Source organism: Gemmatimonadaceae bacterium, from assembly GCA_036273715.1.
In the GTDB taxonomy this organism is placed as follows: domain Bacteria; phylum Gemmatimonadota; class Gemmatimonadetes; order Gemmatimonadales; family Gemmatimonadaceae; genus JADGGM01.
Genome location: DASUHB010000011.1, coordinates 57,427 through 172,769, shown reverse-complemented (window position 1 = coordinate 172,769; position 115,343 = coordinate 57,427). Strand labels below are relative to the sequence as shown.

The 115,343-nt window shown below is 67.9% G+C and carries 99 protein-coding genes and 1 tRNA gene (2 of these 100 only partly in view); 81 read left to right on the top strand and 19 right to left on the bottom strand.

The window, feature by feature from the left end; all coding sequences use genetic code 11:
* Nucleotides 1–380, bottom strand: partial view of a D-Ala-D-Ala carboxypeptidase family metallohydrolase gene (locus VFW04_01930; protein ID HEX5178063.1) — the start only. It extends 670 nt beyond the left edge of the window; only the first 380 of its 1,050 coding nucleotides appear in the window; its start codon is at nt 378–380; the stop codon falls past the left edge of the window.
* A 230-nt stretch (nt 381–610) separates the two neighbouring features.
* On the opposite strand from VFW04_01930, the gene VFW04_01925 reads away from it, so the two are divergent.
* The 4 genes from VFW04_01925 (at nt 611) to VFW04_01910 (ending at nt 5,839) form a co-directional block, all read left to right on the top strand.
* Nucleotides 611–799, top strand: a complete 189-nt coding sequence (locus tag VFW04_01925) for a hypothetical protein (GenBank protein ID HEX5178062.1) — start codon at nt 611–613, stop codon at nt 797–799.
* 57 nt (nt 800–856) lie between these two features.
* The gene (locus tag VFW04_01920) at nt 857–1,144 is read left to right on the top strand and encodes a hypothetical protein (GenBank protein ID HEX5178061.1); all 288 of its coding nucleotides are present in this window, start codon (nt 857–859) and stop codon (nt 1,142–1,144) included.
* 349 nt (nt 1,145–1,493) lie between these two features.
* A complete protein-coding gene (locus VFW04_01915) occupies nt 1,494–4,466 on the top strand; it encodes a SusC/RagA family TonB-linked outer membrane protein (GenBank protein ID HEX5178060.1) in 2,973 nt (990 codons plus the stop codon).
* 29 nt (nt 4,467–4,495) lie between these two features.
* Entirely contained in the window at nt 4,496–5,839 is a 1,344-nt protein-coding gene (locus VFW04_01910) for a RagB/SusD family nutrient uptake outer membrane protein (GenBank protein ID HEX5178059.1), read from the top strand.
* 74 nt (nt 5,840–5,913) lie between these two features.
* On the opposite strand, the gene icd is transcribed toward VFW04_01910, so the two are convergent.
* A complete protein-coding gene (gene icd / locus VFW04_01905) occupies nt 5,914–7,167 on the bottom strand; it encodes an NADP-dependent isocitrate dehydrogenase (protein HEX5178058.1) in 1,254 nt (417 codons plus the stop codon).
* Between the two features lie 45 nt (nt 7,168–7,212).
* On the opposite strand from icd, the gene aceK reads away from it, so the two are divergent.
* Together aceK and solA are read left to right on the top strand one after the other, a co-directional pair.
* Nucleotides 7,213–8,958, top strand: a complete 1,746-nt coding sequence (gene aceK, locus VFW04_01900; protein HEX5178057.1) for a bifunctional isocitrate dehydrogenase kinase/phosphatase — start codon at nt 7,213–7,215, stop codon at nt 8,956–8,958.
* On the top strand, nt 8,955–10,106 hold the full coding sequence (gene solA / locus VFW04_01895; protein HEX5178056.1) for an N-methyl-L-tryptophan oxidase: 1,152 nt from the start codon (nt 8,955–8,957) through the stop codon (nt 10,104–10,106). Before aceK ends, solA begins: the two co-directional genes overlap by 4 nt.
* Nucleotides 10,107–10,136: 30 nt before the next feature.
* Here the strand turns inward: solA and VFW04_01890 are convergent, their stop codons facing one another.
* A complete protein-coding gene (locus VFW04_01890; GenBank protein ID HEX5178055.1) occupies nt 10,137–11,123 on the bottom strand; it encodes an ornithine cyclodeaminase family protein in 987 nt (328 codons plus the stop codon).
* Nucleotides 11,124–11,173: 50 nt separating this feature from the next.
* Between VFW04_01890 and VFW04_01885 the strand changes: the two genes are divergently transcribed.
* Both VFW04_01885 and VFW04_01880 read left to right on the top strand, forming a co-directional pair.
* Nucleotides 11,174–12,253 carry an alpha-hydroxy acid oxidase gene (locus VFW04_01885; GenBank protein HEX5178054.1) on the top strand — a complete coding sequence of 360 codons (1,080 nt, stop codon included), beginning with the start codon at nt 11,174–11,176 and terminating at the stop codon, nt 12,251–12,253.
* A gap of 214 nt (nt 12,254–12,467) precedes the next feature.
* Nucleotides 12,468–13,778 (top strand): citrate synthase, encoded by a 1,311-nt coding sequence (locus tag VFW04_01880; GenBank protein HEX5178053.1) that lies wholly within the window; start codon nt 12,468–12,470, stop codon nt 13,776–13,778.
* 19 nt (nt 13,779–13,797) lie between these two features.
* Here the strand turns inward: VFW04_01880 and VFW04_01875 are convergent, their stop codons facing one another.
* On the bottom strand, nt 13,798–14,070 hold the full coding sequence (locus tag VFW04_01875; GenBank protein HEX5178052.1) for a hypothetical protein: 273 nt from the start codon (nt 14,068–14,070) through the stop codon (nt 13,798–13,800).
* A gap of 429 nt (nt 14,071–14,499) precedes the next feature.
* Here VFW04_01875 and rpsU point away from each other — a divergent pair, with 429 nt between their 5' ends.
* The 3 genes from rpsU to VFW04_01860 are packed head-to-tail and all read left to right on the top strand — an operon-like array spanning nt 14,500 to nt 15,858.
* On the top strand, nt 14,500–14,694 hold the full coding sequence (gene rpsU / locus VFW04_01870; protein ID HEX5178051.1) for a 30S ribosomal protein S21: 195 nt from the start codon (nt 14,500–14,502) through the stop codon (nt 14,692–14,694).
* An 18-nt stretch (nt 14,695–14,712) separates the two neighbouring features.
* Nucleotides 14,713–14,934, top strand: a complete 222-nt coding sequence (infA, locus tag VFW04_01865) for a translation initiation factor IF-1 (protein HEX5178050.1) — start codon at nt 14,713–14,715, stop codon at nt 14,932–14,934.
* 60 nt (nt 14,935–14,994) lie between these two features.
* The gene (locus VFW04_01860) at nt 14,995–15,858 is read left to right on the top strand and encodes an SAM-dependent methyltransferase (protein ID HEX5178049.1); all 864 of its coding nucleotides are present in this window, start codon (nt 14,995–14,997) and stop codon (nt 15,856–15,858) included.
* Here VFW04_01860 and VFW04_01855 read toward each other — a convergent pair.
* Both VFW04_01855 and VFW04_01850 read right to left on the bottom strand, forming a co-directional pair.
* Nucleotides 15,855–17,438, bottom strand: coding sequence for an ATP-binding protein (locus VFW04_01855; protein HEX5178048.1), 1,584 nt, complete (start codon nt 17,436–17,438; stop codon nt 15,855–15,857). The two genes, VFW04_01860 and VFW04_01855, sit on opposite strands and share 4 nt — an antisense overlap.
* A 2-nt stretch (nt 17,439–17,440) precedes the next feature.
* Nucleotides 17,441–18,136, bottom strand: coding sequence for a response regulator transcription factor (locus tag VFW04_01850; GenBank protein HEX5178047.1), 696 nt, complete (start codon nt 18,134–18,136; stop codon nt 17,441–17,443).
* A 333-nt stretch (nt 18,137–18,469) separates the two neighbouring features.
* Between VFW04_01850 and aceB the strand changes: the two genes are divergently transcribed.
* From aceB to VFW04_01825, 5 genes are all read left to right on the top strand, one after another.
* Nucleotides 18,470–20,095, top strand: a complete 1,626-nt coding sequence (aceB, locus tag VFW04_01845) for a malate synthase A (protein HEX5178046.1) — start codon at nt 18,470–18,472, stop codon at nt 20,093–20,095.
* Complete coding sequence (aceA, locus tag VFW04_01840) at nt 20,092–21,399, top strand: isocitrate lyase (GenBank protein HEX5178045.1); 1,308 nt, start codon at nt 20,092–20,094, stop codon at nt 21,397–21,399. Before aceB ends, aceA begins: the two co-directional genes overlap by 4 nt.
* A 136-nt stretch (nt 21,400–21,535) precedes the next feature.
* A complete protein-coding gene (locus VFW04_01835) occupies nt 21,536–22,222 on the top strand; it encodes an energy transducer TonB (GenBank protein HEX5178044.1) in 687 nt (228 codons plus the stop codon).
* 159 nt (nt 22,223–22,381) lie between these two features.
* Nucleotides 22,382–22,726: a PadR family transcriptional regulator gene (locus tag VFW04_01830; protein HEX5178043.1), complete on the top strand. Its 345-nt coding sequence runs from the start codon at nt 22,382–22,384 to the stop codon at nt 22,724–22,726.
* 8 nt (nt 22,727–22,734) lie between these two features.
* A complete protein-coding gene (locus VFW04_01825; protein HEX5178042.1) occupies nt 22,735–25,494 on the top strand; it encodes an ABC transporter permease in 2,760 nt (919 codons plus the stop codon).
* A 32-nt stretch (nt 25,495–25,526) separates the two neighbouring features.
* Here VFW04_01825 and VFW04_01820 read toward each other — a convergent pair whose 3' ends face one another.
* The 4 genes from VFW04_01820 to VFW04_01805 all read right to left on the bottom strand — a co-directional run bounded on the left by VFW04_01820 (nt 25,527) and on the right by VFW04_01805 (nt 29,937).
* The gene (locus VFW04_01820) at nt 25,527–27,899 is read right to left on the bottom strand and encodes an FtsX-like permease family protein (protein ID HEX5178041.1); all 2,373 of its coding nucleotides are present in this window, start codon (nt 27,897–27,899) and stop codon (nt 25,527–25,529) included.
* 59 nt (nt 27,900–27,958) lie between these two features.
* Nucleotides 27,959–29,011: a M48 family metallopeptidase gene (locus tag VFW04_01815; protein ID HEX5178040.1), complete on the bottom strand. Its 1,053-nt coding sequence runs from the start codon at nt 29,009–29,011 to the stop codon at nt 27,959–27,961.
* The gene (locus VFW04_01810; GenBank protein ID HEX5178039.1) at nt 29,008–29,610 is read right to left on the bottom strand and encodes a LemA family protein; all 603 of its coding nucleotides are present in this window, start codon (nt 29,608–29,610) and stop codon (nt 29,008–29,010) included. The genes VFW04_01815 and VFW04_01810 overlap by 4 nt, the downstream gene beginning before the upstream one ends.
* Before the next feature lie 141 nt (nt 29,611–29,751).
* Nucleotides 29,752–29,937, bottom strand: a complete 186-nt coding sequence (locus tag VFW04_01805; GenBank protein ID HEX5178038.1) for a hypothetical protein — start codon at nt 29,935–29,937, stop codon at nt 29,752–29,754.
* Between the two features lie 109 nt (nt 29,938–30,046).
* Between VFW04_01805 and tilS the strand changes: the two genes are divergently transcribed.
* The 42 genes from tilS to VFW04_01595 all read left to right on the top strand — a co-directional run bounded on the left by tilS (nt 30,047) and on the right by VFW04_01595 (nt 74,919).
* Nucleotides 30,047–31,348, top strand: a complete 1,302-nt coding sequence (gene tilS, locus VFW04_01800; GenBank protein HEX5178037.1) for a tRNA lysidine(34) synthetase TilS — start codon at nt 30,047–30,049, stop codon at nt 31,346–31,348.
* On the top strand, nt 31,335–31,880 hold the full coding sequence (gene hpt, locus VFW04_01795) for a hypoxanthine phosphoribosyltransferase (GenBank protein HEX5178036.1): 546 nt from the start codon (nt 31,335–31,337) through the stop codon (nt 31,878–31,880). The genes tilS and hpt overlap by 14 nt, the downstream gene beginning before the upstream one ends.
* Complete coding sequence (gene ftsH, locus VFW04_01790) at nt 31,880–33,853, top strand: ATP-dependent zinc metalloprotease FtsH (protein HEX5178035.1); 1,974 nt, start codon at nt 31,880–31,882, stop codon at nt 33,851–33,853. Before hpt ends, ftsH begins: the two co-directional genes overlap by 1 nt.
* Nucleotides 33,854–33,929: 76 nt before the next feature.
* Nucleotides 33,930–34,793, top strand: coding sequence for a dihydropteroate synthase (gene folP / locus VFW04_01785; protein ID HEX5178034.1), 864 nt, complete (start codon nt 33,930–33,932; stop codon nt 34,791–34,793).
* Complete coding sequence (gene cdaA / locus VFW04_01780) at nt 34,790–35,590, top strand: diadenylate cyclase CdaA (GenBank protein ID HEX5178033.1); 801 nt, start codon at nt 34,790–34,792, stop codon at nt 35,588–35,590. The genes folP and cdaA overlap by 4 nt, the downstream gene beginning before the upstream one ends.
* 50 nt (nt 35,591–35,640) lie before the next feature.
* Nucleotides 35,641–36,330 carry a YggS family pyridoxal phosphate-dependent enzyme gene (locus VFW04_01775; protein ID HEX5178032.1) on the top strand — a complete coding sequence of 230 codons (690 nt, stop codon included), beginning with the start codon at nt 35,641–35,643 and terminating at the stop codon, nt 36,328–36,330.
* Nucleotides 36,327–36,887: a DivIVA domain-containing protein gene (locus VFW04_01770; protein HEX5178031.1), complete on the top strand. Its 561-nt coding sequence runs from the start codon at nt 36,327–36,329 to the stop codon at nt 36,885–36,887. The genes VFW04_01775 and VFW04_01770 overlap by 4 nt, the downstream gene beginning before the upstream one ends.
* Nucleotides 36,884–37,762 carry a purine-nucleoside phosphorylase gene (locus VFW04_01765; protein HEX5178030.1) on the top strand — a complete coding sequence of 293 codons (879 nt, stop codon included), beginning with the start codon at nt 36,884–36,886 and terminating at the stop codon, nt 37,760–37,762. The genes VFW04_01770 and VFW04_01765 overlap by 4 nt, the downstream gene beginning before the upstream one ends.
* The gene (gene ileS / locus VFW04_01760; protein HEX5178029.1) at nt 37,759–41,001 is read left to right on the top strand and encodes an isoleucine--tRNA ligase; all 3,243 of its coding nucleotides are present in this window, start codon (nt 37,759–37,761) and stop codon (nt 40,999–41,001) included. The genes VFW04_01765 and ileS overlap by 4 nt, the downstream gene beginning before the upstream one ends.
* Before the next feature lie 38 nt (nt 41,002–41,039).
* Nucleotides 41,040–41,438, top strand: a complete 399-nt coding sequence (locus VFW04_01755) for a TraR/DksA family transcriptional regulator (protein ID HEX5178028.1) — start codon at nt 41,040–41,042, stop codon at nt 41,436–41,438.
* Nucleotides 41,407–41,994 (top strand): signal peptidase II, encoded by a 588-nt coding sequence (gene lspA, locus VFW04_01750; protein HEX5178027.1) that lies wholly within the window; start codon nt 41,407–41,409, stop codon nt 41,992–41,994. The genes VFW04_01755 and lspA overlap by 32 nt, the downstream gene beginning before the upstream one ends.
* Before the next feature lie 7 nt (nt 41,995–42,001).
* Entirely contained in the window at nt 42,002–42,982 is a 981-nt protein-coding gene (locus tag VFW04_01745; protein HEX5178026.1) for an RluA family pseudouridine synthase, read from the top strand.
* Complete coding sequence (locus VFW04_01740; protein HEX5178025.1) at nt 42,957–43,430, top strand: chemotaxis protein CheW; 474 nt, start codon at nt 42,957–42,959, stop codon at nt 43,428–43,430. The genes VFW04_01745 and VFW04_01740 overlap by 26 nt, the downstream gene beginning before the upstream one ends.
* Before the next feature lie 16 nt (nt 43,431–43,446).
* Complete coding sequence (locus VFW04_01735; protein HEX5178024.1) at nt 43,447–43,809, top strand: response regulator; 363 nt, start codon at nt 43,447–43,449, stop codon at nt 43,807–43,809.
* Nucleotides 43,810–43,954: 145 nt separating this feature from the next.
* A complete protein-coding gene (locus tag VFW04_01730) occupies nt 43,955–45,883 on the top strand; it encodes a chemotaxis protein CheA (protein HEX5178023.1) in 1,929 nt (642 codons plus the stop codon).
* A 10-nt stretch (nt 45,884–45,893) separates the two neighbouring features.
* A complete protein-coding gene (locus VFW04_01725; protein HEX5178022.1) occupies nt 45,894–46,514 on the top strand; it encodes a chemotaxis protein CheC in 621 nt (206 codons plus the stop codon).
* A gap of 2 nt (nt 46,515–46,516) precedes the next feature.
* Entirely contained in the window at nt 46,517–49,225 is a 2,709-nt protein-coding gene (locus tag VFW04_01720; GenBank protein HEX5178021.1) for a tetratricopeptide repeat protein, read from the top strand.
* Nucleotides 49,225–50,370 (top strand): DUF4388 domain-containing protein, encoded by a 1,146-nt coding sequence (locus VFW04_01715; GenBank protein ID HEX5178020.1) that lies wholly within the window; start codon nt 49,225–49,227, stop codon nt 50,368–50,370. Before VFW04_01720 ends, VFW04_01715 begins: the two co-directional genes overlap by 1 nt.
* Nucleotides 50,363–51,199 (top strand): hypothetical protein, encoded by an 837-nt coding sequence (locus VFW04_01710; GenBank protein ID HEX5178019.1) that lies wholly within the window; start codon nt 50,363–50,365, stop codon nt 51,197–51,199. The genes VFW04_01715 and VFW04_01710 overlap by 8 nt, the downstream gene beginning before the upstream one ends.
* Nucleotides 51,196–51,540 (top strand): hypothetical protein, encoded by a 345-nt coding sequence (locus tag VFW04_01705; GenBank protein HEX5178018.1) that lies wholly within the window; start codon nt 51,196–51,198, stop codon nt 51,538–51,540. Before VFW04_01710 ends, VFW04_01705 begins: the two co-directional genes overlap by 4 nt.
* Nucleotides 51,537–52,052: a hypothetical protein gene (locus VFW04_01700; protein HEX5178017.1), complete on the top strand. Its 516-nt coding sequence runs from the start codon at nt 51,537–51,539 to the stop codon at nt 52,050–52,052. Before VFW04_01705 ends, VFW04_01700 begins: the two co-directional genes overlap by 4 nt.
* Nucleotides 52,053–52,059: 7 nt before the next feature.
* A complete protein-coding gene (locus tag VFW04_01695) occupies nt 52,060–52,692 on the top strand; it encodes a GTPase domain-containing protein (GenBank protein ID HEX5178016.1) in 633 nt (210 codons plus the stop codon).
* Nucleotide 52,693: 1 nt separating this feature from the next.
* Nucleotides 52,694–54,640, top strand: a complete 1,947-nt coding sequence (locus VFW04_01690; protein ID HEX5178015.1) for a DnaA/Hda family protein — start codon at nt 52,694–52,696, stop codon at nt 54,638–54,640.
* The gene (locus VFW04_01685; GenBank protein HEX5178014.1) at nt 54,641–56,266 is read left to right on the top strand and encodes a DUF4388 domain-containing protein; all 1,626 of its coding nucleotides are present in this window, start codon (nt 54,641–54,643) and stop codon (nt 56,264–56,266) included.
* Nucleotides 56,263–57,081, top strand: coding sequence for a protein-glutamate O-methyltransferase CheR (locus VFW04_01680; GenBank protein HEX5178013.1), 819 nt, complete (start codon nt 56,263–56,265; stop codon nt 57,079–57,081). Before VFW04_01685 ends, VFW04_01680 begins: the two co-directional genes overlap by 4 nt.
* Nucleotides 57,078–57,560, top strand: coding sequence for a chemotaxis protein CheD (locus tag VFW04_01675; protein ID HEX5178012.1), 483 nt, complete (start codon nt 57,078–57,080; stop codon nt 57,558–57,560). The genes VFW04_01680 and VFW04_01675 overlap by 4 nt, the downstream gene beginning before the upstream one ends.
* Nucleotides 57,547–58,644 (top strand): chemotaxis response regulator protein-glutamate methylesterase, encoded by a 1,098-nt coding sequence (locus VFW04_01670; GenBank protein HEX5178011.1) that lies wholly within the window; start codon nt 57,547–57,549, stop codon nt 58,642–58,644. The genes VFW04_01675 and VFW04_01670 overlap by 14 nt, the downstream gene beginning before the upstream one ends.
* The gene (locus tag VFW04_01665; protein HEX5178010.1) at nt 58,641–59,096 is read left to right on the top strand and encodes a chemotaxis protein CheW; all 456 of its coding nucleotides are present in this window, start codon (nt 58,641–58,643) and stop codon (nt 59,094–59,096) included. Before VFW04_01670 ends, VFW04_01665 begins: the two co-directional genes overlap by 4 nt.
* Nucleotides 59,093–59,581 (top strand): chemotaxis protein CheW, encoded by a 489-nt coding sequence (locus VFW04_01660; GenBank protein ID HEX5178009.1) that lies wholly within the window; start codon nt 59,093–59,095, stop codon nt 59,579–59,581. Before VFW04_01665 ends, VFW04_01660 begins: the two co-directional genes overlap by 4 nt.
* Nucleotides 59,574–60,443 (top strand): tetratricopeptide repeat protein, encoded by an 870-nt coding sequence (locus VFW04_01655; GenBank protein ID HEX5178008.1) that lies wholly within the window; start codon nt 59,574–59,576, stop codon nt 60,441–60,443. The genes VFW04_01660 and VFW04_01655 overlap by 8 nt, the downstream gene beginning before the upstream one ends.
* 23 nt (nt 60,444–60,466) lie before the next feature.
* A complete protein-coding gene (locus VFW04_01650) occupies nt 60,467–61,441 on the top strand; it encodes a hypothetical protein (protein HEX5178007.1) in 975 nt (324 codons plus the stop codon).
* Nucleotides 61,442–61,774: 333 nt separating this feature from the next.
* A tRNA-Val gene (locus tag VFW04_01645) sits at nt 61,775–61,848 on the top strand.
* A gap of 71 nt (nt 61,849–61,919) precedes the next feature.
* The gene (locus VFW04_01640; GenBank protein HEX5178006.1) at nt 61,920–63,665 is read left to right on the top strand and encodes a tetratricopeptide repeat protein; all 1,746 of its coding nucleotides are present in this window, start codon (nt 61,920–61,922) and stop codon (nt 63,663–63,665) included.
* A gap of 235 nt (nt 63,666–63,900) precedes the next feature.
* Complete coding sequence (gene rsmH, locus VFW04_01635) at nt 63,901–64,854, top strand: 16S rRNA (cytosine(1402)-N(4))-methyltransferase RsmH (GenBank protein HEX5178005.1); 954 nt, start codon at nt 63,901–63,903, stop codon at nt 64,852–64,854.
* Nucleotides 64,836–65,138, top strand: coding sequence for a hypothetical protein (locus VFW04_01630; protein ID HEX5178004.1), 303 nt, complete (start codon nt 64,836–64,838; stop codon nt 65,136–65,138). Before rsmH ends, VFW04_01630 begins: the two co-directional genes overlap by 19 nt.
* Before the next feature lies 1 nt (nt 65,139).
* Entirely contained in the window at nt 65,140–67,113 is a 1,974-nt protein-coding gene (locus VFW04_01625) for a penicillin-binding transpeptidase domain-containing protein (protein HEX5178003.1), read from the top strand.
* Nucleotides 67,110–68,585 carry a UDP-N-acetylmuramoyl-L-alanyl-D-glutamate--2,6-diaminopimelate ligase gene (locus VFW04_01620; GenBank protein ID HEX5178002.1) on the top strand — a complete coding sequence of 492 codons (1,476 nt, stop codon included), beginning with the start codon at nt 67,110–67,112 and terminating at the stop codon, nt 68,583–68,585. The genes VFW04_01625 and VFW04_01620 overlap by 4 nt, the downstream gene beginning before the upstream one ends.
* Nucleotides 68,582–70,018 (top strand): UDP-N-acetylmuramoyl-tripeptide--D-alanyl-D-alanine ligase, encoded by a 1,437-nt coding sequence (gene murF, locus VFW04_01615; GenBank protein HEX5178001.1) that lies wholly within the window; start codon nt 68,582–68,584, stop codon nt 70,016–70,018. Before VFW04_01620 ends, murF begins: the two co-directional genes overlap by 4 nt.
* Nucleotides 70,003–71,169 carry a phospho-N-acetylmuramoyl-pentapeptide-transferase gene (gene mraY, locus VFW04_01610; protein ID HEX5178000.1) on the top strand — a complete coding sequence of 389 codons (1,167 nt, stop codon included), beginning with the start codon at nt 70,003–70,005 and terminating at the stop codon, nt 71,167–71,169. The genes murF and mraY overlap by 16 nt, the downstream gene beginning before the upstream one ends.
* Nucleotides 71,166–72,593, top strand: coding sequence for a UDP-N-acetylmuramoyl-L-alanine--D-glutamate ligase (murD, locus tag VFW04_01605; GenBank protein HEX5177999.1), 1,428 nt, complete (start codon nt 71,166–71,168; stop codon nt 72,591–72,593). The genes mraY and murD overlap by 4 nt, the downstream gene beginning before the upstream one ends.
* Nucleotides 72,590–73,825, top strand: a complete 1,236-nt coding sequence (locus VFW04_01600) for a putative peptidoglycan glycosyltransferase FtsW (GenBank protein HEX5177998.1) — start codon at nt 72,590–72,592, stop codon at nt 73,823–73,825. Before murD ends, VFW04_01600 begins: the two co-directional genes overlap by 4 nt.
* Nucleotides 73,822–74,919, top strand: a complete 1,098-nt coding sequence (locus VFW04_01595; GenBank protein HEX5177997.1) for a UDP-N-acetylglucosamine--N-acetylmuramyl-(pentapeptide) pyrophosphoryl-undecaprenol N-acetylglucosamine transferase — start codon at nt 73,822–73,824, stop codon at nt 74,917–74,919. The genes VFW04_01600 and VFW04_01595 overlap by 4 nt, the downstream gene beginning before the upstream one ends.
* Before the next feature lie 789 nt (nt 74,920–75,708).
* On the opposite strand, the gene VFW04_01590 is transcribed toward VFW04_01595, so the two are convergent.
* From VFW04_01590 to VFW04_01565, 6 genes are all read right to left on the bottom strand, one after another.
* Nucleotides 75,709–76,968: a serpin family protein gene (locus VFW04_01590; protein HEX5177996.1), complete on the bottom strand. Its 1,260-nt coding sequence runs from the start codon at nt 76,966–76,968 to the stop codon at nt 75,709–75,711.
* Nucleotides 76,969–77,078: 110 nt separating this feature from the next.
* A complete protein-coding gene (locus VFW04_01585) occupies nt 77,079–77,879 on the bottom strand; it encodes an ABC transporter permease (protein ID HEX5177995.1) in 801 nt (266 codons plus the stop codon).
* A complete protein-coding gene (locus VFW04_01580; GenBank protein ID HEX5177994.1) occupies nt 77,872–78,969 on the bottom strand; it encodes an ABC transporter ATP-binding protein in 1,098 nt (365 codons plus the stop codon). Before VFW04_01580 ends, VFW04_01585 begins: the two co-directional genes overlap by 8 nt.
* A complete protein-coding gene (locus VFW04_01575) occupies nt 78,966–79,913 on the bottom strand; it encodes a hypothetical protein (GenBank protein HEX5177993.1) in 948 nt (315 codons plus the stop codon). Before VFW04_01575 ends, VFW04_01580 begins: the two co-directional genes overlap by 4 nt.
* A 185-nt stretch (nt 79,914–80,098) precedes the next feature.
* On the bottom strand, nt 80,099–82,138 hold the full coding sequence (locus VFW04_01570; protein HEX5177992.1) for an asparagine synthase-related protein: 2,040 nt from the start codon (nt 82,136–82,138) through the stop codon (nt 80,099–80,101).
* Nucleotides 82,135–82,410 carry a PqqD family protein gene (locus tag VFW04_01565; protein HEX5177991.1) on the bottom strand — a complete coding sequence of 92 codons (276 nt, stop codon included), beginning with the start codon at nt 82,408–82,410 and terminating at the stop codon, nt 82,135–82,137. Before VFW04_01565 ends, VFW04_01570 begins: the two co-directional genes overlap by 4 nt.
* A gap of 399 nt (nt 82,411–82,809) precedes the next feature.
* Between VFW04_01565 and murC the strand changes: the two genes are divergently transcribed.
* The 8 genes from murC (at nt 82,810) to recG (ending at nt 93,785) form a co-directional block, all read left to right on the top strand.
* The gene (gene murC, locus VFW04_01560; GenBank protein HEX5177990.1) at nt 82,810–84,195 is read left to right on the top strand and encodes a UDP-N-acetylmuramate--L-alanine ligase; all 1,386 of its coding nucleotides are present in this window, start codon (nt 82,810–82,812) and stop codon (nt 84,193–84,195) included.
* A 5-nt stretch (nt 84,196–84,200) separates the two neighbouring features.
* Nucleotides 84,201–84,941 (top strand): FtsQ-type POTRA domain-containing protein, encoded by a 741-nt coding sequence (locus VFW04_01555; GenBank protein ID HEX5177989.1) that lies wholly within the window; start codon nt 84,201–84,203, stop codon nt 84,939–84,941.
* Nucleotides 84,938–86,203 carry a cell division protein FtsA gene (gene ftsA, locus VFW04_01550; GenBank protein ID HEX5177988.1) on the top strand — a complete coding sequence of 422 codons (1,266 nt, stop codon included), beginning with the start codon at nt 84,938–84,940 and terminating at the stop codon, nt 86,201–86,203. The genes VFW04_01555 and ftsA overlap by 4 nt, the downstream gene beginning before the upstream one ends.
* Nucleotides 86,204–86,410: 207 nt before the next feature.
* A complete protein-coding gene (gene ftsZ / locus VFW04_01545) occupies nt 86,411–87,598 on the top strand; it encodes a cell division protein FtsZ (protein ID HEX5177987.1) in 1,188 nt (395 codons plus the stop codon).
* Nucleotides 87,595–88,872 (top strand): M23 family metallopeptidase, encoded by a 1,278-nt coding sequence (locus VFW04_01540; GenBank protein ID HEX5177986.1) that lies wholly within the window; start codon nt 87,595–87,597, stop codon nt 88,870–88,872. The genes ftsZ and VFW04_01540 overlap by 4 nt, the downstream gene beginning before the upstream one ends.
* A 54-nt stretch (nt 88,873–88,926) precedes the next feature.
* A complete protein-coding gene (locus VFW04_01535; protein HEX5177985.1) occupies nt 88,927–90,714 on the top strand; it encodes a hypothetical protein in 1,788 nt (595 codons plus the stop codon).
* A gap of 39 nt (nt 90,715–90,753) precedes the next feature.
* Nucleotides 90,754–91,680 carry a signal recognition particle-docking protein FtsY gene (gene ftsY / locus VFW04_01530; GenBank protein HEX5177984.1) on the top strand — a complete coding sequence of 309 codons (927 nt, stop codon included), beginning with the start codon at nt 90,754–90,756 and terminating at the stop codon, nt 91,678–91,680.
* 17 nt (nt 91,681–91,697) lie between these two features.
* Nucleotides 91,698–93,785 (top strand): ATP-dependent DNA helicase RecG, encoded by a 2,088-nt coding sequence (recG, locus tag VFW04_01525; protein HEX5177983.1) that lies wholly within the window; start codon nt 91,698–91,700, stop codon nt 93,783–93,785.
* Between the two features lie 309 nt (nt 93,786–94,094).
* Here recG and VFW04_01520 read toward each other — a convergent pair whose 3' ends face one another.
* A complete protein-coding gene (locus tag VFW04_01520) occupies nt 94,095–94,646 on the bottom strand; it encodes a hypothetical protein (GenBank protein ID HEX5177982.1) in 552 nt (183 codons plus the stop codon).
* Entirely contained in the window at nt 94,643–96,139 is a 1,497-nt protein-coding gene (locus VFW04_01515) for a HAMP domain-containing sensor histidine kinase (protein ID HEX5177981.1), read from the bottom strand. Before VFW04_01515 ends, VFW04_01520 begins: the two co-directional genes overlap by 4 nt.
* A gap of 461 nt (nt 96,140–96,600) precedes the next feature.
* Between VFW04_01515 and asnS the strand changes: the two genes are divergently transcribed.
* Nucleotides 96,601–97,896 carry an asparagine--tRNA ligase gene (gene asnS, locus VFW04_01510; protein ID HEX5177980.1) on the top strand — a complete coding sequence of 432 codons (1,296 nt, stop codon included), beginning with the start codon at nt 96,601–96,603 and terminating at the stop codon, nt 97,894–97,896.
* 108 nt (nt 97,897–98,004) lie between these two features.
* Here the strand turns inward: asnS and mazG are convergent, their stop codons facing one another.
* Nucleotides 98,005–98,754, bottom strand: a complete 750-nt coding sequence (mazG, locus tag VFW04_01505) for a nucleoside triphosphate pyrophosphohydrolase (protein ID HEX5177979.1) — start codon at nt 98,752–98,754, stop codon at nt 98,005–98,007.
* 59 nt (nt 98,755–98,813) lie between these two features.
* Here mazG and alr point away from each other — a divergent pair, with 59 nt between their 5' ends.
* The 14 genes from alr to VFW04_01435 form a co-directional block, all read left to right on the top strand.
* Entirely contained in the window at nt 98,814–99,884 is a 1,071-nt protein-coding gene (alr, locus tag VFW04_01500) for an alanine racemase (GenBank protein HEX5177978.1), read from the top strand.
* Nucleotides 99,881–101,050, top strand: a complete 1,170-nt coding sequence (locus tag VFW04_01495; protein HEX5177977.1) for a phosphopentomutase — start codon at nt 99,881–99,883, stop codon at nt 101,048–101,050. The genes alr and VFW04_01495 overlap by 4 nt, the downstream gene beginning before the upstream one ends.
* Nucleotides 100,987–101,502, top strand: coding sequence for a cytidine deaminase (locus tag VFW04_01490; GenBank protein ID HEX5177976.1), 516 nt, complete (start codon nt 100,987–100,989; stop codon nt 101,500–101,502). Before VFW04_01495 ends, VFW04_01490 begins: the two co-directional genes overlap by 64 nt.
* Before the next feature lie 72 nt (nt 101,503–101,574).
* On the top strand, nt 101,575–102,909 hold the full coding sequence (locus VFW04_01485; GenBank protein ID HEX5177975.1) for a hypothetical protein: 1,335 nt from the start codon (nt 101,575–101,577) through the stop codon (nt 102,907–102,909).
* Nucleotides 102,909–104,051, top strand: a complete 1,143-nt coding sequence (locus VFW04_01480) for a hypothetical protein (protein HEX5177974.1) — start codon at nt 102,909–102,911, stop codon at nt 104,049–104,051. The genes VFW04_01485 and VFW04_01480 overlap by 1 nt, the downstream gene beginning before the upstream one ends.
* A 12-nt stretch (nt 104,052–104,063) precedes the next feature.
* The gene (locus tag VFW04_01475) at nt 104,064–105,254 is read left to right on the top strand and encodes an ATP-binding protein (protein ID HEX5177973.1); all 1,191 of its coding nucleotides are present in this window, start codon (nt 104,064–104,066) and stop codon (nt 105,252–105,254) included.
* 6 nt (nt 105,255–105,260) lie between these two features.
* Nucleotides 105,261–106,496, top strand: coding sequence for a MiaB/RimO family radical SAM methylthiotransferase (locus tag VFW04_01470; protein HEX5177972.1), 1,236 nt, complete (start codon nt 105,261–105,263; stop codon nt 106,494–106,496).
* Nucleotides 106,497–106,614: 118 nt separating this feature from the next.
* Nucleotides 106,615–107,955, top strand: a complete 1,341-nt coding sequence (gene miaB, locus VFW04_01465) for a tRNA (N6-isopentenyl adenosine(37)-C2)-methylthiotransferase MiaB (GenBank protein ID HEX5177971.1) — start codon at nt 106,615–106,617, stop codon at nt 107,953–107,955.
* Nucleotides 107,952–108,218: a late competence development ComFB family protein gene (locus tag VFW04_01460; GenBank protein HEX5177970.1), complete on the top strand. Its 267-nt coding sequence runs from the start codon at nt 107,952–107,954 to the stop codon at nt 108,216–108,218. Before miaB ends, VFW04_01460 begins: the two co-directional genes overlap by 4 nt.
* A 38-nt stretch (nt 108,219–108,256) precedes the next feature.
* Entirely contained in the window at nt 108,257–110,464 is a 2,208-nt protein-coding gene (locus tag VFW04_01455) for a DNA internalization-related competence protein ComEC/Rec2 (GenBank protein HEX5177969.1), read from the top strand.
* Entirely contained in the window at nt 110,440–110,847 is a 408-nt protein-coding gene (locus VFW04_01450; GenBank protein ID HEX5177968.1) for a hypothetical protein, read from the top strand. Before VFW04_01455 ends, VFW04_01450 begins: the two co-directional genes overlap by 25 nt.
* Nucleotide 110,848: 1 nt before the next feature.
* Nucleotides 110,849–111,871: a class 1 fructose-bisphosphatase gene (gene fbp / locus VFW04_01445; GenBank protein ID HEX5177967.1), complete on the top strand. Its 1,023-nt coding sequence runs from the start codon at nt 110,849–110,851 to the stop codon at nt 111,869–111,871.
* Nucleotides 111,872–111,896: 25 nt separating this feature from the next.
* On the top strand, nt 111,897–113,492 hold the full coding sequence (locus VFW04_01440) for a methylmalonyl-CoA mutase family protein (protein ID HEX5177966.1): 1,596 nt from the start codon (nt 111,897–111,899) through the stop codon (nt 113,490–113,492).
* A 543-nt stretch (nt 113,493–114,035) separates the two neighbouring features.
* Nucleotides 114,036–115,343, top strand: partial view of a serine/threonine-protein kinase gene (locus tag VFW04_01435; GenBank protein HEX5177965.1) — the 5' portion only. It continues 1,305 nt past the right edge of the window; 1,308 of the gene's 2,613 nt are visible here — the first part of the coding sequence; the start codon lies at nt 114,036–114,038; its stop codon lies off the right edge, out of view.

Below are 115,343 nucleotides of genomic sequence, written 5' to 3'. Positions count from 1 at the left end.
CCCACCAGATAGTTGTCGATCCACGAGCCGAGCTTCGAGTGGAACGGACGGGTGGGGAGAAAGGTGAACGAATGTCCGTCAACGCCGCCGGGGACGGGCCATGCTTCGACCGAAGGCGTCGTGTCGCCCAACGACAGTGCAGCGACCTCGGCGCGCGATGCGAAGTGCGCGCGGAGCGCACCGCTCGCCCCGAGCATGGTGTCGCCCAGCTCCACGATGGGCGGTTTCGCGTGCGGCGTCAGGCGCGCGCCGCCGGTCACCGGAAGCACGCGGGCGTCCGGCGACAAGTCGGCGGCCTCGTGCGCTCGCGTGGCGGCGACGCTGAGCACCGCCGACAGCGCCACGGTTGCGGCTCCGGTTGCGATCCAGCGGAAGTACATGTCGTGTGCTGACAAAGGACTAGGCGCGCGAACGGCGGGGCGCGCGTCGCTCCGCCACGAGATGGACGCCTGGCTCTCGCGTCGAGCAATCGCCAGATGGCGGCTCCGCATTGGGAAGTATTTGTGCCCGAGGGCTCTCGTGGCTGTTAACCCCCGGTTGCGCGCGTCGTCTGCCTTGGTGAGGTACTGGTGGCGGAAATTCCTGGCGGCGACGCGGCGAGGGAGACACGATGAAATCGGAGTTGGAGTGGCAGCTCGCCGAGCTCGAACCCGGCTGTGAGATCCTCGTGAAGGATCGCGAGGGACGGTTCGTTGCGCGCGGCGTGCTTCGAAGCGATCGTGAGTCGTTGCTCGGTCCCAACGGCGAGTACATCTCGCTCAAGGGACGCGGCGATTGGACGATCATGGTGAAGAAGTAGTCGGCGCCGGAAACCTGGCGGTCGCGCGCCGCGTAGAGATGCCAGAGGAGGTGCGACATGCTTGGCATCCTAAGCTTGGCGTTAACTGGCGCCGCTGTGGTGATCGGCTACGTGAACAGTCGGCATTTTGTGCGCACGCGGTTGCGCTACGTGGACGCGGCGCAGCGCCGGACTACCCCATACATCTCGGGACTCGTCGCGGCGCTGGTCGCGGCACCGGTCGCGTGGTTGTTGCCGGCGGTGGGCATTGGAGCGGTGTTGCTGTTTGGTGTGGCAGTTGGGACGGGAGTCGCGCACGGCGCGCGCGACATTCGCAAGGGGACGGCGGGGTTACTGGAGCCGTAGTCGAGTAAGTGAGCGGGAGAGGGGCCGCGTAGGGAAGGCGCGATCGTCAGGGGCGATCGCGCTTTTTTTCATCTCTCGGACGTAAGAGCGTCGCGAGTGATCTTGCGCGGTTTGTAGCACGGGATACTTTAGCCGACATTCCTTGGTCGGCGCTCGCCACAGGTCACATAGCGATCACCCCATCCAGGAGGTTTGCGGCCGCTTGTCCGGTCGTATATTGTCCCCCGCACTGCATTCAGCATTGCACACCAGCACCACGCTGCCGCCCCTTCCGATTCCCCTTCGGAGGATCTCTTCCATGCTTGTTTCACCGTCTGTTCCACGCCGCACGCGACGTCGCTTCGGCGGCGTGCGATCCGCGGCGGGCCTGCTCACGCGCGTGGCCTCGCTGGCGCTCGCGCTCGAGTTGGGCGCGGCCGGCGCCGCCCTCGCCCAGGGCAACATCGCCGGTACTGTTACCGACAAGGCGAACAATCAGCCGATCGCCGGCGCCCAGATTTTCGTCCAGGGCACCACGCTCGGCGCGCTCACGGACATCAGCGGCCACTTTCGCATCCACGGCGCGACCGGCACCTCGGCGACGGTCATCGCGCGCCGTATCGGCTACGCGTCCCAAACCAAGACCGTGACTGTCGGCGACACCGCCGTCGCCTTCGTGCTCGAGCCGCGCGCGACCAGCCTCGACGAAGTCGTCGTCACCGCGACCGCCGGCGCAGCGACCAAGCGCGAAATCGGCAACGCGGTGACCACCATCGATGCGACGCGCATTCAGGAAGTCGCGCCGATCCAGAGCTTCCAGGATCTGCTCAACGGCCGCGCGCCTAACGTCGACGTGATCGAAGGCTCGGGCCAGGTCGGCACCGGCGCCAAGATCCGCGTGCGCGGCATCTCGAGCTTCGACTTGACGCAAACGCCGCTCATTTACGTGGACGGCGTGCGCATGGACAACGACCAGGCCACCGGCCCGGTCAATCAGGCCTTCGGCTCGAGCTCCATCTCACGCTGGAATGACATCGACCCCGAGGAAATCTCCAAAGTCGAAGTCATTCGCGGTCCCTCGGCCGCCACGCTCTATGGAACGGAGGCGTCGAACGGCGTCATCCAGATCGTCACCAAGCAAGGCGCTGCCGGCCCGACGCGGTACGAGTTCACGGTGACGCAGGGCACCAACTTCGTGATGAACCCGCAGGGGCGTTGGCCAACGAACTGGAACATGGTGGACGGCCAGCTCAAGTCGATCGACTTCACGCAGCTCAACGATGCGTACAAGGCGCACACCGGCAACGACATCTTCCAGAACGGCTACACGCGCAAGTATCGCGCGGGCCTGGGCGGCGGGACCGACGTCTTTCAGTACTATGTGTCGGCGACGAGCGAACGGGATGATGGCGCCGAGCAGGACAACGATCTCCATCGCGAGAATTTCCGCGCGAACCTGACGGTACAGCCCAGCTCGAAGTTCAAGGTCGAAACGCACATGGGCTATCAGACCGGGCGGACCAACCTCGCGCCGGAAGCCGGCTACGGCGGTATTCCGTGGACGACGATGCTCATGGACCCGGCGTCCGTCTCCGATCCGGGAGCGTACGGCTTCGGCAGTTCGCTGCCGTGGCAGTACAACGAAGAGTATCACATGTTCCAGGACATCAATCGGTTCACCGGCAGCATCACGTTCACGCATCAGCCCACCAGCTGGTTCACACAGCGCTTGATCCTCGGGGCCGACCAGGTGAACACGATGGACGTCGAGCTGGCGTTACGCATCGACTCGCTGCTCAACACGGGCATCGGCACCGATGCGTTAGGCTACAAGAACCAGACGAACAACACCGACGGGTTCCGCACGTACGATTACGCGGCCACTGCGAAGTTCGGGTTGTCCGACTTCAACTTCGCGTCGTCGGTGGGCGCACAGTATTACACGAAGAAGTACGAGTTCGTGAGCGCCTCGGGATCCGTCTTCCCGGCGCAGGGGCTCACCGCGATCAACGCACTCACCACGGGGCTGAGCACCGGTCAGGACGTGACCGAGAACAACACGCTCGGCTTCTACGCGCAGGAGACGATCGGCTGGAAGGATCGCCGCTACCTGACGCTCGCGTTGCGGTCGGACAAGAACAGCGCATTCGGCGCCGACTTCAAGCGGGCGTACTATCCGAAGGCCAGCCTCTCGTGGGTGATCAGCGATGAGCCGTTCTTCCACGCCGACTGGCTCAACTCGCTCCGTCTGCGTGCCGCGTACGGCGAGACGGGTCAGCAGCCCGACCAGTTCTCGGCGCTCCGGACGTACGCGCCGGTCACCGGCCCGGGCGATCAGCCGGCGGTCACGGCGCTCACGTTAGGCAATCCCAAGCTGGGCCCGGAGCGCGGCAAGGAGTTCGAGACCGGCTTCGAGAGCAGCTTCCTCAACGATCGCGTCGGCCTCGAGTTCACGTACTACAACAAGAACACCGACAACGCGATTCTCGACCAGCAGGTCGCGCCGTCGGTCGGATTCGGGTCCGACATGCTCGTGAACGCCGGCCACATCAAGAACTCCGGCGAAGAGGTCGTGCTCAATGTCACGCCGATGCGCCGCGAGAATTTCCAGTGGGACGCGGCCGTGTCGTTCTCGCACAACACGAACAAGATCATCAGCCTCGGCATTTCCGGCGTGACGTCGATCTCTCCGGGCACGTACCAGGAAGACATCAACGGATTCCCGGTCGGCGCGTGGTTCCTGCGCAAGGTCGTGAGCGCGAAGGTCGATCCGACAGGCATGGCGTATGACATCATGTGCGCCGACGGCCACGGCGGCCAGGTCGACTGCTCGGACGCGCCTAACGTCTACCAGGGCTCGAGCGTGCCGACGAAGGAGGGCGCGTTCACGTCCACGTTCACGTTGTGGAAGCGCCTCAAGCTGTACGGGACGGTCGATTATCAACTCAACTTCCAGAAGCTCGACGGCAACGCGCGCATCCGCTGCTATTTCGAATTGGGCGGTCTGTGCAAGGATCTCGCCGACCCCGTGCACGGCAACCCGATCGTGGTGGCCGGCGCGCAGGAAGGCATTCCGTCGTATCTGATCAGCAACGCCGGCTTCTTCCGGTTAGGCGAAGTCTCGGCGTCCTACATGTTGTCCGAGGACATGGCCGCGAAGCTGCACGCCCGCACGGCGTCGCTCACGTTCGCGGGCCGCAACCTGGCGACCTGGACGGGATACAAGGGCCTCGACCCGACCGCGCAGTTCCTCGGTGGATCGCGTGGCACGAGCGTCGCCTGGGAGCAGACGGTGACCCCGACGCTCTCGTCGTTCCTGCTGACTTTGAATCTCACGTTCTGACCGACGACCTCACTCAGCCGACAACTCTCATGAAACTCTCGCAGAGTACCACCACGGCGCGGCGGTCGCGACAGGGAATCGTGCTGTTCGGCGCGGCGCTCCTCCTCGGCGCGCTCGCCGCCTGTGACAGCCTGCTCGACGTGCCCGTGCCGAGCCGCATTCCGGCGGGCCCGCTCGAAACGCCGGCCAACGCAATCCTCCTGACCAACGGCGCCATCGGCGACTTCGATTGCGCGTTAGGCTCGTTCATCATCGTCGGCGGCGAGCTGACCGACGAGCTCGAGGACGCAACCGAAACGGCCGCGCGCTGGGTGTACGACAAGCGCGTGGTGCCCACGGACCAGGAGCTCTACGCCATCGCCGATTGCGATGACGAAGGGACGTACATTCCGTCGAATCGCGCCCGCGAGTCGGCCGACAACGTCCTCCGCCTCCTCCAGAGCACGACCGACGACCAGATGCCCTCGGGCGTCAGCCGCGACAGCCTCATCGCGACGCTGGCCGCGTACGCCGGCTACGCGCGGATTCAGTTAGGCGAAATGTTCTGCTCGTCGGTCATCTCGACGCTCAACCCGGATGGCACGATCACGTACGGGACGGAGCTGACGCCGCAGCAGATGTTCCAGTCCGCCGATTCGTCGTTCACCCTGGCGATCACCACGGCGCAATCGTCGGGTAACAACCAGGACGCGCTCGAGATGGCGTACATAGGCCGGGCGCGTGCGGAGTTGGATCAGGGCCTGTGGGACGCCGCAAAAGCGGACGCCCAGCAAATCACGGACGTGAATTACGAACACGTCTCGACGGCGTCGGCGACCACGGTGCGGCGCGAGAATCGTGTCTGGGCGGAGAACAATGGAACAGCCATCGCGTCCTCCGTTGGTCCGCGCTATCAACACATGACCTACGACGGCGTGGCCGATCCGCGCGTGCCGACGGACTCCTTTCCGGCGCCGCCATCCGAATCCGGCGTGCACGAATGGCAACAGCTCAAGTACGCGGATGTGAGCACGCCCATTCCGATCGCCAAGTGGTCCGAGGCCCAGCTGATCATCGCCGAAGCCGATGTCCGCGACGGCGATCCGGCCAGCGCGATCACCATCATCAACGCGCTGCACGCGCGCGCCGGGCTGCCGGCGTACAGCGGCGCGACGGACCAGGCATCGGTGCTCGCGCAGGTCATCGAGGAACGGAGCAGGGAGTTGTTCCTCGAGGGCCAGCGCCTGTACGACGTCATCCGCAACAACCTGTCCCTGCAGCCGGCGCCCGGATCGCCGTATCGGAACGGCGGCCAGTACGGGCCCGACGGTTCGGGGCTCTGCCTCAAGCTGCCCGACATCGAGCGGGCGAACAACCCGAACCTGTCGCACTGAGAGCAGGGAAGCGCTGTACAATGAAAACGGCGGCCCGTTAGGCCGCCGTTTTCGCATACGGCAACATTGCGGAACTACATGTTCTCCACCATTGCCTTCGCGAACTCGCTCGTCTTGAGCAGCGTCGAGCCGGGCATCAACCGCTCGAAATCGTACGTCACGCGCTTCTGCGCGATCGTCTTCTCGAGCGAGCGGACGATCAGATCCGCTGCCTCCGGCCACCCCAGATAGCGGAGCATCATCTCGCCGCTCAGAATCAGCGAGCCCGGGTTTACCTTGTCCTGGCCCGCGTACTTGGGCGCCGTGCCGTGCGTGGCTTCGAACACGGCGTGACCGGTGAGATAGTTGATGTTCGCGCCGGGGGCGATGCCGATGCCGCCGACCTGCGCCGCCAGCGCGTCCGAGATGTAGTCGCCGTTCAAGTTGGGCGTCGCGATCACGCTGTAATCCTTGGGCCGCAGGAGAATCTGCTGCAGGAACGCGTCGGCGATCACGTCCTTGATCACCGGTCCGTTAGGCAGCTTGAGCCACGGGCCGCCGTCGAGCTCCGTGGCGCCGTACTCCTGGCGCGCCGTCTCGTAGCCCCAGTCGCGGAACGCGCCTTCCGTGTACTTCATGATGTTCCCCTTGTGCACCAGGGTCACGCTCGGGAGCCGCTGGGCGATGGCATAGTCGATCGCCGCCCGCACCAGACGCTTGCTGCCTTCCTCTGAGATCGGCTTGATGCCGATGCCGCTGGAGTCCGGAAAGCGAATGGTGCGCGCCCCCAGCTCGTCGCGCAGAAACCGGATGAGCTTCTCGGCTTCCGGTGAGCGCGCCTTGTACTCGATGCCGGCGTAGATGTCTTCCGTATTCTCGCGGAAGATCACCATGTTCACATCCTGCGGCGCCTTGACCGGTGAGGGCACACCCTCGAACCAGCGCACGGGTCGCACGCAGGCGTACAGATCGAGTTGCTGGCGCAGCGCGACGTTGAGCGAGCGGAATCCGCCGCCGACCGGCGTCGTGAGCGGTCCTTTGATTGCGACCAGATATTTCGAGATCGCGGCCACCGTTTCCTCAGGCAGCCACGTATTGAGCACATTCTTGGATTTCTCGCCGGCCAGCACCTCGAACCACGCAATGCGACGCTTTGAGCCGTACGCTATGCGGACCGCGCCATCGAGCACGAGTTGTGAGGCGCGCCAGATGTCAGGCCCGGTGCCGTCGCCTTCGATGAACGGAATGATGGGCTCGGTGGGCACGGACAGCTTACCATCGCGCATGGTGATCGGCTCGCCGTCGGCCGGTGCAAGGTGCTTGTATTCGGACACGGTGGAGGTCGACATGATGCTCCCTGGGCAGTCGTCGGTATGCGTTGGAACTCCTGAAAAGTGACGTCGGGTGTCATGAACGGCAACGGGAACGTCGAGGCCGTGGCGACGGCGATTCACGAGGCGTACGACGCCTACCAGAGCCGCTTCCGCGCCATCACGCGACGCGCGTCCGAGCATTTCGTGCGGCGCGAATGGCGCGACGCGCAGCGCGATGCCTCGGAGCGGATCGTGCTCTACAAGCAACACGTGGACATGGTGCTGGCACAGACGCGCGCCATGTTGGGCGATTGCGTCACCGACGTCGTAACGTGGGAAGAAATAAAATGGATGCACGGCGCCCTCATCGCCGAGCGCGCCGACTGCGAGATCGCGGAGAGCTTTTTCAATTCCGTGACGCGGCGCATTTTCTCGACGGTCGGTGTGAATCCGTTGGTCGAATACGTTTTCCCCGACAACGAGCCCGGCGACATTGACGACGGTCCGCCGGTCACGCGGCGCTATGCGTGGCGGGACGACACGGCCGACGTCGTTCGGCGCATGCTCCACGATCTGTCGTGGGATGTGGCGCGGTGGCGCGACATGGACGGCGACGCCGAGCGGGTCGCCGAGCGCATCGACGCCGAGCTGCTCACGCTGCGGAGTGCGTTAGGCTTCGACGCGATCGAGGTGCTCGAGGCGCCGTTCTTCCGCAACAAAGGCGCCTATCTCGTCGGCCGCTTGCTGCGCGACGACGACAAGCCGGCGCTCCCGCTGCTGCTGCCGCTGCTCAACGGCGACGAGGGCATCTACGTGGATGCGGTGCTGCTGAGCGAGGACGAGGCGAGCATCGTCTTCGGGTTCAGCTGGTCGTATTTCCTCGTCGAGATCGCGCGCCCGCACGCAGTGGTCGATTTTCTCCACGGGATCATGCCGCTCAAGCGCATCGACGAGTTGTACAACTCGATCGGGTTCAACAAGCACGGCAAGACCGAGCTCTATCGGACGCTGGTCGCGCACCTCGCGGCGCCCGGCGCGCGTTTCGAGTTCGCGCCCGGCGAGCAGGGCCTCGTGATGAGCGTGTTCACGCTGCCGTCGCTCAACGTCGTGTTCAAGATCATCAGGGACCGCTTCGGCCATCCGAAGCGCACCACCCGGCGGCGCGTGATGGACAAGTACCAGTTCGTGTTCGTGCGCGACCGCGTGGGCCGCCTGGCGGACGCCCAGGAGTTCGAACACCTCGACCTGCCGCGCGGCTGCTTCAGCGAGCCGCTGCTGGCGCACCTGCTCGATGCGGCGCCGTCGAGCGTCGAGCTCCGCGGCGACCACGTCGTCGTTAGGCATCTGTACACCGAGCGGCGCGTCACGCCGCTCAACGTCTACCTGCGCGATGAGTCGCCGTACGACGCGGCGCTCGCGATGCTCGACTACGGCACCGCCATCAAGGATCTCGCCGCGGCGAATATTTTCACCGGCGACATGCTGATGAAGAATTTCGGCGTGAGCCGCCACGGACGCGTGATCTTCTACGACTACGATGAGTTGTCGCTCCTCACCGATTGTGTGTTCCGGCGCCTGCCGCAGCCGCAAACGCCCGAGCAGGAGATGGCCGCTGAGCCATGGTACTACGTGGGCGAGAACGACGTCTTCCCCGAAGAGTTCGAGGCGTTCATGGTGCCGCCCGGCAAGCTCCGCAAGCGATTCCTGCAGCGTCATGGCGATCTGTTCACCGTCGAGTTCTGGCAATCGATGCAGGAGCGGCAACGTCACGGCGACATGCCGGACGTGTTCCCGTACCCCGAGTCGAGGCGGCTGCGTCACACGTGACCGCGACCGGGTGCGACGTGATGGTGATCGGCGCCGGGGCAATGGGAAGCGCCGCGGCCTATGCGCTCGCGCGTCGCGGCGTGCGCGTGACCGCGATCGACCGGTGGGCGCCGCCGCACGCGCACGGATCGTCGCACGGACGCACCCGGATCATCCGCGAGGCGTACTTCGAGCACCCGGCGTACGTGCCGCTCGTTCGGCGGGCGTACCATCTGTGGGCGGAGCTCGAGCGCCATACGGGCCGTCCGCTGTTCCGGCGGACCGGCGGACTTACGTTAGGCGCGCCGGACGGCGTGCTCGTGTCCGGCGCGCTCCGGAGCGCCCGCGAGCACGGCGTCGAGCACGAGGTGTTCGACGCGCAGGAGCTCAAACGCCGGTTCCCGGCGCTCGCGCCGCCCAACGGCACCGTGGGCGTGCACGAGCATCGCGCGGGCATCCTGTTTCCCGAGCGATGCGTCGAGTCTCTGCGCGCGGCCGCGCGCGAGCATGGCGCGGTGCTCGAGACCGGGGAACGCGCGCTGCGCTGGGACGCATCGTCGGCGTCGGTGACTGTTACGACCGACCACCGCGTGTACCATGCGCGTCGCGTCATTCTCGCCGCGGGCGCGTGGCTCGCGCCGCTCGCTCCGGCACTCGGCGTCCCTCTCGTCGTCGAGCGGCAAGTGATCCACTGGATCACCCCGCGCAAACATCCCGAGCGGGTGGGGGCGCGACATCTCCCGGTCGCGATCTGGGAATACGCTCCCGGGCGCATGTTCTACGTCATCCCCGATGTCGGCGACGGGCTCAAGGCTGCGCTGCACCATCAAGGCGCAACGGTCGATCCCGACGAGTCCGTCGCGCCGGCCTCGCGCGAGGAGCAGGCTGCGGCGCTCTCGCTGGTCGATCGATACCTGCATGACGCGGCGGGCATCGTGAGCGAGAGCGCGGCGTGTCTCTACACCAACACGCCGGACGGGCACTTCGTGATCGATGCGCATCCGGGCGCACCCCAGGTGATCGTCGCCAGCGCGTGCTCCGGGCACGGCTTCAAGTTCGCGCCGGCGATCGGCGAGGCGCTGGCCGATCTTGCGTTAGGTACGAGCCCGGCGGTCGACGTCGCGCCGTTCCGGCTGTCGCGGTTCGCGGCGGACGCGCCGCCAGCCTAACGCGCCGCCCGCCTAACGCGTCGCTCGCCGTCAGCGCAGGTCGATGCGCGGCACGTCGGGGTCTTCCCGTGCCCGGCGATAGACGATGTCGGCCGCGCCCAGGTCTTCCACGGCCAGGCCGACCGACTTGAACAGCGTGATCTCCTGCGGCGTCAATCGACCCTGGCCCGTCCCATCGAGAATCTCGCCTAACTCGCCCCGGATGTGCGATTCGGTGATCGCGCCCTCGCGCATCGGAATCACCAGGTCGCCCGCTTCCCGTACCGCGGACTCGCGCCGGTCCACGAAGCACGCCGAGCGGAGCACCGCGGTCGTGTCCACCTCGCGTGCGGCGGCCACGCTCGCGCCCACCACGTTGAGGTGCGCGCCCGGCGCCAGCCAATCGCCCATGAGCACCGGCTCGCGCGACGACGTCACGGTGCACACCAGGTCCGCGTCCTCCACGGCCTCCTTCGCCGATGCGACGGCCGTCACCGAACAATCGGACGCGTCGTATTGACGGGCAAACTCTGCGGCGCGCGCAGCAGTGCGGCTCCAGACGCGCACGCGTCGCACCGGACGCACGGCCCGCATCGCCTCGAGATGGCTGTGCGCTTGGACGCCGGCGCCGAGGAGCGCGAGGTTGCTCGCGTCCGCGTTCGCGAGGAGCCGCGTGGCGACGCCCGAGACCGCGGCGGTGCGCACGGCCGTAATGGCGCCCGCATCCATGATCGCCACGAGCGCGCCGTGATCCGGGTCGAAGAACAGCACCGCGCCCTGATGCGAGTCGTGCGCAGTGCCCTCGTTGCCGGGGAAGACGCTGATCGCCTTGACTCCCAGGGATTTTGGATCGCCGAGATAGGCGGGCATCGCGGCGAGGGCGCCGCCCGTCTCGCCCGGGATGTGGACGACCGGCCGGAGCGGGACCACGGCTTGTCCTCGCGTCAACGCGCGAAGCGCGCGCTCCATGGCGTCGATGCATTCGCGCATGGCGAGGAACTGCCGCACGCGCGTCCCGTTGACAACGATCGTGCTCACGCCGACACTCTCCATGCAGGGAAGACGTTCAGCCACAGTCGGGAGTTTTCGTGACGACCTTCGTAAACCTGCTCGAGCTCGAATCGCTCGCCAAGCCGCTGCTCCCGACGGCGGTGTTCGATTATTTCGCCGGCGGCGCGCACGACGAGATTACGTTGGACGCGAACCGTCGGGCGTACGACGCGATCGCGCTGCGCCCCCGCGTGCTCGTCGACGTGAGTCATCGCGATCTGTCGACGACGTTGTTCGGCCAGCGGCTCGCGTTCCCCATCCTCGTGGCGCCGATGGCGCTGCAGCGGATGGCGCATACCGACGGCGAGCTCGCCACCGCCCGCGCCGCGACGTCGCTCCAGACCGTCCTCACCGTTAGCACGCTGTCGAGCGTGACGGTCGAGGACATTCGTCCCGCGTGCGCGCTCGCGCCGTGGTTCCAGATCTACGTGCATCAGGAGCGTGCGCTCACCGAAGCGATGCTCGAGCGCGTAGCGGCCTGTGGATACGGCGCGCTGGTCCTGACCGTAGACACCCCCGTGTTGGGCCGCCGCGAGCGCGACGTGCGCAACACGTTCCAGCCGCCGCCGGGCATCGCGTTCGCCAACATGATGGCGGGGAAGGGTGGCGCGACGACGGGCAGCGCGGAGCGCGATTCGGCGCTGGCCATGTACTTTGCCGCGCGCCACGACGCCGGCGTCACGTGGAAGGACCTCGAGTGGCTGCGGCGGGTGTGTCCGCTGCCGCTCGTGCTCAAGGGCGTGATGCGCGGCGATGACGCGAAGCGCGCCGCCGACCACGGTGTCGACGGACTCATCGTTTCCAATCACGGCGGACGACAGCTCGACACGACGCTCGCGACCATTCGCGCCGTGGCCGAGGTCGCCGACGCAGCGGGCGCCGGCGTGCCGGTGCTGGTGGACGGCGGCGTTAGGCGCGGCACCGACGTGCTCAAAGCCATCGCCCTCGGCGCGCGAGCGGTGCTGGTCGGACGGCCAGTCTTGTGGGGACTGGCGCTGGACGGCGAAGCCGGCGTGACGCGTGTCCTCACCGCGCTGCGCGATGAGCTCGATACCGCGATGGCGCTCTGTGGATGCGCCTCGCTCTCCGACATCGGGCGCGATCTGATCGTGATCTGAACGAAAGCGGCACACCCCAACGCTCGCTGACACGGGTCGCGGGAATCTCGATCGCGAAACGATCGCGCGCAACGATGTCGAACCCCCATCCCATTGCTGTGCAACTCCGATAGTTTTCGTGCACCGGCGACACGGCCGGTTTTTCTCACCGCACATCAGAGACATTCGCGGAGTTCGGCCGCACGAGCGGCATGCCATCCTGGGGGAACGAGGCATGAGCAAGGGAACAGCCACGCAGACCGATGCCCTGTCCGTCACCGACGGTCGCACCGGCAAGACATACGACCTTCCGATCACCGATGGCGCGGTGCGCGCCATGGACCTGCGGCAAATCAAAGAGACGCCCGACGAATTCGGAACGCTCAGTTACGATCCCGCGTTCCTGAACACCGCGGCGTGCCGCAGCGCGATCACGTTCATCGACGGTGACAAGGGCATTCTCCGCTATCGCGGATATCCGATCGAGCAGCTCGCCGAGCGGGCCACGTTTCTCGAGACGGCGTGGTTGCTGCGCCATGGCGAGCTGCCGACGCCCAAGCAGTACGACCAGTGGGTGCACGACATCACGTTTCACACCTACGTCCACGAAAACATCAAGAACTTTCTGCAGGGATTCCGCTACGACGCACACCCGATGTCCATGTTGTGCAGCACGGTGGCGGCGTTGTCGTCGTTCTATCCGAACGCCAAGAACATCTTCGATCCGGAGGAGCGGAATCTCTCCTTTGTTCGGTTGATGGCGAAGGTGCCCACGTTGGCGGCATTCATTTACCGCCATGGCAAGGGCATGCCGTTCGTCTATCCGGACAACGACCTGTCGTACGTCGAGAACTTCCTTTCGATGGTGGCGCGCATGAGCGAGCCGCGATACGAGTCGAGACCGGTCTTCACGCGCGCGACCGAAGTGTTGTTCATCCTGCACGCCGATCACGAGCAGAATTGCTCGACGACGGCAGTGCGCACGGTGGGCTCGTCGCACGCGGATCCGTTCTCCGCGGTGGCCGCGGGGATTGCCGCGCTCTATGGTCCGCTGCACGGTGGCGCCAACGAAGCCGTGCTTCGTATGATCGAACAGATCGGGCATCCGAAGAACGTGAAGGCGTTCATCGAAGAGGTGAAGGCCGGCACCGGACAGAAGCTCATGGGCTTCGGGCACCGCGTGTACAAGAGCTACGACCCGCGCGCGCGCATCGTGAAGCGCTTGGCCGACGACGTGTTCAAGGAAGTCGGCATGGACAAGGATCTCGAGATCGCGCTCGAGCTGGAGCGCATTGCGTTGTCTGACGACTACTTCACGTCGCGCAAGCTGTATCCGAACGTCGACTTCTACACCGGGCTCATCTACCGATCGATGAAGTTTCCGACGGATTTCTTCACGGTGTTGTTCGCGATTGCGCGTACGGCGGGATGGCTCGCGCAGTGGGAGGAGATGCTGCAGGACAAGGAGCAGAAGATTGCCCGTCCGCGGCAGATCTACGTTGGGCACGGCGAGCGGACGTACAAGAGCACGCTCGCTCCGAAGTAGCGCCGCGGTTAGGAGCCGGTCAGCTGCGAGTCTTGCACTCGAGGCTGACCGGCTTTGTGTTGTCGCAGGCGATGGATTCGTCCATGCCTCGAGCCATGACGCCGCACGCCGTCGATACGGCAGATTTTGTCGCCTCGACCTCGGTCGACGCGGACGCGGCCGCGCAGTTGTGTTGGCCTGAGAATTGGACGCACGCGTGACACTCGACACGTTGGGCGCCGAGCGTCGACCAGAGCAGGAATGCAGCCAGCCCAACGATCAACACAATGGCGATGATTGGCCCGCGCTTCATGGCGTTCGACGGTCCTCGCAAGTGGTTGAAGAAACGATAGCGCAGGAGTCGACGGGCGGCGATGGGCTGGAGCCATTGCCGGAGCAGATGCATCTGCGTTCATGAGGACGCGGACAAAGCAGGACACAACGGACAAAGCAGTGACAAAAAATCAACAGTTGGTGTTGCTCGTGTCGTGTCCTTTGTGTCCTGCTTTGTCGGCGTCTTTCATGAGCGTAGCACTCTACCCGTCCGGCCTGCAACGACTCTCGCCGCGGTACCGGTACCTCTACTTCGCGGGCGAGTCCGGTTGCCATGCGCTGGCGCGCGCGCTAGCTTCCGAGGACGGGTGGCGGGGCGGTTGGCTCGCTCCCGATGGTGAACGTGGAAGGACCTTGGGTCGACCAGGTCCTTTTTTTGGGTTCGCGAACCTTCGATGCGGGACGGATTGTGGTTGAAGTCGTGATTGGCGAAAACGACCGGCTGGACGTCGTGCTCAAGCAGTTCCAGCGGAAAGTGATTCGTGCAGGCGTGCTCAAGGACCTGCGCAAGAAGCGGTATTACGAGAAGCCGAGCGAGGCGCGGCAGCGAAAGGCCGGTGCGGCGCGGCTCAGGCTCGCGCGCGCCAGACGGCGCGCGGTCTAGTTCGCCGCCGGAGCGTTTGTGTCGAAGCAGGACGCCATCGAGCTCGAAGGCACGGTCACGGAAGTGCTGCCTAACGCGACCTTTCGCGTCGCGGTGAACGAGACCCACACGGTACTGACCACGCTGGGCGGCAACATGCGGCGCTTCCGGATTCGCGTCCTGGCCGGCGATCGCGTGCGGATCGAAGTCTCGCCGTACGATTTGACGCGAGGACGCATCATCTTCCGGCACAAGAACTGAGAGACGCGTTCTGATCCCCTGAGGGAAGCGCTTCGCCTCGGAACGCGGCTTCGCTGAGCCATGCCAATCCGCCACATCTCCGACACCGCTCGCTGGGTGGCGTTTTATCGCGCCATGGAGAGCGAGCGCAAAGACGCGCTGTTCGTGGATCCGTGGGCCCGCCGCTTGGCCGGGACGCACGGCGAGACGATTGTCCGGACGATCCCGCGCGGCCAGCAGACCGCGTGGGCGATGATCGTTCGAACCGCCCTGTTCGACGAGATCATCATGCGTCTGGTACGCGATGGCGTGGATCACGTCATCAACCTCGCGGCCGGCCTGGACACGCGGCCCTTTCGACTCGCGCTGCCGCCGGCGCTGCGGTGGACAGACGTCGATCTGCCCGACATCCTCGCCTACAAGCAGGAGACGCTGGCCGGCGTCCAGCCGAAGTGCGTGTACGACGCGGTCGCCACCGATCTCACCGACGCGGACGCCCGGCATGCGCTGCTCGTACGGTTAGGCGGTGATGCCCGGCGCGCGCTGATCGTCACCGAGGGACTGCTCATCTATCTGCAGCCCGAGCGGGTGGGCGCGCTCGCCGACGATCTCCACGCGCAGCCGTCGTTTCACGAGTGGTTGATCGACATCGCCAGCCCGTGGCTCAAGAAGTACATGGACCGCTCCTGGGGCAAGACGCTGGATGCGGGCGGCTCGCGCATGCACTTCTTTCCCGAGAACGGGCCCAAGTTCTTCCGGCCGCACGGATGGCGCATGGTCGAGTTTCGCTCGAGTCTCGAGGAGGCGCATCGGCTGCGCCGCGAGATGAAGCTGGCGTGGCTGTGGCGCTTCATGGGCCGGATGTCCAGCGCAGAGCGGCGGGAAGCGCAGCGCATGATTTCGGGTGTGGTGCTGCTCGAGCGCGCGGGAACGCTCGACCGTTAGTCGTGCACGCGTTCGACGGCCGCGGCCTCCTCGAGCGAGGAGGCCGGCAGCTCGAGGGTGAAGAGACTCCCGCCGCCGGCGCGATCGGCGTACGTCACGTTGCCGCCCTGCGCCTCGGCGAGGCGCCGCGCGATGGCCAGGCCTAACCCGGCACCCGCGCCATCATCCGGCGACACGCCGGGAATGAGCCGATAAAACGGGTCGAAGATGCGCTCGCGCTCGGCGCCGGTGATGCCGGGGCCGCGGTCGGCGACCGTGATGTGCAGCATCCCATCGATGCGCCGCACTTCGATGTCGATCGGCGTGTCGGCCGGCGAGTACTTGAGCGCGTTCTCGATGAGGTTCACGAGAATCCGGAGCGAGTGCACGAAATCGAACTGGCCCACGAGGACGGGCTCCGACCACTCGATCGACGCGCGCACTTCGCGTCCATTCAGCGCGCCGGACACCTGCTGGATCGCCGCGCCCACGAGGTCTTCGGCGGCGTTGAGCTCGCGCCGCACCGGGAGCGCGCCGGCGTTGAGGCGCGAGAGCTCGAGCAGGTCGGCCACCATGCGGTTGAGGCGGTCGGCCTGCTGTTCGATGACGGCGGCGCGTTCGTCTCCGGTGAAGGCAATGTCGTGGGCGAGTGCCTTGATGGTGGTGAGCGGCGTGCGCAGGTCGTGCGACACAGACGCGAGGAGGGCGTCCTTGAGCTGGTCCGCCTCGCGGAGCGCTTCAGCGTGCTCGGCTTCGGCGACGAGGCGGACGCGCTCTATGCCTAACGCAGCGTAGTACGAGAGGGCCGCGAGGAAGCGGCGCTGCGGCGGATCGAGCGCCAGGGCGTGCGTGTGCGCGAGGCGAAGCACGCCCACCGTGCGCCCGTGCACGATGAGGGGGACGAGCAGCGCGCGCGCGTTGCCGAGCGCGAGATCGAAGGAGACGTTCTCGTTCGGCGGCCGCGTGGCGCGGAACAGCGACCCATCTTCGCGCTCGGCGGCGATGCGGCCGTTGGCCGCGACCCAGGAGACGAGCTCGCGCGACGCGCCCGAGGCGTCCTCCGTGTCCGGCGGGTCGGCGCCCGTCACACGCACCTCGATGTCGCGCGCCGTGCCCAGCACGAAGATCTCGCACACGGCCACGCCGATCGTATCGCGGATCACGTGCGCGATCGCGCCTAACGCTTCTTCGGCGCGCCCGACGCTGAGGGTTTCAGCGCCTAACAACGACAGCCGGTCGATCTCCTCGGCGCGGCGTCGCGCCCCCTCGGCTTCGGCGCGCGCCCGCGCCAGCAGCTGCGTCGCGACGGCGGCGGTGGCGAGAAACGCGATGAGCACCAGCCAGTCCGGGCGCTTGCCGATCGCCAGCGTCTCGTAGGGCGGCTGGAAGAAAAAATCGATCAGCGCGAACCCGGCGCAGGCGAGGCCGATGCCCACCCCGCGGCCGGCGCTCGCGCTCGCGCCTAACACAACCATCAGATAAATGAGGGCGACGTGGGCCTGGTCGAGATTGTCGCGCAGCAACAACATGCCGCCGGTGATGACTGCCAGCACCAGCGTCCAGAACAGCCAGGGCGGCACCCAGCGGCTGGACAATCGCACCGTCAGCGGGGCATCTCGAATCGGTAGCCGACGCCCGGCTCGGTCACGATCAACTGCGGACGCACGGCATCCTGTTCGATCTTGCGGCGGAGATTCGCCACATGCACGCGCAGGTACTGCTGCGGGTCGCCGAAGGCCCGCCCCCAGACGGCGTTGAAGAGCTGCTGGTGCGTCAGCGTGCGGCCGGCCTGCGTCACGAACGTGCGCAACAGCTCCCACTCGATCGGCGTGAGGTGGATCGACGTCTCGCCGCGGCGAAGCGTGCGCGCGTTGAGGTCGACCAGGAGATCGCCGATCGACATCGGCTGCACTTGCGCCGCGAGCTGCGCCGCCTGCGCGCGTCGCAGATTCGCGCGAATGCGCGCCGTGAACTCGATCGTGCTGAACGGTTTCGTGATGTAGTCGTCGGCGCCGGTGTCTAACAGAAGCGCCTTCTCCTGGTCCGAATGGCGCGCCGAGAGCACGACGATGGGCGCGGTGGACCACTTGCGCAGCTCCTTGCACACGTCGACTCCCGCGCGATCGGGCAGTCCGAGATCGAGCACGATGAGCGACGGGCGCTCGGCGTTGGCCAGATCGATGCCCTGGCTCCCGGTTGCCGCCTCGAGCACACGGGTGACCTCCGATTGCAGCGCGTTGCTCACGACGCGGCGAATTTGCGGCTCGTCGTCAATCACCAGAACTGTGTCGTCGCGCATGTCTCTCCGGCGGTGGCGGTGCCCAATTCAATTACGTGAGAGAAGAGTCCAGTGTAAAGCTACGTGTGACGACGCTTTTGCCGCGCAACAAGAACTTTGTGACCGAGCGCCGGCGTCCGGGTGCGATACGTTTCGGGGTCGAGCACACGGGACGACGCCAAGTCGAGGCGAGCACGTGTCTTGCACCCCATTCCGGCCAGTTTGGCCCGGGCGGTCGGAGGGCGACGTCCGAGGGCCGCGGCCACATTGGATTCGGGTGCTGGGAGCGCCCGGCGCTTGGCCGCAAGCCGAGAGTTCTTGCGGCGTTCACGTCACGAGCACGGATCGAGGGGTATGGCACTGAGCACATTCGAAGGGATCGAGCTGACGGAAGAGGTACCGCCCGAGGCGGCGAGCGCTCTCACGGCGGACGCGCTGCAGTTCGTGGCGCGGCTGCATCGGCGGTTCAATCCAGTTCGGGAGACGCTGCTTGCGCGGCGCGCCGAGCGTCAGGCGGCGCTGGACAAGGGTGAGCAGCCGGGTTTCCTGGCCGAGACCGCGGAGGTGCGCTCCGGGAGCTGGCGGGTCGCGGACGCGCCGGCGCCGTTGCTCGACCGGCGCGTCGAGATTACGGGACCGGTCGAACGAAAGATGATGATCAACGCGCTCAACTCGGGCGCCAAGGTGTTCATGGCGGACTTCGAGGATTCGCTGTCGCCCACTTGGCCTAACGTTGCCGTTGGGCAGGCGAACCTGATGGAAGCCGTGCGCGGGACGTTGACCTTCGACAGTCCGGACGGCCGCCGGTACCGGCTCAACGACACGGTCGCGACGCTGCTCGTGCGGCCGCGCGGGTGGCATCTCGTGGAGCCGCGGATGCTCGTGGATGGCGGACCGGTGTCGGCGAGCCTGTTCGACTTCGGCATTTATTTCTTCCAGAACGTGCACGAGCTGATGCGGCGCGGCGACGGCTGGGCGCCCTATTTCTACCTGCCCAAGATGGAGAGCCACCGCGAGGCGCGGCTGTGGAACGACGTGTTTATCGCGGCGCAGGAGATGGTCGGCGTACCGCGCGGGACGATCCGCGCGACCGTGCTGATCGAGACGATTCTCGCCGCGTTCGAGATGGACGAGATTCTGTACGAGCTGCGCGAGCACGCATCGGGGCTCAATGCCGGACGCTGGGATTACATCTTCAGCATGATCAAGAAATTCCGGAACCGCGCCAACATGGTGCTGCCGGACCGCGGTCAGGTGACGATGACGGTGCCGTTCATGCGCGCGTACTCGCAGCTGCTGGTGAAGACGTGCCACAAGCGGGGGGCGCACGCCATCGGCGGGATGTCGGCCTTCATTCCGAGCCGGCGCGACGAAGCCGTGAACGCTCGCGCGCTGGCTCAGGTGCGTGACGACAAGCAGCGCGAGGCGGGCGACGGCTTCGACGGCTCGTGGGTGGCGCACCCGGACCTCGTGCCGGTGGTGCGCGACGTGTTCGATGGTGTGTTAGGCGAGCGGCCCAATCAGCGCGAACGGATGCGGGCGGATGTGCCGGAGGATGCCGCCGCCCTGTTGGATGTGCGCGTGCCGGGCGGCAGCGTCACCGTGAGCGGCGTCCGGCTCAACGTGAGCGTGGCCCTGCAGTACCTCGAGTCGTGGCTGCGCGGCTCGGGCGCCGTAGGCATCAACAACCTGATGGAAGACACCGCCACCGCGGAAATTTCCCGCGCGCAGCTCTGGCAGTGGCTCCGCCACCAGGTGGCGCTCGAAGATGGTGCGCCGATGTCGGCCGACCGGTACCGCAGCACGCGCGACGCCGAAGCGGCCGCGCTGACGCGCGACCGCCCCGACATGATTCGGTTAGGCGACGCCGCGCAGTTGCTGGATGATCTCGTCCTCGGCAACGACTTCGCCGAGTTTCTCACCGTGCCGGGCGCCCGTCTGCTCGACGGCGACGGCGTAGACCACGGAGCGACCCGATGAGCACGATCGATGCCGTGTCCCAGGCCGCCGAGCTGGACCGCCAGTGGAACACCGCCCCGCGCTGGCGCGACGTCGCGCGCACCTACACCGCCGCCGACGTCGTCCGCCTGCGCGGGTCGGTCAGGATCGAGTACTCGCTGGCCCGGTTAGGCGCACAGCGATTGTGGTCGCTCCTGCGCGAGCGCGACTACGTGCACACCTTCGGCGCCCTCACCGGCGCGCAGGCGGTGCAGATGGTCAAAGCCGGACTCGAGGCGATTTACCTGAGCGGCTGGCAGGTCGCCGCCGATGCGAACCTCGCCGGACAGACGTACCCCGATCAGAGCATCTACCCGGCAAACAGCGTCCCGGCGCTCGTTAGGCGGCTCAACAACGCGCTGCTGCGCGCCGACCAGGTCGAATGGAGCGAAGGCGGCGTCGGCCGCTACTGGATGGCGCCGATCGTCGCCGATGCCGAAGCCGGCTTCGGCGGCCCGATTCACGCGTTCGAGCTCATGAAAGCGATGATCGAAGCCGGTGCGGCGGGCGTCCACTTCGAGGACCAGCTCGCCGCCGAGAAAAAATGCGGGCACATGGGCGGCAAGGTGCTCGTGCCCACCGCCCAGTTCATCCGCACGCTGAACGCCGCCCGGCTCGCGTCCGACGTCTGCGACGTTCCGTCGATTCTCGTAGCGCGGACCGACTCCCTCGGCGCCACCCTGCTCACGAGCGACATCGACGAACGCGACCGCGAGTTCACGACCGGCGAACGCACGCCGGAAGGATACTTCGCGGTGCGGAGCGGCATGGAACCGACCATCGCACGCGCGCTGGCCTATGCGCCGTACGCCGACCTGCTGTGGTTCGAGACCGCCAAGCCGGATCTCGACGAGGCGCGCGCGTTCGCCGACGCCATCCACGCCGAACACCCGGGCAAGATGCTCGCCTACAACTGCTCGCCGTCCTTCAACTGGCAGCGCAACCTGGACGCGACGTCGATCGCCACCTTCCAGCGCGAGCTCGGTGCGTTAGGCTACAAGTTCCAATTCATCACGTTGGCCGGCTGGCATCTCATCAATTACCATACGTTCGATCTGGCGCAGGCGTATCACGACGAAGGAATGCCCGCGTACGTGCGCATCCAGGAGCAGGAATTCGCCCGCGAGGCCGACGGCTACACGGCCACGAAGCATCAGCGCGAGGCGGGCACCGGCTACTTCGATCGCGTGCTGCTCGCGGTGACGGGCGGACAGGCCTCCACGGCGGCGCTCTCGGGTTCTACCGAAGAAGAGCAGTTCACGCCGGCCGCGCGGGCCGGCGCCTGAGGCGAACATGAAGCGTTAGGCATGCGGGATTCACCATCTCGTAATCTGCCGCTCGCTAATCATTAACCCCGGCATCGCGGCCAACGTAATCCAATCGCCCTATCCTCGAAGCGACTCGTTCGCGGAGGGTAGGGCGATGCGCTTGGGGCTCATGGAGTCGCAGAGAAAGCGGGAGCGGCACGCGCGCGGCATGTTCGCGAGCGTGCTGCTCCACGCTGTGGTCATCGGGTTGGCGTCGTATGCGACGGCCAGGGCGCACGTGGTGCGCACCACAGTCGACGTCGTTCGGCGGCTGCCACTGCCACCGCCGCCGGTCCTTCCAACCCGTCCCCGCCATGGCGGTGGCGCGTCCGGTGGCGGCAGTCGGCCAGGCCCGATTCTGCCGCCCTCGACGCCGATCGACGTTGGGCCAGTGCCTGTGCCGGCACCGCCGGCAGCCTGGGACAGTCTCGTGGGCGCGCCGACGGATTGGGGTACCGGACATGATTCCGGTGCGCACCCCGGTCAGCCCGGACCGGACGGCGACGGCGTGTTCCGCACGGTGGATGTGATGGCGGAGCCGCGGTCGGGGAATGCCGCCCCGGTCTATCCTCCGATCCTGCGCGATGCCGGCGTCGAAGGGACCGTCTCGGCTCGATTCGTGGTCGATTCCACGGGCCGCGTCGAGCCGGCGAGCATTGCGTTCGTGGACACTGCGAGCGCGCTGTTCCAGCAGTCCGTTAGGCGGGCACTGGCCTCGGCGCGCTTCTCGCCGGCCAAGGTGAACGGCCGGGCCGTGCGCGTGCTCATGGCGCAGACGTTCACGTTTCGCCTGCGCCCCTGAGCGCGGCGCGCACATCCGAGGGCGGGGCCGGGCGCGCCTACCCGGCGGCTCCTCTTGCGTTACCTAGGACTCAGAGGTATATACTACGGAGTCCTAGGTATCGGAGGCCGGGGCCGCCGCGGGTGCGGCTGGTCGCGATCTCCCAGCGCGGACGGCGCCATGGCAGACCCCACAACCGAATTTCTCAAGGGCACGCTCGATCTCATGATCCTCAAGACGCTCTCCTGGGCGCCGGCGCACGGCTATGGCATTGCGCGTTGGATCGAACGCTGCACCGACGACGTGCTCGAGGTGGAAGAGGGCTCGCTCTACCCCGCGCTTCACAAGCTCGAGGACGAGGGGCTGATCACGGCCGAGTGGGGCATCACGGAGCACAACCGCCGGGCGAAGTTCTATCGCTTGACGCCCGCGGGCAAGCGCCGGTTGGCCGCATCGCATGCCTATTGGTCGCGGTTCGCCGGGGCGGTGTCGAAGGTGCTCGAGACGGCGCCCGCATCCGCCTAACGATGCCCGTGTCGGATCCGCAGCAAACCCCCGCGCCCGAGGCCCGCCGGGCATCCACCTGGCGGCGCTACCTCCGTTTCTGGGGGCCCCACGCCGCGTCCGACGTGGACGACGAGCTCCGATTCCATCTCGAGATGCGCGAGCGCGACTACCTCGTGCGCGGCTTGTCGCCCATCGACGCGCACACCGCTGCGCTGCGCCGCCTCGGTAACCTGGACTCGGCGCGCACCGCCTGCATCGGCATCATCACCCGGAGAGAGCGACGTATGGCACGAGCGGAAATGCTGGACGTGCTGCGGCAGGATGCGAAGTTCGCGCTGCGCACGCTCGGCCGCCACAAGGCGTGGACGGCCGTTGCGGTGTTCACCTTGGCGTTAGGCATAGGCGCCAACACGGCGATGTTCAGCGTCGTCGAAGGGGTGCTCTGGCACTCGCTCCGCTATCCGAACGCCGACCGCCTGGTCTTCGTGGTGCGGATGCCGAAGCAGGACCTGGGCAACGACCGGGTCTTCGTGAGTCCCTCGACGAGCGTCGCGCGCGCGTGGCGCGAGAGCGCACGATCGTTCCTCGACATCAGGGCGTACTCCACGCGAGACGTGCTGCTCCGCGCTCGGAATGCGACGGTTGCCGAGTCGAGCCAGGCGGGCACCGAGGCCGGTGCGACGCTCGTGCACGCCGGGATCATCATGTCGGATTTCTTGCAGTTTGCCGGCGGCCGTCCGCTGGTAGGCCGCGGCTTCACCGCGACTGAAGCCCACGAGCACGCCCACGTGGCGATGATCAGCGAGGCCATGTGGCGCGGGCGATTTGCCGGCTCGCGCCGCGTCGTCGGCCGCTCGATCGCCATCGATGATTCGCTCTACACCGTGATCGGCGTCATGCCGGAGAGCGTTAGGCTTCCGCGCACCTTCGGCGCACCGGACGGCACGGACGTATGGCTGCCGCGCGACCTGTCGGACGACAGCACCTTCTCGCCGACGGTGGTCGGGCGGCTGCGGCGCGGCGTCACGCTCAAGGCCGCTGCGACGCAGCTCGACTCGATCGCGGCACGCGCCGAGCGCGCTTCGGAGACGGCACCGGGGGGACGCGCGGCCCGCGCGCCGAAGGCGGCGCCGCTCCAGTACAGCACGCAATTGCTGCGCCCGGAGCAGCTCGTCACGATCCACGATTCGCTGATGCTGCTCACGGGTGCCGTGTCGCTGGTGTTATTGATCGCATGCGTGAACGTGGCGCACCTGCTGTTGGCGCGGGCCGCCACCCGCGACCGCGAGATGGCGGTGCGGGCGGCGTTAGGCGCGAGCCGCAGACGACTGCTGCGCCAGCTGGTGACGGAGAGCCTCGTGCTGGCGGGCGCCGGATGCGCGGCGGGCATCGGCGTCGCATGGCTCGCCCTCGATGCGCTCACTGCGTTGCGGCCGGCGAGCATGGTCGCGTTGGCGGACGTGCGGTTGGATGCGACCGCGTTCATGATCGCCGTCGCGATTTCCGTCGCCACCGGCATCGTGTTCGGCGTTGTCGGCGTGCTGCACGGCGGGCGGTACTCGGCGCACGACGCGCTCAAAGGTGGCGCACGTTCCGTTAGTCAAACTGCAGGCCAGCGCCGCACCCGATCGGCGCTCGTGGTGAGCGAGATGGCGCTGTCCGCCACGCTGGTGGTGGGCGCCGCGCTGCTCGTCCGCAGTCTCGTCAACCTGCAGAGCACGGACCCGGGCTTCCGCCCCGATGGACTGTACTCGGTGTCCATTCCCATGGTGCAGACGACGCAGGATGCGATGGAACGGCGCACGCGCGTGCTGGAGGATCTCGAGCAGCGCGTGCGATTGATGCCGGGCGTGCAGGATGCGGTGATCGCGGACGCGGCCCCGCCGAATCAGTCGTTCTATGAGGGCGCGCTGCAGTTCGAAGGCCACGCGCCTCCGCCGCCGGGCAGCACGTCGTTCTTCAGCTACAACGGAACGGAGCCTAACTATTTCCGTCTGATGGGACTCAGAATCGTCAAGGGCACGACCTTTACCGACACATCGAAGGCGGCAGGGCAGGTGGTTGTGAACGAGGCGATGGCTCGCAAAGGCTGGCCCGGACAGTCGGCGATTGGCCGTCGCCTGCGCATCGTGAACGACGATGGATCGGGCAATTGGCGCACGGTTGTCGGCGTCGTCGCAAATGCCCGACTGGCAGGCATGACGAGCGATCCGACCGAACCGATGGTATTCGTGGCGTCGTCGGAGCACTTCAATCCCACGCTGCTGGTGCGCACGACGGGTCTCACACAGCCGATCATCGCCCTGCGCCGGGCCGCAGCCGAGGGCAATCGTGGGATGGCGCAGCCCGATGTGCGGAGCGTGTCCGATGCCATGTCCGCATCGCTGGCTGAGCCGCGGTTCACGATGCTCTTGTTGGCGATGTTCAGCGTACTCGCGCTCGTGCTCGCGGCGGTTGGACTGTACGGCGTGATGGCCTACTCGGTCGAACAGCGCACGCGCGAGATCGGGATCCGGATGGCGCTTGGCGCCAGTCGCCAGGAAGTGGCGCGCACGGTGCTGCGCCACGGCGTGTCGCTGGCGCTGGTTGGCGGCGCGATCGGGCTACTCGGCGCCTTCTGGGCGACGCGTCTGCTCACCAGGATGCTGTACGGCGTTGCACACACGGACGCCGTGTCGTTCGGCGCCGGCGCAGTGGTTCTGTTAGGCACGGCCGTGCTGGCGTGTCTCGTGCCCGCGCGGCGCGCGGTGTCGATCGATCCGGCCATTGCGATGCGAACGGAATGAGTCCGGCCGCGGGTGCGAATCGTCAGGCGTCATCACGACGTGCGGAGGACCTCGAGCGGCTCCGCGCGCGCGGCCCGCTCCGCCGGTGCAAGACACGCCACCAGCATCAGCCCCAACAGCAGCGCCTCGGCACCGACCAGGGACACCGCATCCAAGTGCGGGATCCCGTAAAGCGCGCTGTCGAGCAGCCGGCTGGCCCAGAGCGCCACGAGCGCGCCCGAGCCGATCCCGGCCAGCCCCATGATCACCGCTTCCCGAATCACCATGCGGCGCAGGTCGCCGGGGCGCGCGCCTAACGCAATGCGCACGCCGAACTCGTGCCTCCGGCGTCCCACCGAGTACGCCAGCACCGTGTAGAGGCCGACCGTGGACAACACGAGCGCGCTTAGGCCGTAGACCGCGAAGACGAGCGCGATGAACCGATCGGCGGCGGTGATCCGATCGTACCGATCGAGCCACGGCGTGGGCGACTGGAAGTGGCGCAGCCCGGGCGTGCTCTCGACGACGCGGGTGACGGCAGTGGCGACCGGCCCACCGTTCGCGCCAGCGCGGATGACGATCTGCCGGTACGGGCCCGCGCCGTGCGCGCGAACGACATAGACGATGGGCACGGGTTCGAGGTTCGGATCGGGCTCGAAGAAGAGCGCCGCGTTTCGCGCAACGCCCACGACGGGAATCCAGGGGGCGCCGGAACCCTGATTGCCGAGGGCGAGCTGTCGCCCCACGGCACGCTCGTTGGGCCACAGTGCCGCGGCTGCGCGCTCGTCGACGATGGCGACGCCTGCGGACGCCGCGTCGCCGTCCTGGAAGTCGCGGCCGGCGACCACCGCAATGCCTAACGCTCTGAGCAGATTCGGGCTGGCGTCGATGTAGAATCGCGCGAACAGGGTGCGTGTGGCCTCGGCGCCGTCCTCGCCGAGGATCTGGTCGTGCGCCGGCTCGTCCATGGAGAGCTGCGCGCCGGCGCGCACCCCGGCCACGCGAGACGCCCGGTCCACCAGCGTACGGAACGCATCATCGACGGTCGTGCCGTTAGGCAGCGCCGCCGGCGCCAGGCCGACCGACAGGTCGAACAGCCCCCGCGCGTCGTAGCCGAAATCAAAGCGGCCGATCGTGTCCGCCGTGCGCCACATGAGGCCGGCGGCGAAGAGCACGACGAGCGCGAGCGCGATCTCTCCGGCCACGAGGCCGTGCATGCCGCGCCGGCCGACCAACGCCAGCGACGCGTCGCCTTTGAGCGGCTCGGCGGGATCGACGCGCGAGGCGCGCAGCGCGGGCAGCAGGCCGAACGCCACCAGCGAGGCCGACGTGGCCGCCAACACGAATGCATAGACCTGCCACGTCAGGTGCGGCGGAAGGAACACGCCGTCGGTGATCGACACGGGCATGGCGGCGCGCACGAGGTCCGTTCCCCACCGGCCGCCCACGAGGCCCACGCCGCCGGCGCCGAACGCGATCGCGGCGCACTCGGCCAGCTGGTGCCGCACGAGGTCGCGTCGCGATGCGCCTAACGCAGCCCGAACGGACAGCTCGCGCCGCCGCGCGATGCCCCGCACCGAGACGAGCGTCCCCGCGTTCGCGCACGCGATGAGCAACACGATCACGGCGGACGCCGCCAGCATGTGATGGTCGTCCACCTGCAGCGCATCGGGGCGCAAGTCCCACGTCGTGTACCAGTAGGGCAGGTCGCTCCGCCCAACGGAAGCGGTGAGCCGGCGCGCCAACGCAGCCAGCTCCCCTCGCGCCTCGTCGAGCGTCGCGCCGTGTCTGAGACGTGCCACCAGCCAGGGGTACGGCAGCTCGGGCGTCCCTGGAGCCGACATCGACGCGGGCATCCACATGTCGACGTCGTACGGATACCGCACGCCCGCCGGCATCACGCCGATCACCTGGTACATCGTGCCGTTGAGCGCGATCGTCACGTCGCGCAGCGAGCGGGGTTCGTGCAGCAGAGCGCGCCAGATGCCATCGCTCACGATCACACCGGACTCGGTTCCGTCAGGATCGCCGGCAAAGTCGCGGCCGAGCCGCGGCCTCACCCCGAGCACGCCGAAAAGGTTAGGCGTGGCGCTCGCCGCGTATACCGTTCGCGCGTTCCCGCCGGCGTCGGCGATGGTGTTCTGGTGCAGTCCAACCGCAGCGACCGAGAAGCTTCGCGCCGAGCGGAGCATGTCGTACTCGGCCGCACGGAGACGCGGCGGCGCGCCGCTACTCGGCCCGCCGTGCAGTACGATGGTGAATGCGCGCTCCGGCTGCGGATACGGCACGAAGGGGTGGTGCGCCGCATCGAGCGCGGCGAACATGGTCGTCGCCAATGCGAGGGCGAGCCCAAGGGTGCCGGTGGCGAGGGCGAAGAACGCGGGATTCCGACGGACCAGCCGAAGGGGACTCGACACCGAAGCCATGGCGCGCGACCGGGCGGGGGACGCCCGGATCACGAGTCACCCGGCCAAACGCAACCTGCCTAACGAGAGCCTGGAATCGCCGCGGGCTGTGCCTGGTAGCCCATGGCTTTCAGGCGGGCGATGCGCAGCGCCATCGGCGGGTGCGTGCCGAACAACTCGGCCACTTTGCCTTCCTTCGAGTTGAGGTGGCGACCAGTCGGATCGGCAATGCACATCTGCGCGGCGCCGCCCTTGATGCTCTTCGTGGGTGCGTCCGCGTCTTCGATTTTTCCCAGCGCCGTGGCGAGCGAGAGGGGATTGCGCGTGAACTGCGCGCTCATGGCGTCGGCCAGATACTCGCGGTCGCGGCTCACGCCGAGCGCCATGAGGCGCATGATGATCGGCGCGAGGATCCAGCTCACGATCCAGAGCACGAGCAGCACGATGAGGAGCACGCCGTTGCCGCCGCCGCGGTCGTCCCGATCGCCGCCGCTGCTGCGCCGTCCACCGCCCAGCCCGCCTAACGGATTGCCGCCGTAGAAAAACATCCGCCCGACGCCGTCGCCGATGAGCGTGACCGCGCCCACCAGCGCCGCCAGCTGCGTCATCAACCGCACGTCGAGGTTCTTGATGTGCCCCATTTCGTGCGCAACCACGGCCTGCAGCTCGTCGCGCGAGCACAAGTCGAGCAGCCCTTGCGTCACGGCGATGCTCGACGTGTTGGCGTCGTGTCCCGTGGCGAGCGCGTTCGGATCGGCATCGGGGATGATCCAGATCTTGGGCTTCGGCAGCCCCGATGCCACGGCCATCTCTTCGACGACGTTGTCCAACTGCTGTTCCTGCGGCGTCTGCGGATCCGTGAGCTCGCGCGCACCGGTGGACCACAGCACGCGCTTGGGTCCCGTCGTCCACGCCCACCAGGCCATGCTGGCGGCGATGATCGTGAGGATGATGCCGAAGAAGGGAACGACGTGGTGGTAGGCGCCGGGGCCCGCGCCCTTCGTGTATTCGTAGAAAATGAAATCGCCGCCGAAGCCTAACCACGCGAAAAACAGGATGAAGCCAATCACCAGCCGTCGCGAACGCCGGCGATTGGCTTCCTGTTGGGCAAAAAGATTGCCGTTCTCGCTCACTTCTTCGGGTTCATGGAGAGATCGACCTTCACGTTCTCGCGCTCGGCGGCGTCGCTGATCTCCCACAATTCCGCCGGAGCGGCCTTCGCGAAGCCGGCCACGAGGTTGGCCGGGAACTGCTGCTGCTTCGTGTTGTACTGCGTGGCGGTGTCGTTGTAGAGTTGCCGCGCGAACGCGATTTTGTTCTCCGTCGACGTCAGCTCCTCTTGCAGCTGCGCGACGTTGCCGGTCGCCTTGAGATCGGGATAGGCCTCGACCACGGCGAAGAGTCTGCCTAACGCACCGGTCAGCTGCGATTCCGCGGCCGCCGTCTGCTGGACCTGCTGCGCCGACGGCGCGGCGCCGGCCGCCGGCGCCTGCACCGCAATCGCCTTGTTGCGCGCGGTCACCACGGCCTCGAGCGTGTCCCGCTCGAAGTTCATCGCGCCCTTCACGGTTTCAACGAGATTCGGAATGAGATCGTGACGGCGCTTGAGCTGCACGTCGATCTGCTTCCAGGCATTGAACACCTGGTTCTTGAGCGCAACCAAACCGTTGTACACGCCCACGAACCAGAAGCCAAGCACGACGACGATGATCAGCAGGACGATCAGACCCATGGGGACTCCTGGAAGCTCGTCGCGATGGAGTCCATCCTCGCGTCCGACGCTTCACGGCAAGGGTTCAGGTTGTGCTACCCCTCGAGATGCCCTACGAGCCCGCCAAGGCCACCGTTTCGTCTTGGGCGTTGTGCTCGAAAATCAACGCGCGGGCTCGCGCTCCGCGTCCGCTTCGGGCTGCTCAGGCTTGAGAAAACGCGACGCGGTGAGCAGGAACATCGGCGTGAGGAAATGCCCCAGCAGGCCGTTGATCCAGGTCAACGCGATATAGAAGCAGCCTAGTCCAAGAGCGGTCCAGAGGACCCCGAGTACACCGTTGGTAATCACGTCGTGTCCTTGTATGGATGGCAGTCCGACGCCGACTTCGAGAATGTACGAGGACGCCGCAGATGGGTCCAGTGTGACGGAGCACGACCAGGCCGGTAACTTTGCTGACATGAGCATCACCGCCCGGGTCCGTGACGAAGTGACGCGCGTGTTGGCTCCGTTCCCGCGCGTCGTCGTTGCCGTGTCCGGCGGTCTCGATTCCATGGCGCTGCTCGACGCCGTTGCGCATGCGATGCCCGCACGAGTGCTGACGGTCGCCGCGTTCGATCATCGCACCGGACCGGCGGCGCGTCGCGCGGTGCGACGCGTGAGCGCCGCGGCGCGATCGCTCGGCCTCCCGGTGCGCGTCGGTGTGGCGCCGGCGGATCTCGCGCAGCGCGAGGCGGCCTGGCGCGATGCGCGCTGGCAGTTTTTGCGAACCCTCGCGCGGGAGCACGACGCCGTCGTCGCCACGGGTCATACGCGAAACGATCACATCGAGACGATTTTCATGCGTGCGCTCCGAGATTCAGGCGCACGCGGACTAGCCGCGCTGCACGCCGGCGCCGGAGTCGTTCGTCCGCTGCTTTCGTTTACGCGCGACGAGCTCGCATCGTACGCTGCCGAGCGTCAGCTAGATTGGGTGGAGGATCCGTCCAATGGGTCGCTCGCGTACGCGAGAAACCGCGCGCGCCTCGAGATTCTGCCCGCGCTCGAGCAGGCACAGCCCGGGTTGACTGAGGCACTGTTGTCGGTGTCCAATCGTGCATGGGCGCTGAGGCGAGACGTCGATGAGTGGATCGATGCGCATGTCGACGTCCACGTGTCGGGCGCGCTCGAGGTTGCTCGCTCCTCACTCGTCTCCTATGATGCGGACCAGCTTCGTGTGCTCTGGCCGGCGCTGGCGTCGCGCGTTGGGCTTGCGCTGGACTGGCGTGGAACGGAGCGTCTTGCCGCGTTTACTATTACAGGAAGACCGGGCGCGCGCATTCAACTTTCTGGTCGGTTCGAGGCAGTGCGCGTCGGTGAAACCTTGCTGGTCCGTCGCGCGAATGGTGAGGCGATTCGCGGCTCGCGCGAGATGACCAACGCAACGTCGATCGGCGGCTGGCAGTTTCGTCGCGTAACGCAAGAGAGCGGGGCTGAGCCGGACGATTTGTGGTCCGCGTTGCTTCCCGCGACCGGTTTGCGGGTGGTAGTCCGGGCATGGGAGGCCGGCGATCGCATGCTGCCGCACGGGGCGGCCGTCGAACGCCGGCTGAAGGGACTCTTTCGCGACGCAGGGATCGACGCCGTGCGTCGCCGCGCGTGGCCTGTCGTGTTGGTGGATGAGCGGATTGTGTGGGTCCCCGGCGTTCGCCGCAGTTCTGCGGCCACCGTGCGGTCCGGTCGACCGATGGCGTTGTACCGATGCGAACGTGACGACTGCTGATCCGAGGTTGGACGGTCGCGCGATCAAACGGATTGCTTTCGACGAGAAGCAAATCGCCGCCCGGGTCAGGGAGCTGGGCGAAGAGGTGACCGCTCGGTATCCCGACGGCGAGCTGTTGGTGTTGGGTCTACTCAAAGGAAGCTTTATCTTTCTAGGAGACCTCGTCCGACAAATCCGGCGTCCGCTGCAGGTCGATTTCCTGGTCGCTTCGAGCTACGGAGACGGCACGGAATCGAGCGGGCATGTCAGGCTCGTCTATGATCCGGAAACCACGCTCGAGGGAAAGCACATAATATTAGTAGAGGACATCATCGACTCGGGCCGGACGTTGAACCGGCTGATTGGTCTGCTTGAGTCACGACGGCCGCGTTCGCTTGACATTTGCGCGTTGCTTCACAAGCACGTGGCCGAGCACCTGCAGTATGAGGTAGCACTCGTGGGTTTCGATGCCCCGGATGAGTTCCTGGTTGGGTATGGGCTGGATCACGCTGAGAATTTTCGTCACTTGCCCTATATCGCGAGCTTGCAGTAATGGCTGACAAACTGCCGCCAAAACGAGACCTCAACTTCTGGCGCATCTCCAAGACGCTCTCGTTCTGGCTGCTGCTCATTCTCATCCCGATCGCGTTCTTCCGCTTCTCCGGAAACGCGGGGGATTCGCCGGCCGAGATCGACTACACGATGTACGGTCAGCAGCTGGATGCGGGAAACATCCAGCGGGTGACCATCGAAGACGGCAAGACCATCGACGGCGAGTTTAAGTCCCGGATCCGGGTGAACAACCGGGATGTGAGCAAGTTCACGGTGCGGCTGCCGGTGGCGAACGACTCGCACGAGGTCGATCGCCTGCGCCAGAAAAACGTGATCATCTCCGCGCAGGATGCGAAGCCGTCGTTAGGCGGGTACGTGATCACGTTCCTGCCCTGGATCCTGATCATCGGCATCTGGATCTTCCTCTTCCGCCAGATGCAGGCGGGAGGCGCGAAGGCGTTCAGCTTCGGGAAGAGCAAAGCGAAGCTCCTCACGGGCGACACGCCGAAGGTCACGTTCAGCGACGTCGCCGGCGCCGATGAGGCGAAAGAGGAGCTGCAGGAAATCATCGAGTTCCTGAAGGATCCGCAGAAGTTCACGCGGTTAGGCGGACGCCTGCCCAAGGGCGTGCTGCTGGTCGGTCCCCCGGGCACGGGCAAGACGCTGCTCGCGCGGGCGGTTGCCGGCGAAGCGGGCCGGCCGTTCTTCTCGATGTCGGGGTCCGACTTCGTGGAGATGTTCGTGGGCGTCGGCGCGAGCCGCGTACGCGACCTGTTCGAGCAGGGCAAGGCGCACGCGCCGTGCATCATCTTCATCGACGAGATCGACGCCGTTGGACGCCATCGCGGCGCCGGGTTGGGCGGCGGACACGATGAGCGCGAACAAACGCTCAACCAACTGCTCGTCGAAATGGATGGCTTCGAGTCCAACGACGGCGTGATTCTCATAGCCGCCACCAACCGGCCCGATGTGCTCGATCCGGCGCTCCTGCGCCCGGGTCGCTTCGACCGTCAGGTGGTGGTCGACCTGCCGGACCTCCGTGGCCGCGAAGAGATCCTTCGCGTGCACCTGCGCCGCGTGCCGGTGGCGGAAGACCTCGACGTGAGCACCATCGCGCGCGGCACGCCGGGCATGTCCGGCGCCGACCTGGCGAACCTGGTGAACGAAGCGGCGCTGCTCGCGGCGCGCCGCAACCACGAACGCGTCTTCCTGTCCGACATGGAAGAGGCGAAAGACAAAGTGATGCTTGGCGCCGAGCGCAAGTCGATGGTCATGAAGGAAGACGAGAAGCGCAATACCGCGTACCACGAAGCCGGACACGCAGTGTGCGCGATCAAGACGCCCGGATGCGACCCGCTGCACAAGGTGACCATCGTGCCGCGCGGTCGCGCGTTAGGCCTCGCGTTCACCCTGCCCACCGAGGATCGCTATTCGGTCACGCGCCAGCAGTTGGAAGCCATGCTGGTGATGACCTACGGCGGCCGCGTGGCCGAGGAAATGATCTTCGGTCACGAGAAGGTGACCACGGGCGCCGCCAACGACATTCAGAAAGCGACGTCGCTGGCGCGCCGGTACGTGTCGCAATGGGGCCTGTCCGATGCGATCGGTCCGGTGCTGGTCGGCGACAACGAGCAGGAAGTCTTCCTCGGCCGCGAGCTGTCGCACCGCCGCGAGGTGTCGGAGAAGACGGCGCAGATGGTCGACGCCGAGGTGGCGCGCCTCCTAACGGACTCGTACAACCGCGCGCGCCAGACCCTGCACGACAATGCGGACTTGCTGCACGCGATCGCCGGGGCGCTGCTCGAACGCGAGACGCTGACGGCCGAGGACATCGAGATCCTGGTGCGCGGCGAGAAACTGCCGCCGCGCAAGATCCCGGGCCCGCCGCCGGCTCCCGCCACGCCGGTCGCCGTGCCGCAGCCCAAACCGGCCAAGCCGCCATTGTTAGGCGGGCCCGAGCCGGCGCCGGCGTAAGACGAAACAACGAGGCGGCGGCGCATCGCCGCCGCTTCTGCGACGCGGCGACAGCCGCCGCTTCCCCCAGTTTTACATGCCTTCCTGGGCCATCCGCCGCGGCTCCCTCTCGCTCGACCGGCCCGTCATCCTCGGCATCATCAACGTCACGCCCGACAGCTTCAGCGACGGCGGCCGCTTTCTCGTGCCCGAGCTCGCGGTAGAGCAGGGACTGCGGTTGGTCGACGAAGGCGCCGACGTGCTGGACGTGGGCGGCGAGTCCACCCGTCCCCAGGGCGCCGAGCCGGTCGACGCTGCCGAAGAGCTGAGGCGAATCGCGCCGGTCGTACGATCGCTGCGCGAGCAGGTCCCGCACGTGCCGCTGTCTGTGGACACGGTCAAGAGCGGCGTCGCGCGCGCGGTGCTCGACCATGGTGTCGACATCATCAACGACGTCTCTGCGTTTCGTCTGGACCCGGCCATGAGCGAGGTCTGCGCGGAAGCGCGCGCCGGTGTTATCCTCATGCATTCGCGTGGCGGCGTGAGCGAGATGGGGACGTACCGCTTCGCGAGCTATGGTGGAAACGTCATGGATGAGGTGATCGGCGAGCTCCGGCGTGCTGTTTCCGCGGCCGAATGCTCGGGCGTCGAACGATCGCGAATCGCGCTCGATCCCGGCATCGGTTTCGCGAAACGGACCGAGCACTCGGTGGCGGTCCTGGGCTCGCTCGGTCGCTTGGCGAACCTCGGGTATCCAGTGGCGATTGGTGTATCGCGGAAGCGATTCGTGGGCGAATTGAGCGGAGTGTCGATGCCCGCCGATCGCGTCGAAGGAACGATCGCGGCGAACGTCATGGCGCTTGCGTTCGGCGCGCGCATCTTTCGAGTCCACGACGTCCGCGCGGCTCGCCGGGCGCTGGATGTGGCCTGGAGCATTCTGCAGAGCAGAGACACGGCGTGAACATCCTCGATCAGTTTCGGTTTCTAACGTTCGGTTGGCGCGACGCAATCGAGATCGCGGTCGTGGCGTACGGCATCTATCGATTGTTGCTGCTGTTGCACGGCACGCGCGCGGTGCAGATGCTCATCGGGATCGTCGTCCTGGTGCTGACGTACGCACTGGCGTGGATCTTCAAGTTCACGATGATCACGTATTTGTTGGGCGTGCTGTTCACCTACGGCGCGTTCGCGGCGCTCGTGATCTTTCAGCCCGAGCTGCGGGCGGCGCTGGCGCGGCTGGGGCAATCGCGGGTGACGCGGTTCTTCAAGCGCATGGACGTGAGCGAAGTGGCGGAAGAGATCGCCGACGCTGTCGAGCGCCTGAGCCGGTCGAGCATCGGCTGCATCATCGCGCTGGAGCGGGAGATTGCGTTAGGCGACTACGTCGCGTCGGGCACCGAGATGCAGGCAAAGGTCTCCGCCGACCTGCTGGCCACCATCTTCACGCCGTACTCGCCGCTGCACGACGGCGCGGTGATCATCCGCGGCGACACGATCATCGGCGCCGGGTGCATCCTGCCGCTCACCCAGGCGCAGATGACCGACCGCACGTTAGGCACTCGGCACCGCGCGGCGCTGGGCCTGAGCGAGGAGAGCGATGCGCTGGTGGTGGTCGTGTCGGAGGAAAGCGCCACGATTTCGGTGGCGCAGAACGGACGCCTCCTCAGGGGACTGACGGCGCCCCAGGTCCGCGACCTGCTCTCCGGCCGCCCCCTCCGGACGTCTGCAGAGCAGCCCGTGCTGCAGATGCGGGCATGAGTTGATCGCCTGATTGCATCGCACTGTAAGCGGCGATAAATTCAGAGCTTATGCACTTTGAGGACATCGCCGATCGGGTGTCCGAGGTCCGACAGCGGATCGGCGCGGCGGCGGCGCGGGGCGGACATGGTCAGAGCGTCACGATCGTGGCGGTCACCAAGACGCACGGCGCAGATGCCGTCGAGGCCGCTTGGCGCGCCGGTCTCGCCGATGTCGGCGAAAATCGCATCCAGGAAGCGTTGCACAAGATGGACGAGACCTCGGTTCCAGTGCGGTGGCATCTCATCGGCCATCTCCAACGCAACAAGGTGAAGGGAGCAGTGGAGCGCTTCGCACTCGTCCACTCGATCGACAGCGAGCGTTTGGCGCGTGCGGTGCACGAATACGGCGCGTCGCGAGGGACGCCCGTGGATGTGCTGATTCAAGTGAATCCGTCGGGTGAAGAAACCAAGGGCGGATTTTCGCTGAAGGAGCTGCCGGCGGCCGCGGAGCGAATGGCAGGATTCACGGGTATGACGGTGCGCGGCGCGATGACGATGGCGCCGCTCGACGCCACCGAGATCGTTTTGCGGCGAGTGTTCGCCGGCGCACGGGAGGCGCGCGCACTGCTCGCCCGGACGTGCGGGGCGCACGTGACCGAGTTGTCGATGGGCATGTCCAACGACTACGAGGTGGCGGTGGAAGAGGGGGCGACGATGGTACGGCTCGGCACCATCCTGTTTGGAGCGAGAGACCAATGACAGACGAAGCCTTTCATCTCTCACCGCTCGACGTGCGTCGCTGGGACTTCGGGGCGAAGGCGTTCCGCGGCTACGACGAAAAGAAGGTCGAGGATTTTCGCGCGCAGGTGGCCGATGAGTTGGAGCGCCTGACGCGCCTCAATCAGGACCTCGAATCCAAAGCGCGCGGATTCCACGAGCAGCTGCGTGCATTCCGCGAGCGCGACAAGGCGCTCAACGACGCGCTGGTGTCCGCGCAGCAGCTGCGATCGGAAATGCGCGAGCAGGCGGAGCGCGAAGCGCAGCTCATCCTGCGCGAGGCGCGCGCCGAGGGCGAGCGGCAAGTCGAGGTGGCACGCGCGGAGATCCGTCGCCTCGAGGGCGAGCTGACGACACTCGAGAAGGCACGGTTGACGTACGTCGGGCAGCTGCGCGCACTGGTCGAGCGCCACCTGGCGGAGCTCAACGCGGCCGAGATGCCGGCGCGGCCGTCGCGCACGAGCGGGGAGTCGGATGCTGTGGAACCGCGCGCGCACGTGAAGACGCCGGCGTGGCTGGAGTCGCTCGTCAAGGAATGACGGGAGTGCGACTCGACGATCCACGCCTGGCGCCGGCGCAGGTCCCCGCTCGACACGCGCACACGCGCGCGCAGGCGGCGGTGGCCGCTGCGGCTGTGCGCGACCGCTTCGATGGCCCCACCGATGTTGCGGTCATCCTCGGCACGGGACTCGGCGCACTGGCCGACGAGATGGATGTGCAAGTGGCCATCCCGTATGCGGACATTCCAGGTTTCCCGTTGTCCACGACCGAGTCGCACGCCGGCCGGCTGTTGTGCGGCACGCTGGCGGGCCGGCCCGCCGTGGCAATGCAGGGGCGCTTCCACCTGTACGAGGGGTACACGGCGCAGCAGGTCTCGTTTCCGGTGCGCGTCATGCGTGAGTTAGGCGCGCACACGCTGGTCGTGTCCAACGCGTGCGGCGGCATGCACCCGCTCTGGGACCCGGGCGATCTGATGATGATTGCCGACCACATCAACCTGCTCGGGGACAATCCGCTCATCGGGCCGAACGACGACTCGCTCGGCCCGCGCTTCCCGGACATGTCGTGCGCGTACGATCGGGACCTGCGCGTGCTCGCGCGGAAAGCGGCCGCGGCGCGCGGGATCGTGCTGCGCGAGGGCGTGTACGTCGCCGTCACCGGGCCGAACCTCGAGACGCCGGCGGAGTACCGCTTTTTGCGGGCGATCGGCGCCGACGTGGTTGGGATGTCCACGGTGCCGGAGGTGATCGTGGCCGTACACGCGGGCATGCGTGTGTTAGGCATCTCCATCATCACCGACCGCTGCCTGCCGGACGCGCTGGAGCCGGCCACGGTCGAGCGGATCATCGCCGTGGCAGCCTCGGCCGAGCCACGTCTCACGGCCGTCGTGCGCGACGTCGTCAGTCAGCTATGACCGCCGCCGAGCCGACGGCCACGTATCGCCTGCTGCCGCCGGACCTCCCAGCCGACACGCTCGAGCAGCAGATCCTCGCCCAGTGGGAGGCCGAGGATCTGTTAGCCCAGACGCTGCGCGCGCGCGCGGGCGCCGACGAGTTCGTGTTCTTCGAGGGCCCGCCCACCGCCAACGGCCGCCCCGGCATCCACCACGTGTTGTCGCGCACGATCAAGGATCTCTTCTGCCGCTACCGCGCCATGAAGGGCTATCACGTGCTGCGCAAGGCCGGATGGGACACGCACGGCCTGCCGGTGGAGATCGAGGTCGAGAAGCGGTTAGGCATCAGCGGCAAACCGCAGATCGAGGAACTGGGCGTCGAGGAGTTCAACAGGCTGAGCCGCGAGAGCGTCTGGACCTACAAGAGCGAGTGGGAAAAGCTCAGCGCGCGCATCGGCTACTGGCTGGACTACAGCGACCCGTACATCACGTACTCGCACGAGTACATCGAGAGCGTGTGGTGGGCGCTGTCGGCGCTGCACGGGCGCGGCCTGCTCTATCGCGGACACAAGATTCTCCCGTACTGCCCGCGATGCGGCACGGCGCTGTCGAGCCACGAGGTGGCGCAGGGCTACGAGGATGTGCGCGATCCGAGTATCTACGTCGCGCTCGCGCTCGAGGGCGAAGAGGGAACGCGGATCCTCGTCTGGACCACGACGCCGTGGACGCTCGTGTCCAACGTGGCGCTGGCGGTGCATCCGAGCCTCGTGTATCTCGAGCTGGCGCGCCGCGACGGCAGCGAGGCCAACCTGATGCTGGCCGAGTCGCGCGCGGCCGCTGTGTTAGGCGACGACTGGCCCGACCGCTGGCGCGTCGAGCGGCGCGTCGTTGGGCGCGAGCTCGCCGGACGCCGTTATCGCCGGCCGCTCGACTGGATTCCGTACACGACGGGCGAACACGAAGTGATCGTCGCCGAATCCTTCGTGTCGGCCGAAGATGGCAGCGGTGTGGTGCACATGGCCCCGGCGTTCGGCGCCGACGACTACGCCGCGGCCCAACGGCACGGACTCGCCTTCCTGCAGCCGGTCGATCTGCGGGGAGAATTCCCCGCCGACATGCCGCTCGTGGGCGGGATGTTCGTCAAGAGCGCGGATGCAGTGATCATCGAAGAGCTCCGCCGCCGCGGCGTGCTCTGGAAGGCGGGAACGATTGAGCACTCGTACCCGCACTGCTGGCGGTGCGGCACGCCGCTGCTCTACTACGCGCGCGAGTCATGGTTCGTCCGCACCACTTCGTTCCGCGATGCCATGCTCGCGCGCAATGCGCGCGTCGACTGGCATCCGAGCGAAGTCGGACAGGGTCGGTTTGGCGAGTGGCTCGAGAACAACATCGATTGGGCGCTGTCGCGCGACCGCTATTGGGGCACGCCGCTCCCGGTGTGGGTGTGCGAACGCGACGCATCGCACGTGACCGTGGTCGGCTCCTACGCCGAGCTCGCCCGCCGGTTAGGCAGCGAGCTGCCGCCGGACTTCGACCCCCACAAGCCGTACATCGACCGCTACGAGCTGCGCTGCGACCAGTGCCGCGAACCCGCGACGATGCGGCGCGTGCCCGAGGTGATCGATACCTGGTTCGATTCCGGGTCGATGCCGTTCGCGCAGTGGCACTACCCGTTCGAGAATCACGCGATCATCAACCGCCAGTATCCGGCCGACTTCATTGCCGAAGGCGTCGATCAAACGCGCGGGTGGTTCTATTCGCTTCTGGCGATCGCCACGGGCCTGGGCGACGCGTTGCCTAACAACGTCACCGACGGCGGCACCAGCGCGCTCGCCGCGCCGTATCGCGCCGTCGTGGTCAACGATCTCGTGCTCGATGCCACCGGCGCCAAGATGTCGAAGAGCAAGGGCAACGTGGTCGATCCGTGGGCAGTCATGGCGCGCCACGGCGCCGACGCGACCCGCATCTTCCTCGTCGCATCGAGTCAGGTCTGGCTGCCGCGTCGCTTCGACGAAGAGCTGATTCGCGACCAGGCCGGCAAGTTTCTTCTGACCCTCAAGAACGTCTACAGCGGCATGTTCGCCCAGTACGCGAACTTCGGCTGGACCCCGGGCGGCGACGACCCGCCGCTCGCCGAGCGGCCGCTCGTTGACCGCTGGGTGCTGTCGCGGCTCGCGTCCGTCTGCCACCAAGCGGACGAACTCATGTGGCGGTACGATGCGACGTTGGCGTTGCGTGCGATCATGGACTTCGTGGTCGACGACGTGTCCAACTGGTACGTGCGGGTGAACCGGGCCCGGTTCTACGACGTCGACGCGCCGGACAATCGCGCTGCGTTCGCCACACTGCACGAGGTGTTGGTGGTGACGTGTCGTCTGCTGGCTCCGTTTGCACCGTTCGTCACCGATTGGATGCACCGCGAGCTGACGGCGGCCGGCGACGGCGGCGGTGGAACCTCGGTGCACCTCGCCCCGTTTGGTGGGTGCTCCATGGCGGAAGCCGACGCGGCGCTCGAGCAGGCGATGGGCCACATCCGGCGGCTGACAACGCTGGCGCGGGCGGCGCGAGAGGATGCAGGAGTGAAGATCAGACAGCCGCTTTCCAGGCTCGTATGTGTGGTGCCAAATTACAGGGCTGGTGTATTGGACACGTTGGTGCCGCTCTTGCGTTCAGAGCTGAATGTGAAGCAGGTGGAGTTCGCGCTCACCGGGGATGCACTCGTTCGTCTCGAAGCGAAACCGAATTTTCGCGCGCTCGGCAAGCGATTCGGCAAGCGGACGCCGCTCGCCGCGAAAGCGGTGGCGGCGCTGAGCAGTGATGCGTTGTTGGGCTTTTCACGCGGCGAGTCGTTGGTGATTTCAGTCGAAGGCGAGTCGCATGCCCTGGCGCACGAGGACCTGGACGTCGTTCGACGGGCGACGGGCGATCTCGTCGTGAAAGAAGAAAGCGGCTATTTCGCGGCCATCGATCCCGAGGTAAGCGAGCCTTTGCGCCGCGAAGGGTTGGCAAGAGAAGTGGTGAACCGCGTCCAGCGGATGCGGAAAGATTTGCGGTATGTCGTGAGCGATCGGGTGCGGTTGCAGGTAACAGGAAACGCCGACGTGGAGAACGCCGTCCGGGAACACCGGAATTACGTGGCGGGGGAAGTGCTCGCGAGCGACGTCATCATCGGCGGTGACGTCGCGGCAACAGTTGACGCGGTGCAGACGGTCGAAGTGATGGACGACGACGTCCGCATTGCCCTGACGAGAGTGCACTAGCGATGCCGTCTTCAGCGAGCTCGAAGAAGAGCAAACCGATGACCAAGAAGTTGCTGACGCACTTCGAGAAGCGACTTCTCGAAGAGCGGAAGCGCGTGCTCAAGGAGCTCGGCAACTACACCGAGGCATTCAACGCCACGCCGCAATCGGCGGACGGCGACCTGAGCTCGTACTCGTTCCACATGGCCGATCAAGGGACGGACGCGATGGAACGCGAAAAGGCGTTTCTCTTCGCGAGCCAGGAGGGCAGGTTCCTGTGGCACATCGACGAGGCGTTGCGCCGGCTGTACAGGTCGCCGGAGACCTTCGGCAAATGCCACAACTGCGGTGAGGACATCGATTTCGACCGGCTCGATGCACTTCCCCACGCCCGGCTCTGCTTTGCGTGCAAGCAGCGAGAGGAAGATGCCAAGAAGCAGCAGCCACAGCAGGCCTAGGCCCGCGCTCTTCTGGTCGCTGGTCGCCGGTGTGGTGGCGATCGATGTGATCACGAAGACCGCCGCGGTCGAGTACCTTCCCGGGCAGCGGGTGCCGCAGAACGTGTTCGGCGAGATCGTACGCCTAACGCTGGTGTACAATCCCGGCGCGGCCTTCGGCCTCAATCTCGGACCGTGGTCGCGCGAGATCTTTCTCGTCCTCACGGTCGTTGCGCTGGTGATCCTCGGCCGCCTGTACCGCGGTACCCGGCGCGAGGATCTCCTGCGTGTGATCGCCCTCGGGCTCGTCTGCGGCGGTGCGGTGGGCAACCTCATCGACCGCGTGCGTTCGCCGGTCGGAGTCGTCGACTTCATGGACATCGGATTCCGCGACTGGCGGTGGCCCACGTTCAACGTGGCCGACATCGCGGTGAGTACCGGAGCGTTCCTGCTCGCGTGGGCGCTGTGGGGCGAGGAGCGCCGTCCCGAAGCGGACCTCCAGCATCTCGGGTCGGAATCCGTGGCCGATGTGATCCCCGAGGTCATGCCGGAGCCCAAGGTGTCGAGCGGGGGGTGATCCCCCGATGACGGTTCGATCCTTCCCGGTCGAGGAAAGCGACGCGGCGTCGCGTCTCGACCTGTTCGTTGCCCGGAGCGCGGACCTCTCCCGCACGCAGGCGGCGACCCTCATCGCCAACGGCCACGTCGCAGTCGACGGCCGGCGCGAGAAGGCCAGCTACCGCATGCAGACGGGAGACAACGTGAGCGTCGACATCCCGCCACCAACCTCACGTGAAGTATTACCTGAAGCGATTCAACTCAATGTGGTATTTGAGGATGACGATGTGCTCGCCGTGGACAAGCCGGCCGGCATGGTGGTGCATCCTGCGCCCGGTCACTGGAGCGGAACACTCGTCAACGCGCTCATGGGACGCGGTAGTCCGCTGGCGGAAGGCGGCGGCACCGGGCGCGAAGGTCTGGTCCATCGGCTCGACAAGGACACGTCGGGGTTGCTGCTCGTCGCCAAGACCGATCGAGCACACCGGTCGCTCGGCGCTGCGATTTCGGCGCGACGGATCATCCGCCGATACGCGGTGCTCTCGTGGGGGCATCTCGATCAGGACCGTCTGACAGTCGACCGTCCGATCGCTCGTAACCCGCGAGACCGAAAGCGTATGGCAGTCGTCAGTACTGGGCGAACTGCACGGACGGACTTCGTGCGGCTCGCTCGGTTCGACGCGGCGGATTTTCTGCGCGCGCACCTGCACACGGGTCGCACGCACCAGATTCGCGTCCACCTCGCGTCGATCGGCCATCCGGTAGTGGGCGACGACACGTACGGCGGCGGCGGAGCGCGACGGCTCATGTCGCTTCCACCGCGACGACAGTTTCTGCACGCGGCGTGGTTGATCTTCCCGCACCCGGTGACCGGCAAACCGGTCGAACTGCGCTCACCGCTCCCGGCGGATCTGGTCCGGGCGATGGCCGCGGCAGCCGGGTGGGCGGAAGCGCCGTCTCTCTGGGATCCACTCGACGATTTTGGCTTCTACCGTCTCGACACCTGACCGCGCGGAGGCGCGCCTAACCGGGCAGGTCGTGCTGTGCCGGGTGGCGGGTCGCGTGGTGGCGGTCGAGTTAGGCACGGTGCGCGAGATCATTCCGGCGCGCCGGCCGACGCGTCTGCCCGGCGCGGGTCCGTTCGTGTCGGGACTCGTGAACGTGCGCGGGACGATCGTGACGGTGCTCGATCTCCCGGTGCGCTTCGGTCGTACGGAGGCCAGCCAGGGGGCGGGGGCGGGGGCGGGCTCGATCGTACTCATGGACCATGGTGCGAAGGTAGTGGGCGTGGCGGTAGATGAGGTGCTGGACGTCCGCCGCGAGGCGGAGCTCGAACTGGAAACGGAAGCCGAGGCGCTCGTGCCCGGCGGCGCGGTCCGCGCCGTGGGCCGGCTGGATGGCGAGGTGGTCGCGCTCCTCGACATTCACGACATCATCGCGCAAGTGCTCGCCTGATCGGAGGAACGTCACGTTGAGTCACACCGTCTTGGTCTGCGACGACGCGATCTTCATGCGCACCATGATCTCCGACATCCTGTCGCAATCGGGATTCGAGGTCATTGGCGAAGCGGAGACCGGGGTGCAGGCGATCGAGAAGTACAAGCAGCTTCGGCCCGATCTGGTGACGATGGACATCGTCATGCCGGACATGGGCGGGATCGATGCTGTCCGGGAGATCACGAAGTTCGACGGCAATGCACGCATTCTCATGTGCAGCGCGATGGGACAGCAGGCGCTGGTCGTCGAAGCCATCCAGGCGGGCGCGAAGGACTTCGTCGTGAAGCCGTTCCAGCCGAGCCGGGTCCTCGAGGCGGTGCAGCGCGTGCTGGGGTGATCGCATGATGCCGTGACCCGGCGCGCCGGCCGCCTGCCCAGCGACCGGCGCATCCGGCGTCCGTTAGGCGTCGCGGTCACGCATCGATCGAGTCGTCGCCCTGCGCGATGTGCCTGCGCCCCCCCACCGCTCCGTCGCTTCCCACATGGATCTCTCTCGGTACGCCGAACTCTTCCTCACGGAGAGCCGCGAGCATCTCTCCGCGATGAATCATGCGCTGCTCGCGCTGGAGAGCTCGCCCGAGGCGAGCGAGCCGGTGGGGGCGATCTTCCGCGCCGTGCACACGGTGAAAGGCATGAGCGCGACGATGGGCTATCGCGCGGTCACTGATCTGGCGCACGAGCTGGAAAGCGTGCTGGACCGCGTTCGCCGCGGCGAGTTGGCGGTGACGGCGGACGTGACGGAGCTCCTGTTCGAGGCCGCCGACGCGCTGGAGCAGGCCATCGAGGGAGCGGTGCAGACCGGAGTCGCCGCGGCCGACGACATCGCGGTGCCGGACGCCATTCTCGACCTGATTGCTCGCCTCAAAGCCCGTTCGGCGGCGGCCACGGGTGGGAGCGCCCCCAAGCAGGTCGTCGCGCCGAGCCGGGCGCCCGATCCGCGGCCGTCGCAGGCGGCGACGAGCAGCCGGTTGATCCGATTGCGCCTGGCGTCCGGCACCGCGCTGCGCGGCGCGCGCGCCCTCCTCCTGGTGAAGCGCGCCGCATCGTTAGGCACGGTGCTCGAGGTGATCCCGCCCGTCGAGGCGCTGCAGGCCGAAGAATTCGGCGCCGGCTTTTCGATCCACCTAAACTGCACGGCGCCGCGCGACGAGATCGTGCGCGCGATGTTCGCGGTCGGCGACGTCGATCGCGTGGAAGTGGACGGCGTCGAGACCGTCGGCCAGCCGCACCAGCAGACCGCGGCGGACGGCCAGGCCGGCTCGGCGGCGCGGCCGACGCGTCAGGTCCGCATCGATCTGCAGCGCCTCGACACTCTCATGAACATGATCGGCGAGCTCGTGATCGCCCGGGGACGGCTGCTCGACCTGGCTGCGCGACACGGCGACCCGGCATTGGACGAGGCGGTGGCGCTCGCCGCGCGGCTGATCGGCGAGATGCAGGACGAGGTGATGCTGAGCCGCATGGTGCCGGTGGGCCAGGTGTTCGACCGCTTCCCGCGTCTGGTGCGCGATGCGGCGCACGGTTTGGGCAAGCAGATCGTCTTCACCGTGGAGGGAAACGACATCGAGCTCGATCGGTCGATGCTGGACGAGATCGGGGATCCGGTGGTGCACCTGCTGCGCAACGCCGTCGACCACGGCATCGAGACGCCGGAGCAGCGGCGCGCGGCCGGGAAACCGGCATCGGGGTCGCTCGTGCTCAGCGTGTCGCGCGAACGGAGCACGGTGCTGGTGCGGGTGGAAGACGACGGGAAGGGGATCGATCGCGAGCGCGTGCTGGCGCGGGCGAAAGAGTTGTCGTTCGTCGACAAAGACAAGGCGTCGCTGTCGGACGAGGAGCTGATGCGGATCATCGCGCGTCCCGGCTTTTCCACCGCCGAGCGCGTGACGGATCTCTCGGGCCGCGGCGTGGGGATCGACGTCGTGATGAACCGCGTGCGCGCGATGGGCGGCGCGGTGGAGATGCGGTCGGTGCCGGGCCGGGGTACGGCGGTGACGGTGCGGCTGCCGCACACGCTGGCGATCGTGCGCGCGCTGCTGGCGCGCGTGCGCGACGAGGTGTACGCGGTGCCGTTGGCGCACGTGAACGAAACGGTGGAGCTGGATGCCCGTTCCGTTAGGCGGGTGCAGGGGCGCGAGGTGATGCTGCTGCGGGATGACGTGCTGCCGCTCATTCGCTTCGACGAGTTGCTTCGCCTCGGGGCGAGCGGGGCGGGCGCGCGCCATCAAGTCATCGTGCTCGAGGTGGGCGAGCGGCGTGCGGGGCTCGTGGTGGACGAGCTCACCGGGCAGCAGGACATCGTGGTCAAGCAGTTCGATCCGGCTCGTGAGAGCCTGGCGTTGTTCAGTGGTGCGACGATCCTCGGCGACGGTGCGCCGGCGCTGATCGTGGACGTGGGCAGTCTTCTCTGAGGGAACAGGCATGGCCGATCTACTGGCGTTGAAAGAGCGGCAACTGGATGCGTTGCGTGAGACCGCGAACATCGGTGCGGGGCATGCGGCGACGGCGTTGTCGCAGATGACGGGCAGCACGATCATGATCACGGTGCCGACGATCACGATCGCGGCGCTCGAGGATGTGCCGTCGCAAATCGAGGATGGTGAAGAGCCGATCGCGGCGGTGCTCATGCACATGATGGGCGATCTCACCGGGCGCACGCTGCTCGTGTTCCCGCGCCCGACGGCGATCAAGCTGGCGCAGCTCATGCTCAGGCGTCCGCAGGATCCCAACGGCGAGTTCGGCGAGCTCGAGCAGTCCGCGATCAAGGAAGCGGGCAACATTCTGAGCGGCGCCTACATGAACGCGCTGAGCGAGTTCATGGGACTGCTCCTGCTGCCGTCGCCGCCGAGCCTGGCGGTGGACATGTCGGCCGCGGTACTGACGACGGCGTATCTGCAATTCGGCGCCGAGCGCGACATGGTGTTCGCGATCGAAACGCAGTTCTACTTCCAGGGGCAGAACGACCGGCTGCGCGGGTTCTTCCTGCTGCTGCCGGACGTGGCGTCCCTGCAGACGCTCCTGCGCGCGGTGCGCGTCGCCTAACAATGACGGCGTCGCTCGCGTCCCAGCGTGACCGCGACATCCTGCGGTCGTACGCACGGCGGATCGATCCGTCGGACGCGGGCGCGCACAACAACCTCGGCGTCCTCTACTACAACAAGGGGATGTACGAGGACGCGGTGGCGGCGTTCACGAAGGCGCTGGAGCTGGATGCGAAGATGCAGGTGGCGCAGCGGAACCTCGAGGTGGCGTACTTCAACACCGGGTACTACGACCGGCGCGTCACCGAGCTGCGAGAACGGCTGCGACAGCGTCCCGATGACCGCGACGCCCGCTGGGAGCTGGGCCGCGCGTACGCGTCGTTAGGCGATTCGCGCGAGGCGGTGGCCGAATTCACGGCCCTGCTGTCGTACCACCCGCGCGACGTCGGCGCCATGGTCCAGTTAGGCCTGGCCGAGAAGGCGGGCGGCGACCTGGACGCCGCCGAGCAGTGGTTCGCCAAGGCGCTCGAGATCGAACCGGACAGCCCGCTCTGCAACTTCTACATGGGCGAAGTGCTGTACAACCGCGGCCTCAACGACGAATCGCTGGCCGCGCTCCGCCGCGCCATCGCGCTCAGCCCCGACAACGCCGACGCGCACTATCTGTTGGGCTTCGTGCTGGGCGACATGGGCCGCCACGAGGACGCCGCCGCCGCCGCCAAGCGTGCCATTCAACTCAACCCATCGCTGTCGCGCGCGCAGGCGAACCTGTCGATCGACCGGTACAACCCGGCCAAGTATGAAGAGCTGCTGCCCGAGCGCCAACTGCGCCGCTCGCAGCAGATGCTCGCGGTGGCGAAAGAAGACCAACTCGCCCACTACAACCTGGGTCTCGCGTTCCGCCAGAAGGCGTACTACGCCGAGGCGCTGCGCGAGTATCGTTTGGCGCTCGACCGCGGCGAAGATCGCCGGCTCGTGCTGCAGGCGATGGCCGAGGTGCATCTGCTCAAGCGCGATGCGGCGACGGCCGCGGAGCTTTACGATCGGCTGATCACCGAGCAGGCGGACAGCCCGAAGCTGTGGTGCGAGCGGGGCGTCGCGCTCCATCAGGCGGGAAAGCTCGCCGACGCCGCGGCGAGCTACGCGCGCGCGGTGGAGCTGGATTCCGAGTACGCCATCGCGCACAACAACCTTGGCGTCGCGCACTACCACCAGGGCGACTCGGAGCGTGCGATCGATGAATTCCGCACCGCGCTCTCCAAGCACCCCGCGTTCGTCAAAGCGTGGCTCAACCTGGCCCTGCTCCTGTTCAAGGGGAAGCGGCTGCAGCTGAGCCTCGAGGCGTACCGGCAAGTGTTAGGCGTGTTCCCGGAGCAGGCGGTCGCGTGGAACGGCATCGGGCTGGTGCTCGGCGAGCTCAAGAAATTCGAGGACGCGCGCAACGCGTTCGGCCGCGCGATCCAAGCGCGTCCCAACTATGCCGAAGCGCACTACAACCTCGGCTTCACGCTCTCGAATCTCGGCGATTTCGAGGGGGCGCTGCGCGCGACCAAGCGCGGGCTCGAGCTCGAGCCGTTCTACGTGGCGCAGAAGTTCGAGCTGGCAATCGATCTCGAGTACGAGGATCCCGACCTGTCGATCGCGCCGGATCTCGAGGGCGCGCAACGCGCGGACGGGGCGGTGGAGACGTTCTCGTTCGACCCGAAATCGCTCGACACGCTCTTCTCGGAGCTCAAGCAGCACACGCCGGTGCGGTCGCCGGTGGTGCCGCTGGACAATCCGTACGCCATGGGCGCCGAGTACCTCGCCAAGGGCATGCTGGACCGCGCCGCGGCAGAGATCAACCGTGCGTTAGGCAGAGGCGGCGACGCGGCGACGGGCCTCACCATGTTGGGCGATCTGTTCGCGCGCCAGGGATTCCACGGCGAAGCGCTCGAGCGCTACCGCCAGGCGCGGAGCGTCAACGGCACGGTGCCGCGTGCGCTGGCAGGCGAGACGCGCGCGCTGCTCATGTTGAACCGCGCCTCGGAAGCGCGCGACGTGGCGGAGCGGCTGCTGCAGGCGGATCCGCACGGCGTCGAGTCGCTGCTGCTGGTGGCGCGCGCCCGGGCGGAAACCGGCGAGTCCGAGGCCGCGCTCGAGCTGCTGCGACAGGCGCAGCGTCTCGCGCCGGCCCGCGCCGATGTGCTCAAACAGATCGGCGACATCGCTCGAGCCGCCGGGGATGTGGACGGCGCCATCCTCGCGTATCGCAACGCGCTCGACCTGGATCAGGATTTCGCGGTCGTCCACTACGACCTCGCGTTACTGCTCGCCCAACGCGGCGATGGTCCGGGCGCGGATGACGAGCTGTTGGCTGCGCTGGACGCGGTGCCGACCTACGTCGAGGCGACGCTGGCGTTGGCCGAGGTGCGGCGGCGATTCGGCCGCGCCAAAGATGCAATCACGCCGCTCGTCGACCTCCTGCAGCGCGACCCGTACAACATCGATGGGCTGTTGTCGCTGTCGGAGACGCTGCTCGAGGCCAATCGGAGCACCGACGCGGCGCGGGCCGTCGACCGCGTGCTGCGATTCGACCCGAAGCATCCAGGGGCGCTGCTGCTGCAGGGCGTGATCCTCGCCGACCGGCACCGCTACCGCGAGGCGATCGCGCTCTGGAACGAGGTCGTGGAGTTGGCGCCCGACAGCGCATTTGCGCGCCGCGCCCAGCGCGAGGCGCGGACGGCTGCCGATCTGCTGCGCATCTTCCGCAGCCGCCAGGAGGTGGCCTGATGGCGATCGAAGGGCCGCTGCGCGAGTTGGGCATTCACGATGTCTTCCAGCTGCTGGACCTGAGCCGGAAGACGGGTACGCTCACGGTGACGTCGCTGCTGCGCGACAACCAGGGCACCGTGTACTTCGACCGCGGCGGCGTCATCTACGCCGCCATCCGCAGCAACCCGCATCCGTTAGGCGAGCTGCTGCTGCGCGCCGGAAAGATCTCCGAGGGCGATCTCGCCCGGGCGCGCGACGCGCAGACCAGGTCGGGCGACGCCCGCCGGTTGGGCGAGATCCTGGTCGAGTCGGGCGCGTTGACGCGCCGCGAGCTCGAGCGGCAGGTGCGCTTCCAGGTGGAAGAAGTCGTGTTCGAGCTCATGTCCTGGCGCGAAGGCTTCTTCTCGTTCGAGGAGCGCGAGGTATCGAGCATCCCGGCCGAAGCGAGCATCCGCATCTCCACGGAGTCGCTGCTCATGGAAGGCGCGCGGCGCATCGACGAGTGGTCGCGCATCGAGGGAAAAATCCCGCATCTGGGCGTCGTGCCATCGTTGTGTGCGGTGCTGGACGACCACGCGGCGCAGCTCGATCTCCTGCCTAACGAGTGGGAAGTGCTGTCGGAAATCGACGGCGCGCGCGATCTGCGCGCGATCGCGTCCGAGCTTGCCCGGAGCGAGTTCGACGTGGCGCGCATCGCGTACGGGCTCGTCACGACGGGTGTCGTGGCGCTGCGCGACACGGGGGCGAACGGCTCGGGCGCTCCGGCGGCGGCGCAGGCGCAGGCGCATCTCGACCGGGCGCGGGAGGCGCTGCGCGCCAACGAGTGCGACCGGGCGGTGGCGGAGGCGCGCTTGGCGGTGGCGGGCCTGGACGGAGCGACGCTGCCGCGGCTCGTGCTCGCCCGCGCGCTCACGCGGGCGGGCCGGCACGACGAGGCGCAGGAAGAGCTGCGCCGCGTGCTGCAGGCGGACGCCCTGGAGCCGGCGGTGCATCTCGAAACCGGGTGCTGCGCGGCGTGGCGCGGCGATTACCAGGAAGCGCTCACCAGCTGGGATCGCTATCTGCGACTGGCGCCGGACGGTGCCGATGCGGCCGCAGTCCGCGAGTCCGTCGCCGCGGCGACGCGGCTGTCGAGCGTGCTCAAGGAGCGGATGGATGTCTGACGACATTCGCCGTCTGAGCGAAGAGCTGGCGCGGGACCCGTCGAGCATGGTGTTCCTTCAGTTAGGCGAGGCGCTGCGGCGTGGCGCGCAGCTCGACCTGGCGCTGCGCGTCGCGTCGCGCGGCGTGGAGCGCCACGGCGGCAACGCCGACGCGCACGATCTCCTGGCGCGCGTGCGCGTGGACCGCGGGGAGCTCGCGGAGGCGACCGCCGAGTGGGAGGCGGTGTTGCGCCTCGCGCCCGACCACGTGGGGGCGCGCAAAGGACTGGGCTACGTGCTGTACAAGCAGCACCGGCTGGAGGAAGCGGAGCACCACTTGGGGCTCGCGGCGGAGCATGGCGACGCGGCGGTGGAGACGGCGCTGCGGATGGTGCGGCGCCTCGTGCGCTACACCACCGGCGCCCCTGCCGGGAGCGCGCCTAACGGAGAGCGGGTCGCCGCGGCCGAGCGCCGCGTCGAGGACGAGGCGCGCCGCCTGTTCGCCGAAATCCTCGGCGACGGGCAGCAGACGGCGCTGCTGCTCGACGGCGACGGGCTGGTGACGGCCGGCGCGTACGTCACCGCGGATGGCGAGGACGTCGCGCAGGACATCGGCGCCGCGTTGACCGGCGTCCGCGACGAAGCCGACCGGACGGTGAAACATCTGCAGTTAGGCGCCTGGCGCGCCGTGGTGTACGAAACCGAGGTCGCGACGATCGCGCTCGGGCCCGTGCTCGAAGATTCGCTGGCGCTGGTCGCCGCGGCGCGCACGCTGCCCTTGGGTCTGGTGCGCCGGGTCCTCGACCGCTGCGTGCAGCGCGCCGAAGCGTGGCTCACGGAGGTGGCGTGAGCACGCCCTACACGGACGCGCTCACGGCGGTGACGCGGCAGCGCGGCGTCCTCGGCTGCCTGCTGGTGAGCGAGGCCGACGGCATCATCGTCGACGCCGACGTGCAGGTAGGCATCGAGGCCGGCGTGGTGGGGGCGCTGGTGGCGTCCCTCTACCGGCGGGCACGGTTAGGCACCGATGCGGCCGGGCTGGCGGCGGTCGGCTTCCTCCAGCTCGAGGCCGAGCACGGGCACGTGTGCGCCGTCGGCCGCGACGGACTGGTGCTGGCCACGCTCGCCGAGCCGAAAGCTCATATCGGCCTCATCCGCAGCGCGATGCTGCACGCCCTGGAGGCGGTGTGAGAGCCCACGTCGCCGAGGCGTGGGTGGAAGCGCCGCTCCAGCGATTCGTGGACGATGCCCGCGTCCAGTTCGCGCTCCTGCTGCATCCGAGCGGCCAGGTCCTCGGGCAGTTCGGGTTCACGCGGGCCGTCGACGTGATGGCGGCGTGTGCGTTAGGCGCCGCCATCCACGCGTCGGCGGGCGAGTTGGGCAAGGAGCTCGACGGCCATCCCTTCCGCGAGCTGTACCACGCCGGCCGCGAGCGGCAGGTCTACATCGCCGAGGCGCCCACGGCGCGCGGGGCGCTGGTGCTGCTCACGGCGTTCGACGCCGAAAGCTCGCTGGGATTGGTGCAGGTGTACTTCCGCGAGCTGCGCGACGCGCTCCGACAGGCCGCGCCGCCGGCGGCGGAGTCGGGCCCGGCGCTCGACGGCAATTTCGAGCACGACCTGAATCGCAGCCTCGCCGTCCTGTTCGGACGCGCGCAGCAGCCGGTGTCCGGCGATCCACAGTCGACACGTCCTCCAGCCTGAGCCGCCTGTGCCTCTCGTCAACTACGCGACGCGCGAGATCACGTGCAAGATCGTCTACTACGGGCCGGGCCGGTCCGGCAAGACGACCAACCTGCACTACATCTACGGTCAGGTGCCTAACGATCGCAAGGGCACCATGGTCTCGCTGGCCACGCAAACGGACCGCACCCTGTTCTTCGACTTCCTGCCGCTCGACCTGGGTTCGATCTCGGGGTTCAACACGCGCTTCCAGCTGTACACGGTGCCGGGCCAGGTCTACTACCAGTCGACGCGAAAGCTGGTGCTCCAGGGCGCCGATGGCGTCGTGTTCGTCGCCGACAGCCAGGTGCGCCAACTCGACGAGAACGTCGAGAGCATGCAGGATCTGCACGCGAATCTCGCCGAGCACGGCATGGACGTGCGCACGGTGCCGCTCGTGCTCCAGTACAACAAGCAGGACCTGCCCCCGGAGCTCATCCACGACACGGCCACGTTAGGCGATGCGCTCAACTTCCGCGGCGTGCCCGCATTCCCGGCCGGCGCCCTCCACGGCACCGGCGTGTTCGAAACGCTGCGCGGCATCTCGGAGCTCGTGCTCCGCCGTTTGAGCACATCGGGCAGTCCGGCGACGCCGTCGACCGCGCACGCAGGGAGTCGCTGAGGTGGAGTTGGACGCGCGCTACCGCTTCGAGAACTACATCGTCGGGTCGGCGAACCGCCTCGCCGTGTCGGCGGCGCGCGCCGTGGCCCAGGCGCCGGGCGCTGCGTTCAACCCGCTGTTCATCTACAGTGGATCGGGGTTGGGCAAGACGCACCTCCTGTTGGCCATCGGCCACCTCGGCCGGCAGTTGCAGCCCGATCTCAAGGTTGCCTATTCCACGGTCGACGAGCTGGTGGACGAGCTCAACGCGAGTGTCGCGTCGAGCGCGGTGGACGCGCTGCGCGAACGCTACCAGAACGTCAACGTGCTGTTGCTGGACGACGTGCAGTTTCTGGCCGGGCGCCGCGAGACGCAGAGCGAAATGCTGCGGCTGTTCAACGGCCTGCAGCGGGCCGGACGGCAGATCGTCCTGACGAGCGATCGTCCCCCGACGGAAATCGCGGATCTCGATGAGCGGTTGATCTCCCGATTTTCGGGCGGGCTCGTGGTGGACGTCGGCGCGCCCGACTATGAGACCCGCGCGGCGATCGTGCGGCTCAAGTGCGACGAGCGCGGCGCGACGTTCGAGGCAGGCGTGCTCGACGAGCTGGCGCGCATCCCGTTCGGCAATGTGCGCGAGCTGCAGGGCGCGCTGAACCGGCTCATCGCGTCGCAGACGTTAGGCGAACGCGCCGTGACGCCGCAGAACGTGCGCGACGTGCTGGGCGAGCGGCCGGAGGCCGGCGCGGCGGTGGCGGCGCCGCGCGCGGCCGCGGTGCTGAGCCGGAACGGCGGCAGCGAGTTCTCGAGCTTCCTGAGCGATCTGAGCGCGGTGGTTGCCCAACAGATCGAGCCGTGGCGGATCCGGCTGCTCGAGGTGATGTCGCGCTGGCGGGAAGCCGGGTTCCTGACCGCGGCGATCGAGCGCGCGCTCGAGAGCACCGAGGAGCCCGACGTGGAGGCGACGGTGCGCCAGTACGAGAGCGCGGTCGCGCGCCTCCAGTCGCTGGCGCGCGAGGCCGGGGCGCTGGATGCGGCGCTGGCGGCGTCGGATCTCTTCCGCGACCCGGAGCGGGTGGGCGAAGCCGAGCTCGCGGTGGCCCGTCTGTTAGGCGCGGCCGAGCCGCCGCCGGGCCCGTCGCCCGACTTCGTGCGCTCGGACTTCGAGGTGGGCCCGTCCAACCAATTGGCCGTGCACGCCGCGGACACGGTGATCGAAGAACCGGGCAAGAAGTACAACCCGCTCGTGATCTACGGGCCGGCCGGCGTCGGCAAGACGCACCTCCTCAATGCGTTAGGCAATGAGCTGATCGCCCTCCGCGGGGGCGCGACCACGGTGGCCTGCGTGAGCGCGGCCCAGTTCACCGAAGAGCTCATCGCCGCGCTCCGCGACGGCGCCATCGAGCGGTGGCGCGCGCGGTATCGCGTCGTCGACGTGCTCATCATCGATGACGTGCACGAATGCGCGGGCACCGAACGGACGCAGGAAGAGCTGTTCCACATTTTCAATGCGCTCTACGCGAGCGGCCGGCAGATCGTGTTGTCGATGCGCTGCGCGCCCAGACAGATCGAGGGCCTCGAGGACCGGCTGCGCTCGCGCTTCGAGGGCGGTCTCGTGGTCGAGATGCAGCCGCCGGATCACGTGCTGCGCGAGCGGCTGTACGCGCGGTCGCTCGCCGCGGCCGATGTGCGCCACGACCGATCGCTCGTCGACTATCTGGCGGCGCGCGCCGTGGGAAGCGTCTCCGAGATCACGAGCACCGTGCAGCGGCTAACGCAGGCCGCGGACGTCGTGGGCGTGCCGCTCACGGCGGGCTTTGCCCGCAAGGAGCTCGAGGGCAGGCTGGCCGCGCCGGCGATGGCGCACAACGGCACCGGGCATCCCGCCGACCCGATGTTCCTCGATGAAGAAAAGGTGATCTGGGACTGGCCCGACCTCTCCGGTCGGGCGATCGAGGAGTTCCGGTAGATGGCGATCAAGGGCAGTCTGCGCGAAGCGAGCTTGCCGGACGTGCTGCAGCTCCTGGCGATGGGACAGAAGACCGGCTGTCTCAGCGTCACGGACCGCAGCAACTTCGGCTACATCTACTTCGACCGCGGCCGCATCTCGTACGCATCGATCGTGAACCGCCGCGACCGGTTAGGCGACATGCTGGTCAAGGCCGCCGTGCTCACCCAGACCGAGCTCGACTCGGCCATCGACATCCAGGGCACGCAGCACCGCCACAAGCGGTTAGGCGAAATTCTCATCGAGCAGCAGATCCTCTCGCGCGAGGAACTGCACCGCTACATCCGCATCCAGATCGAAGAGGCGGTCTACTATCTCTTCACGTGGACGCAGGGGACATTCAGCTTCGAGGGCGACATCCGGCCCGATGAGCACGACGTCCTCGTCTCGATCAACCCGGAGTCGCTGCTGCTCGAGGGCGCGCGACGGGTGGACGAGTGGAGTCTCATCGAGAAGAAGGTCCCGAGCTTCGACATCATTTTCGGCGTCGACGACGGACGCCTCGCGGCGAGCGAGGCGCAGCTGACGCCGTTGCAGGAGCAGCTGCTGCCGCTCATCGATGGGCGCCGCGACGTGACCGCGCTGATCGATGCATCCGGCGCCGGCGAATTCGAGGTGGGGAAGGCGCTCTACGGATTGGCGACCGCGGGGTTCCTGCACATCATTGGGAAGTCGCGGCCCGTCGACGAAGTGGCGCTCGAAGCGCGGGTGGAGGAACATCGCAACCTGGGCGCGGCATTCTACAAGACGGGGATGTACGAGGAAGCGACGCGTGAATTCCGCCGCGTCGTGGAGCTGCAGGAAAACGACGTGCAGGCGAGATTTTTCTTGTCGTTGGTGGCGATGCGTGAAGGCCGATGGTCCGAGGCGGTGCTCACGCTGCGCGAAGCGGCGGCGCAGCCCGGCGCCCGGGCGGCGGTGTTCCACAATCTGGCCTACGCGCTCGAGCGGTTGGGCCACCACGACGAGTCGCGCGAAGCGCTGGCCGAGGCGGCCCGGCGCGGCGGCGCCGAGGACCCGCGCACGCGTATTTCGTTAGGCGTGCTGGCGCTCAAGCGCGGCGACCTCGCCGAGGCCGACGAGCTGCTCACCAGCGCGCGCGCGCTGTTCGGGAAGAAGATGCCCCTGCCGGCCTGGTTCCATTACGCAGCGCTGGCCGCCGCGTTGCGCGACGACCTCGATCGCGCCGTCACGCTCATTACCGAAGGCCTCGCGGCGCACCCGCGCGGTCCGGTGTTGTGCAACACGCTGGCGGTCCTGTTCGAGCGCCGCGGCGATCTCTCCGCCGCCGGACAGGCGGCGGAGCGCGGCCTCGTGGAAAATGGCGCGCTGCCCCAGCTCCACAAGAACCTGGGCGACGCGCTCTACGGCGCCGGCCGATACGACGAAGCCCTGGAAGCGTACCAACGCGCCATCAAGCTGAACCCGGCGTTAGGCGACGACGTCTACTGCAAGTTGGGCAACATCCGCTACAAGTGGCAGGACAAGGATCAGGCAATGGCGTACTGGGAGCGCGCGCTCGCGCTCAATCCGGACAACCAGAGTTTGCGGGCGAATCTCGACCTCGTGCGGAGTCTGCCGGCGTGACCGAGGCGGCGATGGACCGCGAGTTCGAGCAGCTCACGGCGAAGATCGCGCGCGAGCGCGGCTTCGCGTGCGCCAGCTACAAGGAGAAGTGTCTGCGCCGCCGCATCGCCGTGCGGATGCGTGCGCGCGGCGTGCACACGTACCCGGAGTACGCGGGCGTCCTCGATGCGGACGCGCACGAGTACGATCTCCTGTTGGACGCGCTCACGATCAACGTCACCAAGTTGTTCCGGAACTGGGAGACGTTCCGCGCCATCGAGAGCGCGTGCGTGCCCGCGCTCTGGTCGCTGCCCGATCCCGCCTTGCGCATCTGGAGCGCCGGCTGCGCATCCGGCGAGGAGGCGCATTCGCTCGCCATCCTGATGCACCGGTACGTGAGCGAGCGCGGCGAATCGTCGCGGTTGGGCAGGGTGACGGTGATCGGAACCGACATCGATCGCGCGAGCCTCGAGGCGGCGCGTCGCGGGGCCTACGTCGAGGCGGCGTTCGCCGACACGCCGGCGGTGCTGCGCGAGTGGTACTTCTCGCCCACGTCGCCGCACGTGGTGCATGATGCGGTGCGCCGGATGGTGCGGTTCGAGCACCGCGATCTCCTGAACGAATCGCCGCCGATGCCGGAGCTGCACCTCATCGCGTGTCGCAACGTGCTCATTTATTTCGACCGCGACACGCAGGAGGCGTTGTTCCAGAAATTCCACGACGCGCTGGCCCCCGGCGGGTTCCTCGTGTTGGGCAAGGTCGAGACGTTGTTCGGTCCCGCGCGCAGCCGCTTCCAGGCCGTCGAGCCGCGGGAGCGCATCTTCCGGCGGCAGTGAGGGAAATTCGCGTGCGGGTGGCCGATGCGGCCGCGGCGCAGGGCGACGCGATGCTGACCACGATCGGGCTCGGCTCGTGCGTCGCCATCGTGCTCCACGATGCCGACCGGCGCGTGGGCGGGCTGGCGCACGTGCTGCTGCCGAGCGAATCCCTGGCGCAGGACCGGACGAACCGCGCCAAGTTTCCCGGCAGCGCCGTGCCGATGCTGCTCGAGCAGATGCAACAGTTAGGCGCGCGGCCCACGCGCATCACGGCGCGCCTCGTGGGCGGGGCGAGCATGTTCGGCGCGCTCCTGCCGGCCGGCGGCCTCCAGATGGGCGAGCGCAACCTCCTCGCCACGCGCGATGCGTTAGGCAAGGCGCGGTTGCCCATCATCGGCGAGGACGTCGGGGGCGGACACGGGCGCAGCGTGTTCTTTCACATCGAGACCGGCCAGGTGCAGGTCCGCTCCATGGTGAAGGGCGATGTCGTCCTCTAGGGCGCCGCGCACCGTGCTGGTGGTGGACGACAGCGCGTTCATGCGCAAGCTCGTGGCCGAGATGGTGGACGGCGCCGGCGGCTTCCGTGTGGTCGGCACCGCGCGCAACGGCCGCGACGCGCTGAGCAAAGTGCACGCGCTCAACCCCGATCTCGTGACGATGGACGTCGAGATGCCGGAGCTCGACGGCATCGGCGCGCTGGGCTACATCATGAGCGAGGCGCCGCGCCCCGTGATCATGCTGAGCGGCGCGGCCACCGGCGATGCGGGCGACCTCACCATCCGGGCTCTCGAGTTAGGCGCGGTGGATTTCGTGCGCAAGCCGTCGGGGCCGATCAGCCTCGACCTGGGCGCGGTGCGCGAGCAGCTCCTCGAGGCGCTGCGCGCCGCCGACCAGGTGAATCTCCAGGGCGTGGAAGTGCTGGCGCGCCCCCATGCGCCGGCCCAACGCACGCCGGCGCCGGAAGCGCGCGCGGCCGGCGCTGCGACGCGCGTCGTCGCCATCGCCGCGTCGACGGGCGGTCCGCGCGCGCTCGCCGAAATCATTCCGCGCTTTCCGCGCGACCTCGACGCGGCCGTCCTCGTCGTGCAGCACATGCCGCCGGGGTTCACGCGCAGCCTCGCCGAGCGGCTGGACGCGCAGAGCAGCGTACCGGTGGTCGAAGCGGTGCACGGCGACGCGGTGCGCACCAACCGCGTGTACATCGCGCCCGGAGGCTGGCACATGCGCGTCGAGCGCGCCCAGGGCGTCGGTGCGCCGACCATCGCGCTCGACGATTCACCGGCCATCTGGGGCGTGAGACCGTCGGCGGACCCGCTGTTCCGCAGCGTGGCAGGCGTGTTCGGGCCGCACGCGATCGGCGTAGTGCTCACGGGCATGGGTCGCGACGGCGCGGCGGGCGTGCGCGCGATCCACGACGCGGGCGGCGCCGGCCTGGCCCAGGACCGCGAATCATCGATCATTTACGGCATGCCGCACGCCGCTTCGTTAGGCGGCGGCGTCGATCGCATCCTGCCGCTCGACGCGCTGCCGGCCGCAATCGCGGAGCTCGTGGCGCACGACCACGCGGAGGAGCCGCGATGACCGCGCCGACGGACGCCGCACCGGCCACCGAGATGCTGCTTTTCCGCGCGAGCGGGGAACTGTTCGCGCTCGCGCTCCGCGCGGCGATCGAGGTGGTGGAAATGCCGGCGCTCGAGGCGGTGCCGGACATGGCCGAGGGCATGCTGGGCGTGTTCGCGATCCGCGGATCGTACGTGCCGGTGTTCGCGCCGGAGGTTGCGTTAGGCGTGTCCCCGGCGTCCGGGCACGCGGCCGTGGTGATGCTGCGGCGCGGAGCGCGCGCGGTGGGCATCGCGCTCGAAGATGTCGAGGACGTGATCATGGTGGATGCGTCGCGGCTGCACCATCCGCGCGCGGCGGCGGGCCGCGGCGTCATGGTCGGCGTCGAGCGGCGAGGAGGCGACCTGGTGGGCATCGTGGACGCGGACGCGCTGGTCGATGCGTGTGTCGCGCGAACCGGAGAATCCGAATGACAGCGGCAACTTCGCAGCAAGTGGTGACCTTTCGCGTGGGCGACGAGCATTTTGCCGCCGACGTGCTTTCGGTGGAGCGCGTGCTGCGCCACGCCGCGCCGACGCCGGTGCCTAACTTGCCGGCGTGGATGGAGGGCGTGCTCGAGTACCAGTCGCGGGTCGTGCCGGTGATCGACCTGCGGCGCCGCTTCGGTCTCGACGAAACGGACCGTCCCCAGGCGGGCGTCCGCATCATCGTGTTCCGCGCCGGCGACGAGTGGCTCGGTGCGCTGGTCGACGCGGTGCTCGAGGTGGCGAACATCGACCCCGCCCAGCTCTCGCCGCCGCCGCCGCTCTTCCGCGGCCTCAAGGCGGACTACGTGCGCGGCCTGCTGCACCGCGATGGGCGCATGGTCATTCTACTCGAGATCGAGCGGCTGCTCTCCGCCACCGAGCACCTCGAGCTGCACCGCGCGAGCCTGGGAGGAGCATCGTCGGATGGCTGACGTCGACGGACGACCCTTCCGCACGCGCTTCGGCGCCATCGAAGCACGGCTCGATGGTCCCGAGGCGGGCGCGGAGCGCGACGCGATCAAGACGGACATCATCGCCCTCTACAAGGAGGTCGAGCAGGAGATCGTGCAGCTCACCGCGCTGCGCGAAGATGTGAAGCGCCTCGTCGATCGATGGAAGCAGCTGGGCGGCGGCGCGCCGGCCAAAGCCACCAACGCCCCCGCCTTCGGCGGCGAGCGCCCGGTGATGGCCGACCACATCGGCGCCTCCACTTACCTCGAGAAAGGCTGGAGCCTCATCTCGTTAGGCGACCACGAGGCCGCCGAGCGCGCGCTGCTCAAGGCGCTCGAGCTCTCGCCCAACGACCCGCAGACGGAATCGCTGCTCGGCTGGGCGCAGATGCTGCAGGACAAGTACGACGAAGCGCTGCTCAACTTCCAGAAGGTGCTGATGCGCCAGCCCACGAATTCGCTCGCGCGCATCAACCTCGGCTACATCTGCCTCAAGAAGAAAATCTTCGGCGAAGCCATCGAGCACCTGTCCAAGGCCATTCGCCTGGACAACGACCGCAAGGCCACGTTGTACGCGCACTTCTATCTCGGTCTGGTGTATGCGGAACGAGAAATGTACGAGGACGCGCAGACGTTCTTTCGCAAAACGCTCGCGCTCGGTCCGAACCTCATCGAGGCGTACTACGAGCTGGGTCGCGTGCTCTGGTTCGACAACAAGCGGGACGACGCGCTCGAGACGTGGCGCGCGGGCCTGGCCGCCAACAAGTTCAATCCATGGGGCAAGCGTTGCGGGGAGATGCTCAAGCACATCGAGGACGGAGGCACGCCCGCGCGCAGCGCCTAGCGCTCGCGATCGCCACCGCCGCGGTGCTCGTCGCCGGTCCCGCGGCGGCGCAGATCGACTCGCCCGCGGTGCGGCTGGATCGGGGCCGATTCACCGTGGTCGCCTATCCCCGCGACATCACGCTCGCGCGCGCCGTGCTCGCCCATGCGACCGCCGCCGACACGTTCCCCGGGTTGCCGCGCCCAACGGAGCGCGTGCTGATCGCCATCGCGCCGGACCATCGACGCTTCCGCGAGTGGACCGGCGCCGGCGCGCCGGAGTGGGGCGCCGCCATCGCCATTCCGGACCAACGGCGCATCGTGATGCAGGGCTCGAATGCCGGATCCGGCGCCGGCAATCCCATGCAAGTGCTCCGGCACGAGCTCGCACACCTCACGCTGCACGAGTATCTGGGTGATCTGCCGCCGCGATGGTTCGATGAAGGCTACGCGAGCGTCGCCGCCGGCGAATGGGATCGCGACGCCGTGCTCACCACCAGCATCGGACTCGTGCTGCACGGCGTCCCATCGCTGGATTCGTTAGACGCCGAGTTCCAGGGCGGTGCATCGCGCGCCGATGCGGCGTACGCGCTGTCGTATCGAGCGGTGAGCGAGCTGGCCTCGCTCGACCGGCAGCGCGGCCTCGCGCTGTTGTTTCAGTACTGGCGTCAGACGCAATCGTTGGACGTCGCGATTCGCCGCGCCTACGGCCTTACGGAAGACGCATTCGAAGCGCAGTGGCGCGCCAATACCATGCGCCGGTACGGCGCGCTCGCCGTGTTGGCGAACATGACGCTCATCCTCGGATTGTTGGGCATCATGATCGTGCCGCTGTGGGTGATACGCCGGCGGCGCGACCAGCGGCGCATGGAGGCGCTGCGCCTCGCCGACGCCGCAGCGGAACACGCCGCCGACACGGATGCGCTCGCCGCGCTGCTCGCGGCCGGCCAGTCGGAGCAGCCGCCCTCCGAGCCGCCGTCAGCGTCGCCGCCGGACTCGCCGCCGCCCGACGAGATGTGATGCCGGCGTCACGAGACGCTGACCATCGCTTGACATGTGCGAGCAGCCGATCCACACTATGCGACTATGGTAAAAGTGGAGACACCTAGTCGTCCGCGGTCTTACGTCTGGTGGATTGCAACAGCGGTCTGCTTGGCGCTCGGCTATGCCGATCTAGTGCGCGGCGGAACGACGATCGCACCGATTCTGCTCGTCGTTGGTTACTGCGTTCTCATTCCGCTCGCAATCCTCAAGTAAAGCGGCAACGCTCCGTTCCACAGGCTTCCGTCACACCGGGGCGCGAAGTGTGCGTGACCAGGACCGAGCTCACCGGCGACAACCCGGCTTGTCCCGGGGCGAATAGCTCAGTTGGTTAGAGCGCCTGCCTTACACGCAGGAAGTCGGGGGTTCGAGTCCCTCTTCGCCCATGTACTGTTGTGCTTGGACCCCATCGGCGATGTTCGGGGTAGATCAGATCAACACTCGGAGGGTAGCGAACGTGAAGGCAAAGACTTACAGGGCGAGCGCGGCCGTGTGGGGATTGGCAGCGGTCGCATTCGCCTGGGCCCCGATGTCGGCAGCCGCGCAGATCACGCGGCGCGTTCCCATTCCCGAGGGGACGCCCCGGATGATGGTGGCGCCGTTCCGGGGAAACGAGGCCGGACTCGGACCCAAAGTGAGCGGGGAAGTCATCGACAAGCTCACGTCGGACATCCCTATCAAGAACCTCTTCGTCATTCCACAGAAAGCCGTCTGCGATAACCTCAAAGCGTCCGGCTTCAGCTGCGACAGCACGCCCGATCCGATCACGTCCAAGCTGCTCGCCACGCAGTTGCGCGCCGATCAGTATCTCGAAGGACAGGTCACGAAAAATGCGGACAACTACAAGCTCGAGACGCGCATGGTGCTCACGCGCGACAACAGCATGGTGCAGCCGCTCCCCGACCTGGAAGGCAGCAAGCTCGGAGATCTGATCGACAAGTTGTCGAAGGAAGTGCAGGCGGCACGCAAGCAACTGGACGACGAACAAAAGTGTGAGAACGCGCTGCGAGCGGGGAATGCGCAGGACGCCATTGCCTCCGCGCGAGCAGCCATCGCCGCATATCCACAGTCGACCATCTCGCGCGTCTGTCTCGGCAACGCGTTCGTTGCCGCGAAGGCGCCGCCCGATTCGATCATTGACGTGACCTCGAAGGCGGTCGCGATCGATCCAAAGAACAAGCCGGCGCTCGCGCTCCTGGCCGACGCGTACAAGGCGAAGGCCGATACGCAGAAAGACACGACGGCGCTCGACAAAGCGGTCGACACGTGGGCCGCCGAGCTGGCAGCGGATCCGAAGAACCTGCGACTCGTCGAAGATGTGACGCAAAAGATCGCCGCGTCTGGCCGCGCCCAACGCGCCAAGCCCATCATCATCCAGGCCGTGAAGGACAATCCGGGCGACCCGTCGCTCGTGCATTTGAAGTGGCTCATTCTACAAGCCACCAAGGACTACGCGGAGGCGGCCGCCACCGGCGAAGAGATGGTGCAGACAGACACGTCGCTCGCCGACACGAGCTATTTCGTCCGTCAGGCATCGCTCTATGCACTCATAAATCAGCCGCAGAAGGCAGCCGAGACGACTGCAAAGGGCGTGGCGAAGTTCAAGAACAACGCGGCGCTGTTGTCGCTCAATGCGCAAACGCAGGAGCTCGCGGGTAACACGCAGCAAGCGGTAGACGCGGCGAACCAGGCCATCAAGATCGATCCAAAGGCCGAGCACGTGTACCTGCGTAAGGCGAAAGCCGAGATGGATCTCAAGCAGCCCGACAGCGCGGTTGCAGCGCTCAAGCAGGCGCTCGCCAACGGCGAGGACAAGGGCAACGTCGCACAGTTCCTCCTCGTGCTCGCGAATGGCGCGTATCAGGCGGCGAACGCGGACACGGCCAACGGCCAGAAGCCGTCGCTTGCCGATTGGCAGAAAGCGATCGGCACGATATCGACTGCGGACAGCGTCGCATCGAGTCCCACCACGAAGTTCTTGCTCGGTGTTTCGTATTTCCGCGTGACGGACATCGCGGTCCGGCAGAATCAGACCGACAAGAAATGCGATCTGGCAAAGACGGCGCAGGACGCGGCGCTCAACTCTCAGATCAACATGCAGGCGGGCGGATCGGTGGATCCCAAGACTGCGGCAACGATTCTGGGAATCTTGCCAAAGTACCAACCGGCGATCGACGCGCAGGTGAAGAAATACTGCAAGTAGTCGGTGCCCAGATCATGTAACGACGCGCCCGCCGATGTTCGGCGGGCGCTGTCGTTAGGAGGGCGCTTGACGCCGCGCATCGTTCGCCGCTAGTGTACGCGTCCGACGCCGAAGCCGGCGTACCGCGGAGATGGATCTTCGGCGTGCACATGCCCGCCGCGCGCCACCATGGATGCCATCGACACATCAGATCGAGTCCGCCAGCATGGATCCTCCGAGCGAACTATCGCACACCATGTCGAATGCTGGTGCATGGGCGAGCGAATACCATGCGCCGGTGATGGCGAAGGAAGTCGTCGACGTGTTCCGCGGATGCGGTGTCGTGCTCGACGGAACGCTCGGCGGCGGCGGACACGCGCTGGCATTGCTCGAGTCCGGTGTGCGCGTGATTGGAATCGACCGGGATCCCGATGCAGTCGCGGCGGCGCGCGAGCGACTTGCTGCCTACGAAACCGCTGATCGATTTCGCGCGATCGTTGCGAACTTCGCAGCGCTCGACGATGTTGTCGATCTCAATGACACGCGCTTCGACGGCGTACTTCTGGATCTCGGCGTTTCATCCCACCAATTGGACGACCTTGCGCGCGGCTTCTCGTTTCGCGAGGGAGCAGCGCTCGACATGCGCATGGACGGAGCAGTGAATGCGGGCGGACCGAGTGCCGCCGAGCTGTTGCAGGAGGCCGACGAACGCACGCTCACACAGATTTTTCGGGAATACGGCGACGAGCCCCGCGCCCTCAAGCTGGCTCGCGAGATCGTGCGTCGTCGCCAGCGCCGGCCGTTCATCACGAGCGACGATCTGGTGGGCGCCATCCGCGCGGTGCTGGGCGCGCCTCCGCGTACTGGGCCCGCGGTGTTCGCGCGGCTCTTCCAGGCTGTGCGCATCGCGGTGAACGACGAGCTCGGCGCGCTGGAACGGGCGCTGCCGTCGCTGCGCGATCGACTCACCCCGGGAGGTGTGATCGCGGTGATCGCGTATCACTCGGGAGAAGACCGGATCGTCAAGCAGACGTTCCGTGCATGGAGCACGGCGTGTACGTGTCCGCCGAGGCAGCCGGTGTGTACGTGCGGCGGACGGGCGCTGGGAACGACACTCACCCGCAAGGCGGCCACGGCGAGCCCGGCAGAGGTCGCGGTCAACTCGCGCGCGCGGAGCGCGCACCTTCGCGCATGGCGAAGCGCCGCGTAGCCGCGCGCGGGCGCGCGTGGGTGGCGCTGGCGCTCTTCGGTTTCGTTCTCATCGCCGCGGGCGTCATCTGGCGGAGGACGGCGGGCATCACGCGGTCGCGCGACATCCGCGTGCTCGAGCAGCGGCGGGTGCAGCTGGAGTCGGAGCGGGCGCAGCTCGAGAGCGATGTGCGCGATCTGTCGAGTCGGAGCGTACTGGCGCCGCTGGTCGAGCGGCGGCTCGGCATGCGCGTGCCCAACGACTCGCAAGTCGTCATTCTTTCGCGATCCAGGTCGGCGCCGTAACGTGCTTCGCCAGAGCCGTATCACTCTCATTCACCTGTCGCTGGTGTTGTTCGCCGGAGCGATCGTCGTGCGCGCGGCGCAGGTGCAGCTGTTCCAGTCCAAGCAGTGGACGCAGAAGGCGGCGCGGCAGCATTTCGCATCCACGGAGATTCCCGCATCTCGCGGCGCGATTTACGATGTGAGCGGTGCTCCGTTAGCCATGAGCCGGGCGATGCTGCGGCTCAGCCTCTCGCCGCGCGAGATCAAGGATCGGCGCGCGGTGGGGCGCGTCCTGACCAGCCTGGGCGTGCCGGGGGAATTCGTGTCGCGCGCGACGGATGCGCGGCGTGCCTGGGTGGATCTGCCGGGGACGTATTCGCCGGCGCGCGCCGCGGACCTGGCGGCGATGCGCGGCGTGTACACGCGCCCAACGGTGGACCGCGTGTACACGCCGCGCGAAGCGACGCGGCGCATCGTCGGGTGGGTGGACGACACCGGCACCGCGCGCGGCGGCCTCGAGCTCACGCTCGATTCCTTGCTGCGCGGCACCGATGGACACGCGGTGACCGCGCGCGACGCGCGCGGGCGGCGATTCGATTCCCCGGCCGACAGCGATGTGGCGCCCGAGCCGGGCGACGCCGTGCAGCTCACGATCAATCAGGAGCTGCAGGAGATCTCGGTGCGCGCGCTCTCCGATGCGATCGCCAAGATGGGCGCGACGGGCGGCGACATCGTGATTCTCGATCCGCAGGACGGGGAGATCCGCGCGATGGCGAGTCAGCGCGTCGGGCAGCCGACGTTCGGCAACCCGGCGTTGAGCGAGCCGTTCGAGCCGGGCTCGACGGTGAAGCCGTTGTTCGCCGCGATGCTGTTGCAGCGCGGCCTGGCGCACCCGACGGACACGGTGAATACCGAGAACGGCGTGTACACGATCGAAGGCCGCACCATCCACGACGAAGAACCGAAGCCGCAGCTGACCCTGGCCCAGGCGATCGAGTACTCGAGCAACATCGCCATGGTGAAGTTCGTCTCGCGCCTAACGCCGCGGCAGGAGTTCGAGACGCTGCGCGACTACGGCTTCGGCATGCCGACCGGCGTGCCGTATCCGGGCGAGGCGTCGGGGATTCTGTATCCGCCGTCCGAGTGGTCCAGGCAGTCGCCGGCGTCGATGGCGATCGGATACGAGGTCGCGGTGACGCCGTTGCAGCTGGCGGCGGCGTACGGCGCGATTGCGAACGGCGGCGATCTGTTGGAGCCGGCGTTGATCAAGGAGATCCGCGCGCGCGACGGGACCGTGTTGTATCGTCACGACCGGCGCGTCGTTAGGCACTTGTTGTCGCCGCAGGTCGCGGCCACGGTGCGCAAGATGATGGTCGGCGTGGTGCAGGGCGGCACGAGCACCGAAGCGCAGCTGGCGCGGTTCACCTTGGCGGGCAAGAGCGGCACGGCGCGCCGCGGCGCCACCAAGCACGGGTACAGCGCCGGCCGGTACACGGCGTCGTTCGTCGGATTGTTTCCCGCCGACAAGCCGCTCTACGTGATCATCGTGAAGCTCGACGATCCCAAGTCGACGATCTTCGGCGGGAAGGCCGCGGCGCCGGTGTCGAAGATCGTGTTGCAGGCGGCGATCGCGTCGCGCGATGCGGCGCTCGACCGGAACGCGCTCGCCTCGAGCGAGACGCTGTCGAAAATCGAGGATACCACCGTGGCCTCGACCGGCGATGTCGCGCGCGCCCCGGCGGCGCCGGACACGGACGACGCGCCGGCGCCGCCGATCGTGGTCACGCTGCCGGCGCGCGCGGCCGCTCAACGGACGCTGCCGCCGCGCGCCGTCCCGGATGTGCACGGCCTGTCCATTCGCGCCGCCGTCTACGCGCTCCACCACGCCGGTTTTCGCGTGCAGGCGAGCGGCGCCGGCACGGCGCAGAGCACTTTGCCTAACGCAGGCGTCGTCACGGGCGCGGGCGCCGTCGTGCGGCTGGTGACCTCGCCATGACGCCGTTCGACACGGCCCGTATCGTGGCCGCCCTGCGCGCCGCCGGCGTGCTCGCCGACACCCACGGCGCGCTGCCGGCCCAGCTGACCGATGTGAGCGATGACAGCCGCCACGTGCAGGCCGGATCGTTGTTCGTTGCCGTCAAAGGGTCGGAGCGCGATGGACACGACTTCCTGCCGCAGGCGGCGGCCAAGGGCGCCGCGGCGGCGATCGTCGAAGACCGATCCCGCACCGAGCTCCCGGCGATCGTCGTGCGCGACGGACGGCGCGCGGCGGCCATCGCCGCATCGGCCGCGTTCGATGCGCCGGCGGAGGCGCTCCGCATGGTGGCGGTGACGGGCACCAACGGCAAGACGACCACGGTCCACATCCTGCGCCACCTGCTCGATGGACACGGCGGCAAGAGCGCATCCATCGGCACGTTGGGCGTGCTCGTGGGCAGCGCCGGTACTCCGTTAGGCGACGGCGGAGATGCCGCGCTCACCACGCCGGGACCCGTCGAGCTGCAACGCACGCTCCGCGCCCTCGTGGGCGCCGGTGTGCGGTCCGTGGCCATGGAGGCGTCGTCGCACAGCCTCGACCAGCATCGTATCGACGGCCTCGCGTTCGAGTCCGCCATCTTCACCAACCTGACGCGCGACCATCTGGACTACCATGGCACCATGGAGGCGTACTTCGATGCCAAGGCGCGCCTGGTGTCGTACCTCGCGCCGCGCGGCGTCGCAATCGTCAATGCCGATGATCCGGCGTGGGCCCGATTGTCCGGTGCGCCGCGCACGATCACGTTCGGTCTCACCGACCGCGCCGCCGTGCGCGCCGAGTCGATGCGGTACCTGCCGCGCGGCAGCGAGTGGCGTCTCGTCGCCAACACCCAGCGACATGCGCTGCACCTGCCGCTCATCGGCGACTTCAACGTCGCCAACGCCCTGGGAGCGTCGGTCGCCGCGTGGGATCTTGGCCAATCGCTGTCCGAGGTCGCGTCGCGGCTGCGCACCGTGCCGCAGGTGCCGGGCCGGCTCGAGATCATCCACGAGCATCCCACCGTGCTGCGCGATTACGCGCACACCCCCGACGCGCTCGAACGCGCCATCGCGGCGGTGCGGCCGTTCACCCGCAAGCGCCTGATCGTCGTCTTCGGATGCGGCGGCGACCGGGACCGCGGGAAGCGTCCCCAGATGGGCAACATCGCCGAGCGTTCTGCGGATTGGGTGATCATCACCAGTGACAACCCGCGCACCGAAGACCCCGACGCGATCCTCGACGACATCGAGCGCGGGATGCGCCGAACGAATCACGAGCGCATCGAAGAGCGGGATCTCGCGATCCTGCAAGCGCTGGAGCGCGCCGATGCGCGCGACGATGTGATCCTGCTCGCAGGAAAAGGCCACGAGACGTATCAGATTCGGGGCACGGTCAAACATCCCTTCGACGAAAAGGTGGTCGTGGCGGAGCTCACGGGCAGGATGCGGTGACGGACGGCAGGGCGTCATCGCTCAGCAATACCGGCGCGGCGCCGTTCGGTCGTGAGCGGGAGGGAGGGGAGTCGTTCTGGACGCCCGATCGCGCGGCCCGGGCGCTCGCGTCGTGCGCGCGCGGCGCGCTGCCCCGTGGGTCGTCGCGCTTCACGGAGGTCAGCACCGACACGCGCGACATCGCGCCCGGCGCGCTGTTCGTGGCGCTCGCCGGCGAGCATTTCGATGCGCACGAGTTCTTGCGGGACGCCGTCGCGCGCGGCGCTCAGGGGGTGGTGGTCGCGCGGCCGGAGGCGGCATCCGGGCTCGGCGTCCCGGTCTATCCGGTGACGGACACGCTGATTGCGTTAGGCGCGCTGGCCAGCTACCGGCGCCGCGCATGGGGACCCAACGGGCCGGTCATTGCGATCGCGGGCTCCAACGGCAAGACGACGACGAAAGAGCTCGCGCGTGCGGCGCTGGCGAGCCGGCTCGAGGTGCACGCGACGGCGGGCAACTTGAACAACCTCGTCGGCGTGCCGTTGACGCTGCTCGCCCTTCCCGATGCCGCGGACGCGGTGGTCGTGGAGTTGGGCATGAACGTGCCGGGCGAAATGGCGCGCCTGCGCGCGATCGCCGAGCCGACGATCACGGTCATCACGTGCATCGCGGAAGAACATCTCGAGGGATTGGGGAGCATCGAGGGGGTGATGCGCGAGGAGTCGATCGCGCTCGACGGTGCGCAGATCGGCGTCGTGCCGGCCGCGCAGCCGGAGCTCGTGTCGGCGGCGCGCGGACGCGTCCGGCGCCTGGTGACGGCGGGGCTCGGCGAGGGCGACGTGTGCGCCGCCCGGTGGGGCGCCGCACCGGACGGACGCGGATGGCTGGAGGTGGACGGCGTGACCGTCAGACCGCCGGTGCCGGGCGCGCACAACCTGCGCAACGCGATGCTCGCGATCGCCGTCGCCCGCGAATGCGGCATCCCCGCTGCCGACGCGGCGCGCGGCATCGAGGGCGCCGTGATCCCGCCGATGCGCATGGCGTGGGAATCGTTAGGCGCGGCGACGCTGATCAACGACGCGTACAACGCGAGCCCGGCGTCGATGCGTGCGGCGCTCGACGTGTTGGGCGGGCTCACCGGCGGTCGGCAGCGCGTGGCGGTGCTGGGCACGATGCGCGAGCTCGGCTCCCACGCCGCGCGGCTCCACGGCGAGATCGCGCGCGACGCGCTCGCCACCTCCGTGGAGGTGATTGCGGCGGTCGGCGAGATGGCGGCGGCGCTGCAGGCCGCCGCCCCTGCCGACCCCCGACTCGTGCTCGCCGAAGATCTCGACGCGCTCTGGCCGCGTCTCGAGGCGCGCCTCGCGCGCGATGCCATCATACTGCTCAAGGCCTCGCGCGGCGTGCGCCTCGAGCGACTCGTCCCGCTTCTCACCGCTTGGGCGACGCGATAGTGCTCTATCATTTTCTCACTCAGTACGTGAACTCGTGCCGCGTGTGCGGCGTGTTCAATCTCTTCACCTACATCAGCTTTCGCTCGGTCGGCGCGGCGCTCACGGGATTCGTCATCGCGATTCTCATCGGCAAGCCGATCATCGTGCGGCTGCGTGCGATGAAGGTGCGCCAGGTGATCAGACAGGGAACGCCCGAGACGCATCAGGGCAAGGGCAACACGCCGACGATGGGCGGCCTGATCGTGATCATCGGCGCGGTGGTGCCGACGCTGCTCTGGGCGCGCCTCGACAACCGCTACGTGTGGATCGCCCTCATTGTCACCGTGTGGATGGGCGGGATCGGTTTCCTGGATGACTACCTCAAGCTCAAGCAGAAGCGGGAGGGACAGGCCAACGTCGGCCTCGTGGAGCGATACAAGCTCGCGGGACAGATCGTGATCGGCGTCGGGTTAGGCCTGTGGCTGTGGAAGGCGCCCTTGTCGACGCTGCCGGGCGCATCCACCACGCTGCCGTTCTACAAGTATGTCCTGCTTCTGCCGCTCACCGCCGGCCTGGCGTGGCTGTACGTGCCGTGGGTCGCGTTCGTGCTCACCGGAGCGAGCAACGCGGTGAATCTCACCGACGGTCTGGACGGCCTGGCGACCGGACTCACCGCCATCGCCGCGGCCACGTTCGCGATCTTCGCGTACATCATCGGGCGTATCGATACGAGCGAATACCTTCGCATCTTCTATCTGCGCGGCGCGGGCGAGCTCACGGTGTTCTGCTCGACGCTGTTCGGCGCGTTGATCGGCTTCCTGTGGTACAACACGCACCCGGCCGAGGTGTTCATGGGGGACACGGGCTCGCTGGCGTTGGGCGGAGCGTTAGGCGCGATCGCCATCCTGCTCAAGAGCGAATTCCTGCTGCTCCTCATCGGCGGCGTGTTCGTGGCCGAGACGGCGTCGGTGATCGTACAGCGATCGGTGTTCAAGCACCGGCGGCGGAAGTACGGACTCGAGTACGCAAAGGCGCATCGCGTTTTTCGACGAGCGCCGCTGCATCACCACTTCGAGCTCTCCGGCTGGACCGAAACGCAGGTGGTGGTGCGGTTCTGGATCCTCGGCATCTTCTGCGCGTTCGTCGCGCTGACCACGCTCAAAATCCGATGATTCCGCGCGCCTGGCGTCAGGGCGAGATCGCCGTCATCGGCCTGGGCGCGAGCGGCCGCGCGGCCGCCGAGCTGCTGGCGCGGGACGGGCTGCGCGTGTATGCGTCCGACGCATCTTCCTCCGACGCCGCCCAACGGGCGGCGGCGGCACTGGGCCGGTTAGGCGCGTCGGTGCAGACCGGCGGCCACGACCTCGGGCGCGTTGCGCGCGCGGCGGTCGTGGTCGCCAGTCCCGGTGTGCCGCCCGACGCCGCGCCGCTCGCGCGGGCGCGGTCGGCCGGCGTGCCGGTGGTGAGCGAGATCGAGATCGGCCTGCGCTACCTCCCGGAGCACACCCGCTACATCGCGATCACCGGCACCAACGGCAAGACGACCACCACGGCGATGGTCGGCCACCTGCTTCGCGCGCTCGGCCTCACGGCCGTCGACGCGGGCAACATCGGAACTCCGCTCACCGAGATCGCGCTCGCGGCCACGCCGCCGGCGTGGGTGTCGCTCGAGGTGTCGTCGTTTCAATTGCACGACACGCCCAGCATCGCACCGACGGTCGGGGTGCTCACGAACCTGAGCCCCGACCACCTCGACCGCTATCCGTCCGTCGACGCGTACTACGCCGACAAGGCGCTGCTGTTCGCGAGCGCGTCGGCGTCATCCAAGTGGGTGCTGAACGCGGACGACCGCGAGACCGCGCGCATGGTGCAGTCGGTGGCGGCGGCCCATCCGGCTGCTGCGGCGCCGACGGGAGCGGCCTGGCCGCTGCGCGGCGCACTCGACTTCAGCCTCAAGCATCGAGCGGAGGCATACTATGATCGGATGTCTGATGATTTGGTGGTGATGGGCCTGCCTTTGCTCGCGCGCCGCAAGCTGGGGCTCTTCGGCGACCACAACGTGGCCAACGCCCTCGCGGCATCGCTGGCGGTGATGGCGGCCGATCCGTTGCACACGTTGCCTGCGTCGCGGGCGCAGATCGCCGCCGGCCTCCAGTCCTTCCGCGCGCTGTCGCACCGGCTGGAGAGCGTCGGCGAGCTGGGCGGCGTCCTCTGGATCAACGACTCGAAGGCAACCAACGTGAGCTCGACGCTGGTCGCGATCGAGGGCATGACCCGGCCCACGGTTCTTCTGTTAGGCGGCAGGCACAAAGGCGAGCCGTACACCGCGCTCGCCGAGCCCCTCCGGCGCATCGGGCGCGCCGTGATTGCCTACGGAGAAGCCGGCCCGATCGTCGCCAAGGATCTGGAGGGCGTGGTACCGCTCTTTCAGCTGGGGTCCGATTTCGAGGCCGTCATGGCGAAAGCGAGATCGCTGGCGCAGCCGGGCGACGTGGTGCTGCTCTCGCCGGCCTGCTCGAGCTACGACATGTTCGCGAATTACACGGAACGCGGCGCGACGTTTCGCAAGCTGGCGATGCAGGGGTCGGGCTCGTGAAGTCGCGCACGTCGGGAGCGAACGCGGCCGTGGCCGCGGGCGCGCGCGCATCGAAGAGCTTGGCGGTGCAGGGCGGCCGCCGGCGATGGCGCATGGGCGTCGATGCGCGGGCACTCGTGATCGTGACTGCCGCGCTGCTCGCCTTCGGCGTGGCGGTGCTCTACAGCGCGAGCGCGCTCGTGGCGGAGCGAGATGGCCACGGCAGCACGTTCTTCCTCCTCAGGCAACTGGGCGGCATCGGTATCGGTATCGTGCTGTTCGCGGTCGCCGCGAAGATGGATGCGGAGCGCTGGCGCGAGTGGGCGTGGCCGATCATGGGATTTAGTATTGTAATGTTACTTATTCCGGTGCTGCCCTTCACCGGCGCGATCGCGCCCCGCATCAACGGGTCGCGGCGGTGGGTCAACGTCGGATTCGCGTTTCAGTCGTCGGAGCTGGCGAAGATGGCGGTGATCGTCTGGACGGCGATGCTGGTGGTGAAGAAGGGCGACTTGATGCGCCGGCTGACCAAAGGATTGTTGCCGTTCCTCCTCGTCCTTGCCGTCCTCAATCTGCTGGTGCTGCTCGAGCCGGATCTCTCGATGGCCATGACCTTCACCCTGATCATGGGCGTCATCCTGTTCGCGGGCGGTGTGCGCATCGGACACGTGGTGCTGCTGTGCGTGATCGCCATCCCGCTGTTCTGGCACGAGCTCGAGAAGGTGCAGTACGCGCTGCTGCGCATGACGTCGTTCTTCAATCCCGGGCATGCGCCGGAGGTGGTGGGCTATCAGCTCAAGCAGTCGCTCATCGCCGTCGGCTCGGGCGGGCTGTGGGGCGTGGGATTCGGCCAGGGCCGTCAGCAGCTTGGCTTCGTGCCGTTCCCGTACAACGATTTCATTGCGAGCAATATCGGCGAGGAATGGGGCTGGTTAGGCATCGTGGGTGTGACGCTGGCGTTCGCGATCTATGGGTGGTTGGGCTTCCGTATCGCGAAGCAGGCGCGAAGCCAGTTCCAGCAATTGTTGGCGATCGGCATCGTGTTCAACACGGTGAGCACGGCGTTCCTGCACATCGGCGTGGTGATCGGGCTGCTGCCGACCACGGGTCTGACGCTTCCGTTCATCTCGTACGGGCGGACGAATCTGGTGCTGTCGATTCTCATGACGGGCATCCTGGTGAACGTCGGGAGCGTCAACGAGCGCGTGCTGGGAGCGCACGCGACGGATCCGCTCGGAGTCACAGCGGCGTGAGGGTGCTGTTCGCCGGCGGAGGAACCGGCGGGCATCTCTATCCGGGGCTGGCGATCGCCCGGGCGCTCGTCCGAGAGCGCCCCGACGTGGCGCCGTACTTCGTCGGGGCCGAGCGCGGCATCGAGCGCGAGGTGCTGCCGTCGACCGGCTTCGCCTACCGGCTGCTCGATCTGCATCCGTTGTATCGATCGCGGCCGTGGCGGAGCTGGCGCACGGCGGCGGGGCTGGCGAGCGCGTGGCGATCGTTAGGCGGGATCGCGCGCGAGGATCGGCCGGCGCTGGTCGTGGGCACGGGCGGCTACGCCTCCGGCGCCGCGCTGGCGTGGGCGGTTCGCGCGGGCGTTCCGCTGGTGCTCCAGGAACAGAACAGCTATCCGGGCATGACGACGCGCTTCTTTGCCCGCCGGGCGCGCGAGGTGTACCTGGGCTACGGCGAGGCGGCCGCACGCCTTCGCGTGCGGCCGACGACGTGGTTAGGCGAAACAGGGAACCCGATCGCGCCGCCGCCCGAGCCGCGGCCGGCTCGGGCGGCGGCGCGGCGGGAATGGGGATTTCCGGAATCCGGCGGCGCCGTGGTGCTCGCGTTCGGCGGCAGCCAGGGCGCGCGTCCGATCAACGATGCGCTCGCCGGGTGGGTCGCGCGCGGTCTGCCCGACGGCGTGCATCTCATCTGGGCGACCGGACGCGCCTCGTACGAGCGATACGCGCATCTGGAGGCGCAGCGCGTGCGCGTGGTGCCGTATCTCTCGCCCATCGAGCGCGCGTACGCCGCCACGGATCTCGCCGTGACGCGCTCGGGCGCGCTCACGCTCGCCGAGCTGTGCGCGTGGGGCATCCCGATGATCCTGGTGCCGTTGCCGACGGCCGCGGCGGACCACCAGACGGCAAACGCCAGGGTCGTGGCCGACGCCGGCGCGGCGATCGCCGTGGCGCAATCCGAGTTCTCGGCGCCGCGCCTCGACGCCGACGTCAGACGCCTAACCGCGAACGCTGCCGCACTCGCGCTGATCGCCGCGCACGCGGCAGGCCGGGGACGTCCGAACGCGGCGCAGGAAATCGCGCGGCGCATCGCGAATCTGCTGCCGCCCGCCTGACGACCATCGTGGGCCAAGCGGTGAGGTGGCTCTTCAGTCGAATCCGGCGAACACCTCCGCAAGATCCAGCGTCAAGACGGCGCGAGGTCTCCCGTCGTCGGGGAGCCGGCCGAGGTCGTCGATCGTGTACACGGGACGTCTGATCGCCATCGCGGTGTGTACCTTCCCGGTGTCTGGCCTGTCCACTCGGCATGGGCCGAGTGTAAGGGTGGTGTCGGGAGCGGTGTCATCGAACGAGCGCGCGGGTAGGCCAATCGTTGCCCACTAACGAAGCGCGTCTGAGTCAATGGTAGGGCGCGTTTCGGGCATCTACGCTCATAAAGACGCGGACACAGCACGGGCACAACGGGCACTGCACGGATTGTTCTGCTGCAACAGATGGCGCTTGCTGCGGGAGAACAAAGAGTCCCCACACACGTGCGTTGGTCCGTGCAGCCGCGCGATCCGTGCCGTGTCCGTTGTGCCCGTGCTGTGTCCGCGTCCCTATGAGCGTAGATGCCCGACACCCGCCTCCTCGCTCAGGCATCCGCCGGCCTTGCCCGGTGCGGATTGCCGATCCGGACGCCCCTCGCTCGTCGCACGACGCGCGCAACCGAGATGTCCCTAAAGTGCACTTCGATCACAAAACGTGCTTGCGAAATCACAAAACGTGTTGTTGACGTGCTGTCCGGCGTGCCTCTGCTGAGCCCGCTTGTATGAGAGTGGACAAGGCTGACGCGCGCCCGGACTCGCTCCCGAGCGCGCGTCGGCGGCCTTGCCTCGTACGTCGATCGACCCGGAGGCAGTCGACTACGGCGCAGGCTGCTGCAACTCTCCCATGAACAGGATCGCCCCGGACAGCCGCTCGCGGATCACGAACAGGAACGGGTGGTCGGCCCGAAAGACAAATGGAGTCACAGCCGAGTTGACGCCGACGGCGACGCTCGTGGCGGCCGCGGCTGTCGTGCCTTGTTCGTTGACCTCGACGAATGTTTGTTGCCGGACGTTCGTGATGGTGAGGCCCGTGTCCGGGGCGATGCCGGTGAAGTCGGCATCGTCGCCGAAGGCGATCCCCATGCCTAACGCAGTCAGCGGCTGGGTGAGGCTCGCGCCCCACGTCAAGGTGAACCGCGGGACCTCGACCTCGCCCGTGCCGTTGCCCATATCCGCGAGCAGCGCGGGCCACCCGCCGCCGGCGAGCTCGGCCACCACCGCGTCGAGGGATGTGCCAGCGTTAGGCAACACCACGTCCATCACGTACGCGCCGCCGCCGTAGGGCAGCTCCACCGCCTGGTAGCCCGGCGTCGCGGCGAACCGCACCGAGACCGTCGGGAGGTCCATCATCGGCACCGATGCCGAGGACCCGTCCGCCATGCGGAACGGCTGGCTGCTCGTCTTGCCTGCGTCGAAGTCGTACTGCCAGGCGCCCTTGAAGTACATCCCGTTCGTCAGGAACATCATGGTGCCTGGATCGATGACGCCGTCGACGATCTCGTCGATCTTGCCCTTCGTGCTGGTCGACACCCACGCGTTGATCGTCTTGGCCGCCGACGGACTGTCGAAGTCCAGTCCTTGCACGGTCGCGTCGAAGTACTGCTTGTCCGTTTGCAGGAAGTTCGCCTCGACGTTGAATCCCTGGCGATACCAGATGGCGTTGGCGATCTGGAAGTCGACGTGCGGGTCCAGCGCACGCAGCAGCGAGATCAGGCTCTGATACGCCGTGTCGGCGTCGGACACGGACATCGACGAGAAGCCTAACGTCGATCGCATCGCGTCGAGCGTGCTGCCTTCGGCGCCGTTCATCGTCATGCCGAGCGCCATCGACGCGCTGAGCGGGGAGAGGAACAGGTTGGAGTCGGGCGCCTCGCCCGCCACTTGCTGGAACAGCGCGAACGCGAACCCGTTGGACTGCGCGATGAGCTGCTGCTCGTTGACGGTGAGCGCGCGCGGCAGTTGCAGGATAGGTGTCGGCGCCGTGGGCGACGACGACCCGCCACATGCCATGAGCGTGAGGAGCGCGCCGAGCGCGATGATCGAACGGGTCAAACCTGACTGACGCGACAGGGCCATGGACGCCTCGTGTGGGTTGTACCAACAGAGTTAGCACGAACCGGCATTGTCGGCAACGCGGCCAGTGCCCGGACGCCGGCGTTCATCGGGCCGGCAGTGAGGCGTGCGGGTCAGTACTGCGCCAGCGTCCCGGCCCGTCTGGCGTCCCCGAGCGCGCGGGCGAACACCCACAAGCTTGCCGCGAGCAACACCGCTGCGAATGCCGCCAGCACACCGAGATCGCCGGCGACGGCGCCCAACGAGGCGCCGTCCAGCAAGACGCGCCGCAGCGAGCGCAATCCGTACGTGAGCGGCAGTCCGGCCGAGACCGTGTGCAGCCACGCCGGAATCACCTGTGTGGGATAATAGACGCCGCCGAGGAGCCCCGATGCGGCGAGGATTCCCTTGGGCAGGGGGCCGGTCGTGCGGAACCACAACACGAGCGCCGCGGCGAAGATGCCGAACGGCAGGTGTGCGAGCACGATGAGCGCGAGCACGCCCAACGCGAGGAGCGACCGGTCCCAGGCGACGTGCGCGCCTAACGCCGCCCCCGCGCCCAGCACCAGGAACGCGCGCGCCACCGACCAGAGCAGCTCGTAGGACACGAGGCCGGCGAGAATGGTGGGCAGCGGCGCCGGCGTCGCCAGATACGCCTCCAGCGTGCCGGACGCGATGCCGGCGCCAATGACCTTGGGGAGCGCGCTCACGGCCACGCCCAGAAACGTGAACGCGATCATGCCGACCAGCACGAAACCGAAGTACTGGCCGCCCTGCGCCGAGATCGATGCCGCCATCATGGGCTGCAGCGCGTGCGCGACGAAGTAGACGGGGACGACCGTGACGACCAGGCCCGCGAGCGAGGCCGCCATGTCGAGGCGATAGCTCGAACCGACTTGCCAGTTCGCCCTGAGCAGCGCGCGGATTCTATCCACGGCGCACCCCGCCGGCGCTGCGGGCCACGACACGGTCGAGGAGTTCATCCAGCGCGAGCGTCACGCGCTCGAACGACGCGACCGCGATCCCGCCTTCGCCTAACGCACCGAGGAACGCCGCCGCTGCCGCGGAGCCGCCGGCGACCTGCAGATGGACCGCCACCCACCCCTCGGCGTCCGGCGCGTCGTACGCGATGATGTGTACGGAGTCGCGCGACCTCCGCGCGAGCTCGCACGTCGCCCCGCGGTCGGCGTCCTGAACGCGGAGCTGGTAGCGCGCGCCGGCGATGTCCCGCATGAGCACATCGGGCGCGCCGACAGCCGAGATGCGGCCGCGATCGAGCACCGCCACGCGGTCGCACAGCTCGAGCGCCTCCTCGGCCCGGTGCGTCGCGAGCAGCACCGTGCATCCACGACGGCGCACGATCTCGTCGCGCAGGAACGTGCGGAAGCGTCGCGCGGAGATCGGATCCAGGCTGCGCGTCGGCTCATCCAGCAGCAGAATGGACGGCCGGCCGAGCAGCGCGCGCGCAATGAGCAGGCGCTGGCGCATGCCCGAGGAAAATTGGCCCACCATCTTGGTGCCGGTGTCCGTCAGCTCGGTCGCGGCGAGCACTTCATCGACCGCGCGGCGCGCTGCGGCGCCGGTGAGCCCGTGGAGCGAGGCGAACACATCGAGATTCTGCCGGGCGGTCAGGCGCCAGCTCAAGCTCCGTTCCTCAGGGATCGCCGGTGCCAGCAGGCGGCGGACGCGAGCCGCGTCGCGTACGACGTGGCAGCCGTCGATGACGACGTCGCCGGCATCCGGCGTGATGAGCGTCGAGAGCACCTTGAACAGCGTCGTCTTGCCGGCTCCGTTAGGCCCGAGCAGCCCGAACAGCTCGCCCCGCCGCACATCGAGCGTCACCTCGTCGAGCGCCGTCGCGTACGCGCCCGCGCGCCGGCGCAGCGGCGTCTCGATCCAGCCGCGGCGGATCGCAAAGCGTTTGGTGAGCCCGTGCACCTGCACCACCGCGTCCGGCGTTAGGCGAACGATCGGCGTCGGCGCGAGCGACGGGCGCGCGGCGAGCGGAGCGGCGAGCGCCGTCATGCCGTGTGCCGGGCCAGCGTGGCAGAGGAGCCGTGCCAGTCACGGATCGCGCACGCCGCATCGTCGAGCCGATCGAAGTCGCGTACGACGCTCAGCGCATAGACCGGCGTGTGCCGCAGCAGGCGGGTGACGCGATCGAGGACCACGGCGGCCTCCGCGCCACCGAGCAGCGGCGCAAGGCGGTTGTGCGGAAGCAGCGCCATCGTGGCGCTCAGCGGATCGAGGAGACGGCGTGATGCCGCGTGGTCGGCCCCGGCCGTGACGGGCGTCAACAGGTAGATCGCGTCGAGTCGAGCCGGCGTCTCGTGCGAGGTCGCGTGCGCCGCGTCGCGCACGATGTATTTCCCATACGCATCTGCCGCGGTACACGAGACATCACCCACGTGCTCGGCCGCGTCGCGCCAGAGGCGCACGCTCGCGACCCCCGGCCTAACGAGCGGCAACGGCCCCGGGTCTACGGCAACGACGTCGTCGCTCATCACCCGTCCGCCGGCAGTGGCCACCGCACGCGCCAGCGTCGACTTTCCGTGGAACTTGGGGGCGACGAAGGCAACCGCCGACCCATGGATCTCGACGGCGCTGCCGTGCAGGCACAGCATGCCCGCCTCGTGCAGGGCCACCGGCAATACGCGGCCGAGCACGTCGAGCCGTGCCGCCTCGAGGGCTGCCGCGGCGCCTGGATACCATGCGATGCGCGCACCGCCGGCCTCCAGGTCAAACGACCCGGTATCGTCGTAGGTGAGTCGAAGACCGCGCGCGTGCCGCGACAAGCGTACCGACACGCCCGCGTCGACGTGGTCTTCGCCTAACGGGGAGAGCGTGACGCTCGGCGCATCGCCATCCATGCGCACGAGCCGCCACGTCGGGCACCCGCTTCCCGCAGAGAGGCCGGGAAACGGGATGTCCGACTGAAGACAGCCACCGTAAATCGAAAACAGGTTCATGGCACGCGCCCGACGGCGGGAAGACTCACTGGTCCGAGTCTCCCGGCGTCGTGCCTCACGACCGGCCGCTGATACAAGCGGCTGCCGAGCCCGGTGCGGCGTGCGCAGTGCAGCCAGGCTCCACGTTGTCCTGGCCCAGACCGGCGGCCAGGTCGAAACCGGGGTCGGACTTGCCCTGCGTCAATTCACGCAGAGTGCCGAACCGCTCCACCTTCGGAGTCTCGTACATCCATCTCCTCCCGTGCGACAAGGTTGTCGGGCCATTCGTGACCCGCTCGCGAGGCGGCCCTCGCGGCCGCATCGATACTGCCATCGTCTCCGCGCACGCCGCGGGCGCGCGCCTGGAGCCAGAGCTCCGTTTCGAGCGCCAGGTAGAGCGCCACGGTGTGGGAGGCGGCGCTGCCGCCGAGGCACCGGTCGTACGCCGCGCCTAACTGCACCGGGTCGATGATCCCGAGCTCGGCGAGCATCGATTCGCGGCCGGCGCGTTCCCGCCACTGCGGGAGCACGACCCGGATCGCGGTGACCAGGTATTCGATCGGAACTCCGGTGCGCGCCGGCCGCGGCGCCAGGATCTCGTTAGGCAAAAGCCCGGTCATCGCGCGGCGCAATAGTCGTTTCGTCTCGCGGCCGCTGCGACGTTCCGCGACGGGCCGCGTCGCGGCGAAGCGGATGATCCGGCCGTCGTAGAGCGGCGACCGGTGCTCGGCGCCCTCGGCGAGTGTGAACGACGCCAGCGCCGACGCCATACGGCCGAGCACGGGGCGCGTGAGCTGCCACGCCGATTCGGTCGCGGCCAGGCTTCGGCCGCTGCGCGACGGTGCGCGTTCGAGTTCGCGCGCGTCGAGGCCGTGCGCCCGGATGAAGTCGGCGCGCATCCAGCCCGGCGGCCGCCGCGACAACGGGTCGCCGAGCGCGGTCCGGCCTCCGCTCATCCGGTCGAGGCCGCGGAGCACGGCGTTAGGCAGCGCCGGTAGCAGCGCATCGCGAATCAGGGCCCGGGCGCCGGCGCCGCGGGCTCGCCATTCGCGGCCCAGCTCCGACCAGCGGCCGCGCCGTGCGAGATCGGCCAGATAGATGCTCGACGTCTCGAACAGCTGATCGCCGCCGTTGCCGTCCAACAGCACGCTCGCGCCGCGCCCGACGGCGGCGCGCGCGATGGCGCGGTTCATCGGCTCGAATGGATGCGGGAACGGCTCCTCGCGCAGTGCGGCGCGGTGGGCCATGTCGCCCAGTGCCGGGATGTCGGCCGCGGCCAACCACGCCGTGGTCGTCTTCCAGTGCCTAACGATGGACTCGATGAGCTCATCTTCCCGGCCGGGGTCGCCCGGCGGGAAGCTGACCGAGATGGGCTGGAGCGAGCCGCGTCCCGGCGCGCGCTCGAGGATCCGGGCACCCGCGGCAAAGACAGCCGGCGAATCCCAGCCACCGCTGAGTGCGACCGCCGTCGGCGCGCCGGTGGCCATGCGTTCAGCCACCGCGTCGCTCAGCAGCTCGAGGAGCTCGTCGGCTCCATCGGATGCGCGCGCCCGATCCTGAAATTGTGGCGGCTGCCAATGCGGTTCGAGCCTGGTATGACGCGGGTCGCTCGCGCGCCACACCAGGTGGTGCCCCGGCGGAATCCGCTTCACGGCGCGCCAAACGGTGTCCGTGCTCGATCCCGAGAGCGCTCCGGCCTCCTCGGCAACGACGGCGGCGTCGAGCACCGACGGGCAGGCACGGTGGGCGCGCACGGCGTCGATGGTCGAGGCGAGCAGAATCGATCCGCCTAACTGCGCGAAGTGGAGCGGCCGCTTGGCGCCGAAGTCCCGCGCCGCGACGAGCGTCTGCGTTGCAGCATCCCACAGCACGAAAGCAAAGTCGCCCTCGAGGTACGCCGCGCAATCCGCGCCCCAGGCGCGATACGCGGCCAGAATCAGCTCGCAGGGCGTGGCGCCCGTCGCCCGAACGCCGCGGGCGCGCAGTGCGCGCTGCAAATCCGCCGTGTAGTAGAGCGTCGCGTCGGCGACAACCACGACATCCCCGTCCAACGCCGGAAGCTCGCCGTCACCGCCGGTGGTAGCGATCTCCCAGGGGTGCCGCGACGTGCCTAACAGTGCGCCACCGGAGGCGCGCCACGCGGCGCGGTCGGCGCCGCGGTGCGCCATCGCGCCGAGCATCGACCGCGCGACCCGGGGTTCGGTGGAACGAGCGAGCGGGCCGGCGATGCCGAGAATGGCCGTCACGCCGCCGACCTTTCGACCAACAGCCCGTATCCGACCAACGATGCAACGAGGGCATCACAATCGGCGCGGAGCAGCGCCGCGTCAGCATCGGGATACGTCGCGCGGAGGCGATCGACGAATGTGTCCGATTGGGGCGCCGCGCATTCGAGCAGCTCCCAGATCGTCGCCCCGACATAGTTGAGGCCGTAGTACACTTCGGCGGCGCTGTCATACAAAACGGCACCGGTTTCGAGGCGCCGGAAGATGACTGAATCGGCAGGAGTTGGTCGCATGCCGGTGGCAGGGTCATCAATCATGCCCTGCGGACGGCGACACCTCCCGCCGCCCGAGCGTCGCAAGCGGCTCGCTAGCCCTCTGTCCCGTATGGATTTGCGGACGCTTGGCGGTGGCGGCTGCGCTCCCCGCTTACCGGCTGCCGGGGGGCATGGTTCGCCCGCCACGGCGCAGCGTTGCGCGGACAGCGCAAAATTGCCATCGGGGTTACGGTCACATCGGTCATCGTCACGGAGCCTGGGCGGGTCCGCGCTCGACAGGGCCAACGGGCGGAGTCGGCCGGCGCGGCGCGCATGGCAACAACCAAACTGTCACCGGGGCCGCGACTTACCGGCATTGATTTAAAGCATCGTCGCACTTGAGCGCCGGGCAGGTGCGGCCTAGATTGCCGCTCGTCGATGTCCCTCATCGATCCTTCCGATCCCCGCCCAGTCCATTTCATGGGCGCCGCCGGCGCCGGTATGAGCGCTCTCGCCGAGCTGCTCGTTCGGCGGGGCGCACGAGTCACCGGCTGTGACGCAAATCCCGCCGGCGCGCCCGATCTCGCACAACTCGGCGTCCCTGTTGCGGCCGGTCACGACCCATCGCACGTCGCGGGCATCCGCGCGCTCGTCGTCACGTCGGCCGTTCGGCCATCGCATCCGGAAGTGGAAGCGGCGCGCGCGATCGGCGTGCCGGTCATACGCCGCGCCGAGGCGCTGGCGCAGGCGGTGTCCACGGACGGCGGGCAGCTCATTGCAGTTGCCGGCACGCACGGCAAGACGACCACGAGCGTCATGACCACGGAAGCGTTGGCGTCGGCGGGCCTCGAACCCACAGGTGTGATCGGCGGACGCGTGCCGTCGTGGGGCGGGAATCTTCGCTTCGGCGGGGATCGGGTGTTCGTGGTGGAAGCCGACGAATACGATCGCTCATTTCTGGCGCTCGCACCGACGGTGGCGGTGGTGACGAACCTCGAGGCCGACCACCTCGACATCTACGCCGACCTCGCGGACATTCGCCACGCGTTCGCGACGTTCGTGCGCGGGGCCGCGACGATCGTGCTCTGCTCCGACGACCCGGGTGCGGACGCGCTCGAGGTCCCGCGCGCCGCCGCGGTGGTGCGTTACGGCATCTCGTCGCCTAACGCAAAGCTCGCCGTGCGAGACCTGCGGCTCGCGGCCGATGGCTCGGCGTTCACGGTGGTCGCGGATGGCCGCTCGTTAGGCGAAGTGGCGCTGGGCGTGCCGGGCCGCCACAACGTGTTGAATGCGCTCGCCGCGCTCGCCGCCGGAATCGCCGTGGGCGCGACCGTGCCGGCCATGGCGCCCGGGCTTGCCGCCTTCGGCGGCGTCGAACGCCGCTTCCAACGGTTAGGCGACGCGCGCGGGGTGACGGTGGTGGACGACTATGCCCACCACCCGACCGAGATCCGCGCCACCCTCGCCGCGGCGCGCCACGCCTTCCCGGGCCGGCGTCTCGTGGCGGCGTTTCAACCGCACCTCTTCACCCGCACGCGCGACTTCGCCGCCGACTTCGGCGCTGCGTTAGCCACCGCCGATGCGATCTTTCTCACCGACATCTATCCGGCGCGCGAGCAACCCATCCCGGGCGTGAGCGCGAACCTGATTGCGGACGCCGCGCGCGCGGCCGGCGGCGCGCTCGCATGGCAGGGTGCGCGGTCCGATCTCGCCGCCGCGCTCGCCCAGAACGTGGCCGCAGGCGACGTCGTCCTCACGCTCGGCGCCGGCGACATCACGCGCACGGGGCGAGAGCTCCTCGACCGTCTGGCCGCAGCCGCGTGAGTCGCATGACGGCATACCTCGAGCGACTGCGCAATATCGGATGGCGCATTCCCGCCGGCGCGGCGGCGCTCGCGGCGATCGTCGCCGCACCGTGGTGGGGACCACTCGTCTTGTCGCAGCTCGGTTATTTTCACGTGCGACAAGTCGAGATCTACGGCGCGGTGTACGCGCAACCGTCGCGCATCATCGGGCGTATGCACGTCGACACGACGATGTCGATCTGGATGAATCTCACGCCGGTCGAGCGTCGTGTGGCACGCGACCCACAGGTGCGCAGCGTTGTGATCGAGCGTAAGCTTCCCGGAACTCTTGTCGTGCGGTTGGTTGAGAACGCGCCCGTCGCACTCGTCGAGACTTCAGGACCACCAGGCAAAGGTGCGTCTTTAAGCGCGATTCGTGTGGTGGACGCAGTCGGTCACGCGTTGCCCATCGATCCAAGTCGAACCAACATTGATCTGCCGGTGGTCGAGTCCCCGGACCCGTCGGTGCTCGCGCTGTTGGCCGACGTGAAGGCGCACGAGCCGCGACTGTTTGCACAGATCAGTTCGGTGCGGCACAGCGCACGGCCGGGTGGCGATGAGTTGGACGTGGCACTTCCTTCGGTCATGGTGCGAGCATTGGTTGGCGTGAGCGCAGATCGGCTCGCGGATGTGATTCCTGTCGAGGCCGACCTCGCGCGGCGTCATGCGCGCGTCGCGGAGCTCGATCTTCGATTCAGAGATCAAGTCATCGCCAGGCTGCAATGAATCCCGAACGCCTCGTTGCCGGGCTCGATATCGGTACCTCGCGCACCACCGCGATCATCGCGGAGGTGGTGGGCGACTTTCCGAAGCACCCGAATCTGAAAGTGCTGGGCGTCGGACAGGCGCGAACGTCGGGGATGCGCCGCGGCGTCGTGGCCGACATCGAAGAGACCACGCGTTCGATCACCAAAGCCATGCAGGACGCCGAGCGCATGGCAGGCGTGACGGTGGAGCACGTGTATGCCGGCATTGCCGGCGAGCACGTGCAAGCGATGACCAGTTCCGGTGTGGTCGCTGTCAATGGCGACGACGTGACGCGCGCCGACGTCGAACGCGCGAACGAGGTGGCGCGGACGCAAGCGATTCCCGCCGACCGCGAGCTGCTCCACGCGATCCCGCAGGAATACCGCGTGGACAAGAATCACGGCATTCGCGATCCGATCGGAATGGTCGGCATGCGTCTCGAGACGGAGATGTACCTGGTGACGATCGGTGCGTCGCCGGCCACGAATCTTCGTCGGGCGGTCGAGCGGGCGGGCTATCACGTGCGGGAGCTGGTGCTCGAACCGCTGGCCAGCGCGTTGAGCGTGCTCACCGACGACGAGAAAGAGCTCGGTGTGGCGCTCGTCGAAATGGGCGCGGGCACAACCGATCTCGCCGTGTTCCACGAAGGCAAGATCCGATTCCTCGGCACCGTCGGGTTTGGCGGCAATAACGTGACGAGCGATCTCGTGCACGGACTCGGCGTCACGCAAGCTGATGCGGAACGGCTCAAGGAGAGTTACGGCTGCGCGTACGAGCCGATGATGAAGGATTCACACGAGGTGATTCAGCTGCCGAGCACCGTCGCGCAGGGCGAGCGCCAGATTCCGCGCGAATTGCTCGCACACATCATCCATCAGCGGATGGATGAAATCTTCGAGATGGTGAATCGCGAAATCACGGGCGCGGGCTTCGCGGGACGCTTGAGTGCCGGAGTGGTGCTTACGGGCGGAGCCTCTGCCATTCCGGGCGCAGCCGAGCTGGCGGCTGACGTCTTCGGCACGGGCGTTCGCGTGGGCTCACCCGCGGCAAGCGTCGGCGGTTTGAGCGACGCGGTCGAGTCGCCGCGGTTCGCGACGGTGGTTGGACTGGCGTTGTATGGCGGTCAGCGACTGGCGCTCGGCGTTCCGGGGGCGGCGTCGGGGCGCAGACGCGGTGTGTCCGCGCCTGGCATGGACCGGCTGGCGCAGAGAGTGAAGACCTGGTTGCAGGACTTTTTTTGATCGCGCAAGCGCGCTCTCGTACGAGGGTCGCGTTTTCATGAGCGTAGCACTCTGTCCCTCCGGCCTGCAACGAGTCTCATCGGGGTACCGGACCAAACTGTACCTCTACTGCCCCTTGGTCTCTGGCGCGTTTCGGAAGCGAAAGCATTATATTCCGTCCGAACTTAGGTCCCCCTCTCTCGTCACTCATTAGGAGTTCCCCCCGCAATGATCTTCGAGTTCGAGGAGAGCACCTCACAGAACGCCCGGATGAAGGTGGTCGGCGTCGGAGGTGGCGGCGGCAATGCGGTCAATCGAATGATCGAGGAGCATCTCGAAGGGGTCGAGTTCATCTCCGTCAACACGGACGCGCAGGCCCTGCTGAACTCGAAGTCAGACGTCAAGATTCAGATCGGGAAGAAGCTGACGAGGGGTCTGGGGGCGGGGGCGCGTCCGGAGATTGGACGGCAGGCCATCGAGGAAAACCGGGACGAGGTGGCGCGGGCGATGACCAACGCCGATCTCGTGTTCGTGACGTGCGGCATGGGCGGCGGGACGGGGACCGGGGCGGCGCCGATCGTATGCGAGATGGCGCGCGAGGCGGGGGCGCTCACGGTGGGCATCGTCACCAAGCCGTTCCTGTTCGAGGGACGGAAGCGCATGCGGCAGGCGGACGCGGGCATCTCCGAGATGCGCAAGCACGTGGACACGATGATCGTCGTGCCTAACGAGCGGCTGCTGGCGGTGGTGGCCAAGAACATTCCCTTCGGCGACGCGCTCAAGAAGGCCGACGAAGTGCTGCTGCACGCCACGCAGGGGATCTCGAGCCTCATCAGCGTCACCGGGCTGGTGAACGTCGACTTCGCCGACGTGCGGACCGTGATGCAGAGCGGCGGCTCGGCGCTCATGGGCACCGGCATCGGCCGCGGCGACAACCGGGCGATCGAGGCCGCGCAGCAGGCGATCTCGTCGCCGCTGCTCGACAACATCTCCGTGGGCGGCGCGACGGGCGTGCTGATCAACATCACCGGCGGCAACGACCTCACGTTAGGCGAAGTCCACCAGATCAACGAGATCGTGCACGACTCGGTGGGCGACGACGCCGAAATCATTTTCGGCGCCGTGAACGAGCCGGCGATGCAGGGTGAGATTCGCGTCACCGTCATCGCGACCGGCTTCGATCGCGCGTTGCAGACGGGCTCCGTCATGGAACCGTCGTCGCGCGCCGCGATGATGCCGACGACGCCGGTGCTGCCGTTCCCGGCGCAGCGCCAGCGCCAGCAGCCCGTGGTGCCACCGCGCGCGGCGCCGCCGGCCGAGCGCCGGGCGTCGCAACCGGGTGCGCCGTCGGACAAGACGTCGCAGGATCTCAGTGACATGGAGATTCCGACGTTCATCCGGAGGCAGATGGATTGAAGCGCCCGTCGCCGCGCGCGTGGACGACGGCGGCGATCGTGGCGCTGGGTGTGGTCGTGGTGTGCATCGGCTGGCCACACTGGTCGCGTCTCGCACCGGCCGCGACGCCCGTTCGCCCCGACACCAGGGCCTCGGCGCCCCGGTCGCTGCCTAACGCAAGTGATTCGGGCATCACCGTTCGCGACGACACCCTGCACGCGGGTGAAACCCTCTCCGGCCTCCTCGAGCGCGCGGGCATCCGCACCGCCGATGCGGCGAAGATTCTCACCGCGGCCAGTGCACTCGATCCGCGCCGCACGCCGGCCGGCATGCCCGTGGTCGTGCGCACCCCCCGCGGCGATTCGACGCCGTCGGAAGTCGTGTTCCAGCTGGCCGTCGACCACCTGGTCCACGTCACACGGTTAGGCGACAGCGCCTGGACCGGCGCCGACGAACGGCTGCCGTGGCACACCGATACGATCGCCGTCCACGGCGTCATCACCTCCAACCTGTACGCCGCGCTCGACGATTCCGCGGCCGGCGTGCTGCCCAAGGGCGCGCGCTCTGAGCTCGCGTGGTCGCTCGCCGACATCTACGAGTATCGCGTGGACATGAGCCGCGAGCTCCAGCCCGGCGACGCGTTCCGCGTTCTCTTCGAGCGCTCCCAGGGGCCCGGCGGCGTGGTACGCGTCGGCAACATCCTCGCCGCCCGGTTCGATCTGTCGGGCACCGAGACGGACGCGGTGCGATTCACCGAAGCGCCCGGGCGCGCCGAGTACTTCGACCAGACGGGCCGTTCGATGCGCGCCGCGTTTCTGCGTGCGCCGCTCGAGTTTCGACGGATCTCGAGCACCTTCGGGCGCCGCCTGCATCCAATCCTCGGCATCTGGCGCAACCACACGGGAACCGACTACGCGGCCAACGCGGGCACGCCGGTGCGCGCCATCAGCGACGGCGTCGTCATCTTTGCGGGCCGACGCGGCGGCTACGGCAACATGATCGACATCCGGCATCGCAACGGCATCGTGAGTCGCTACGGCCATCTGCGCGGATTCGCGCGCGGCATTCGCCCCGGCCGCGTGGTCGCGATCGGACAGACGATCGGCTACGTGGGCATGACGGGTCTGGCGACGGGTCCGCACCTCCACTTCGAGATCCTGGTGGACGGACGCCAGCGCGACCCGCGCACGGCGCTCAAGCGTGATACCGGCCTTCCTGTCGCGGCCGCGGAGCAGTCCAAGTTCGACGCGACGCGCGATTCGCTGCTGGCGAAACTCTCGGGCGCCGTGGGGTAGGGAAGGGGCCTTCACCGGTTTCCTTCCCCGTCACGTCAAGCGTCCCGCGCACTCGTGCTCTCCTGGATCATCGCCGTCGCCATCGGGGCGGGGATCGCCGCCTGGCTGTACCCGAGGCGATGGGTGCCCGCGGGGCTGCGGGCCATCGCCATTGCGTTAGGCGTGGCGTTGCTGCTCGACGCGCCGGCGGGCCCGCGCCATCCGCTGCCGCCGCTCGTGGCGCTCGATGCCTCGGAGAGCTGGACCCGCGACGGCGACACCGCGCTCTGGAACGGCGCGCGCCGCCAGGCGCAGTCGCTGACGCCCGATTCGGTGCTGCTCTTCGGCGACAGCGTGCGCCGCGCGCCGCGCACGCCGGAGCCGGCCGACGTGTCGACCCGCGCCCGTGCGCTGGCCGAGCGTGCGTTAGGCGCGGGGCGGCCGCTCGACCTCATCACCGATGGCGAGATCGACGACCCGGCGGCGCTGCCCGGCTTTCCCGCCGGCTCGCGCATCGTGGTGCTCGCACACCCGCCCGTGCGCGACGTCGCGGTCGTGTCGCTCGATGCGCCGCGCGCAGCCGTCAGCGGCGACACGGTGGAGCTGCATGTGGGCGTCCGCGCCGATTCGCTCGCCACGCCGCCGGGCAGCATCCGGATTCTGCTCGGCGGCCGCGTGCTGACGTCGGTGGCGCTCGACTCGATGCCCGCCCGGGCCGAGCGGACGATCACGGTGCGGGCGCCGATCGCCGGCCCCGTTGGGCCATCGGTGCTCGACGCCGTCGTCACCGTACCGGGAGATCGCGAAGCGCGCAACGATACGTTAGGCGTAGCCGTGGACGTGGCGCGCGCGGCGGGCGCCGTGCTCGCGTCGACGTCGCCGGACTTCGATGCGCGGTTCGTGCTGCCGGTGCTGCGCGGCGCCGTCGCGCTGCCCACGCGTGCGTACTTTCGCGTCGCGCCCGGACAGTGGCGCCAGGATGGATCCCTGGCGCCGGTGGACGAGCGCACGGTGAAGGGCGCGATGCACGACGCGCCGCTCGCCATTCTGCACGGCGACACGAGCTATTTCGGTGCGCCGCGCACGGCGATGACGGGTTCGTTGGCGCTCGTGGTTCCGTCGGCGGATACGACGGGCGAGTGGTACGCGATCGATGCGCCGCCGTCGCCGATCGCGGGCGCGCTGGCGGGCATCGTGTGGGACAGCCTGCCGCCGATCACGGTATCGCCCCGTGCGCCCACCGGCGAGTGGGAGGCGCTCACGGTGGCGCGCGCGAGGCAGTACGATCGGCGGCCGGCGATTGCCGGCGGCGCGGCGCAGGGTCGCCGCGTGGTCGTCGTGAGCGCGTCCGGGTTCTGGCGGTGGCAGTTCCGCGGCGGCGCCAGCGCCGACGCGTTCGTCGCCTTGTGGGGGAGTATATTTGACTGGTTGAGTGCGGAGCGTCCCGATCCTCGGGCGGCGACGCCTGCCGAGGGCGTGGTGCGCGCCGGCGATCCGGTGCGTTGGCGGCGCGGGACTGCCGCATCGAAAGACAGCGTCGTGCGCGTGGTGCTGCGACGTCGTGGTACGGCGCGCGATGATTCGCTTACGCTGCGGTTCGGCGCGGGCGCCACGGTTGCGCAGACAGACCCGATGCCGCCCGGCGTGTACGATGCGCGCGTGGTCGGGGGCGCCGCGGTGCTGGTAGTGAATCCTTCGCGCGAGTTGCTGCCGCGCGCGGGCGCGGTGCGCGGCGGACCGGTGGGCGGGGCGACGTCGTTCGGCGATCAGCCGCGGCTGCGCGACATGTGGTGGAGCTACATCGCGCTCATCGCCGCGCTGTGCATCGAGTGGCTCCTGCGCCGCCGGCGCGGATTGCGCTAGCGGCTTCGCCTAACTGCAACCGGATTTCGATTCGTAGCCATGCGCATTCTTCGCCGCGCCGACGACGCCCCGCGACGCTCGTTCTGGCAGCGCCTCAAGGACATCGCGCTGTTCGACGTCGGCGTGGTGGTCCGCGGCGGCGTCAATGCCGGCTCGCTCGAGCAGCTGGAAGAGCTGCTCCTCGACGCCGACTTCGGCGTTCCCGTGAGCGTGCGGCTCGTCGCCGACGTCGAGTCCGCGGCGAAGCTCGGCTACGTGCGGACGCAGGACGAGTTCCTGGACGCGCTGCGCACGGGCGTCGAGACATCGCTGCGCGCAGGGCAGAGCGATCCGGCGTTGGCGTTAGGCGCGTCGCCGACCGTGGTTCTCGTCGTGGGGGTGAACGGCGCCGGCAAGACGACGTTCATCGCCAAGCTCGCGGCGCGGCTGCGCCGGCAGGGCACGCAGGTGGTCGTGGCCGCCGGCGACACGTATCGCGCCGGCGCGATCGACCAGCTGCGCGTGTGGGCCGAGCGCGTCGGCGCGCAATTCATCGGCAGCGCGCAGGGCAGCGACCCGGCGGCGGTCGCGTACAACGCCATCGACGCCGCGGTGGCGCGCCGCGCCGACGTGGTGATCGTGGACACCGCGGGCCGTCTGCACACGCAGGACGATCTCATGACCGAGCTGCAGAAGGTGGCGCGCGTGATCGCGAAACGCCTGCCCGGCGCGCCGCACGAAACACTGCTCGTGCTCGACGGCACCATCGGCCAGAATGCCGTCGCCCAGGCCCGCTCGTTCTCGGCGTCGGTGCCGCTCAGCGGCGTGGTGATCACGAAGCTCGACGGCACGGCGCGCGGCGGCATCGTGGTGGCGGTGCACGAAGCGCTCGACGTGCCGATCAAGTTCGTCGGCGTCGGCGAGAAGGCGGACGACCTGGTGCCGTTCGACGCGGCGCAGTACGCCCGCGATCTCTTCGCCGAGTAGCCGCCTAACGCCTAACCGTGGCGAACCTCGACACCAACGTCGCGTATCTCAAAGGCGTCGGCCCGCGCCGCGCCGAAGCGCTGCACCGGCTCGGCGTCCGCACGGCGCGCGACCTCCTCTACCACCTCCCGCACCGCTACCACGACGCGAGCACCGTCGCGCGCATCTCGACGCTCGCGCCGGGCATGGATGCGACGGTGATCGGCACGGTGATCTCGAAGGGAATCATCCCCACGCGCAAAGGCCTGCGGATCTTCCAGGCCGTGCTCAAGGACCCGACGGGCTTGATCGAAGCGGCGTGGCCAGGCCAGCCGTTCCTCGACCGCGTGGTGGAGAAGGATGACGTGCTGCTGGTCACCGGCCGCGTGCGGTTCTTCCACGGCCGGCAGCTGCAGCCGCGCGAGATGGTGAACCTGGGCGGAGGCGCCGAGACGGACGACGTGAGCGGCGGACGCGTGCTCGCGGTGTACCCGGCCACGGAAGGGCTGTCGTTCAAGCAGATCCGCGCGATCGTGCACGCGCATCTGGACGCGCTGCTTCCGTTAGTCCGCGAGTCGCTGCCGCGCGAGCTGATGGAGCGGGCCGGCGTGCCGCCGCTCCGCGAGGCGCTGCGCATGGTGCACCGTCCGGCGACGCTCGCCGAGGCGGAGCGCGGCCGCTCGCGGCTGGCGCTCGAGGAAGCGCTGTTCGTGAACCTGCTGCAGCTCCGCGCCAAAGAGCTGGCCCGCGAGCGGCGCGCGGGCATCGCGTTCGTGAACAAGCGCGAGCTCACGAGCCGCCTCAAGCGCGAGCTGCCGTTCGAGCTCACCGGGGCGCAGACGCGCGCCATCCGCGACATCGTGGCCGACATGTGCGGCGACCGGCGCATGCACCGGCTGTTGCAGGGCGACGTCGGCAGCGGCAAGACGGTAGTGGCGCTGTTCGCGGCGCTGCTGGCGCTCGAGAACGGCTATCAGGCGGCGATGATGGCGCCGACGGAGCTGCTGGCCGAGCAGCACGCCGCCACGCTGACGCGGCTGCTGGGTCCGTTAGGCATCGAACCGGTGCTGCTGACGGGCCGCCTCACGGCGTCCGAGCGCCGCGAGCGCGCGGCGCGGCTGGCAGGCACGTCGCCGCTCATCGCGGTGGGCACGCACGCGCTGGTGCAGGAAGACACGCGGTTCGGACGCCTGGGGTTCGTCGCCATCGACGAACAGCAGCGCTTCGGCGTCGAGCAGCGCGCCGCGTTGGGCGCGAAGGCCGCCCCCGGCGCGCCCTCCGGCCGTCCCGACGTGCTGCTCCTGAGCGCCACGCCGATTCCGCGCTCCCTGGCGCTCACGGCGCTGGGCGATCTGGACGTCAGCGTGTTGGACGAGCGGCCGCCCGGCCGTCTGCCGGTGAAAACCGTCCTGCGTCCGTCGTCGCGCCGCGGCGCCGTGCTCGAGGCGGTCGAGCGCCAGCTGGCCGAGGGGCGGCAGGGCTACGTGGTGTATCCGGTGATCGAGGAATCGGAGAAGACCGACCTCAAGGCCGCTGCGACGATGCACGCCGAGCTCTCGCGCGGCCCGTTCGCGCACCGGCGCGTGGCGCTGCTGCACGGCCGCCTGCCGCCCGACGAGCGCGACCAGGTGATGCGCGCGTTCCGCGATCACGAGATCGACGTGCTGGTCGCGACGACGGTGATCGAGGTCGGCATCGACGTGCCCAACGCGACGGTGATGGTGATCGAGCATCCGGAGCGCTTCGGCCTGTCGCAGCTCCACCAGCTCCGCGGCCGCGTCGGTCGCGGCGGATCGGCCAGCTATTGCATTCTGTTAGGCGACCCGGGCCCGGAGACGCGCGCGCGGCTCGAGGTGTTCGTCGGCACGGACGACGGCTTCGAGATCGCCCGCGCCGACCTCCGGCTCCGCGGCATGGGCGACCTCTTCGGCGCGCAGCAGAGCGGCGACCCCACCTTCCGCATCGCCGACCCGCTCAAGGACGAAGCCCTGTTCGCGATCGCCCGCGCGGCCGCCGAAGCGATTCTGGCGTCCGACCCCGATCTCCGGGGTCGCGACCACGCGCCGCTGCGCGCAGCGTTAGGCGAGCGGTACCGCCGGGCGCTGGAACTGTTCCGCGTCGGGTAAGGCGGACACGGCCGAACAAAGCCGGAGCCAGAGCGAAAGGCGGACAACGCGGACACGGCCGGACAAAGCGGGAGCAAAAAGCGTAAGGCGGACACGGCCGGACACGGCGTTGGGCGTTCTGTTTTCACAGGCAGAGCCCCCAGTGCTCCGTTAGGCAACGCCTTCAGCGCCTAGCGGTGTGTTCGCGCCTCCTTCGCCCGCGGTCTCCGGCTGTTTCCGGCTTTGTCCGACGTGTCCGCCTTACGGTGTGTTCGCGCCTCCTTCGCCCGCAGTCTCCGGCTGTATCCGGCTTTGTCCGACGTGTCCGCCTTACGGTGTTCGCTCTTGCAGGCGCTTCTTGATCCGCTCTAACTCGGCGTTCGTCTTGTCCAACTGGTCGCGCAGCCCTTTGATCTCCTTCTGAAGATCGTCCTCGCGCTGCTGCGCCTTCTGGGCGTCGGCCAGGCGCGCCGAGTCGTTGGACGCCACCACCGGCGCCCGTTGGGCGAGCGAATCCAATTCGGCCGCGATGCGGCGCAGCGTCGCCGCTTCCGCCCGGTGGAGCGACAGGGTCGTGTCGGAGAGATATTCGTCCAGCCGCTCCGTCGCGGCCCGCGGACTGCCGCCGCGATTCGCCGGATCGAGCTTGAACAGCGCCCGCCAATAAGTCGCCTCGCGCGCCTCCGGGCTCGACGGATAGCGCTGCGTGAACTCGTACAGCGCTTTGTCGGCGTCGTCGAAGTGGCCTAACGCAACCTGATTCTTCGCCGCGCCGATCGTGCCGATCCAGTCGTCGGCGGCAGGCGGCATCGTGCGTCGTGCAGACGTCGTGGCGCACGCGGCGACGAGCAGCGTGAGCCCGACCAACAGCCATCGCCTCACGCCGGAACCCCGAACATCGGCGTGCGGGGCCGCTCGTGCACCCGACCACCGGCGCGCATGGGAAGCGTCAAGTGAAACGTCGTGCCCACCCCGACGATGCTCTCGACCGAAATCTGGCCGCCGTGCGCGACCACGATCTGCCGCGCGATCGCCAGGCCGAGTCCACTGCCGGCGTGCGCCGCTGCTTCCTGATTGTCCGCCTGGAAAAACTTCTCGAAGATGTGCGGCAGCTGCTGCGGCGGAATGCCCGCGCCGGTGTCGCGCACATCCAGGTACACCTGCTCCTCCGTCGCGTCGACGAGAAGCTCCACCGATCCGCCGCGCTCGGTGAACTTGAACGCGTTCGCGACGAGATTCCCGAGCACCTCGCTGATGCGGTCCGGATCCCAGAGCACTTCGGCGGGCAGCACACCCGCGCGCTCGACGCGGAAATCGATGCCGCGCTGCATCGACAACACGCGGAACGTTTCCTCCAATTCGGCCAGGAACGCATCGAGGTTCGTTGGGCGAAGATCGAGCTTGCCGCCGCCTGCCTCGAACCGACTCACGTCCAACAACTGATGCACCAGCCGGGACAACGAGCGCGTCTGCGAGTCGAGCGTGCGCACGATCTCGTGCATCTTGGGCGACACCGTGCCGTACACGCCTTCGTCGATCAGTTGCAGGTAGCCGAGGATGACGTTGATCGGCGTCTTGAGCTCGTGCGACGCGACGGATACGAACTCTGCCTTCAGCCGATCGAGCGCTGCCAGTTGATGCGCCATCGACCCGAAACTCTCGGCCAGGTGGCCGAATTCGTCTTTTCGTCGCGCGTTCACACGCAGTCGATATCCGAAATTCCCGTCCGCCATCTGCGCCATGCCGTGCTCGAGATCGCGGATCGGTCCGCCGATCGTGCGCCAGAGCAGAATCGATATGATGAGCGCCAGCGTCGCCGCCACGAGCAAGCCGAGCGCCGCCGCGTTGCGTGCCTGTTCCGTTTCCGCGGTTGCTTCGGCGACGAGCCGGCTGGATCGATCGCGTAGCACGCCTTCGGCCGACGTGAGTTCGCGCTCCGTTGCCGCGATCGCTGGAATCAGGTGCTGCGTCGACACCGAGTCCGCGATCTTCGCCTGGCCCGCCGCGGCGGCTGCATACTCGCTCGGCACGAACGACGCGACCTGCGCTACCGCCGTGCCGATTTTGGTCGACGCGGACTGCATGCCAAGGTGCGCGAGCGAGTCGGACGTCGCGGCCAGGGCGGTGAGCTGCGAGTCCATCGACGCGCGGATCTGCGGCTGGTGCAGGAAGACGAGCGAGAGATCGAGGCGGCGCAGCTCGTCCGTGCCGGCCCGCATGCGGTTGAGCAGCAGCGACGCCGCGAACTCTCGCTTCTGCAGCACGGTGGTGAACGAGTGCAGCTTCTCCAGCGACTGGAGAGCCAGGAACAAAGGGACCAGGAGTACGAGCGCGATGGCGACGAGGCCAGCGCCTAACTTGGACCGAATGCTCACGGGCGCGACCCGCCGATCGTCGAGTGAGCGTGGCGGCCTAACGTGACCGCTGGGCCGGCACGGCGAATGACGCGGAGCGTGGCATCGCCGGGGCAGCCGGGCCGCTGTACTTGAGAACGTCGCGGCATGAAGTCCTGTATGAGTCCTGTGCCGGCTGGCTGATCAGCCGGGATCGTGATGGAGCTGCTGGAGCGCCGCGCGAGCTCACGACGCCGCACCGGGATCATACACCACGCGGCATGCCGCGTGCCTCTGACACGCCACGCGAAATCAGTGCCTCGCATACATCCGCTGCCGACGAGCGCGCTACCGTTGCGCTTCATACGCTCGCCTGCATCGTACATCTCCGGGACACCGCACGCTAGCGGGAAAATCCCGTGAGTTCAGTGATAAGTTGACAGTGCCGTCAGTCGTTCGTAGCTTGCCGATCCCGCCCCGTAACTCTAACCGCCTCAAGGACATTGAGTACTCCTCGCATTGACGAGCTGAAACAGCACGTCGGCCGCTCTGTCACCGTTCGCGGATGGGTCACCCATCTGCGCTCGTCCGGAAAAATCGCGTTCGTCGTCTTGCGCGACGGTACCGGACAGATACAAGGCGTCCTCGTAAAAACGCAAATCGCACCCGAGATCTGGGAACGTTTCACGGCGTTGACCACGGAGACCTCGGTCGCCATGACCGGCGAGGTGCACGCTGAAGAACGCTCGCCCGGCGGCATCGAGATGGCCGTCACCAATCTCGAGATCATCGGCGCAAGCTCGCTCGACTACCCCATCCAGCCGAAAGAACACGGCATCGATTTTCTGCTCGACCATCGCCACTTCTGGCTGCGATCGCCCCGGCAGCGTGCGATCGCTCGCGTGCGCAACGAGGTCGAACAAGCGATTCATGACTTCTTTTACGCACGAGGCTTCCTCCGTGTGGACACGCCGATTCTCACGGCGGCCATCGGTGAGCGATCGGGACTCTTTTCCACCGAATACTTCGACGAAGGCAACGCCTACCTCGCCCAGACTGGACAGCTGTATGGCGAGGCTGCCGCGGCGGCGTTCGGCCGCATCTACACGTTCGGTCCAACCTTCCGCGCCGAAAAGTCGAAGACGCGAAGGCACCTCACCGAATTCTGGATGATCGAGCCGGAAGTCGCCTGGAACGACAGCGACGACAACGTGCGCCTTCAGGAAGACTTCGTCTCGTACCTGGTTCGTCGTGCACTCGATCGCTGCGCCGATGACCTCGTCGTGCTGGAGCGCGACACCGCGCCGCTCGAGCGCGTGGTGCCGCCGTTCGTACGACTCGATTACGGCGATGCGATCTCGCTGTTGCATCGAAAGGGCAGTGCGACCGCCTGGGGCGATGACCTGGGCGCCGAAGACGAATCGCTCATCGTGGCCGAGTACGACAAGCCCGTGTTCGTAATGAACTATCCGCGCGAGGCAAAGGCGTTCTACATGAAGGAGAATCCGGCCGACCCGCGCACTGTGCTCTGCGACGACCTGCTGGCGCCCGAAGGCTACGGCGAGATCATCGGTGGCAGTCAGCGCGAAGACGATTACGATCGTCTGCTCGCGCGCATCCGCGCCGAGAAGTTGCCTGAGGCAGCGTACGACTGGTACCTGGACTTACGGCGCTACGGAACCTTCATCCACTCTGGTTTCGGGCTCGGACTCGAGCGCACGATCGCGTGGATTTGCGGACTGCCGCACTTGCGAGAAGCGATTGCGTTTCCGCGGCTCATGAATAGACTAAGGCCGTGAAGTCGCACTGCCTAGCCACGCTTTCGTAAGGCGCAGCAACGGCTTATACACGCGTATATAATGTTGTTTGTTAGATAAAGCAGATGAGGTGTTGTGCTGCCTCGGGACTCATTCCGCTCCCTTGACCTCGTTCCAGAGCGCATCGAGTCCGGTTGCGTCCAACGACGACAGCGCGACGTGCCGCTCGGCCGCCAGACGCTCCATGCCCTCGAACCGGCGCACGAATTTCTCGTTCGCGCGATCGAGCGCCACCGCCGCGTGCACGTTGGCGCGGCGGCACAGATTGACCACCGCGAACAGCAGGTCGCCTAACTCAGCCTCGAGTGCGTCGCGCGCGTCCTCCCGCGGCCGCGCCAGCTGCTCGCGCACCTCGGCGAGCTCTTCCTCCACCTTGAGCGCCGGTCCTTCGACATCGGGCCAGTCGAACCCGACACCCGCCGCGCGGTCCTGCAGTCGTTGGGCACGATGCAACGCCGGGAGTCCCGACGGCAGCCCCTCGGTGAGCGAACCGCGCGTGCGCGCTTTCATCGTTTCCCAGCGCTCTTTCACGCCGCCGCCGTATAGATGCGGATGACGCCGCTTCATCTTCTCGATCAGGCCGCCCGCCACGTCGTGCGCATCGAAGTCGCCTGCTTCTTCGGCAAGCACGGAGTGGAAGAGCACCTGCAGCAGGACATCGCCTAACTCCTCGCGCATCGCGTCCGCGTCGTTGGAGCGCAGGGCGTCGTCGAGCTCGTGCGTCTCCTCGATCAAGTACGGTCGCAGCGAGGCGTGCGTCTGCTCGCGATCCCACTCGCACCGCGCGCGAAGATCGCGCATGAGCGCGAGCGCATCTTCAAGCGTTGATTTAGCTTGCATCGTTCCTCCCGGGCCGGTATACTACCCGCCCGAACGATGATGCGTCAACGCGAACGTCGATGACACGCGCCTGGGTCGAAATCGATCTGGGCGCGTTACGCCGCAATGGGGCCGTGATGGCCGCCCGCGCCGCCGCGCTCCTCCCGATGATCAAAGCCGATGGCTACGGGATCGGCGCTGTCGCCGCGGCGCGCGCGCTCGAGTCCGTCTCGCCGTGGGGCTTCGGCGTTGCCACCGTCGAAGAAGGACGCGAGCTCCGTGAGTCCGGCGTCGTCCGGCCGATCGTCGTGTTCACTCCGACACTCGCCGACGAGCTCGCCGACCTCCGCGCCTTGCGCCTAACGCCAGCGCTCGGCACCGCCCAACAGATCGAGGCGTGGCGTGCGATCGGGGCCGGACACCAGGACTGGCACCTCGCCATCGACACCGGCATGCACCGCGCCGGCGTCCACTGGGACGAGGTCCGAGCGCTGCGCGGCCTCCTCGAAGCATCGCCGCCCCAAGGCGCGTTCACGCATTTCCATTCCGCCCAGCTCGACGACGGTTCGCTCGCCCAACAGGAACGGCGGTTCGAGCACGCACTCGAGCAATTGCCCGCGCGTCCGGCGCTCCTCCACACCGAGAATTCTGCCGCGCTGTCGCGCGTGACGACGTCGCGGTGGTCGCTGGCGCGACCCGGCATTTTCCTCTACGGAGTTGGCACCGGCACGCGCGCGCTCGTCCAACCGGAATCCGTGGTGAGTCTTCGCGCACGAATCGTCGAGATCCATACGCTCGACGACGGTGACTCCGTGAGCTACGACGCCACGCATCGGATCGCCGGCTCGCGTCGCATTGCCACGCTGCCGTTGGGCTACGCCGACGGCTACCGTCGCGTGCTCGGCAATCGCACGCAGGTGCTCGTCGCCGGCCGCTGCGCTCCGGTCGTTGGCGTCGTGACGATGGACATGACGATGATCGATGTCACGGACATCGCATGCGATGTCGGCGATGTGGTCACGCTGATCGGCCGCGACGGAGTGCGCGAGCGCAGTGTGGAATCGGTCGCGCACGATGGCGGCCTGTCGCCTTACGAGCTTCTTACGGCTCTCCAGTCGCGTCTGCCGCGCGTGTACGTGAACGCGTCGTGACGCGCCGCGCGATCATTCTCGTGCTCGATGGTGTGGGCATCGGCGCGGCGCCCGATGCCGATGTCTATGGCGACGCGGGAAGCAACACGCTCGGCAATCTCGCGCGGGCCGTGGGCGGCATGGAACTCCCCAACCTGGAGCGCCTCGGACTCGGCTGCATCGCGGAGCTCGACGGCGTCGCGCCTGCCCAACGTCCCGGCGCTGCGTGGGGTACGATGCGTCCGGCATCCGTCGGGAAAGACAGTACCATCGGACACTGGGAGATCGCGGGCGTGCGTCTCGAGCGACCGTTCCCTACGTATCCGAACGGATTCCCCGATCCGCTCGTGCGCGAGTTTTCCGAGCGCACGGGACGTGGCGTGCTGGGCAACATTGCGGCGAGCGGCACCGAGGTGATCGAGAAGTATGGCGCCGAGCACGAGCGCACGGGGCGATGGATTCTCTATACGAGCGCGGATTCGGTGTTTCAGGTGGCAGCGCACGAGCGCATCGTTCCGCTCGAGGAGTTGTACGCCGCCTGCGAGATCGCGCGGTCGATGCTGGTCGCGCCCAACGACGTCGCGCGCGTGATCGCGCGCCCGTTCACCGGCGAGCCGGGCGCCTATCGTCGCACCGCCGCACGACGCGACTTTGCGATCGAGCCGCCTGAGCGCACGCTGCTCGATGCGCTCGCCGAGCGCGGCATTGCGCGGATGGGCGTCGGCAAGGTGGATGATCTGTTCGCCGGACGAGCGCTCTCGTCGGTACATACATCGGACAACGCGGCCGGCATTGCGGAAATTCATCGCGCGCTCGACGCGCTCACTGGTGGGCTGCTCTTCGCCAACCTAGTAGATTTCGACCAGCTTTGGGGGCACCGAAACGACATATCGGGGTTCTATGAAGGACTGCGGGCGTTCGACTCCGCGCTGCCCGGCATCGAAGGCGCACTTCGCGAGGACGACTTGCTTTTCCTGACGGCCGATCACGGGAACGACCCGACTACACCATCCACCGATCACGCACGTGAGCGTGTGCCTCTTCTGGTCCTGGGCTCGCGCGTGCATCCGCGATCGCTGGGTGAGCGATCCACTTTCTCCGACCTCGGCGTCACCGTCGCGGAGTGGTTGGGGGTCGACTTTCGCGATCGCGGCGTGTCGTTTCTCCCGGAGCTGCTCGCCGCGTGACGCATAGCGCTTCGGGCTCCGCACTCGTCGGCGTGCCTACCGGGACGTCGGATGCGGACTGGCGCGAGCTTCGCGCGATGGCGTTCGCGGCGCTCGATCATGCCTATGCGCCGTACTCGCGGTTTCGTGTTGGCGCAGCGATTCGCTCGAGCGATGGGCGGATCTATGCCGGGTGCAACGTCGAGAATGCGTCGTACCCGGCATCGATGTGCGCCGAGCGCGTGGCGGTCGCGACTGCGGTGGCGGACGGTGCGCGGGATTTTGTTGCATTGGTAATCGCGAGCGAGGCGGCTGTTCCCGCAGCGCCGTGTGGTCTTTGTCGACAAGTGTTGGGAGAGCTCGGCCCCCGTCTCGAGATTTCGAGTTGTACGAGTCGTGGCGTCGAGTCGCGTTGGTCCATCTCCTCTTTGCTGCCGTCTCCGTTCACGTCGCAATCCCTCGACCGTTCGTGATCGGCCGGCGCATCGTGCTTGGCATGGCGATGCGTCAGGCGCACCAGAACCATCTCTCCGTGGAAGGCCGGAGTGCTCGTTTCTCGTAAGCCGCGTCGCGCGCTGCTCCTTCTGGGCGCACTGGTGACCGTGGTCACCGTGATGGGTGCGTGTCAGGAGAACCTGGCAGGCGGGGCCGCGTGTCCCTCGCTGTGTCCCGATACGCTCACGGTGAAGGATGTCGTGCTCTCGGGCACCGACGCGTTCGACACGATGACCAACGTGATCGGCGTCCCGCCGCTCGGCACCGAGCAGCAGCTGCTGGTCGCGAACTACACGCAGGGCGGCCTGCCGGTGCAGACGGCGGCCATCCTGCGGTTCGATTCGCTGATTCGCGTCCTGCCGGACACGGACACGCTCGCGGCGCCCAAGCCGATCATGCGGGTCGACTCGGCCGGCCTCAAGATTTCGGTGATCGCTCCGACGGACAGCACGCGCGATACGATCCTGGTGCAGGACACGGTGACGTTCCTGGTGTACGACGTGGACGCGAATGCGGCCGATCTCGACACGGCGGCGGTGCACGCGCAGTTCAACACGGCGCCGATCGCGTCGCTCGTCGTGCCGCGGGATTCGGTGAAAGGCTCGATCACGATCCCGCTCGACAGCGGATGGGTAGGCGAGCACGTGCGCGACGGCAAGCGGATTCGGTTAGGCGTCCGCATCACCAGTCCCCGGTTTGCGCAGATCAACATCGGCAGCTCCAACGGCGGCCTGTCGGCGACGCTCGAGTACTTCGGCTTCAACGACACCACGAAAGCGTTCACGCAGCGCAACGTGAACACGCACACCACCGGTGCGCCGCCGTTCAGCAGTCTGGCGGACTATGATCTGGTGTTGCAAGGCACGCCGCCGCCGGATTCCGGCATCCTGGCGGCGGGGGGCATTCCGGGGAGCCGCGTGTATATGCGCTTCGGGGTGCCGTCGGCATTGATCGACTCGTCGGCGACGATCGTGCGGGCGAACCTGATTCTGCACCAGCTGGCGAACGTGGATTTCGGCACCGCGGATACGACCGATTCGGTGCTGTTGCAGGTCGGGGTGGTGCAGGCGTCGCCGTCGGTGACGAACATCCCGGCGGCCGCGCTGCTCGTCAACTCGCCGACTGCGTTAGGCATCACCGGCGTGCCGACGCTGAACTTCCGGCCCAACATCGCGCGCGCGGACACGATTCCGCTCGTGGGCGTGTTCGGCTTGTGGCGGCGGGTGGGCCCGGCGATCGTGCAGCGCGCGATCGTGCTGGAGTCGACGGGCGAAGGGAACGAGCCGCGACGATATCTCTTCTACTCGAGCAACGCACCGGCGGACAGCCTCAAGCCGCGCATCGAGATCAGCTACATCCCCCGGAGCGGGTTCGGACTTCCGTGATGCGACCGCGATTCATCCCACCCGCGCTTCTCGTTGCCGCGGCGGCGTGCGCGGCGGCCGTGCCGGCCGGCGCGCAGGGCACCATCAGCACGCAGGGGTTCGGCTACCCGCCGGGCCAGATCAGCGCGGCCGCGGCCGCGTTAGGCGGCGGTCCCGCGGAGACGGACGCGCAGTCGGCGCTCAACCCCGCCTCGATCGCGGCGTGGATCCGGCCCGGCGTGTACGTCGAGTACGCACCGGAATTCCGCCAGGTGACGACCAACGGCCAGTCGGACCACACGACCACGAGCCGGTTCCCGATCATGAGCGGCGCGATCAACATCGGCAATCGCGTGACGGCGGGCATCTCGGTGTCGACGCTGCTCGACCGGACGTGGGAGACGACGCGCACGGGCTTCGATCATTTCGTGAGCGACAGCGTGCAGTTCACCGAGAACTTCAAGGTGTCGGGTGCGATCGACGACATCAAGCCCGGCATCGCCGTGGCGGTGCTGCAGACGTTGTGGCTCGGCGTGTCGGCCGACGTGTATTCGGGCGACAACAACCTGACGATTCTCCGGACGTCGGTGGACACGACGGTCCAGACGTTCTCTCAGACGTCGCGCCTCTCGTACTCGGGGGTTGGGGCCAGCGGCGGCATCATGTGGCAGCCGACGTCGTTCATGGCGATCGGCGTGTCGGGAAGGTTAGGCGGGCGCCTCACGGCGTTCCGCAACGACACGGTGCTCACGCGCGCCACGGCGCCCAAGCGCGCGGGGGCGGGCGTGACGTTCACCGGGCTGCCGGGGGTGGTGCTCGCGTTCCACACCGACTGGGAAGGCTGGGCGAGCATGCACGGCCTGGGCCAGCCGGGCCTGCTCATCACCAACACCACCGAATACGGCGGCGGCGCCGAGTTCCGCGGGCCGGTTGCGTTAGGCGGACCGATCGCGCTGCGCATCGGCTATCGGCATCGCGGCCTCCCGTTCCTGGTCGACTCCTCGAAGGTCATGGAATCGGCCTATTCGGCCGGCTTCGGCGTTCCGCTGTCGCAAGGACGGTCGCGCATCGATTTCACGCTGGTGCGCGCGATTCGGTCCGGGGTGCCGGGTGTTACCGAGCACGCATGGACAGCGGAGTTCGGCATCATGGTGCGCCCCTGAGTCCCTGAGCTCGTGACCGAGGCCGCCAACGAAGCGCCGCTCATTCTCGTGGCGGACGACGTGCCCGCCAACGTCGAGTTGTTGTCCGATCAACTGACGGCGCTCGGCTACCGTGTGCTCGGCGCGGCCGACGGACCATCGGCGCTCGCGGCCGGCTTCGAGCAGCACCCCGACCTCTGCATCCTGGACGTGTCGATGCCGGCCGGTTCGTTAGGCTGCGACGACCGCGCCACCGGCTTCGAGGTGTGCCGCCGGCTCAAGCGCGATCCGCGCACGTCCCGCATCCCCATCATCTTCGTGACGGCGCTCAACGACAGCACCGATCGCGTGAAGGCCATCGAGGCCGGCGGCGACGACTTTCTCACCAAGCCGCACAACCGGCAGGTGCTGGGCGCGCGCGTGCGCTCGCTGCTCCGCCTCAAGTTCGCCACCGATGCGCTCGAGCAGAGCTACCGCAAGCTGCGGGAGCTGCAGAAGCTGCGCGACGACCTGATGAAAATGATCGTGCACGACCTCAAGACGCCGCTCACCTCGGTGCTGGCGTCGCTCGAGATGGCGCTCGACGGCGACTTCGGCGCCTACTCGCCCGAGATGCGGCGTGCGTTAGGCGACGCCGAGGGCAAGGCCGAAGACCTGCTTGCGTTGATCGAGGATCTGCTCGAGGTGGCGCGGCTCGAGGAAGCCGCGGTGTCGCTCGAGCTCCAGCCGCTCGCGCCGCGCGCGTTCCTCATCTCCGTGTCCGACGAGTGGGCGATGCGCTTTCGACAGGACGGCGCGCGCGTATCGGTGGATGCGAGCGATGAGGCGCCCGTCTTTCAGGGCGACCTCGGGCTTCTCCGGCGCGTGTTCGGCAATTTGATCCAGAACGCGCTCACGCACAGCCCGCGCGGCGTGTCCATCTCGCTCACCGGACGGCGCGACACCTCGGGCGGCGTCCTGTTCACGGTGGCGGATGACGGTCCCGGGATTCCGCCCGAGTACCACGAGATCATTTTCCTGCGTTTCGAGCGGGTCAAACGGCCCGAGACGCCGCGCGTCCGGAGCTCGGGGCTCGGCCTCACCTTCTGCAAGATGGCCGTGGAAGCGCACGGCGGAAAAATCTGGGTGCAGAGCACGGAAGGGCGGGGCAGCCAGTTCCACATCGTGCTGCCCTGCGTGCCGCCGCGCACGCACGTGCCCGCGCCGGCTGCGGAGCGCGGTTAGGCAGCCGTGAAAGTCTACCTGCAGACCTTCGGATGCCGCGCCAACCACTACGACAGCGAGGTGGTGCGCGCGCTGCTCGAGGCGGGCGGCGCCGACGTGGTGTCCGATCCGGGCGATGCGGACGCGGCGGTCTTCAACAGCTGCTCCGTGACGGCGGCGGCGGAGGCGGATCTGCGCCGCGCGGTCCGGCGCGTCGCACGCCGGCGGCCGTCCATTGCGACGGTGGTGATGGGCTGCGCGTCGGCGCGCGACCCGGCGGCCATCGGGGCGCTGCCTAACGTAACCCGGGTCATTCCAGGCGCCGGCGCGGCCGAGGTCGCGGCGGCGTTGGGCCTTGCGGCGCCGGACGGCGCCCTGCCGGCGCGGCAGACCGGCACGCGCGCGCTGCTTCGCATCCAGGACGGCTGCGACGAGCACTGCACGTTCTGCGCGACCACGCTGGCCCGCGGCGCGAATCGCTCGCGGCCCGTGCCCGATCTCGTCGCCGAAGCCGCGCGGTTGGCCGAGCACCACACGGAGATCGTGCTCACCGGCGTGCACATCGGGTCGTATGGGCGGGACGCCGGCTCGTCGTTAGGCGTGCTCGTCGAGGCGCTCGTGCGCGCCGTGCCCAACGCGCGATTCCGGCTTTCCTCGGTCGAGGCAACGGAGGTCGATGCGCGCCTGGGCGAACGACTGCGCGCGCGGGACGGCGGGCTCGTGCCGTACCTGCACGCGCCGCTCCAGTCGGGCGCCGACCGCGTGCTCAAGCGCATGGGACGCCATTGGTACACGTCGGCCGCCTATGCGCGCGCCATCGAGCGCATCGTGGGCGATGCATCGGTGTTCGGCCTGGGCGCCGACGTGATCGCCGGCTTCCCGGGCGAGAGCGAAGACGACCATCGCGAGACGATGCGCCTCGTCGCGTCGCTGCCCTTCACGCGCTTGCACGTGTTCCCGTATTCGCCGCGCCCGGGTACGGCTGCCCAACGGCTCGACGGCGCGGTCAGGACGCGCGATGTCGTGCGGCGCGCCGACGAGCTTCGTGCCGCGAGCGAGCAGCTCGCGCAGGCATATCGGCGCCGCCGCGATGGCGGCGAGGCAGATGTGGTCGTGCTTGGCGACCGCGCGCACCGCTCCGGCCTTACGGAAGACTATTTGTCGGTCATCCCGGCCGACGATGCGCTGCCTCGTGGCACCCGGCTCCCAATGCAGCTCGTGCTCGATAACGGCGTATTGTTCGCGCGCGCCGGACAGCGATAGTTTGAAGGCGGGTGGCCGCCCTCGTTTTCCACTCTGCAGCCTTCTGCCACGCCTCGTTGCCGAATGATTCGGCCGGCTGTCGGTTGATAGACTCTTCTCACCGGAGCAACGTCCTGTCATGAACGCCGAAGGCCGTCCGACCGTCTACATCGAAACCTACGGATGCCAGATGAACGTGAGCGACTCCGAGCTCATGTACGGACATCTTGAGGCGGTCGGCTACACGCCAGTGGGCGGACCCGATGGCGCGGACGTCATCCTCGTCAACACGTGCGCGATTCGAGACCACGCGGAACAGCGGGTCTTGGGCCGCCTGGGTGAGCTCAAGCGCTTCATGGGCCGAAACACCGTGCTCGGCGTCACCGGCTGCATGGCGCAGCGGCTCGGTCCGGCCCTGCTCGAGCGAGCGCGTCACGTGCAGCTCGTGGTCGGGCCGGATGGGTACCGCGCATTGCCGGCGCTCATCGAAGGTGCGCGCAAAGGCGAGCGCGCCACCAAGGTCGAGTTCGACCTCGAGGAACACTACGAGGATTTTCAGGCGCGCCGCTTCGATGGCGTGCGCGCCTGGATTCCCGTCCAGCGCGGCTGCGATTACAAATGCACCTATTGCATAGTTCCGATGACGCGTGGCGCCGAACGCAGTCGTAGCTTGGCCGACGTCGAACGAGAAGCGCGCTTGGTGGCCGAGCAGGGGATCACCGAAATCACGCTCCTCGGTCAAACGGTCAACTCGTACCACGATGGCGCGCATGATTTCGCGGATCTGCTTCGTTCCGTTGGGCGCACGCCGGGCATTCGCCGGCTGCGGTTCACGAGCCCGCATCCGAACGATTTCACCGACCGGGCGATCGCCGCGATGGCGGATACGCCGGCGGTGTGCGAGCACGTGCATCTGCCCATGCAATCGGGCTCGTCGCGCACACTCAAGCGTATGCTCCGCCGATACACGCGCGAAACGTATTTCGAGTGTGTCGAACGCATCCGCGCCGCTATTCCGGGCGTGGCCATCACCACGGACATCATCGTCGGCTTCCCCGGTGAAACGGATGATGAGTTCGAGGAAACGCTGAGCGCCGTCCGCGAAATCGGTTTCGACGATGCGTTCACGTTCCGCTTCTCGCTGCGCGACGGGACACCGGCCACCCGCTTTCCGGCGCATCTCACGGTGCCTGACGACGTCGCCGCCGATCGGCTCGACCGCCTGGTTGCTCTCGTGCGCGAAGCCACCCGCGCGCGGAATCTCTCAATGCTCGGCACCCGCCACGAGGTGCTCATCGAGAAGGCCGCGCGCCGTGGCGGCTTGCTCCAGGGACGCACGCGACACCATCGCACAGTTCTCGTGCAGGGCGACGAGTCGCTCATGGGCAAGTATTTCACCGTCGAGCTCACTGGCACCACGGGCTCGACCTTCACCGGCGCCATCGCTTCTGCCGGCCACTCGCTTCCGCTCGCCGGATGAAGAATCTCCTCGAGGGTACGGTGGTCGCGCTCTACGACGAGCTGCGCGTGCAGAATCCGGAGCTCTGCGACTGCGACAACTGCCGCACGGACGTCATCGCGTTTGCACTCAACGCGGCGCGCCCGCGCTACAGTGGCGGCACCGATGTCGGCCAGGCGCTCATTTCGGTCGATCTGCAGCGCGATCAGACCCGGGCAGCGCTCGCGGTGATCGTGCTGGACGCCATGCAGCGCGTCGCCGCGAACCCGCGACACAAGGCGTAAGCGCGCGCGTCGGTCGGCCGCGTGCTCGTTGAGCGGCCGTGCCTCTCGTCACCACCGCGGTTCTCGCCTACTGCGCCGGGCTGCTTGCCGGATTCGCCAGCGCCGTCCTCGCCGTACTGGTCGTTTGCATCCTCGTCCTCGTGGCGGCGATCGTTAGGCGCGATATGCGCCTGGCGGCGCTCGGCGCCATCGTCGCCGCCGGCGCACTCATCGCTGCAGCGGACAATGATGTCGAGCGAACGTGCCGTATGCGGGCGGCCGGCGCGGGCAGCTGGATCGCGACGCTCGACGCCGCTGCGGCGCCAGGCGCCTTCGTGCCCGCGAGCGCCGAGGCGCACGGGTGCAGGGTGCGCGCGTCGATCGCCGTCGAGCACGGCGTCGCGCCGGCCGGCTCACGCGTGTCCGTGCACGGCGAAGGCGTGGCGTCCAAACGCGGAATCCGCATTCAGCACGCCAGCGTTCGGCGCACCTCCGGCGGCTCGCCGCTCATCGCGTGGCGCGATGGCGTTGGTCGCCGCATCGACGCCACGTTCCGGGCCGATGCGCCGCTCGTGCGGGCGCTCGTGATCAACGACACGCGGTCGCTCGATCCCGCCGTTCGCGATCGATTCGCGGCCGCGGGCATCGTGCACATGCTCGCCATCTCGGGACTCCACGTCGCGATCATCGCCGCCATGCTCGAGGTGGTCTTTGTCGCGCTCCGCCTGCCGCGCGGCGCCGCACTGATCGCGACGGTCGCCATCACCGCGTTCTACGTCGCCTTGATCGGCGCGCCGCCGGCCGCGGTACGGTCCGGCGCGATGCTCGGCGTCGTCACGGCGTCCCGATTGTTCGAGCGCCCCACCTCGCCGTGGGCGTCGCTCGCCATCGGCGCCGCCGTCCCGTTAGGCAGCGCGCGCACGGTGCTCGACGTCGGCTGGCAGCTGTCCGTGCTGGGCATCGCCAGCCTCATCGCCAGCGCGCGGCTCACCCGGCGCTGGATCGCGCCCCGCTGGGACGGCTGGCGCGCCAACCTGGCCGCCGGAGCGCTCACGTCGGTGGTCGCGTGTATCGTCACCGGCCCCATCGTCGCCTGGACGTTCGGACGCGTGAGCCTCGTCGCGCCGCTCGCCAATCTTGCCGCCGCTCCGGTGATCGCCGTGCTGCAGCCGACGCTCTTCCTGGCCACACTGTTCGCGCCGCTACTGACGGTCGCCCGATTTCTCGCCGATGCCGCGCATCCCATGCTCGTCGCGTTCAATGGCGTCGCGAGTGTCGGCGCGAGTCTCCCGTATGCCGCGATCACGGTTGCCCCCACGGCTGTCGGCGCCGCGTGCGCGGGAGTCGCGTCGATCACTCTTCTCGTCGCCTGCGTGAGCCGCTATCCGGTGCGGCCGATCATCGCGTCGCTTGCCGCGGTCGCGTGTTCGATCTGGATGCCGCTCACGCCGAGTGCGGCGCGCGATGTCGAGATGCACATGATCGACGTCGGTCAGGGCGACGCCATCGCCATCCGAACGCCGCACAATCACTGGCTGCTCTTCGACGCAGGCCGCTCCTGGCTTGGCGGCGACGAAGGGCGGTCCACGGTGGTGCCGTATCTGCGACGACGAGGTGGCGGCGTGAGCGTGTTCGTGCTGTCGCATCCGCATTCGGATCATGCCGGCGGCGCCGCGAGCGTGATGCGGGCGCTACATCCCGAACGCTACTGGGACGGCGCGTACGTCGGCACGAGCGAGACTTACCGCGAGTCCCTCACCGCCGCGCGCGACGCCGGCGTGCGCTGGCATCGCGCTCGCCCGGGCGATTCGTTGGTCGTCGACGATGTCGTGATCACCGTGCTCGCGCCGGACTCCACATGGATGTCCCACCTGGATGCGCCGAACGAAGCGAGCGTGGTCGCATTCGTTCGTTACGGAGCCGTGCGCTTTCTGCTCATGGGCGACGCCGAGCGCGGCGAGGAGCATTGGCTGCTCCAGCACGTCGATTCATTGCAAGCGGACGTGCTCAAGGTTGGTCATCACGGGAGCGGCACGAGCAGCACCGCCGAGTTTCTCGACGCCGTTTCGCCGCGCCTCGCGCTCGTGTCGGTCGGCGCCGGCAACGCCTACGGACATCCGAGCGCCAACGTGATGCTCGCCTTGGCCGAGCGACGTGCGGTAGTGCTGCGGACGGATCGAGAGGGTAGCATTGTGCTTCATACCGACGGGTCGTCGATCGAAGTCGAGGAAGGAGGTGATCGTTGGGCGTTGTCGAGCAGGCGTTGACTGTGCTCGTCGGCAGGCCGCAGCCGCTGCCGGCCGCGCTCGTCGAACGCTTTCCGGAGCTTGCGGCGATTCGCTTGCGGACGGGCGGTCTGCCGCCACGTGTGGCGGGCTGGTTTCTCGGGCGTCGCAGCGTCTCTGCAATCACGCTCTGGGACACGGTTTTCGCTGCGCCAGACGTCCCGCTGGATGCGGAACTACTCTTGCACGAACTGGCGCATGTGCACCAGTTTCAAGGCAGTACCGCGTTCCCAATTCTGTACCTCTGGGAGAGTCTCCGTCGCGGGTATCACGACAACCTGTACGAGGCTCGAGCCCGCACATTCGCGTCGCAGCGCGTTCGCGATTCCCGCTTTGACCCGCCGAGGGGTGGGGGAGAGGTGTAACGTGGTTCAACACACTCCGACGTCGGTCGTCACGATCGAGCGGTTCATCATCGAACAGGAGCGACTGCACCCGGAAGCGACGGGTGAGTTGTCGGGGATCCTGTACGACCTGGCGCTCGCGGCCAAGATGATCGCGACGAAGGTCCGCATGGCCGGGTTGGCGGACATCCTCGGCGCAACGGACATGACGAACGTCCAGGGCGAGGTCCAGCAGAAGCTGGATGTGCTGGCCAACGAGATCATCGTGAAGGCGATGGACCATGGCGGCCGGTTGTGCGGCATGGCATCGGAGGAGGAGCCGGACATCATTCAGATTCCGGAAGGGTTCAAGTGTGGCAAGTATGTGCTGCTCTTCGACCCGCTCGACGGTTCGTCGAACATCGACGTGAACGTTCCCGTCGGCACCATCTTTTCGGTGGTTCGGAAGATCACGCGCGGCACGCGCGCGGAGATGGAAGATTTGCTGCAGCCGGGTCGTCGTCAGGTGGCGGCGGGCTACGTGATTTACGGCTCGAGCACGATGCTGGTGTACACCACGGGGCAGGGCGTGCACGGCTTCACGCTCGATCCTTCGATCGGCGAGTTCCTGCTGTCGCATCCCAACATTCGCATCCCGAAGACGCCGCGATATCTGTCCGTGAACGATTCGTACGAGCAGCACTGGGACGACCACGTGCGCGCGCTGATGCGCCGCTACCGCGGTCTCGACGGGGAGCACAAGGCGCTCAACGTCCGCTACGTGGGGAGTCTGGTAGCCGACTTCCACCGCAATCTGTTAGGCGGCGGCGTGTTCTGTTATCCGGCCAACGCGCGGAGTCCGCGGGGCAAGCTGCGGCTGCTCTACGAGTGCAATCCGCTGGCGTTCGTGGCCGAGCAGGCGGGCGGGGCGGCGACGGACGGCACGACGCGCATCATGGACATCTCGCCGAGCGAGCTGCACCAGCGATCGCCGTTGTACATGGGGAGCCGCGAGGAAGTCGAGCTGGCGAGCGAGATGCTGGGGGGCGTGGCCAGCGCCGTCTAACTGAGTTAGGTCGCAGGCCTTCCCCATGGCATCGCCCGTTCCCGATCGCGCCACGCCGTCCGGCATTCCCGTGGCGCCCGTGTATCATCCGTCCGACGCGCCCCTCGATTACGCCCGGGACCTGGGCGAGCCGGGCGCGTTCCCGTTCACGCGCGGCGTGCAGCCCACGATGTACCGATCGCGCCTGTGGACCATGCGCCAGTACGCCGGCTTCGGCACAGCGGACGAGACCAACCGGCGGTTCAAGCTGCTGCTCGAGGCCGGGCAGACCGGGCTCTCGGTGGCGTTCGACCTGCCCACGCAGATGGGCTTCGATTCGGACTCGCCGCGTGCGTTAGGCGAAGTGGGACGCGTCGGCGTGGCCATCGACACGGTGGACGACATGCACCGGCTGCTGGCCGATCTGCCGTTGGACACGGTGTCGACGTCGATGACGATCAACGCGACGGCGGCGACGCTGCTGGCGATGTACCTGGTGGTGGCCGAAGAGCGCGGCGTGCCGTGGACCCAGGTGAGCGGGACGATTCAGAACGACATCCTCAAGGAGTACATCGCGCGAGGGACGTACATCTATCCGCCCGGGCCGAGCCTCGCGCTGATCACCGAGATGTTTGCGTTTTGCGCCGAGCAGGTGCCGCAGTGGAATCCGATTTCCATCTCGGGATACCACATCCGCGAGGCCGGGGCGACGGCGGTGCAGGAATTGGCGTTCACGTTTGCCAACACCGTGGAATACGTGTCGCGGGCGGTGCAGGCCGGGCTTGCGGTGGACGCGTTCGCGCCGCGGCTGTCGTTCTTTTTCGCGGCGCACAGCGATCTGTTCGAGGAAGCGGCGAAGTTCCGCGCGGCGCGGCGCATGTACGCACGCATCATGCGCCAGCGGTTCGGGGCGTCGGAGGCGAGCGCGCGGCTCCGGTTCCACACCCAGACCGGCGGCGTGACGCTCACGGCGCAGCAGCCGCTCAACAACGTGGTGCGCGTTGCCGTGCAGGCGCTGGCAGCCGTGTTAGGCGGGACGCAGTCGCTGCACACGAACGGATACGATGAGGCCCTCGCGCTGCCCACCGCCCAGGCGGCGACGCTGGCGCTGCGGACGCAGCAGATCGTGGCGTACGAATCCGGCGCGACGGCGACGGTGGACCCGCTGGCCGGGAGCTACTACGTCGAGCGCCTAACTGACGAATTGGAGTCGCGGGCGGACGCCCTCTTGCGCAGCGTCGACGAAATGGGCGGCGCCGAACAGGCCATCGCACGCGGGTTCTTCCAGGACGAGATCGCCAAGAGCGCGTACACGCTGCAGCTGCGGATCGAGCGCGGAGAATCCGTGATCGTGGGCGTGAACAAGTTCAGCGATGATCAGGAGCCTCCAGTGGTCCCGTCGCCCGACTACTCGGCGCTCGAGCGCGAGCAGGTGGCCCGCGTGCGCGCAGCGCGGGCGGCGCGGAACGACGCCGCCGCGAAGCAGGCGTTAGGCGAGCTCAGGAACGCCGCCGAGTATGCCGACGGTGCCGTTCAGGCGGCCGTGGTGCCGCACATCGTCGCGGCAGTGCGCGCGCGCGCCACCCTCGGCGAGATCTCGGATACCCTCGCGTCGGCGTGGGGAACGTATCAGCCTGCGTGACTCACGCCTAACGTGGGAAAGCCGGCATCTACGCTCATGAAGACGCGGACACGGCACGGACACAAGTGACACGACAGGACAATAACCAAGAGTCTTTTTTGTTGTTGCTCTGTCCGTCGTGTCCGTGCCTTGTCCGCGTCCTCATGAGCGTAGATGCTTCCGTGGTCTCCTGGTGCGCGCGAAACGAGTCCAGACGTCGCCCTCGTTCGAGTTTGCCCTCAGCCGGATTCCGGGATGAGATGCACCGATCGACCGGTGCGGCACCGGCCGCCCAGTAGAAGCCTCGCCATTTCGCGCGAATCTCTGCCCGGTTCGGTGCTGCCAGCAGGCCGCGATGGCAACCACCCATCAGCACAGCCGAAGGGCCCAGCAGCTCAGCGTCCGATTTGACCCCCGGCGCGGGTTGCACATTTCCATTAAAAACACTTACTGTAGAGATGAGATTTTCCTGCTAAATCGCAGTGATGAACCGGACGCCCGCGCCTGGCTCGCGTCTCCTCTGAATCGACGTTCAACCTCGACGATATCCGCAGTTCGCACGGCGTGGCGGCCGCTCCGGTCCGGCCGCCTGGCCGTCAATGCTTCCTCGAAGGAGCACGCGTGGAGCAGTCCGTCAGCAGCAGCCCTTTCACGACCTTGGAGTCTTCACTCCGCGGACGGTACGCCGTTCGACGTGAGCTGGGTCGCGGCGGCATGGCGACGGTCTACCTCGCCCACGATGCCGAGCGCGATCAGCTCGTAGCCGTGAAGGTGCTCCTGCCGGAACTGGCCGTGAATCTCGGCATCGATCGGTTCCTTCGTGAGATCGAAGTCGGCACCCTGCTCCAGCACCCGCACATCGTCGGCGTACTCGACTCCGGCCAGCTCGAGGGCACGCTGTACTACACGATGCCCTTCGTGGACGGGTTATCGCTGCGCGAGCGGCTGCAACGCGAGAAGCAGCTCCCGATTTCGGATGCGATCACGATCGCGCGTCAAGTGGCCGATGCGCTGGACTACGCGCACTCGAAAGGCGTGATCCATCGCGACATCAAGCCCGAGAACATCCTGCTGAGCCCCGACCATGGCGCCATGGTCGCGGATTTCGGCGTCGCCCGCGCGGTGTCCGTGGCCGGCGGAGACACGATCACGCGCACCGGAATGACGGTCGGTACGCCAACCTACATGGCGCCAGAGCAGGCGATGGGAAGCCGCGACGTCACCCCGGAGGCCGACATTTACAGCCTGGGGTGCGTCATGTACGAGATGCTCGCCGGGCAGCCGCCGTTCACCGGGCCCACGGCGATGGCGATCTTTGCGCGCCACTCGCTCGACAATATTCCGAGCCTCCGAATCGTCCGCGGCACGGTGCCCGACGCGGTGGAAGACGCGATCATCCAAGCGCTGGCGAAGGTCCCGGCGGACCGGTTCCGTTCGGGCCGCGACTTCGCCACGGCGCTCACCGACGACGAGGGCGCAGCGCGCCGCCGGCGCGCAGCGGCGGCAGCGGTAGCGGCACCCGAGTTCGCGCCGCCGGCGGCGCTGCCGCGCCGCAGGCGATGGATGCTGGGCGCGTTGGCGACCATGATCGTGCTCATCGTGGCGGGATGGTTCGCCTGGCCGCACATCCGCGCCGCCGCCGTACCGGCAGGGCTCTCGGGGGACTACGCGAAGCAGAACATCGCGGTGATGTACTTCGACGATCGGAGCCGCGGCGGATCGCTGCGCTACCTCGCCGACGGCCTAACGGAAGCGCTCATTGACGAGTTGAGCGCCGTCCCGCAGCTCAAGGTCACGTCGCGCAACGGATCGGCGGCGTTCAAGGGCAAGGATGCGATTCCGACCGACAGCATCGCGCGCGCGCTCAAAGTA

Bases quoted from the DNA above. Each gene is read 5' to 3' on its own strand.
- VFW04_01925 (HEX5178062.1), top strand. From the start codon at position 611: ATGAAATCGGAGTTGGAGTGGCAGCTCGCCGAGCTCGAACCCGGCTGT.
- VFW04_01920 (HEX5178061.1), top strand. From the start codon at position 857: ATGCTTGGCATCCTAAGCTTGGCGTTAACTGGCGCCGCTGTGGTGATC.
- VFW04_01910 (HEX5178059.1), top strand. From the start codon at position 4,496: ATGAAACTCTCGCAGAGTACCACCACGGCGCGGCGGTCGCGACAGGGA.
- icd (HEX5178058.1), bottom strand. From the start codon at position 7,167: ATGTCGACCTCCACCGTGTCCGAATACAAGCACCTTGCACCGGCCGAC.
- VFW04_01880 (HEX5178053.1), top strand. From the start codon at position 12,468: ATGAGCAAGGGAACAGCCACGCAGACCGATGCCCTGTCCGTCACCGAC.
- VFW04_01875 (HEX5178052.1), bottom strand. From the start codon at position 14,070: ATGAAGCGCGGGCCAATCATCGCCATTGTGTTGATCGTTGGGCTGGCT.
- VFW04_01860 (HEX5178049.1), top strand. From the start codon at position 14,995: ATGCCAATCCGCCACATCTCCGACACCGCTCGCTGGGTGGCGTTTTAT.
- VFW04_01850 (HEX5178047.1), bottom strand. From the start codon at position 18,136: ATGCGCGACGACACAGTTCTGGTGATTGACGACGAGCCGCAAATTCGC.
- aceB (HEX5178046.1), top strand. From the start codon at position 18,470: ATGGCACTGAGCACATTCGAAGGGATCGAGCTGACGGAAGAGGTACCG.
- aceA (HEX5178045.1), top strand. From the start codon at position 20,092: ATGAGCACGATCGATGCCGTGTCCCAGGCCGCCGAGCTGGACCGCCAG.
- VFW04_01835 (HEX5178044.1), top strand. From the start codon at position 21,536: ATGCGCTTGGGGCTCATGGAGTCGCAGAGAAAGCGGGAGCGGCACGCG.
- VFW04_01830 (HEX5178043.1), top strand. From the start codon at position 22,382: ATGGCAGACCCCACAACCGAATTTCTCAAGGGCACGCTCGATCTCATG.
- VFW04_01820 (HEX5178041.1), bottom strand. From the start codon at position 27,899: ATGGCTTCGGTGTCGAGTCCCCTTCGGCTGGTCCGTCGGAATCCCGCG.
- VFW04_01810 (HEX5178039.1), bottom strand. From the start codon at position 29,610: ATGGGTCTGATCGTCCTGCTGATCATCGTCGTCGTGCTTGGCTTCTGG.
- tilS (HEX5178037.1), top strand. From the start codon at position 30,047: ATGAGCATCACCGCCCGGGTCCGTGACGAAGTGACGCGCGTGTTGGCT.
- ftsH (HEX5178035.1), top strand. From the start codon at position 31,880: ATGGCTGACAAACTGCCGCCAAAACGAGACCTCAACTTCTGGCGCATC.
- folP (HEX5178034.1), top strand. From the start codon at position 33,930: ATGCCTTCCTGGGCCATCCGCCGCGGCTCCCTCTCGCTCGACCGGCCC.
- VFW04_01775 (HEX5178032.1), top strand. From the start codon at position 35,641: ATGCACTTTGAGGACATCGCCGATCGGGTGTCCGAGGTCCGACAGCGG.
- VFW04_01770 (HEX5178031.1), top strand. From the start codon at position 36,327: ATGACAGACGAAGCCTTTCATCTCTCACCGCTCGACGTGCGTCGCTGG.
- VFW04_01765 (HEX5178030.1), top strand. From the start codon at position 36,884: ATGACGGGAGTGCGACTCGACGATCCACGCCTGGCGCCGGCGCAGGTC.
- ileS (HEX5178029.1), top strand. From the start codon at position 37,759: ATGACCGCCGCCGAGCCGACGGCCACGTATCGCCTGCTGCCGCCGGAC.
- VFW04_01755 (HEX5178028.1), top strand. From the start codon at position 41,040: ATGACCAAGAAGTTGCTGACGCACTTCGAGAAGCGACTTCTCGAAGAG.
- lspA (HEX5178027.1), top strand. From the start codon at position 41,407: ATGCCAAGAAGCAGCAGCCACAGCAGGCCTAGGCCCGCGCTCTTCTGG.
- VFW04_01745 (HEX5178026.1), top strand. From the start codon at position 42,002: ATGACGGTTCGATCCTTCCCGGTCGAGGAAAGCGACGCGGCGTCGCGT.
- VFW04_01730 (HEX5178023.1), top strand. From the start codon at position 43,955: ATGGATCTCTCTCGGTACGCCGAACTCTTCCTCACGGAGAGCCGCGAG.
- VFW04_01725 (HEX5178022.1), top strand. From the start codon at position 45,894: ATGGCCGATCTACTGGCGTTGAAAGAGCGGCAACTGGATGCGTTGCGT.
- VFW04_01720 (HEX5178021.1), top strand. From the start codon at position 46,517: ATGACGGCGTCGCTCGCGTCCCAGCGTGACCGCGACATCCTGCGGTCG.
- VFW04_01715 (HEX5178020.1), top strand. From the start codon at position 49,225: ATGGCGATCGAAGGGCCGCTGCGCGAGTTGGGCATTCACGATGTCTTC.
- VFW04_01710 (HEX5178019.1), top strand. From the start codon at position 50,363: ATGTCTGACGACATTCGCCGTCTGAGCGAAGAGCTGGCGCGGGACCCG.
- VFW04_01685 (HEX5178014.1), top strand. From the start codon at position 54,641: ATGGCGATCAAGGGCAGTCTGCGCGAAGCGAGCTTGCCGGACGTGCTG.
- VFW04_01670 (HEX5178011.1), top strand. From the start codon at position 57,547: ATGTCGTCCTCTAGGGCGCCGCGCACCGTGCTGGTGGTGGACGACAGC.
- VFW04_01665 (HEX5178010.1), top strand. From the start codon at position 58,641: ATGACCGCGCCGACGGACGCCGCACCGGCCACCGAGATGCTGCTTTTC.
- VFW04_01660 (HEX5178009.1), top strand. From the start codon at position 59,093: ATGACAGCGGCAACTTCGCAGCAAGTGGTGACCTTTCGCGTGGGCGAC.
- VFW04_01655 (HEX5178008.1), top strand. From the start codon at position 59,574: ATGGCTGACGTCGACGGACGACCCTTCCGCACGCGCTTCGGCGCCATC.
- rsmH (HEX5178005.1), top strand. From the start codon at position 63,901: ATGTCGAATGCTGGTGCATGGGCGAGCGAATACCATGCGCCGGTGATG.
- VFW04_01630 (HEX5178004.1), top strand. From the start codon at position 64,836: ATGGCGAAGCGCCGCGTAGCCGCGCGCGGGCGCGCGTGGGTGGCGCTG.
- VFW04_01620 (HEX5178002.1), top strand. From the start codon at position 67,110: ATGACGCCGTTCGACACGGCCCGTATCGTGGCCGCCCTGCGCGCCGCC.
- murD (HEX5177999.1), top strand. From the start codon at position 71,166: ATGATTCCGCGCGCCTGGCGTCAGGGCGAGATCGCCGTCATCGGCCTG.
- VFW04_01590 (HEX5177996.1), bottom strand. From the start codon at position 76,968: ATGGCCCTGTCGCGTCAGTCAGGTTTGACCCGTTCGATCATCGCGCTC.
- VFW04_01580 (HEX5177994.1), bottom strand. From the start codon at position 78,969: ATGACGGCGCTCGCCGCTCCGCTCGCCGCGCGCCCGTCGCTCGCGCCG.
- VFW04_01575 (HEX5177993.1), bottom strand. From the start codon at position 79,913: ATGAACCTGTTTTCGATTTACGGTGGCTGTCTTCAGTCGGACATCCCG.
- VFW04_01565 (HEX5177991.1), bottom strand. From the start codon at position 82,410: ATGCGACCAACTCCTGCCGATTCAGTCATCTTCCGGCGCCTCGAAACC.
- murC (HEX5177990.1), top strand. From the start codon at position 82,810: ATGTCCCTCATCGATCCTTCCGATCCCCGCCCAGTCCATTTCATGGGC.
- VFW04_01555 (HEX5177989.1), top strand. From the start codon at position 84,201: ATGACGGCATACCTCGAGCGACTGCGCAATATCGGATGGCGCATTCCC.
- ftsA (HEX5177988.1), top strand. From the start codon at position 84,938: ATGAATCCCGAACGCCTCGTTGCCGGGCTCGATATCGGTACCTCGCGC.
- ftsZ (HEX5177987.1), top strand. From the start codon at position 86,411: ATGATCTTCGAGTTCGAGGAGAGCACCTCACAGAACGCCCGGATGAAG.
- ftsY (HEX5177984.1), top strand. From the start codon at position 90,754: ATGCGCATTCTTCGCCGCGCCGACGACGCCCCGCGACGCTCGTTCTGG.
- mazG (HEX5177979.1), bottom strand. From the start codon at position 98,754: ATGCAAGCTAAATCAACGCTTGAAGATGCGCTCGCGCTCATGCGCGAT.
- alr (HEX5177978.1), top strand. From the start codon at position 98,814: ATGACACGCGCCTGGGTCGAAATCGATCTGGGCGCGTTACGCCGCAAT.
- VFW04_01480 (HEX5177974.1), top strand. From the start codon at position 102,909: ATGCGACCGCGATTCATCCCACCCGCGCTTCTCGTTGCCGCGGCGGCG.
- miaB (HEX5177971.1), top strand. From the start codon at position 106,615: ATGAACGCCGAAGGCCGTCCGACCGTCTACATCGAAACCTACGGATGC.
- VFW04_01460 (HEX5177970.1), top strand. From the start codon at position 107,952: ATGAAGAATCTCCTCGAGGGTACGGTGGTCGCGCTCTACGACGAGCTG.
- VFW04_01440 (HEX5177966.1), top strand. From the start codon at position 111,897: ATGGCATCGCCCGTTCCCGATCGCGCCACGCCGTCCGGCATTCCCGTG.